The following is a 108,282-nucleotide window of genomic DNA, read 5'->3' on the forward strand; positions in this document are numbered from 1 at the left end:
CTGCACTGCGACCGATCCAATGTCAGCCACCTCGTCGACCGCGCCTCGAACCGCGGCCTGCTCCTACGCCGTCCCGGTGACGACGACGCCCGCGTCAGCATGATCGAACTCACCGACAGCGGCCGTGCACTCGCTTCGGACTTCATGCGACGACTCGACGACCTCACCCTCGAACTCCGGCAAGCGTGGACACCCCGGCACGCCACCACGGCCACCAACATCCTCACCGAGATCGCCGAGACCCTCGAAACACGCACCATCTGACAGGTGAACCGCACACGGCGGAATGAGCGGACGTTCCGGCGCGACTGGACTGCGATCGAAGTGTGTTCGGGCCCAAGGCTTCCCGTCAGGCGGCGAGGCGCGTCCGGGAGCACCGCGTCACGTACGGCAGGTCGATTCTCGAGCGAGTCCGCACAGCGGGATGGGTGTTCAGCAACTCGGCAACAGAATCCAGCACCTGCTGCTTCGCGCCCGGCTCGAGCGTGATGATGTAGCTGCGAGAGGCCACCAACTCGAGCAAGCGCGGCCGCGACAGCTGGTAGACCCACTCGACGTCGTACCGCTCAATCGGTTCGAAAAGCTCTCCGACATACGGGTTTTCACTCCCCATGTCCTGTTCGACACCCTGGTGCATGATTCGGCCCAACTCCGCCACCCAGGGTTCGCGCTCGTCACGAATGTTCCACACCAGCCCGAGTTCACCGGCTGTCCGCAATACCCGGCGCAATTCGGGTGCCGCCGCATCCACGTCGATCCAATGCCACGCCTGCGCAACAACGACCGCATCAACTGAATCGTCTTCGAGCGGGATCTGCTCGGCAGTCCCGGCCAGCACCGGGACATCCGGTGACGTGCGCGCGAACTCGCGTCGCATACCTTCCGACGGTTCCACCGCGATGACATCGAACCCGCACTCGGACAACCCACGAGTCAGATGACCTGTCCCGGCGCCCAAGTCGAGCACCTTGTCCGCATGCGCGGGAACGAGCCAGCGCACCGCGTCCAGTGGGTAGTGGGGTCGCGACTTCGCGTACTCGACGGCGCCGGCGCCGAACGAACCAGCTTGGAATTGATCGGATCGACTCACCACACCAATGAGGTTAGCGATTCGGACGAAGCCCCGATGTGGCGTTCTCGGGTTGGCGATCGTCGTCGAATGCCTGCGCGACGGCGAGGCTGTCCTCATAGACGTGGTGGCGAGTGATGAGTCCGTTCTCGACGGTCAGGTGTAGAGCGAATCGGGAACGGTAGGCGCGTCCGGTAGAGCGGGCTGTTTGGCGAATTTCCCCCAGTACCACCGCATCCGGGCCGTCGACCAGAATGCGTTCGACCACGGTTCCGACCTCTTCGGGCACGTGGTGGTGCGCGATCTCGGCAAAGTGCGCGGCGGCGTCGGCGCGGGTGGCGCGGGGGCGAATCCACGGGGTCGCCGCTCGGTTGTGCTCATGTTCGGGCCAGTTCAATTTCCAATCGCTGTCCGGGGCGTACAGCGCTGCTATCGCCTCCGGATCGCCCGCACCGATACGGTGCAACAACTGCTCGACGACCGTGCGAGTGGTGCTCGTTCCGACATTGTTCATGCCCACCATCCTGTGTGCGACGGCGCGCCGCGTCGATTACTTGCCAGGTAATGCAACGCAGGCCGCCCGTCGAGCCTGCACATCCGATCAGCGTCGCCCAGCGCGATGGCCGCAGACGCTTAGCCGGAGCGCCGAATCATTCAAAATCGTTCTGCCACTGGGCCGCCCACTGTGACAGCGGCGCGAGCCGCTTGACGAGTGTCCGCCCGGCGGGCGTGAGCCGGTACCCCTCCTGGTGTTCGACCAGGCGCGCCTCGGTGAGCTCGGACAGTCGGCGCGTCAACACGCTCGAGGACAGATCCCCGCACGCGGTACGAAGTTCGCGAAAGGTGAGCGGATTCGGAGCCTGATCGAGTTCCCAGATCACCCGCAGCACCCAGCGCCGCCCGAGCAGATCGAACAGGGCCATGATCGGGCGACCGGAGGTCGATCCACGAACCGCGCGACCGGGGCGCGGTGTTTCGGCCGTCACGGTCACGCCGCTTGCGGCGGAGGCGAATCTTCCAGTCGCCGTGCCATTTCCGCGATGGCCGCGCGCAGTGCCCGATACGGGCGCAGGAACAATGTCACATGGGTCAGGCTGCCGGTGTCGGAGAGCTCTTCGCGCAGCACTCCTTGCAGTTCGTGGTCGGCGAATCGTGCGGTGAAAGCGAACATTCCCTGCTGCCCGTCGGTCCACTGCCGAGTCTGCTGCACCGAGTCGAGCACCGTCGCGATCGTGCCCAGCAGATGCGCCGCACGGGCGCGGCCGTGATAGTCGGCGACCGGACTGGAGAAGATCGCCTCCTCGGCGAGCAGGGAGGGCAAGGGTGTGGCGTCTTTCGACTGCCACACCCGCAGAACAAGACTATCGGTCATGCCTCTATTTTAGAGGCAGGCCGAGGTTCGTGCCAGGCCTCAACGGGATGGCACCCTCGCAGCGGGTATGCCCCAGGCCGTAGGTTCGACAGGGTGGACATCGTCACCGAATCGGCCCCGTTCGCGGTGCCTTGCATCGACTGCGGTTCCCCGACCGCGTCCACCCTGACCGAGGCGCTGATCGGTGACGAACACCGGTGGGATATCGACGGGGAGTGCTCGGCATGTGGCGCGGTCTGGATGGATTGCGGTTATACCCAACCACGCTCGGGTTTTCGTGAGGCGATCCTGGCCGCGAACAGAACGACGGTCCTCGAGCTCGAGTCGGTCGAGGTGTCGGCGGCCATGTTGATGCGAGCCCTACGTCTGATTCGGTCGCTCTCGCTGACAGAGGCCCGAGTTCTGGCCGAGCGGCTACGCGAGACGGGTCTCGAAGGCACCCGCGTCGAGATGGTGGTCGTCGCACGCCAGCTCCAGGCGATGGGCGTGTACGCGAAACTTCAACCGGCGCACGGATAGTCGCCGGAGCGCTCCGGCGGCGGCACATGTGCGTGTCGCGCTAACTTCCGCTGCCGGTCGTAGCGGCGTTGTTGACCGGGCACTCGCCCTCGCTTCGCCCGCATGCGGCCAAGTCGCACAGACGGCACAGCCAAGGCTGTGGACGCGCGCCGCCGCTCGCGCGTTGTTCGGCTCTGGCGAGGGTCACCGTGGTGAGCATCGTGTCCAGAGCTGTCGCGAGATTGTCGATCTCCTTCGGGGACAACGCCGATAACGCGTTTGTCAGGGATTCCTCGCGCGTTTGCAGTATCCGCGCGGCCATGTCCCGGCCGGTCCGGGTGAGGGCAACGGACACGGCCCGCCCGTCCTGAGCTCCGCCACGCTCGGCGAGGCCTTCGGCGACGAGGCGGTCGACGAGCCGCACCGTGCCCGAATGGGTAAGGCCGAGTAGGGAACTCAGCTGCGTCACCGATGCGCCGTCGAGGAACTGATGCATCGCTGCCAAGGCGGCGGGCGCCGACGGGCCGAGCGCCGCGACCGCTTCGACCGCGGTGTTCATCCGGTCGGCGACAACGAGACTCAAGGCGCCCAGGACGTTTGCTGTGTGCTGAAGGCTTGACTGGGTTTCCGTCACGGCTCTAGTTTATATGCATGACTCACACATATTCCACTCAGTCCCGCACAGCGACGCTGTCGATGGTCAATATCGACAGCGCCGATCCGTCCCGCCTGGCGCGCTTCTACGCGGACGCCCTCGGCTGGGAAGTCACCTACAGCGACGACAACTACGGCATGGTCGAAGGCGGTGGCATCAAGATCGGCTTCGGCAAGATCGAGGGATTCCGCCCCGCCCAATGGCCAGATGAGAACGGCGCCAAACGCTTCCACCTCGACCTGCAGGTCGATGACCTCGACAAGGCGGCCGCGAGCCTGTGCGCGATCGGAGCCAGCCAACCCGACTTCCAACCCGGTGACGGTCGCTGGCTGGTGTTGCTCGATCCCGACGGCCAACCGTTCTGCCTGAGCCCCCGCCCCGAGGCCACGTCCTAGCGCCATGCCCGAACTCGCCGAGCTGCTTGTTCAGGACGCCGACGCCTGGCGTACCTGGTTGGACGGCCATCATGCCGATCACCCCGGAGTCTGGCTGGTACTGCACAAGAAGGGTGGACAGACCACGACCTTGAGCTACCAGCAAGCGCTCGACGAGGCGCTGTGCTTCGGCTGGATCGACGGTCAGATCGCACGACGCGACGACGACAGCTACCGCCAGCGCTTCACTCCGCGCCGGCCGAACAGTCCATGGTCGGCCAGAAACGTCGAGCACATCGCCCGCCTCGCCCGAGCCGGGCGAATGCAATCAGCCGGAGTGGCCGAGGTCGACCGCGCCAAAGCCGATGGCCGCTGGACAGCGGCCTACCAAGGCCAGCGAACCGCATCGATCCCCGAAGACCTGCAACATGAACTCGACCGCGACCCCGCCGTGGCCGCCGCCTTCGCCGACCTCGACGCCCGCAATCGTTTCTCCATCATCTGGCGCATCAACGACGCCAAACGTCCGGAGACCCGCCAACGCCGCATCACCACCTATGTGGATATGCTCCGCCGCGGCGAGCGCCCGCACGGCTGAACAAGCGTCGGCAGCCCGCGGCTCGTTCGCCATACCTCGCGTACGAACCCGCCCTCAGACTGTGGTCGGGAGAACCCCGCCGTCCGCCCGGATCGCCGCACCGTTGGTCGCCGACGAGCGTGGGCTCGCGAGGAACGTCACCAGGTTCGCGATCTCGGCGGGCTCGATGAAACGCTGGATGAGCGAAGTGTCGCGTACGAGAGAGGATTTCAGGTCCTGCGGCGACAGTCCCTGTGCGGTCGCGATCCGCTCAACCGTACTCGCCACGCCATCGGAGTAGGTTGGGCCGCCGAGCACGGTGTTGACGGTGACCCCGGTGCCTTTCGTGAGCTTTGCGAGCCCGTTGCTCAGCGCCAGTCCCGCGGCCTTGGTTGCTCCGTAGTGCACCATGTCGCCGGGGACGTCGACTGCTGATTCGGTTCCTATGAAGATGATCCGACCCCAGCCGCGCGCGAGCATGCCGTCCAGGACCCCTCGCGAGAGGCGCACTGCGCTCATCACGTTGATATCGAAGTACCGCAGCCACTCCTCATCGGGCACGTCGACGAATGGCTTGACGTCGAACAATCCGACGTTGTTGACAAGCACGTCCACGGGTCCGAGCTCCTCGGGGAGTGCCCGAACCTGCTGCGGCGCAGCGAAGTCCGCGGCGATCCCGGAGATCTGAGCGCCCGGTGTGGATGCTCGAAGGCGTTCGACCGCCTCGACAACACGTTGCTCGCGCCGCCCATTCAGCACTACCGCCGCACCCTCGGCCGCACACGCCGCGGCCACCGCGTAGCCGATTCCCTGCGTGGAACCGCTGATGAAGATCCTTTTGCCTGCGAGTTGCATATCCATGGTCGCATCCTCCCGGTCTTCTCGACCGCAATTTACTTGCTTGGGAAAGCAAACTCTACGCGTTATTACTTTCCTGGGAAAGTCACGAGGTAGGATGGTCAATGTGGTAGACAACGGAGACTCGGACACCTTCACCTCCGACGAGCTCGAGACGTGGTCTGCTGTGGCGACCTTGCTCGAGTGGCTTCCCGTGGCGCTCGACACTCAGCTACAGCGAGACTCGGGAATGAGCCACTTCGAGTTCGGGATCCTTTTCGCCCTTTCGCAAGCCGAGGGCCAGACATTGCGCATGAGCACGCTGGCCGGCTACGCCAACAGCACGCTGTCGCGCCTCTCGCGCGCGGTGGCCAGACTGGAGCGCCGGGACTGGGTGCGACGCGCACCCGATCCGCACGACGGTCGCATTACGGTCGCGATCCTCACCGCTTCGGGCCGGGATGCGGCGCACGCGGCGGCACCCGGGCACGTCGCGCTGGTACGGAAACTCGTATTCGACTCGCTGACGCGTGCGCAGGCCGAGCGGCTCGGCCAGTCCAGCCTGCGGATCGCCGAGGCCATCCGCGCGGATGGTCCGTGGCGGCCGGAGGGCGAGCGCTGAGGATCGGCCGCATGACAGCGGTGGTTACATTCGGTGCATGGCAATCGCAACGCACATCAATCCCTCATCGATGCCGAGCAACCCGGCGTTCACCCAGGCGGTGCGGGTCCCGGCGGGCGCGGACACGATTTATATCGGTGGCCAGAACGGTCTCGACGCGTCCGGGCAGCTCGCGGGTGCGGACGTCGCCGCGCAGGCTCGTCAAGCGCTGCAGAACCTTTCGACCTGTCTCGAGGCTGCAGGTGCGAGCATCGAGGACGTCGTGAAATGGACCATCCTGATCGTCGACGGTCACGATGTGCGCGCCGGATTCGCCGCCTTCCAAGAGGTGTGGGGGCAGCGTCCGAACCCGCCCGCCATCACCGTCGCCAAGGTCGCCGGGCTGGCGATCCCGGGCGCTGTGGTCGAAATCGAAGCTGTCGCAGCGGTTCTCGCCTAGGCCGCCTATCCACGTGGGCGGCTTTGCCCAGCATTCGAAGACTGTCAGGGCATGGGCGGCCAGGGCGTATCGGGAACCGCGGGGCGCGGCTGTGGAATGCCGCCCGGGTACATGCTCTGGCTATGGGCTCGGCCCAGGAGATTGGTGACGTCGTTCTGGGGGACGGTGGTTTGTGCCTGGCACCAGCTGCAGACCAGGCGGTGGCTGGTGCCGATCGGGAACAGCGGCACGAAGAACAGCGTGAATTTCTTGATCACCTCCACGAAGGCGTGCGCGCTGGGATTGCGGCAGTACGCGCACAGGAAAGTGATCATGGCCAGTGTGCGCGTTTGCGTGCGCCAACCCCAGATGAGCATCGGTAGCCCCCCCGATTCGGAAATATGAACGAGGGGAGCTTAGCCGTATTCGATATCGCGGCGACCAGCTCCGCGGCCGAGTCTCACTCGTCGAGGGATTGGACCATGGAGGTCTGCCCACTCGAATCGGTTTTGCACCAGCGTAATTCGTTCAGGCGATCCCAGCGCTCCTCGATCCAGTCCCAGATGAGGTCGGCGACGAGGGCGGGATCGTCGGGTTCGGGATCTGCGACGTAACGGCGGTCGCCGGAGTCGAAAACGACTTCGAGAGCGTAGGTGATCGGGTCGTCGGGTTTCTGCAACACCGAGCCGCGATAGGCTTGGATCAGCGAGGTGTCGTCGTAGGCGTGCGCGATAAGTTCGGGGTGACTCGCCCGGCTCACACCATTACGCCAGCCCTCGACCATGCCCCTCATGCACAGCACATGACTGTCCTCGGTCGGTGGGCGGGAATACTGCGAGCGGACGTAGACCACCACCTCGGCGTGCCGCCGAGCCACACCCTTGGGCAACACCACGAAATCCCGGACCACCAGCCGAGCGTAACTCGCTGGAATAGCCTGTGCCGCAACGCGATCGTTGCTGTCCTATGAGGAACAGGATCGGCGCCAGCGGGACGAGCAGCTCGACCATCTCCCACCACCGCGGCAACGTTTTCGCCGGACAGTTCGCCAGCGCGGGTGACCCCGGAACGTTGGTACTCGGATTCGTGGCCGAGGGGGATTAGCGTCGAGGTATGGATGCGAATGAATTGCGTGGGGTTCAGGCGCCGTTGAAGGAGCAGTATCGGCGGGATCCTGGGTCGGCGCGGACTGTGCTGGGTGCGGTGGGGCGGATCGGTTCGGAGGGGGTTACTTTCGATGTCGATCAGTTTGCGGGGGTGAGTCGGGCGGGGTTGCATCGGGCTACCGGGGGTGATGGGGGCGATGCCTGTTCAGGGGATATGTTGCTCGAGGCGTTGCTGGCGTGTGCGGGGGTGACGTTGCGGTCGGTGGCGATGGCGTCCGGGGTCGGGCTTCGGTCGGTGCAGGGGCGGGCGGAAGGGTATTTCGATGCTCGGGGGACGTTGGGTGTTGATCGGGAAGTGCCGGTCGGTGTGCAGGATGTGGTGGTGACGTTCGTGGTTGATACCGATGCCGATGATGCGGCGCTGGCGCGGCTTGCGAAGGTGACCGAGCGGTATTGCGTGGTGGGTAGGTCGCTGGCCGAGCCTGCGACGATCGTTGTGCGTCGGCCCTGACGCCGGTTAGTGCGGGGGTGTCGGCGGGAAACCGAAGGCGGCGACCAGGTTTGGGTCTTGGAAGGCGACGACTCGGGTGATGCCGGTGGGGGTGGGGGTGAGGACTGCGACGCCGTATGGGGTGAGGATGCCTTGGGGGTTGCGGTGGTAGGTGATGACGGCGGGTTGGTTGTTGGCAAGGGTGGGGAGCATGCGCCAGTCGCCGGGGGTGCCGAGGATGTAGGTGGAGAGTTGGCGGATGCAGGAGGTTCGGCCCTCGTACCAGTTCTTGAAGGGGGTGGCCTCGAGGGTGGCGTCGGCGCGCAGGACCTGTTCGAGCAAGTTGGTGTCGGAGTGTTCGAAGGCGGCGATGTAGCCCGCCAGCAAGGTGCGGGCTCGGGGGTCGGAGGGTTCGATCAGGTCGGTGGGGGTGGAGTGGAGTTCGGCGAGGCGGGTGCGGGCCCGTTGCAGACCGGATTTCACCGAAGCTCGTGTCGTGCCGAGGATTTGAGCGGTTTCGGCGGTGCTGAAGGCCAGCACTTCGCGGAGCATGAGGATTGCACGCTGTTGGGGTGGCAGGTGCTGGAGGCTCGCGACCAGGGCCAGGCGCAGGGATTCGCGATCGATGACGAGGGTTTCGGGATTGTTCGCCGGGGGAGTGAGCAACGCGTCGGGAAATGGCTGTAGCCAAGCGAATTCGCCGGTCGAATCAGGATCGGGCGGAGTGGTGGGGCCTCGGTAGGGGCCGCCGAGGCCGGAGGGCAGTACGCGATGGCGGTGGTCGGTCAGGGCGTCGAGGCAGACGTTGGTGGCGATCGCGTAGAGCCAGGTGCGGGTCGACGATCGGTGCTCGAATTTCCGATAGGCCCGCCAGGCGCGAATGTAGGTCTCCTGCACCAGATCCTCGGCCTCGTGTACCGAGCCGACCATGCGGTAGCAGTGCGCCAGTAGCTCGCGCCGGTGCGGCTCGGTGTCGGTGACGAAGCGGGTGTTCAGTGCGTCGGTGTCGGCACGCTGGTCTGCGCGGGTCATCGCTCCTCCTGCCCTGGCCGGGCCTCGCTGATCGAGGCCATTGTCAGTATCGACCCGGGCGGGCAGTGAAAGGTAACTATGCGCAGGTCAGGGGTGAATGAACTCCTTGGCGAACTCGCGGATGGCTCCGGGGTCGAGCGAGTCATGGAAGCTGATCAGCAGTTCGTCGACGCCCGCGGCCCGGTAGGCGTCGATCCGTTCGCGGACCGTGTCGAGGCTGCCGATGAGGCCGTAGTCGGCCAGCTCACCCGGGAAAACCATGGGTGCCCACGGCGGCACTTGGGCTCGGGCCTCGGCGTCGGTATCGGCGAAAATGCAGTAGCTGGTGGAGGTGCGGGTGATGCTCTCGTAGTCGCGACCCAGTGTGGCGCAGTGGTTTTCGAGGATGTCGTACTTGCGGATCAGTTCCTCCGGAGAGACCTGGACGTTGCAGGCATCGGCATATTTTGCGACCAGCTTCAACGTCATCTTCTCGCCGGAGCCGGCTATCAACAATGGAATATGCGGTTGCTGAACGCCTTTGGGCTCGTTGAGCGCCTTGTGCACCCGGTAGTGCGTGCCCTCGAAAGTTGTTTCGGCCTGCGTCCACATCGACCGGATGATGTGGGCGGCTTCATCGAGTTGCCGTAGCCGCGTCGGTGCATCCTCGAACGGATAGCCGTAGGCGAGGTATTCGTCCTCGTACCATCCCGCGCCGATACCGAAAGTCAGTCTCCCGCGTGAGATTACGTCGAGCGTGGAAGCCATCTTGGCTTGCAGCGCGGGGTTGCGATAGTTGTTCCCGGTCACCATCTGACCGATCCGAATCCGGCTGGTATCGCGGGCCAATGCGGTCAGCGTCGTCCAGCTTTCGAACACATAGCCCGGGGCGACCGGGAAGGGTACGAAATGGTCTGCCACCCATACCGTTTCGTACCCCGACTCGTCGGCCGCCCGCGCCAGCTCGGTGATCGTTTCGAACGCCGCCACCGGATCGGTGTAGCTCGCGAAATTGTGGCCGAGCCCTGTGGGTAGATAGAGGCTGAATTTCATGCTGCCGTGGCCTTCCGGTGGGGGAGTGGTCGGGTTCGACCCACCTATGCAGACGTCGAATCCCGCCGGTGAGAAACTCTCCGCAGGTCAGGGCCTTGTGGAATGGGGTCACGGCCGGGAGTCTCGTTCGTCCCTTGTGTCGTGGACCACACCGCGCTACTGTACCGAATCCGAGACTGTTTAGTTTCAGAACGAATGGTCCGGGAGATCGAACGGGGACATCAATGACGAAGTCCGTTGCCCGAGTGGGCGTACTCGCGTGCATCGTGGGGATTGTCGCGTCGTGGCTGGCCGTGGCACCCGCCTTCGCGGACGAAATACCCTCCGGCGCAACAGCGCAGAGCGTTTTCGACGGATCCGGCCCGCATCAGGTCGCCACGCCGACGGTGACCAATCCGTGCCAGGAGTCGGTGGTCGGGATGATCGCGCACATCGTGGTGCACACGTTCGGCAATCGCGATGATCTGCGCTGCACGCAGGCTTTTCCGTACGGGTTGCAGTCCCCGGTCGGGGTCAATACCTACTACCCGGCCGATATCGCTGAAATGGGCAGCGCCCCAATGATTCTGTTCGAGGGTGGCATCACCTCCAATCCCGGAAACTACGACACCCTGGTGCGGCAGTGGACGAGCCAGGGATTCGTCGTGGTGGTCGCGTACGACTTCTTCAACTCCCTGGCTTATGTGCCCGCTATCGGATTGGCCACGGCGGTGATGCAGAACCGAGATCCGGCTTCGCCGCTGTTCGGCCGAATCGATCTGAGCCGCACCGTATTGGCGGGGCATTCCGGCGGCGGACAGGCCACATTGCAAGCGGCCGCGATGTTCCCGCCCATCGCGGGCCTGGTCGATCCGGCGCTGAAAATCATCGGCCTGCTGGCCATCGAACCCGGACCGCTGGCGGTCGGTGCGATGGTCGGGATGCCGACGCTGTTCCTCACCGGCTACAACGATTTCGTCGTGCCGGACTTCGCGTGGGTGCGGTGGTGGGAATACAACCTCATGGGCGGTACCCCGGCCTGGATCGCGAACGCCCGTGGAGTGAGCCACTTTTCGCCTGTCGACGGACCGGGTGCGTACCGATCCGCCGGGACAGCTGTCGCCTGGCTGCGATACCTCGCGTTCGGCGATGAGACCGCGAAACAGTTCTTCATCGGCCCGCAATGGCGGCTCCGGGATGATCCGGCCTACTTCCGCGTCGAACGCAATGCCGCGGCCGACGCACTGCAATGATTCCCACGCTGACAAGGAGTTTCGAGATGACCAGCCGTCGCGCTGTCATGTTCACCGGTGTGGCCACGGCGATGCTGACCGCGTTCGCGCCGGTCGCGGTGCCCGCGACGGCCGCCACCGGCGATACCACCTGCGCCGAACCCCTTGCGGGGCAACCATTGCCGCGCGCTACACCCGCGCAGGTGAGCATGGATCCCGCGGCCGTCGACGCCGCCCTGGATTTCGGAGCCGGAGCGGGCGGGGTCGCGGTGCAGATCTACCGGCACGGCTGCCTGGTCGGTGACCGCACCCCCACCGGGAATGTGCCGCTGCCACTGGCCAGCGCCTCCAAGGGCGTCAGCGCCACGGTGATCGGGCGGGCGGTCACGCTGGGGTACTTCGGGGTGGACGATCCGCTCGGCAAGTTCTTCCCTGGCGCGGACCCCGCACACGCGAATATCACTGTGCGACAGGTACTCACCCAGAGCACCGGTCTGCATTTCAGCTGGCCCGCCGATATCGCCGGGCTGTACACCGACCCGGTGCTGCAAACCCTGGCCGAACCCGCCGATTTCGAACCCGGCACCACCTTCCAGTACGCGCAGAACGTGATCGCGGTGCTGTCCAAGATCGTGGAACTCACCACGGGCAGCGACTTCCAGGACTTCGCGCAGCGAGAGTTGTTCACGCCCTTGGGAATCGCCCGCGAGAACTGGGTGTGGCTGCGCGACCGCAGCGGCAATACCGCGCTCAATGGCGGACTGGCCATGCGGCCCGACGATCTGGCGCGGCTCGGGCGGCTCATGCTCCAGAACGGCACCTGGGGCGACCGGCAGTTGATCGACGCGGACTACATCGGTCAGGCCACCACCGGGACCGCGGCCAATCCCGGCTATGGATTCCTGACCTGGCTCAATGCCGGGGACACCTATCGGGGCACCGAGGTGCCGTCCGCGGTCGCCTACGACCGTCCGCAGTTCCCCGGCTCGCCGCGCGACCTGTTCTCCTTCGAGGGTGCCCTGGGTCAGTTCGTCACCATCGTGCCCAGCCGCGACATGGTGATCATTCGCATGGGCGTGCCGCTGCGGATCAACCTCGCCAATCCCGTGGGCATGCTGACCGGCAGCGGCAATCCCGACAACAAAGAGCTGTATCAGCGAATCACCGCCGCGGTCACCGACATTCCGGCCGAGCCGTACGTGAACCCGTACACCCTCAGCGATCCGCCGCTGCCGATCCACGGGCTCGATGATCTCGGCAAAGTGATCGATCCGGTCGCCGCGGTCAGCATCCTGCTGGGTGTGGGACCTTACGCCTCGACCGCGTGCAATATCCTGTGGTGCAACGGAAAACCGGTTCCGGTGGATGTGTTCCGACTGCTGCTCGACGTCGGCGGACAGGTCGTCGGTGCGCTCGGTGCCCTCGGCAACTATCAGCGATGAGCGCGCCGTCAGTCTCCGGGCTGGAGCGCCCCGGTGATCTCATCGGCCAGTAGCAGCATGGCCAGACCGTGCCCGTGCTTCTCACGCCCGTGCTTATCGCGCCGGATAAGCGAGATGATGTTGTTGCTGAAGGCATCTCGGACCTGACGGAATGCCAGGCGTCCGTCGCGCAGTTCCTCGGCGACATCGAATTCGCTGAGGAAGGCCACGGCCTCACCGGAGACCGCGAGGCGCTTCATGGTCTCGATCGAGTTGGTGTGAAAGGCCGGTTCGATCGCGAGGTCGGCGTTGGCGAAGGCTTCGGCGACGATGCCGTGCATGAGCATGGAGCGGTCGGCGAAGATGAGCGGGTACGGGGTGCAGCGCGCGAGCGGGATCGTATCGAGCTGCGCCAGCGGATGATGCGGGGAGACAACGACTCCCAGCCGGGTATTCATCTGCCAGCACACCTCGACCCGTGTCGATGACGGCACGTTGAAGCCCAAACCCAGGTCGGCCTCGCTGTTTTCGACCGCGTGCAGAATGTCCTGGGTGCCCATGGTGCGAATCGAGATGCGCACGCGGGGATGGCGGGCGCGGAAACTCGCTGCGGCAGTGGCGACTACACCGCTGGCCAGCCCGGTCATCGTGGCGATCACGACTTCACCGCTGCCCAGCGCGTGCAGATCGCGGATGTCGGCGACGGTTTCGCGGTACTGCTGCAACGTGCCTCGGATATGCGCGAGCAAAGCCTCACCCGCCGGGGTGGGCCGCATGCCGCGGGGCAGGCGCTCGAACAGCGGCTGATCCAATTCGGCCTCGAGCAACAGGATTTGCCGGTTGATCGCCGAAGGCGCGACATGCAACCGCGCGCCGGCCGCGCGGATGGATCCGAGGCGTGCCACCTCGTCGATGTATTCCAGCAATCGTGAATGGAGCATGGCGCACCTCCTGCGCGGAAGTGTACGAAAAAAGTGCACACATCGCGCGAAAACGGATGCTTGTGGGCAACGGTGTGGTCGAGTTCCATCAGTACCAAGGCACGGGACACCGCACAGCGGCCCCGTCACCTGCAAGTACGTGAACACGACGTGAGGACCGCCAATGCTCGATTCGACGACCGACAACCCGCTCGCAAACGCCGATGTGGCCGCCCAGGATGATCACGTGCGCACGATCTTCGGCATCCTGGAAGGCGAGCGGGAGGCGGACCTGCTGCTGCGCAATCTCTACATTCTCGATGTGCACACCGAAAGCGTGTATCCCGGAACGCTTTTGGTACACGGTGAACGGATCATCGCGCTGAATCCGGACGAGTCGATCGTGCGGTTCCGGGAAGAATTCGACGGCCAGGGCCTGTACGCGATTCCGGGTCTGATCGACGCGCACCTGCACTTCGAATCCCAGCTCGCGCATCCTGCGGCGTTCGGCGAGGCGATCGTGCCCAGCGGAACCACCACGGTATTCGGTGAGACGCTCGATTTCGCCAGCGCGGCGGGGGATGAGGCGGTCGAGGCCGCGCGGGCGCTGTTCTCCGACCATCACAAGCTGCCGTATCGGCTCTATGCCTTCGCGCCGGGCAAGAAGACCTCCACCGAGGTCACCGAGGCGATGCTGGAGATGGATCCGGTCATCGGGCTGGGGGAGTTGGCGCACCTGTCGTATATGACCGGCAATGCCGACGACTTCCGCAAATCCGCGCTCGGGCGCGCCAACGCGGGAGTGGTGAACTGCCACTGGGGCGTCACCGCGCTCTCGGACACGCTGCTGAACTACATGCCCGCGATCGGCGTCGACAACAACCACGATGTCTGGAACGAGGACGACATCGAGAAGAGCGTCCGCTACGGGCTCAACACCCAGATCAAATTCGGTGTCGGCAGCCCCGAGGTGATCCGAACCATGTTGCGCGCCATCGTGAAACGGCGCTGGCCCGCGGAGAACTTCCAGCTCTGCGCGGACAATATCTCGGTGGATCGGGTGCTGCGGCTGGGGCATATCGACTGGGTCATCTCACTGGCCATCGAGATGGGGATGCCGCCGATCCAGGCGATCAAGATGGGCACGCTGTACACCGCGCGCTCGTTCCATCGCGACCGCGATCTCGGCTCGCTCAGCCCGGGGCGATTCGCCGACATCGTGCTGACCGACAGCCTGTCGAAGATCAACCCGCGCTTCGTGTTCAAGGGCGGCAAGCTCGTCGCCCAGGATCGCAAACTGATCGCCCCCGCCGGTATCGACTATTCGGTGCTGACCAAGCAGGCCCGGCCCGGACTCGGTGATTTGCGCTCGGAGCAGCTCGATCTCGTGCCGCTCGAGATCTCCGAGGACGGCACTCAGGCCAAGGTGCTGCTGTTCGATGTCTACGGGCGCGGGCATCTCAAGTTCGCCCAAGAGGTCTGGGTTCCCTTCCGTGACGGCGTGGTGGTGCCCGAATACGAAGGCGCGCAACTGAATCGGATATCGGTCGTACAGCGCTACACCGACGGTGAGCGGCACGTGGTCAACGGATTGTTCAAGGGCGTCTCGATCGAGCGCGGTGCGGTCTCCACCTTCTGGCCCGCTCCCTCTGCCTATTTCGTGGTCGTCGGTTCGGACAGCGCGGAGATGCACGAGAACCTCTCGCAACTGGACGCCCTGGTCGGCGGCTGCATCGTCACCGAGGATGGCGAGTCGAAAGCCGTTCTGCCCCTGAACTTCTACGGCGTGATGGCCGATATGGACCTCGCCGAACTCGTCGAGGCCACCCGCTCCATCGACGATGCCCTCGCGAAGCTGGGCAACCACAACGAAGGTGAGCCGGTGGTGAACAAGCTGCTGACGCTGTTCATTTCGCTGGACCGCTTCGGTTTCATGAAATAGCAAGGGATGCAACGGTTATGCAGCACGACAACAACACCGGAGTCATCGACACCGGAAACAAGGTGCGCCGCTGGATCACCTACGTCGCCGGAATCTACATCCTGACCCTCGGCCTGAGCCTGGCCGTGCGCGCCGGCATCGGCATCTCCCCGCAGAGCAGCCTCACCCGCACCATGACGCTGGTGCTGCCGCCGCTGACCCAGGGCAACTTCAACCTCATCCTCGAAATCATCATGCTCATCGCGACATTCCTGGTGAGCCCGAAGACATTTCGCGCCGCCAACCTGCTCGCGATGATCCCCGCCCTGATCCTGGCTCTGCTCCTGGACTTCAACCTCTCGCTGACCACCTGGATCCACCTCGGGTCCTACCCACCCAAACTCGTTCTGCTGTTCTTCGCCGACGCCATGCTCGCGTTCGGGCTGTTCCTGATGATCCGCGCCAACCTGGTCCTGATGCCCATCGACATGTTCGTCAACACCCTCCAGCAGAAAACCGGCTGGAAATGGGGCAACATCAAGACCGCCTTCGACTGCACCCTGCTGGCACTGTCCGCAACCATCGGCCTGCTCTGCCTGGGCGCACCCCACTTCATCCGCGAAGGCACCATCATCAACGCCATCCTGGTAGGCCAATACATCAGGCTCTACTTCTACCTCCACAACAGGTACACAACCCGAAAGTCCACCGCCCCAGTCATATCCAATCCCATAGCGGACTGAGATCCCTCGATGCCGGACAGGCCCACTGTCCGGCATCGAGGTTTCGTGTGAAGTCGCCGAGTCCGGCGGAATGCTCAAGTTTGGGAATGCTTGTGGTGATGCGGTGTTGTACGGTCTCGACAGGTGCCCGTTAGAGGATCTCGACCGTTTACGGGACACGAATCGATACCGACGGCGGCGCGGAAGTACCAGCCCGAATGTTCGGAGAGAACGTGTTTATCGCCTTCGTTACGGTCAGCATCCTCGGAGTGCTCTTCAACGGTGCCGCCGCCGTGACGTATCTGATCGGCCACGAGTACCCCAAAACCCAGGCGGATATGAAGGGTATCCCGCGCAAGTACGTGCCTGTGCTCGGCACCTTGCTGGCCGCGGGCGCCATCGGACTGCTGGCCGGGCTGGCGGTGCCGATACTCGGAACGCTGGCCGCTATCGGCCTGGTGCTGTACTTCATCGGAGCGATCGCCGCGCACCTGCGGGTGGGCTCTCGCAATATCGTCGGCGGAATCGTCTTTCTGGCCACCGCGATTGCGATTCTCGTATTGGGCCTGAGCTACCACGGCGCGTGGTGAGACCACCGCACGGGTGAGCCGATCGACCGCGGCCGTAATATTGGTACCGGCGATCACAGCGTGAATGAACAGGCAAACGGTGGAGGCGAAGCATGACCGACGAGGAGATCGTCGTCTCGTTTGCCCTGACCAGACTGGACAACGCGAACCACGACCTCGATCTGGAAGAGGTTGCCGCGCTGGTGGTGCGCCGCCTGACTCCCGATCAGATGCTCGACCTCGCTACACGCAACCTCGCTGTACGAGATGAGCTACGCGGAGCGTTGTTCGAATCCGCGGTCGAGCAGGTGCTCAGGATCGTGCTGTCGGCCCGAGGGCCTGTCGACTAACGAACCGACGCAGGTCGGCTGCGACCCTATTCGCAGACGGACCCTCAGCTCGAAGCCGTTGTCGTCCAGCAATTTCCGGCGTTCGTTCGGGGAGCGATCCAACTACTCGGCAACGGCCGCGCTGATGTGGTCGGCGGAGTAGGGAAGGCCGGCGACAACCCGGCCCGGCTTCCAGACCGGCGGTTCGGTCGCGAAACCGCCGTCGGGCTGCAGCCTCGGCGGCTGCTGCTCGAACTCACCGGGCATGATGATCGTGGGACAGGCCGCGATCACCCGGGCCGTGTCGTGAGCTCGGACGTAGGTGGTTGCCGCGGTCGACGACATCGAAGGCACGCCCGTGGGTGCCCAACAGGTCACGATGGACTCGACGCGATAGGCGACGTCGGTGTCGTTACGGCAGGTGAACCCATCGCAGGACACCCCTTGCGCCAGTTCCCGCGCATTCGCCGTCGCCGCGCTCAACCCGAGGGCGGTGGTGAACAGCGCGGTGGCGGCGGCAACACCGAGGATGCGACGGCTTTTCATATAGCGAGCTCTTTCTCTACGTTGTTCCCGACCGCCCGGCATACCGTTCCCGGATGCCAATTCGTTTCACTAGCTATCGAACTTCTTCCGGGGTTCTCGAAACGGTGAACCACGTAGGACCCAACGCCGAGCTGGCGATGAAGCCCTTCCGTCGAGCCACAGGTGTTGCGATGGCCGCCTGAACCCGCGGGCATTGCCGCGCTGCTGAGGCCGAGCGGTGTTGAGCCCATTGATCTTTCAGGAACGCTGGCAGCGTCAGCCGTTGTAGACCTCATCGATCCGGACGACGTGGTCGGTATCGATGACGATCTGGGCGATGGGCGTGATCTGTCCCCATCGTGCGGCCGTGGCTTTCATCAAATCGAGAGTGCACGAGGCGGTGCCGGTTGGCCCGCTCTGGCAGATTGTGCCGTGCTCGGCAGTGATAGCGACATGTTCGGACACCCGGACGGTCATACGGTCGCCACATGGCTCCAATGCACCCTGTGTACCGGGCAGATTGACGTGGTGGGTCATGCTGTAAGTGAGCGTGCTGTCCGCTGACAGGTCGAGCAACGCGACGATATGGGTGCCGGGAGCGGTCGCTCCAGCGGAATTCGAACACGGGCCAACGAGTTTGACCGCGGCATCGCTGCTCGCGATGGCTGATCGGCTATTTCCCGTCGTCTCTGCCGGCGATCCTGGCGACGGGGTTCCGCATCCGCCCAACACAAGAGCCGCCGCCAACGTGATCAGCGAGATCGGTATGGGCCCAACAAGTTTCACCGCGTGCTCCTGCGCTCGATCGATGACGGAGCCGACAACCCTGGTCCGGATGGAGATCCGGCCAGTCGGATGCCAACTTCGTCCGCTGGGACGATAGTCGGTTGCCTTGAGGCCGCGCATCGGCATTGATAGCGCGTTCTGTGCGCATGGGCGCCAGTCGGGCCGATCAGCGATATAGCATCGTGGTGGCCCTGCGGTGAAAGCGCTTACGGTGCAGTGGATGTGGCAGCAGACCAGAGGGGGAGCGGCGTGCGTTGGCGTCGATGCGGGGCTGTACTGGCGCTGACGTTGGTGTGGGCAGGGTGCGGTAAGGACCCGAAGCCGACTGGACAATCACCGATCGCCGCGGTCGATCGCTGTCATTCGCAGGACTTGGCGGTGCAAAGCCATCTGGTGTCGATCACCAACGACGATCCCGTGATCCAACACGTCATCGCGGAGTTGAGGCTGACCAATGTCGCCGGTCGCAGCTGCTCGATCCAGGGTTACCCGGAACTACGACTGCGCGACAAATCCGTTGTGGCGCTTGCCGTCTCGGTGCACCATACGGGTGCACCGACGCGAACGGTCAGCCTGCCGTCCGGCGCACTCGCAGTCGCCGTCCTGGCATACGACAATCCCTCCGGCGTGCCCGCTTGTTCCGCTGCGGTAGGCGTGATGGTGACGCCTCCGCAGGAGACCGGCGAGTTGTCTGCCCCGATCGACTACTGGGGCCCGCTGGCATGCGGCACGAACCCCATCGAAGTCGCGCCGATCGCTCCTGCTGTCTACAGCACCGCTCCTGCGGTGCTGAGCCCGCTACCCTCATGTCGCACAGCTGATCTCACGATGACGGTAAGGCCGGACCCCGGCGGTACCGGGATGAGCCATGCGGGATTCGCGGTGGATTTCACCAACCACACCGAACATGATTGCCTCATCGCGGGTACCGGGCCGGACCTGCAGTTGGTGGACGCGGGCCACCAACTCCAATATCGGAGAACATCTACCATTGCCCCGCCGCAGAGCAACCCCGGACCCACCGTGATCCCGGCAGGCGCGACCGGCACGATGCACGGCCGATACGTCGACGGCCCCGTGTGCGCCATCGATGGCCGCGAGACCGAGCAGCCAACACCAACCGCATACCTTCGAATCACGCTGCCGGACGATCAGGCATCGCTCGATCTCCCGTTCGCCGCGATTGTCTACTGTCACGGCTCATTCAGTGCCAATGCGCTGACCGCCGACTAGGGCCGAGCACGCACTACCCCAACGTATCTCGGCTAGATGCGGGCGTATTCGAGGCGGCGGCCGCCCAGATAATCAAGCACGAGTTTGTCGGGGCTGATCATGTCGTTGGCCACGTGGCGATCCGGATGCCATAGGTTCGCATCATGAGGGTGCGCATCCAAGCTGGCGACAAGCCGATGACTGTGACATTCGAGATCCAGGGCGACGAGCGACGACTCGCGGCGGGTGACCACATGATCGTGGAGTACGACAGTGCCGATGGCCTCACGGACGATGTTCAGGTGGAACACAGTCAGGAAGGCATCACCGTCTACACACCATCGAGCCGATGGCGAGTGTGGTCTTCCACTGGTATCGAGATCACTCCCTGACCGCGACGCTGGCCTGCTCGACCTATCCACCAGATCCCGATCCTCGGGAGCGTGCGGCGGATTACCCTGCGGTCTCGCGCTCAGCGAGGAAGGCATCGAGCAACTCGAACATCATCGCCAGCAGGTGCGCCTCCTGCTCCGGGGTGCGGTCGACGCCGAATTCCTTGTCCGGCAACGCGATATCTTCGAGCAGGGCCCACCAGACGAGGTTGATTCCGCGGCCTTCATTCTTGACCAGCAGCCATTCCTGGAAGCCGTCCAAGCCCTGCCCGCCATGGTGACGGGCCGCGAAGTCGTACCCGTTCAGAAAGCTCACCACATCGCGCACAGTCCCGCCGCTGACATACATGCCGGGTCGCTGCGCGAACAACCCGAGGTACTCACGTTCGCTGAGCTCGCTCACATCGGTGATCTCGCGCCCGTTCACCATGAGAGTGCTAGTGGCCCCGTAGGACAGGGGTGGGCTGTCATGTTCGTGCATGCGAATACCCCATCACAACTGAGCGAGATGGGCACGTTCCCGCAGTGCCCGAGACGACCTCAGCGCGTAGATCTTTCGAACCGAACACTTGGCGATCTTGGGGCGCTGCTTTGACGCTAAGGTGTTTGGGTGATCAACAATCGAAAGGGCAATGCCGCGTAGGCGCCCCTCAGCGTTACGGGCCGAGTACTCACTCCGACCCTGCAATCGCTACCTCACCATCGACCGCGTCTCCGGATCATGTACTGCCGACATTCGCCGCCTCGAACGAATCCGGTTCGGCCCCAACACGACTGCGGTGGCTTACCGCTCATGGCGCGTGTTATCGGGCTGCCCAGCTCGCCAGATCGTCGGCAAGCTCGTGACCACGGCTGCGACCTTCGCGAATGCTACCCGGCAAGTCAGTGCGTTCGCTTTTCCGGACGCCCCAGTTGACGCGAGGCCCGCGCTCAGTGCGATGAGCCCGAGCTGTTGAAGGGCCAGGGCGGAATCGGTCCGTTGTCGACCACCACGTTCTCGTACCGCATTCCGAAGATCGGATTGTCCTTGCTGCACCGGCGCTCACGGTCATACACACAGCGCTCGTCGTGAGAACCACAGTTACCGCCTACGGCCGTGGTCAGATGCGGGGGAAGGTAGGCACGCGCTGTTTGCTGTTTTCCCAGACCGCAGTCGAAGATCACGTCCATACGGTAGGTGTCGTCAGTTTCGTTGCGGCACCAGCGGTCAGTGCACGAGACCCAGGGAGCCAGCACCACCGGCGTGCCTGCGGCGGCCTGCGGTGCGGCCACACTGACGGCAATAGCGAACAACGAGCTGGTGATGCTCAACAGGGCTGTCAATCGGTGCGGCATACGGCTAGAAGCTACAAGCCGTCCCGGACTGGGCGGTATAGGGCATATGCCCCAATTCGATTCGGGCAGTGGCCCGTTGTTCATCGCATGGAGTCATTCCTGGCCCTGTGTGATCACAGTGACGATGCTGTCGATAAATCCGACTGGCCGCAGGAGTGTGTCGGTCCCCGCCGTTATGGTCCGGGCATGGCTGAGCTACCAAACAAATCGGTCCTCGTCCGCACGTGGTTCGGTGACGACCGCGCGTGGGGTTCTCTGGTCCGAGAGGTCCTGACGCCCAGCAGAGAGGGATTCCTGGCCTACACGACTGTGGTGAACGACCCGGAGTTCGAGGGACTGAGCCCCAAAGCGCTGAAGGTGAAGCATCCGGGCGGGGCGATCGTGTCCTTCCTCGCCGACGAGACCACCCTCACTCACCCGGAGCATCCCCTCCTGGCGGTCTGGATCCTGCCACCTCAGGATTACGACCGAGGCGACTACCAGTCATTCCGGGTCGTGCCTGAAAAGCTGTCGAGCGTGGACACCAACATCAACGACGCGAACCTGGACTGGCGGGACTTCGCGGACCGCGTGGACTCGGACGGCATCTACCGCGGGCAAGCGGATGCGAAGGAATGCGATTTCGAGTTCAGCGTGCGCTGCATCATGGCTGATCGACTGGCACATTTCACACCGGGGCTCGCCGAATCGATTCGCATCGCCGAATCCCCGGACGAAGGCGCGAGTATGGCGGTCATTTCCTGCGCGGACGACCCCCGGTCTGTCCGTGAGCAGTTGACCTCGCTGCGGTCCTATCCCGAAGCGCTGTCTTGGGATTGGGTGGCCGCCTTCGACGCCGAGCATGCCGACAACGATCGAGCCGAATACATCACAGCGTTTCTGGAAGAGATCGGTGAGCATGCGTTCGCCCTCGGAGTTGTCCTGGCGTCGCTGAGTTCCGACGAAGACTTTTACCTGGTCTTCGTGACGCCGGCCCAGTTCGATGAGCTGTCGCGACTTTTCACCGCACACAGGATGCGCGCTGAGAAGATGCGGCGTGGCCGGAGGCAGCTCAACCAGGAGCAGTCGGCCGTGATCAGAGAATGGGCGTCACGCCGCGGCCACAAGGTCACAGCCCGCGGGATGATCAAGGCGACAATCGAAAGCCCTGACGCGCTCGAGGCGACCGAGCCGGGTCCACTCGCCTGATATTCGGCGCCCGGAAATCGGCTCATACGCCAAAGCCCAACGCACGCGAGGACATTCAACCGGCGGCAACTCGAACCCGCCTGGAATCGCCAATAGCGGACGTCTGCGCCCTCAGTTCGATACGGCCGCTCGACATGTCGTCGCAATGATCTTGCCGTGCCCCTAAGACTTGGGGCGATCTCGAGTCCATGCGCTCAGGTAACTTCCATGCGATCGCCGCACCTCGGTCGGCGCGCAGAGGAAGCACACCACATGTTCACCAAATCCTTTGCGGCCGCCGCCCTCTCGGTAAGCGCCGCAACCGTTCTCGCCGCACCCCCCGCCACCGCCGACCCGGTCAATTGGGGCGCGGTGTCCCTCAGCGCGTGGGGCAACGTCTACGCGTTCTCGGTCAACCACCCGACCGAAGCCGACGCCATACGAGCCGCCGACCGAACGTGCAAGGGACAAGGCATCATCGACTGCCGCATGATGGTGACATTCGCCAACGGCTGCGGTGCGGTCGTGACGAGTCCGCTCGCGATCGTCGCCGGGTTCCCGATCGTGGGCTTCGGTAAGGGCGCGACCCCGGGCGAGGCATACGCAGACGCGACCCGCAACCTGCCCACCGGCACCGGAAGCGCTGGCTCGTTCAATCGCGAACATGCCTGCACCCAGCTTTGATCTGGTTCCAGCACGGTCCTCGACATTGTGGTGCGTTGCCAGAGGTTTGGATGACCTCGGACGGTTGATCTTCGAACGTGTGGCGTGGCCGATCCAAACAGCGCGCCACGCTGCAGTACAGGACGTTTCGATAGCGGTTCGGCCGGCCCCCTGGGTCTGGTCGGTCGGAAGGTCGGCTAGGGGATGACTGGTAGATCGTGGAGGGCATTGCGAAGATCGTCCAGTTGCCGGTAGTGCACCGCGATCATGCCAAGGTCCCGTGCAGTCGCAACGTTGATCTCGGTGTCATCGATGAACAGGCAGCGGTGAAGAGGAACACCGATCTGCTCGCTCGTAATCTGATACACCCGAGGGTCTGGTTTGGCGTATCCGATTCGGGCGGTGTTGATCAGAATGTCTGCCAGTCCGCTCAAGCCCTGCCGAGTCAAGTCCTGCTCCAGTCGTGTGGTTCCGTTGGATACCAGTGCAACTGTCGCGGCTTCGCCAGCCCGGCGTAGGAGTGTGACCGCGTCGTCGTTGACACGCGGCTCCAATTTCGACCATTCGTTTACCGCAGCGTGCGCGCGCGACACGGATCCGCAAGCGTGGGCAATATCGGCTGCGACTGCTGCCCGCCATTGTTCGTCGGTGATTTGTCCGGTGATGGCCGGGAGCAGGCGATCGGGGGCGAATGCCGTTGCGGCGAGTGTGCCTACGGCAAGTTGGTGGCCACGTTCGATGTCGTCGGCGGGCGGCCAGAGTCGCAGCACGCCATCGATGTCGCAAAGCACGGCGTCATAGGCCGGTGCGGCCATAGTGATGATCTCCTCGACGTTTCCCGATGCTGCCTCGCATCGGTTTCACGATCATCACACGCGACCCATATCGCCGCGACTTGTCAGTTCTCGCGGTACAGCGGATGGTTCGGGCGAGTGAAGCGAGAACCGCTGTAGGGCAGTAGATCTTGATCGGTGACAGCGCCGTGCCCGCGGGCGAAGTAGTGCGGATACGTCCTTAACTCAGCAGTTCAGCGCGTTCGATAGACCTCAGATGATTTCTGCCCGTTAATCTTTCGCGGCCTCGCGCTGTCCGGTTCGGTCAGCGAGCCAACTTGAAACTGCTTGGGATGCAGCGTTGATGCTACGAAGCCTCGTGTAAACGGCTGTTCAGCACCTCGATCCATGCTGCCCCGGGCCCATCGAATTCGATTATGTCCTTCATGCAACACACCTGCTCCAGCGACCAGTATTCCGCGTCCATGATCTCGGTGTCGACGTCGAGTTGATGCACTTTGATGAACGCCTCGATGGACTCATCGTCCGTCGCCAGTTCCAACTGCTCGAACAGGGTGTTCAGCGTGTACGGTTCCGGAGTCACATCGGCCCTCGCTCGTTTTGTGTTGTACATGAAGGCGATCCGGGCCAGAGTACGACAGCCCGATCATCGGCAGAAGAGTGCACCAGGAAGCGTTGGCAGCCAAACAGTTTGGACGGCCGACCAACGCGCGGGTCGCGGCATGAGGGTGCGTTCGGATGGGTGCGGCGTGTCCGGTTCCGAACGGCCCTGTAGGTGGCAGAGCAGTTCGTTTTCAGAGGTCGCTATCGTTTGTAGTCGTTCTGGTCCGATCGGATTTGCAGTTACCTCGGTCTGGAGCTGACGTGGCGACGGACGGGACGGAATGGCTGAACTCTCACTCCGCATTCCAGCGATGCCGGACAGCACGGGGATGCTCGGGGTAATCGATCCCAGCGCTTACCATCCGACGGTCGATGATCATGACAACTGGCCAGCGGTGTTGTCGCACTTCGACCTCGAGATGAGTAGACGCACCCTGCTGCTTTGGGCCACGGGCGCCCAGGACAGTTGGTCTGTCGATGTCTCGGTGTCCCCGGTGGATCGGGGAGGATCGATCCAGATGCAGGCCCGAGGTCCTATCGCTGTGACAGCGGGCAGGCTGGTGTTGGTCAACAGCGAGATGCTTCAGACGATCGCCCAGTGCGAGAGCGAGGATCTCTGGGACGACCTGAACTGGTACGAGAACAGGTTCGAGCTGCCGAACAGCTCCTACGTGTGCACGGTGACAATGCTCGGCAACTCGGAAGATCTCACTGAGGCGGGCAGATTCCATCTGCAGTTCGAACCCGGTGAGGCCACGGTGTGGCAGGAACCCGCTTGGTTCGAACGTTGGCGCTGGTAACGCGGTCAGACGACCGCTCGCTATTCGGCATGTGCGGACACCCCGCCGGCCCGAGATACCCCGGGGCCATTGCCCTTCAGCTAGGCCGCGCTGGCCGCCGCGGTCAGCGCGGTATGCGGCAGTTGAGTACGTTTACCGTTCGATTTGCGGGCCGTCGTTGGTCGAGGGGTTCTTCAAACTCTCGGGAAGGAGGCTTAGCAGCGCAAGTTCGCTGTCCTTTGCAGGAACAGCAGCGACGCCAAACCAGTCGGCCGCGGTCTCAAGGTGCTTACGGCCCCAATGGACTGCTAGCTCCTCCTTGTAGACGGGGAGCGAAGCAAGTTTGCCCGTATCGAGTAGGTGTTGAAAGTCAGGATTGAGCGGAAGACCAGCCGTGTCGCATGCCTCTCTCCCCTTCTGAGTGGCCTGGCCAGTTCGATACAGATTGATCGAACCAGGTTTCCAGTGCGCCAGCTCATCCCGTGCATGAACAAGGAGGTGGACACCAAGGCCCGGGTGCTTTCGGGCATACAGGCTACCTACCAGGGCATAAGGCGTCTGAACCTCCGGAAATGGGCATACCTCCCACAGCCTGGCCGTCACAATGCCCACAGCGGTGCGATCGACCATGTCAATTGCCAGCCAACCCCAGTACCAACTTGTGTGGCGCGTGGAATACCTGTGCGCGGCACGAATCTCAAGCCGCTCGTAGTTGCAGGTCATCCTTGGAAGTTTGCCGTTATGCCCGAAAGCGGGCTGTGCGCCACGCGGTGGAAAGTGCTGTAGCCCTGAGGGATTCCACTGGCGAGATTGGCAGCATGAAGTATCCGCTAGACCCGATCGCTCGTCGGCAGTTCAGTACGTTCCGTCGGCCTCGGATAGCTACCGCCAGTTGATCTTCCGCCGCGCAGCGCTGGCCGTCCCGAACAGCGCGCCACGCGGCAGGAGCGGACGTTTCAGGGCTGTGTCTGGACTCGGTGTGGCGCTCAGTCCTTGGCCTTACCAAGCCAACGACGAGCCTGGGGATCGAGTGGCATCTGGATGATGGTGGAGACCGCTTCAAGGTGTGGTGGCTCGATCCATATCCCCACTGCCCGTGGCTCCGGATTACCGGCGAGAGCGAAGATTCGAGGGATCAGTTCCTCGGGGACCTGCCGTACTTGGCGGTCAATGGCCTCGCTGGTGCGGGCTCCGTCGACGGTGTAAGTACTGATCACTTCCCAAACGAATGGAGCGTCGGAGGGTTGAGTCCAGGTGTCGCACAAGCGGCACCCGAACTCACCTCGGAAGACCTCGTGCCGCAGGCATCTGTCGAGGAGATACGGTTTCGGCGCGATGGTCCAGTCCCCGAAGTCGGAGCTGATCGTCGGGGTTGGACGAAACCTGGTGAGCATTTGCGTGAACGCGCCGAGGTTGTAGTCGATCGATGGCGTGTAGTGCAGCTTCTCCCAACCGGTTCGGCGGTTCGCGCGGTCGAGCAAGACGAGGAAGAAATCTTGCTCAGCCTGGCAGTCCTGTGTCCACGGAAGCTCAGCCAGGTCGAACCCGCTGATACCGGCGCGGAACCGCTCCAGGTCGCAGAAGTGCAGCACCAAATGCTGCTGCCAGACCGTGCGCGCCATTGACGAGCCTGCCAATGCGATCACATCGCAGAACACGTCGGTGCCGCCGTTGGTCATGTAGATATCCAGGCCCAACGCATCCGCGCTGAAATGGTTGCCCACAGCCGAGAACCCTAGTGGTGCCAGCAGGCTCGGCAACCACGACACTTCGCGCTGCATTCGGCATTTCCGTGCCACTACTGAAGGCCGAGCAGCGTTCAGCCCATTGATCTTCCGGTGCCACGCGCTGGCCGGTTGGGTCAGCGCGGGAAGCGGCACGAGCGGCTGTTTTGCCGGGGTCACATGGCTGACATTTCAGGGTCGCCGATGATCTCGAGACCGACCTGCGCGGCCAGCCAGCGGGCTCGTTCGGGATAGCGCTGTGCCGCGTGGATATGCACGGTGTGGTCAGGGCTCGGCTCATCCGGCCAGATGGTGAGGGCGTTGATGCTGAGCGTGATGTACGCGCATCTCCCGGATGAGTCGAGTTTCAGCTCCGGAATCGGCGGCCAAGCCGTGAAGTCCCATCGGATAGCAGCCATTTCGCTGCCGATGGCTTCCAGCGCCGAGTGAAGATATTCCGGTGGCACACACCAGTGTGAGAAGTGGATCGGCAAGCTGGTGTAGGGGTCGTCGCCCCTGCGCGACGAGGGACTGTCTACTTCCGTTTCACGCTCGGGATCGATGCACCACCAATCAGCCTCGGGCAACACCGCCAACAGACGTGTCAGTGCCTCGGGGGTGGTGACCGCGATGTCGAAGTCCAGTTCCAACTGGCTGGTATCAGCCAATGCCAGCAGTTGGTCGACCACGCGCAGGGCCTCGGCGAGGTCGGGCGTCCGGTGTGCCGGAAACGCGTACGAGTTACTCATTGGCAGGAGTTTTGCAGCAGTACGGGACTGCATGCCATCGCATTTCATATCCGGAACTCGGCAGAACAGTGCGTTCTGCTGACCTCGGGATCAACTCAGTCCACTGATCTTTCGAGGAAACGTGCTGGCTGCTCCTGTGCCTTGGTCAGTGCCACCAGGCCACCGGCGACCGCTCGCATCCAGAGGGTGTGATGCCACTCTTTGGCATCGGGTTCCTGCTCGGTTGTGATCACAGGATTCGGGCCGGTTTCGATGAGAAGCAGCAGAGTCCACGCGAGGTCGATATCGATGTCGAACTCGCCCAGCTTGGGCCGACCGGTTACCGCCCGCTTCGTGTGTTCGACACCGTCTTCCGACCTCGACCCGGTGCTCACCCCGTCTCTCATCAACGGCCTGTGATTAGCCGAGCAGTGCGCGTTCGGGGCGATTTCATTCTCCGTAAAACCTGTTGGCGAGCCACGGCGACCACTGCTACTTTGCCGGAGGCCGTGCAAGAGACCGAGGAGGTGGTAGCCGTGAACGCAGTATCGACATGGGTGCTCCCCTCGTGGGTCATGGTCGGGCTATAGGTCGTCGTCCGGGAGCGCCGTTCACCAGCACTCCCGAAAGGCAACATCTGTGAACTCTCCTCAGTTCACCCCGTCGTCGAACGTAACGGTCGAGCGCGATGTCACCTCCGGTGACGTCCCCGGCCTCCGGTCGCGGGCCTCCGGCAGCGAACGCTCGCCACTGACATTCGATGTGATCATCGCCGGGTGCGGCCCGACCGGTTTGATGCTGGCCGCCGAACTGCGGCTGCACGATGTGCGAGTACTCGTTCTGGAGAAAGAACCTGAGCCCGTGTCGTTCGTGCTCATAGTCAGTCTGCATATGCGCAGTCTCGAGCTGATGGCGATGCGTGGACTGCTGGATCGCATGCTCGAACGTGGAAGACGGCGACCGGTTGGCGGTATCTTCGCCGCCATCGCCAAACCCGCGCCCGAGGGCCTGGATTCGGCGCACGCCTATCTGCTGGGCATTCCGCAGGCGGTCATCGTTCACCTGCTCGAACAACATGCGATCGCGTTGGGCGCGCAAGTCCAACGCGGCTGCGCGGTGGCCGGTTTCGAGCAGAACAACGAGGGCGTGACCGTCGAGCTGGCCGACGGGGAGAACCTGCGTGCGCGTTACTTCGTCGGCTGTGACGGCGCGCGCAGTACGGTGCGCAAACTGCTCGGCGTCGGCTTCCCCGGCGAACCCTCACGGAATGACACCCTCATGGGTGAGATGGAAGTGGGTGTGCCGCAGGAAGAGGTCGCTGCCAAGGCGGGCGAAATCTATGCGACCAATAAGCGTTTCAGGCTCCAGCCCTTCGGCGAAGGTGTCTACGGCGTCGTGGTCCCCGCCGCGGGAGTCAGCGATCGTGCGGAGCCGCCCACTCTTGACGATTTCAAACAACAGTTGCGCGCCATAGCCGGAACCGATTTCGGCGTGCACTCCCCGCGCTGGTTGTCTCGCTTCGGCGATGCCACTCGGTTGGCCGAGCGTTATCGGGTCGGGCGTGTGCTGCTGGCCGGCGATGCGGCGCACATCCACCCGCCCTTCGGCGGACAAGGCCTGAACCTGGGCGTTCAGGACGCGGTCAACCTCGGCTGGAAACTGGCCGCACAGATCCGCGGCTGGGCGCCGGAAACACTGCTGGACACCTACCAGATCGAACGTCATCCGGTCGCCGCGGACGTACTCGACAACACCCGTGCCCAAACGGAACTGCACTCCACCGAGCCAGGTCCTCAGGCGGTGCGCAGGCTGCTTACCGAACTGATGGACTTCGACGAGGTGAATCGCTATCTGATCGAGAAGATCACCGCCGTCGACATCCGTTACGACTTCGGCGAGGGCCCCGACCTGCTTGGCCGCCGCCTGCCCGACATAGATCTGAAACAGGGCCGCCTTTACGGTCTGCTGAATCGCGGCCGAGGTCTGCTGCTGGACCGCACCGAACGCCTGACAGTCGGCGGTTGGTCAGACCGGGTCGACTACCTCGCGGATTCCTCTGCGGCACTGGATGTTCCGTGCGTCCTGCTGCGCCCCGACGGCCATGTCGCCTGGCTCGGCGACGATCAGCAGGACCTGGACAGCCACCTCACCCGCTGGTTCGGTCAGCCCGGCACTGATTCCGCGACGGAGCAACCGAGAGCCTGTGAGGAGGATCGAACGGCCGATAGGGACTGACCATCGGAATGCATGTGAGGCGGCCAGGCCGCCTCGATTCGTCCGAAATTTGGCGTTATCGCGCATAGTCGAAGGCTGAGCGCCGTTCAGCCCGTAGATTTTTCGGGTGCCGGGCTGGTCGGTTCAGGCAGCCCGGTGTGGGAGCCTTGAGCGTGTAGGTCGCTACTTGTCGAGCTGCCGCGGTCAAGCCGCTGTGCGGTCGGGCATCTTTAGAGGACTTCTTCCGTCGCCGCTCCCGGGGGTCGTGGGTGTGGCTCCGATCACCCGGTACGAGATGTCGAAGAACTCGTCAGAGCGTGCCACGCACGAGCGGCAGCGACGCGGTGGTGGGGTCGACGCCGAAGCTTGCGGCCCAAGTGATTTCGTCGTCGAAGGCTGCGTCGCCCGCCAGCTCCGCGGCAGCCAGTGCGGCGGGCACCGCGTCCCGGGCGCGCAGCGACTGCCACTGCCCGATGGTGGCAACCAACACCCGTAAGGTCGGCAGCGTGGCGATCGCCTCGAGGTCGCTGACCTCGATCGCCGAGATGTCCAGGCGTTGCAGCGACGGCAGTGTCGCCAACGGGCCGATGCGCACCGGCTCGGTCGCTCCCGAGAGGGTGAGGTCCCACAGGGTCGGGTGGCCCGCGAGCGGCTCCACGTCGATGCGCGACGCGTGGACATGCAGCTGTTCCAGCGGGACGGTGTGCGGCACGGACAGCCGCACCGATTCGACACCGCGCACTTGCAGCTCTCGCAGCAGGGGCAGCGACGCCAGTTCAGCGCTGTCGAACGAATCACCGCCGTCGACCGTCAGCTGCTGCACGGCGATCGCACCCGGAAGCTCCGAGACCGATTCACCCGCACCGCGCAGGGACGCCGCACGATTCGGATGGTCCTCGATTTGGGCGTTGTAGTACTCCAACACCGACTCGCCCGCGCGCAGCGCCTCGACTGTCCGCCGCAGCACCTCGAGAACCGAATCGTCCTGCCGGAAGGCGGCGTACCACCCATCGGGTTCGAACTTGATCACCTGCCCGGACACGCCGATCGGGCCGGGGTCGAGGTCGACGGCGGTCACATCGCGGTCGCTGGTGCCGATAATCAGCCACTTGGGGCTGCGCGAGATTCGGCGCACCACGCCGTGGGGCCAGGATTCGAACACGATGCGATCGATGCCGGCGAACAGCGAGTCCTTCCAGGCCCCGATGGTGCCGTGGCCGTATTCCAGCTGCGCCGTGTCGGTGTCGTCGTTGAGGTGGGCCGCGGCGACGGCAGCCAAAGGCATCAGGCGGGTGAACGCCAGCAGACCCCGGTCGTCGTAGTCATGGCCCACCACCCGATACAGCGCACGCAGCTCCTCCGGCAGTCGGAAACCGATTCTGGCCTCGGCTGCTGCGATTTCCGCTTCGGTGTTTGCGGCGCCCAATTGCGGTGCGTCGCCTTCTTGCCGCGTGTGCAGCTCTACGTACTCGCGGACCAAGTCGGTCACAGTGTCGACCAACTCCGGATCGGTGGGCCGGTCATCGTAGTCGGCGTCGGTGGACGGAACCGGAATAGCATGGCCTGGATAGCGGTAAGTGGGGTCGAGGACCACCTGTCGGGCCGACTCCCACTCGAACCATTCGTAGTTGTGGTGATGCGTTGGCGCGCAACGGTACTGGAACTCATAGCCATCGCCCAGTAACCGCAACCGTAGCTGCGCCAAATCGTCCGCACCCGCGCCCAGTTCAGCACGCACCGCCGCCGCTATGACCGCGGTGTCCGGCCACCCCGGCTTCGGCATGCCGAACAGTTGCACGTTGCGAAACATCGTGCCGTAGCCGCCCATTCCGTTGTGCAGCTCCAATGTTCCCGCTGTCGCGCCGCTCGCTGCGAGCTCTCGTACCAGCTTCTCGATCTGCTCGATCAATTCAGTCATGTTGGTCACCCATCGCCGATCGTGTCGCGGTCACCCTAGCCACCCACACCGACAAGACCGGACTCCCAGCCGCGAGAAACCCGATGCGATGAATTCGGCTCGGCGCGCATAACATCGTCGGCGGCTGTGAAATACAGCTCGTTCATCCGACGGAGCGATAGCGATTCAGAATGAGGGCTTCCGTTGTCTGGCTGGCAAACTCGACATCATGGGAATGTTCATACCGGCCGACGTGCCATGGGACCGACCCACTGTCGCAACGATCCCGATTCCGCCGTTCGCCACATGGGACGAGCACCATGGTTTCCTTCGTATGCTTCAGCTCTACGTCGCGTTGATCGACAACGACGCTCCGTCCTTTTCGACCCAGGTCCTCAATGACGTGCTCACCCGTAGCCTGCCGATGCACACCGAACCCAGACCTTTGGACCCACTGGTGCTCCAGATTTGCATGGCCACCTACTTCCCAGCGCCTTGGACACCCGCGACTCTCGCCGACGCGCTCACGACCGCTCAACCGCGGCTTGCGCCACCTCAGCTGTCGGCACCGGAAATGTATGCCTCAGGTGCGTGGCGTTGGGGCGGGGATCCAGTGTTTTCGGCCGAGCCGCGTTCGGCCGGAGGCTGGGAAGTCGAGAGATTCGAACGCGGCAATATAGAGACCCAGGTTCTCACGGGTTACGACAATCTCGTTCTGTGGTGGATGCGGGATTACAGCAACCGGTACCCGTATCCGATCGGCTGGGGTGTCGACGATCATGACGCCCGCATCTTGGCACCGGCAGTTGCCGCCATGCGGCGAACCAACAATACGGAGCGGTGGGCGACCTGGCGGGAATCGCTCACCCGCGATCCAAGGTGCTAGCGACGTCGTGTCATCGGCGTGCCCGGATGTTCACAGATCTCGACGAAGGTCTGTCCAGCATGGAGAAAGCCGCGGATTATCGACAACACGAAACCGATGAAGCCGTATCGTAACTCCGCCCATCCGGCCCTGTTGTCACGGTCGGTTGCGCGGCATTCGACTGGTATACCTCCGGCGGACAGTAGGCTCCCGAACAGTCCGAGAAGTCGAACAAGGCGGGATTCTCCACCCACTTACCGAACACCCACAACCCGCAGGACAAAACCAACAGCACCCCGAACACGATCACGTACTTTTTGAACCACACTCGTGCGATGCTAGCCCGATGCCGCCTCCGTATGCGTCGTACATTGACGCACTGCGATGAAGGCAGGGCAACCGTTCGGGATGGTCTCGGGCTACCGACGTCCTGGTCCAAGCGCGCCGAACCTCCTGCGGCCGAGTATGTTCAATGTTCCGTGGACCCAAGCAACTCTCCGTCGGTATACGGATCTGTCGTTGAATTCGTGGAGAACTATCTCAGTCTGGTGTACCGGCGAGAAGTCGGTAAGGGCCGTCGAGTGTGGTGTCCGCGGTGGTGGATGCACGCTGAGGCCGTCGCGCGACTGGATGCCATGTGGCGGGCGTGGGAGCACTGTCGGCTCGATAGCAGAACGGGTTTGAGCGTGTGGTTTCTCGACCACGCCGATCCGCATATGAGCATCTTGTTCGACCCGGACGGCCCCTTCCAGTTTTGCTCCACCGCATCCGGACACTCCGACGAAATGCCGCCGCTGCATCTGATCGCGACGCCGCCGGGCCTCTTCAAGTCAGCCTGAACCGCATGGTGGTGTGCTCGGCCGGATGTGCCTCGCGTGCAAGTGATTCAGCGGTGGCCCGCGAAGTCGGCGATCGTGTCCATCATGGCCTGGACCATCTTCGGACCGCCATGTCCCTCATCGTCGATCAGCACGAATCGGCTTCCCGGCCATGACTTATGCAGATTCCAGGCCATAGCCGAGGGCCCGCTGACGTCGAGCTTTCCCTGAATCAGCACCGCCGGGATCCCCTGCAACAGCCGCACGCCATCCAGCAGTGCCGACGGCGGCAGAAAAGCGGCATGCTTCCAGTAATGCACCACCAGGGTGGCGAACACCTGACACCACATCGGATCACGCTCAGCTGGAACCGATTTCGCGCCGAGGGACACGTGTGCGTCCTCCCAGGCCATCCACGCCCGCACCGCCCGAGCCCGCACCTGTTCGTCGGGTGCGGTGAGCAACTCGTAGTAGGCGTCGACCAACCGTTGACCCGGCTGGGCACCGGAGGCCGCACGGAATGCCTCCCATTCGACAGGAAACAGCTGCCCGACCGTCTCGGTGATCCACTCGACAGCAGCGGGATTGGTCAGAGTCGTGGCCATGAGAACCAGTTCGCTGACCGCACGCGGATGAGACTGCGCGTAGGCCAAAGCCAGTGTCGTACCCCAGGAAACACCGTTGACCAACCACTGCCCGATACCGAGATGAGCTCGCAATGCCTCGATATCGGCGATCAAATGCGCAGTCGTATTGACCGACAGCGCATCCGAGTGAGCCTGAGCCAGCGGCACACTACGGCCACACCCGCGTTGCTCGAACCCGACGATCAGATACATCCGTGGATCGAACCGGCGACGATAACCCGGTCCCATGCCGGCGCCGGGGCCACCATGCAGAAACAACGCCGGTTTACCGTCCGGATTCCCCGATGTCTCCCAATAGATCTCGTGCCCGTCCCCGACCGGGAGCCTCCCGGACGCGAACGGCTCGATCGGCATGAACATCGCACCAGTCACCACGCCGCGACCCTACCGGTATCGCAGCAGCGACAGCCTCGGCCCGGCGGGATCGAGCAGCACGCAGTGATCACTGACCGTCATCGTGCCGCTGTGCGGCGATCAGCAACCGCTCGAGAGCGGTCACCGTATCCCACTTGCCCAAATGCCGGAAAGCGACTCGGAGCCAACGCACTTCGGTTTGAGTGATCTTCGGTGACTGCCACTGCACCAGATCGACCATGTGCGGTGGTAGATCCAGATCGGGCACGGTCAACAACGGGGCCGACGGGGCGTACTCGACATGGAAGATGTACCGCTCGTAGGTGAGTTCGCGAACCTTGATTCGCAGTCGGACCTCGACTCGGCGCCCCTGGGCCGATCCGCCCAATTGCAATACCGCAGGCGTGTCCTTGACGGTCTCCAGCCCGGGAAACCGGGCGACCAAGACGTCTCGGCGCGCCGCCACCGCCCGCGGTCGCCGAATCTGCGACGGCCCGTCCGCCAGTACACGTTCGGCGCACGGGGTGCACAGCCGTCCCCATGGGCGCTCGAATACCGTTGGGGATCGGCATACGCTGCAGCGAATGTACTCGACCATACGTCGGACCCTACGTCGACGAGACTTCCTGCGGATAGCGGATATTGACCGAGTGACGGCCGTCGTCAGTTCGACAGTGCCGTGCGTTCCGTGGCCTCGGATCGCCACGGCTGGTTGATCTTCCAGCACCTCGCGCTGGCCGCTTCAGTCAGCGCGCATGCAGTAGCAGATGCCTATGGCCCATGGCCTGCCGAGCCCGATCCAGCGCTCCTCCAGCAGATCCATGACAGGGTTCAAGGGCTCGATGAACGCGAATGGCGATAACGAATCGACCGGTTAGGGTCCGAGGTCGGGCAGCGTGTCAGCAGGGGTGATAGCGCGGCGATGCTCGAGCCAGAACCCGTACTCCCGTAGGTCGTTTTCGAGCCCGTGCTCGAGATAGTGGTGGTAGGCGCGCACAGCGGAGGCGTGCGCGCGCTCGTACTCGTGATCGCTGATCGACCACATGCGGTCGACGCGATCGATCCACTCGACCAGGCGAGTTCGATCGGCCCACCACTGCCGGATCTGTCCCAGTGTCCAGTGATCGTCGCCGTCGCAGGCGTAGCCGGCGAAAGGATCCGACCATGCCGCGGTCAGGACCAGCTGTGTCTCGTGCACGGTTCGGGGTTGCCGGAACACCACTTCGCTGCCGTACTCGTCCTCGAGCAGGACGTGATCGGGAGCGGCGAGCGGGCCCGTCCCACACGAATCGGTTTGCGCGCCATAGAAAGGGCCGGGAACGTTGCGCCAATCCCGCTCACTCCACACACCGCGTAGATAGTCGCTCGGCGGTCCCAGCGAATTCCCCGGTCCCGCGCCTGCGATCGGAAGTGTTTGCGAGACAGCGACAGTCGGTAGTGGATCCCAATACACGTGCTCACCGTATCGATTGAGTTCGGCCACCGCAGCACACTCGACTCGGCGGTAGCGAACATTCGCTGTGGTGAGATCAATACTGCCGGTAGATCTTCGGCCGTGGGAGAAGTCGGATGCCGTGCAGCACGGTCTGTCTGAGAAGCCGGTTTGCCGAGTGCTGGTACTTTCGGTATCGATCGCGCCGACGGGGAGGGCAACATGGCCGGTGAGCGTGTGACGACGCTGTACGACTTCCAGTTATCGATGCTGTCGCGATGTGCAAGAGCGCTCCGGCCCGAGCAGAGGAACTGCTTGTTCGGATCGGTGCCACGCGCGAGCAGGCCGAGGCCGCTGAAAAGCGATGGTGGTTCGCCGAAGCGACGAACAAGTTCAGCACCATCGATGAGTACATATCGGCATGGGGCGCACCGGCTTCGGACCGGGTCGAACGTCGTCACGGTCGTGAGGTTCGCTATGCGGCATGGGATCTGCCGTTCTGGCCCGGACTGCGTTTGGAATGGATGCAGCTGCCGAATCAGCCGCACATGCTCAGAACTCTTTATCGGGCACCTGGCTTTTCACCACCGCCTCTGGCATCGGTCGCGGATCTGACACCGTGGTCGTGTACATGGGATGAGTTCCACGATGGACGCTTAGGCCCGACGGACGTTTTCGACGGATTCGGCGGCCCTGGAACCGTGGCCTGTTTCCGAGGTGTCGATTCCGGCTCAGGACACGAACGCACATGGTTCGCGATCTTCGACTGGGGTCTGCTGCAACGCGTCGAACCGGCGCCCGACACATATGTGTGGATGCTTTGACGCCCAGGCATTTTGGTCCGATTTCGGAACAGAACCGATCTCGAGGGGAGCTGCGCCCCAGGTATCGGCAGGCACCGCCTCGGGAACTCGGTTCACCGCGTTAATGCCGCCGGGTTCGATTCCTTCCGATCGGCCGTATTTCGTCGCGAGTCGGACTCGACATCATAGGTCGAAGAAGCTGTGCTGTCGCACGTCCAGGACTCCCTCGTGCCAGCCCATCGCCTTGCAGACGATGTAGCCGGTGGTGCCGGCCCCTTCCAGGACGATGATCCGATCGTCGGGAAACAGGCTCACATTTGGAAGGTCTGCCAGTACCTGAGCAGCTTCGTCGTCGGTAGCGCATCGGATCACCAGTCCTTCATAGCGGTCCTGAAGCTTCATCGCGATGGTTGGTTTGAACAACACGTCGATGGTGGTGCCATAGTCGCGACGCAGCCAGTCTTGTCCTTGCCTGCTGCGGAATAGCAACTGCCCGTGGCTGATCGTGTACGCCCACATAGTGAAGCAACGTTCGCTGCGATAGAGCTCAGCGCCAGGCATGAACTGGTCGGCGGTGTTCAGCCAGGCTGCTGTGGTCATGGTGGTGATCCTCGCGGCTGCGGCGCACAGTGGTCAATGCCGCGCGAATGCTCGGTTGCCCGGGGAACCTCGAACCAGCACGGCTCAATCCAATTGCGAAGGCCCTCAACGCCTGTCAGTATCGGTTCCCATGATCGAAAGAATCGAGCTCACCCCTGCGCGATGAGCGCATCCACGGGCTCCACCCAGCCCAACTCTCCGACCACCTTCTACCAACACGCGCTCGCCCTCGTTCACAGATATCCGGACGTTCCGCTGCCTCGCGACGGTGAACCGTACCCGGATGCAGACCGCCGACGAAACCGCGTGTGGAGTGCGGACAGGTCCGACGACCAGGGTGCCCGCACGAGTCGGCTCATCGACGAATTCTTCAGCGCGCCAACTGAACACCGCGATATCGCCCGTCTGTATCGCGAGGTTGTCGACTACGACATCGGGATCGCTCTGTGGCCATCGATCGCGGCGGCGATCCGCCGCGCGGACCCCGGCCAGGCTCGCGAGCTCGGCCGCCACCTCGCTCGTACCAGTACCGACCAGAACCCGACCGTGCTCGGCATGGCGTTGCTCGCGGTCGTGGGCACCGAGGACGATATCTCGTTGATTCAGACAATCGGTTTGCTGTCGGACACGTTCGGGCTACTCGCCTCCCAGGCCCTTACCCGACTGCCGGACGCCACGGCCAACCTCATCTGGCTCGCCGACCGCACCGCGGGCTGGGGTCGGGTGTACGCGGTGTGCGCCATCTGTGAGCTGGCTGATCCCGCGGCAGATTGGTGGCTATTGCGCAGGGCCTGCGACGGACACCATCTGAACGGCGAATTCGCCTACAATGTCGCGTGTGCCGCGCCGGTCCACGACGCGATAGCCGCACCCGACGCCGACGAAGCTCTCATCGACCACACCGGCAACCTCCTCTCCACCCTGGCCTGGTGCGACGGCATGGGCGGAACCCTGTGGGAGTACGTGCACTCCGAACAGGCTCTCGCGCACTACCTCTCACGCATCAGTGCGCTCCCACCAAATTTGGTTCGCTATCAGTCGGTGTGGGCCCTCGCATGCTTTCTGGACGGCCGCCCCAACGTGCCTCCACCGAACTGGGCAACCCTGGAACCGCTGCACACCGGCTACTGGTCACTACTGGCCACACCCACATGGCATTCGGTGCTCACCGCGGCATCGGACAACGAACGATCTCGCGAGTGGGCGACCCGTACCCTCGGCGAGCTACGCCGACGCCAAGCGGGTGGGCAATGACGCCCGGCATGTCGAGCAGTCGAGACTTCGGGCCAGGCAAAGCTGCTTTGGCGGCGAAGATGATTCGTGAGAAGCCAGTCGCGAAAGCCGTCCAGTCCAGGCCCTCCCGAGCGACGCGCGGCATAGTCGTAGCCGTCGAGGAAGCATGTCACGCCACGAACACTGGCGAAGCCGATGAACATGCCTGGGCGCGCAGCGAATTGCCGCAGGTATTCACGCTCGTTGAGGCTGTTCGGGTCGATCGGCTCGAGCCCGGATTCCCGTATCCGGCAGGCGAAGTGGGTATCCAGGTCCATTGCTTTCTCCATCCCGTGAGTTCACCACGCCGACGAAGCCGGTTCCCAGGAAGGCATTTGGAACTACAGGCGTCGGGACGGCACGGTGGCGAGACAGTCGCGCTTTGAGCGCGATCGAGGGATCAAGGAACGCACGGTCCCACCGTGGTTCGTCGATGGGCATGAACGGTGCGGAGGTCTTCGAGTTCCTAAGGTGCGCTCCGCATCTCGGCGGTGTGTCGACGGGGGCACGGCGGACGCGAGTGTTCACCGAAGCATCACCTCTTGGCCGCTCGGTGGCGGCCGAAACGAACCTGTTACCGCGCATTGTGTATGGTCCGGCTGCTCGAGGCTGAGGACGTGGGGGATCGAAGTGACATCTGTACAGCCGAAACGTTTTTCACAGATCAAGCTGGCTTTCACCGCTGCGTGCGTCGCGCTGTTCGTCGCCGGAACGGTCAGGTTGTTGACCACCGGCGATGTGACCGACATGTTCGCGAAGGTTGCCTGCGCGGTGGCGATGTTCGGCGCTGTGACAATGCTTTTCGTCTCGCTTGTGCAGGACGCCGGCACCTCGGCCGCTGCGCGGAAGCCTGTGACGATGCGCAGGAAAGTCGGCGCGATCGTGGCAGGGGGCGTGCTCCTTGTCGGCTTGTATATTGTCGGGTGGACCACGATTCTGGCGGACGTGCCCCGTCAGGCTCTTCTTGAAACGCTGTTGTTTGTCTCAACGCTCTCCAGCGGATGGAGCCAGACACAGCGGTGAGCCTTAGCCGCCGCCAACGAGTTCGGCAGTCTCGTACGGGCGCGTCCATGCCGTCGCCGACCGCGCCAGCAGCCGTTGCGAGTCGTCGTCACGTCCGATGGACGGCAATCGCGGACACGGCGATATGGCTTGCGGCACAATGACGTTCGTGGTGGATCGAATGCGGCCGTGGTCATTTCCTGGGAGCTATGCCGATGAGCGAGGCTGTGAGCCGATTGTGTGGCAGGTAGAGCCCTTCGATACGCCGGATATGGGAGGGAACTACGAACTCCGTACGGTGGTGCGCGGGATTCCGATTGGCGGCGGGCAGTTCGATGCCCTGGGGCCGGACCCCGGCAATTCCAGGGCCTGCGACTCGTTGCCGCTGGACCGATTCAACGACCTGACCAGTTGCACGCTGGGCGGCGAGTTGCCGTGCGCCATCGAGGTGCGCGGGATACGCCGCACCGAGATTATCCGCTTTACGTTCGAACTGAATCCGGATCCGGAGCCGGACAAGATGCATCTCGCGGTGACGATAGACGGGACGACGTACGAAACGGACTGCGACGCACTCGAAACCGGGCTGGCACAACTGGCCACCGCGTGCGCGGCGGACACGTCTCTGGTGTGCTGCTTTACGTGTCTGTATTCGGACTACTCGCCTGCGAGCAGTCTGGTGATGGGTATGCGATGCCATCGTGACGCCAAGGAGCAATATTTGGCAGTCAGGTCCAAGGCGGACATCTGGAGTGTCCCGGTCACCGAACACGTGCCCGAGACGTACCTGTGCCCGCAGTACCGGCTGAGAATCGCCGGTACGGGCTACCGCGGGTAGATCCGCCGAGTGGCAGAGCGGGCGTAGCTCCCGCCAACCTGGATAGTCGGCGCCCACTGATCTTCCGAGATGCGAGGTCGGTCAGGTGAGGCTGCGGAGTGCTCGGTCGTCTGTGCTGCCGGGTTGGGGGAAGTAGATGTAGAGCGTGTGGCCCTCGGGGCCGGCGGCGGCGAGGGTTTCGAAGCTCAGGTGCAGAATGCCGATGCCGTCCACGTGGAGTCGTTTGTCGCCGGTTACGCGGTCGTAGACGTCGTGTGAGTCCCACAGGGCGCGAAAGGTTTCGCTGCGGCGGCGCATGTCGGCGATGAAGGGGGCGAGTTCGGTGTTGCGGGTGCCGGCGGTGGCGCGCAGGCCGGCGACGGCTTGCTGGCTGATGTCGTTCCAGTCGGGGTAGACCTGGGGTGCGCGCGGGTCGAGGAAGGTGAATTCGATCAGATTGTGTCCGGCGCTCCAGGCCGGGTTGACCCGGGTGGCGAGGGTGGTGGCGGCGAGCACGTCGCGGGCGGGGTTGACGACGAACGCGGGCAGGTCGGTCCAGCGTTCGAGCAGCCGCAGCAGTCCGGGGCGCACGGTGGGGGCGGGGTGGATGTCGGTGGGGTTGAGGGGCGGTGTGGCGAGGGACCACAGGTAGGTGCGCTCGGTGTCGTCCAGTCGTAGCGCGCGGGCTAGGGCCTCGAGGATCTCGCGGGAGGGATGCCGGTCGCGGCCCTGTTCGATGCGGGTGTAGTAGGACGGGCTGACCCCGGCCAGCAGTGCCAGCTCCTCGCGGCGCAGTCCGGTGACCCGACGGCGCGTGGTGTCGATGACACCCGCGGAGGTGGCATCGATTTTCTCCCGGCGGCTGCGCAGGAAGGAGCCGAGTTGGTTGTCGTCGAGAGCCATCGCCAGCGACTCTACCGGCGGGTGGAATTCGCGTAGGTGACCCTCCGAGAGCCACCCTCATAGGGGTGTGGCACGGTCGCGGGCCCGCTGGTGCCATGGGAGGCATGACGAACGAAACACCTGCGAGCGGAGATCGACGCCGACGAGGCGTTGACGATGAGTACGGATCTGGTGAAAGTATCAGCGGCACGGGCGCTTTCGTCGTGATAGGCGCCGGGCCCGGTCTTGGTGCCGCGGCGGCGCGCCGGTTCGGCCGCGCGGGACATCCTGTCGGCCTGATCGCCCGGGACGCCGAACGCCTGGCGGCGATGGCCGACGAGCTGAACTCCGAAGGCATCACTACCTCGACCGAGTCCGCCGATATCACCAACCCCCACGAACTCGAGGCGGCGCTGGGCGCACTCCGCGAACGACTCGGTCCGGTTCAGGTGGCGCTGTTCAGCCCGCGTCCGAGCCTGTCGTGGATCAAGCCGGTGCTCGACACCGAGCCCTCCGATATCGCGAACGCGGTGGCGTTGAATGTCGTCGCCGCGGCGGCGGCGGTGCGTACGGTTCTGCCCGACATGGTCAACCAGCGAAACAGCACCCTGCTGTTCACCACCGGCGGCGCGGCCGTCGAACCCCACCGCGATCGCGCGGTGTCGGCGATCGCCTACGCGGCCGAATCCGCGTACGTGCGAATGCTTCACGACGCACTCGCCAACCAGGCAGTGCACGCCGCACAGGTCACTATCGTCGGGCCGCTGGGACCCGGTGCCCGGCACGAACCGGACGCGGTGGCCCAGCAGTTGTGGCGCATGCACACCGAACGCGACCAGCCGCTGATCGTCCTGCGCTGACATCCCACGCTATGGCTCGCAGAATGCCTTGCGAATTTCCTCGAGATCGTCGTCGAGCTAGGACGCGATCTGTCCTAATTCGCGGACATACTCTATTCATGAGCGAAACCGAATCGACTGTGGGACAGCCGGATCAAGCCGACATCACCGACTACAACGATCCGAACGCACCATGGAATCAAGCGTGGGACCAGGACGGCGGCATCGCCAACTGGAACGATGATGTGATCAAGGAATTCCGGGAGAACTCGGGCAGGGTGGGCGGCGCGTACGCGGGCGGGGACCTCATCCTGCTCACTACCACCGGAGCCAAGAGCGGTAAGCGGCACACGACTCCGCTGGGCCCCTTGTACCGGGACAACATCATGTACGTGAGCTCATTCATCGAGGACAAGTACCCGGCCTGGTGGTACAACATCAAGGCGAATCCGCAGGTCACCATCGAGCTCGGGGACAAGACCCACCGGGCGATCGGCAAGGTGCTCGAAGCTGCGGAATACGACGAGTTCGCAGCCTGGGTGCTGGCCGAAAACCCGTTGCTGGCGGACTTCCAGTCCAAGGTCGACCGGCCGATTCCACTGGTCGTGCTGACCCTGCTCGGCGAGAGCTGAGCGCTCCCGGAACGGGCCCGTTGATCCGTCGGCGTGCTGTGCTGGCCGGTTCGGTCAGCACAGCATCGACTCATCCAAACCCCTCGAGCCCGCGCTGTGAGCGCTCGTATGTCCGCAGGCCACGCTGACTTGACCGAACGCGCGAAGCTGATCAGCAGCCTGCGCGCTGCGGGTCAGTCCGGGATAGGTGCGGTCAGGGCGATATTGATCCAGCTCGGCGCGTCGGGATCCAGGCGCAGGTGTTCAGGTTTCAGGCCGGAGTCAGCCACGAACATCAGGGGCGGCAGACCCTTGGGGAAATTGCTGGCGTAGACATCGACACGCAAGCGATGGCCGGGCTGCAGCACCGCGTCGATCGGGGTGGCGGCGATATCGAGGGTGACGGGCGTACCGGGGATGGTGGGCTGGCGCCGATCGAGGTCGAGGAGGTAGCTCGGGTCGGTGTAGTCGCCGTTGGCGGAGGTCTTGCTCGCCGCGTCGTCGATTTGGCGCAGTGAGGCGACGAGCTGTCCGGTCGCGATCTCATTGGAGCTGCCGTCCGGAGCCACATCATTGACGGTCGCCACCCAGTAGCCGTCGGCGGCGTCGTGAACCACGTTGAGGTGCACGTTGATCGGCCCCGATACGGTCGTTGCCTCGGTGACAGGGCTGCTGGTGAAGCTCAGGCCGTTGTGCTCCCAGATGCGGGAGTCCTTGCCGCAGGCGTCCAGGATTGCCGTCGCACCGGCGGCGATCCTGGCGACGTCACGGCCGCAGATGCTCAGCAGGCCCGGTGCGACGGTCAGGTCGCGCGGCTGCGACTGCCGCGGGTTCTGCGAGAGCCCACCGTCATAGAGCGAACCGGCGGCGGTGCCGGAAGGTGTGTCGTTGAGGTACACACGCCGGTAGGTCGCCTCGGTGCGCGGGAATTCCGAGGCGTCGGTCCAGCCGCCACCTTGCTGTTTGACCACGATCGGCGCGTAATCCTCTATGCCGTTGTCGATTCCGCGCAGCCAGTGGTCGAACCAGGCTCGCTGCAACACATCCAGTCGCGGCGGCATCCCCGGATGACCGAAACCGGCTACGCCGGAACCGAGATGGTAGCCGTCGCCCATGATGAGTTTCTTCTGTTCGGCCGGCAGCGGGATGGAGTTGAAGGTATCCGTCGGGCTGGTGCCGAAGATGTCGAACCACGCGCCCACCATGAAGGTCGGCACCCGAATGTTGCCGACCTTGGCTTTAAGTCCTTGCCGGAAGGGCGAATTCGGATCCATCAGGCCGCGGGTCCGCGGGGTCAGCTGGTCCGGTGTCAGCGCGGTGTAGGCATTGGCGACGATATCGACCAGCGTCAGTGGGTCGGCGATGCGGTCCTTGAGCCACTGCAATTGCTGTGCGGGATCGAACTTTCCGACTGCCAGGGCAGTGATATCGGGAATCATCTTGAGCGCGTTGACGCCGAGCAGCCACGGCACCAGGAAGCCGACGCCGACCGCACCACCGGGTCCGGCAATATCGTTGAAGATGTCCGCGCTGCCTTCGTAGGCGAAAACGGCCTTGAGCCCCGGCGGCATCCGGTCGGTCGCCTCGAGCGCGCTGATCGCGGTGAAGGAGACCCCCATGGTCCCGACATTGCCGTCGCTCCACCCTTGCCGGGTGATCCAATCGATCACCTCAGCGATGTCCTGCTTCTCGCGGTCTCCGAATACCTGCCAGTCGCCCTCGGAAGTGCCGGTACCGCGCAGATCGACCTGCACCAGGGTGTATCCGGCCTCGGCGAGCGCCCAGTCCTGGGCCGCGGCCTCGATCGCGCCGGAGTCGGCCTGGCGGGTGAGGTCGAATAGCCCATCGATGCCGACCCCGGGCAGGTTGATCGAGGAAATCCAGTCTTCGAGAGGCTTTTTGATGCCGAGACCGTCAGCAGAACTCAACAGCGCCTGCCCGATGAGGATCGGAAGCTTGCCGTAGCCCTGCATCTGCAGGATCACCGGGCGACGGCCATCGGCACGCTGCCCGTCACGGGCCGGATGGATGATGTCCGCCTTGAGTACGGTGCCATCGCTCATCGTGATCGGTACCGCAAGATCGGGCGCGACACCGTTGTAGGGCTGCGGTTCGTTCAAGGCCGAATTCCATTGTGCCGCATGATCGCCACCGTCGATTGCGGTGAACCCCCCATTCGGTGCACCGAACGCCACCGGCGCCAGGAACGGTGCGCTTGCCAACACCACCGATGCCACCACCATGCCGCGTGCCGCGAACCGCTTCGTCCGCTTCCGAGCCCTCATGCGTGTGTTCCACCTCTCATTCGGTTCCTGAGCCAGATTGTTGCTACCGATGAGTAATACGGACTCGTTCCTGGGCGACATACTTTTACCCCAGCGCGACAACGGGTGTGCCCCTTGTTGATCGCCTCATACATCCGGGCCGCTCGAAACCGCAGATCGTGGCTGAGACAATCGCTGCGCGATCTTGTCTCGGGGCACGACGCTGGATACGCTGCGGAACCAACTCGGGAATGGTTGGTGGGTTGCTGATGGCAGTCATGGGGCATGCGGCGATGTTGCGCGGGTATCGAGAGCTGGTCGAGGAACTCGGAGGCGACGGTGTCGCGCTGCTGCGGCGGTTCGGCATCGCACCCGAGGCTTTGGATTCCGATGATGCGGTCGTCACCGCGGAGTCCGTGGGCTGGGCATTGGAGGTCGCCGCGATCGAATTGGGCTGTCCCGACCTAGGTTTGCGCTTGGCCGAACGCCAAGACTTCAGCATATTGGGTCCGCTCGCCGTCGCCATGCTCAATGCGCCTACCGTCGGAGAGGCACTGGTGTGCGCGCAGCGCTACCTGTTCACCCACCACGCCGGAATTTCCATCGAGTTGTGCCCTGATCCGGAGCATCAGCCTGGCGTGATCGCGATGAACTACCGCGACATCGCGGAGGTAAGTACTTTCAGCCAGTGCATCGACCACGCCGCAGGCATTCTGCATCGGCTCTTGCGCCACGGCCTCGGCGACGCCTACGGCCTACGGACGGTGTACCTGCCGCATCCGCCACGGGCGCCCGCGTCGCGATATGCCGAATTCTTCGGTGCCGAAGTGCGATTCGACATGACCACGACCCTGCTGCGCCTCCCGTCCGAGGTACTTGCCCGCCCCATTCTCGGCAGCGACCCGATGCTGCACAGACTGGCGATGGACTATCTGGCCCGCAACTACTCCGACCTCGATCGCACCATGACTGCCCGGGTCCGCCTCGCCATCGACCGTGCTTTGCTCGAATCCACCGCGGACATCGCAACCGTCGCCCAGATGCTGCATACCGGCCCTCGCACCCTGCAGCGCGCATTGGCAAGCGAGGGAACAACTTTTACTGCCGTCCTCGATACCGCACGCCGAGACGCCACCTACCGACTACTCTGCGAAACCGATCTCCCCATGGGGCGAGTAACCGCCCTCGTCGGCCTCCGCGAACAATCCGCCCTCACCCGCGTGGTCCGCCGCTGGTACGGCCGTACTCCCCAGGAGATCCGCGCCGAAGGCCGCGCACGCCAGAGCCACCACCAGCAATCATGATGATTGTCAGACCGGTGAATCGCTGCATGGCCCACGCGAACTGATCAACAACCGTGCGGCTGCGAGGAGGTTTGGCGGAGCACTGCACACGCTCTTCGGAATGAGCGGATGGCCAGGCGCTCAGATCGCTACTGCTGCTCGCTCTTCCGTCGCGCGGCGGTCACTGGTTCACTCGGCGCGGTATGCGCCATTACCCCGCGCACTGATCTCGATAATTGCAATTGCCACCGCTTGACTGTTTGCCCCGGCCCGCAGACGTGCATTCAACTGGAGTATTTCTCCGCACGTTCGCGTGCCAGGCTCATGAAGCTGCTGCCACCGATGTACACCATGAATACCCCAACGCCGATCTTGATCCAGTCGAAGATGTCATTGCCCAACTTCGTCTTTGCGAGACCGCCACCGTTCTTGGTGCCAGGATTGCAGATCGCGTCCGTCTGATCCGGAGACATGTCGTACTCGGAGAAGTCGAGTACGAAGATGTTCCAGTTGTGGCAGGTCACCGTCTCATTGAGCAGCCCGGAGACTCCCCAGAAGAGCAACCCGCCAGTGAGGATCACGTACACGGCGTAGAAGAACCAATACTTCCGCAATGTCCCGACGATACTCATGCCCACATGCATTGCCCCCCAATCCCTGTCCGCCACAACCTATCACCGGGAGTCCGAACGCTGGCAGATCCATACTCGGACCGAACCCGAACCAGCCAATAGCCAACACCTCGACTCGGGAGTGTCGAGTGCACAGTCGAAGGTCGAGTGACGTTCAGCCCGTTGATCTTGCGTGGTGCCGCGCACACGAACCGGGACTTCACGATGTTCCGGTGGGCCCCACTACACTGAATTCGCCATCGAGCGCTTCAGGCGCGCAGGCAGCGTAAAAGTGGCCGCGCGCGGCCCTCGCGGCGAGTCGCCTCCGTCCGGGGGCCGTGTGGCGGCAGGCCACCGACTGGGCCGACTACGCCTAGCAGATGGTGCGGGAGATCGATGCCGAGCCGGGCCTTCGAGGGTGGCGTGGTCGATCGCTGGGCCGAGCGGCCGGTGACGAGGTTCGAGCGCAAGGGGACTGCCGCCGGCTGCGGCATCGCCGACCGGGCGCAGCGCGGATCGAGTAGGTCAGCGGCCCCCGGCGATGTTGACCAGCCACGAGGTCCCGAACCGGTCGACGCACATCCCGAACTCGTCGCCCCACGGCTGGGTGGCCAGCTCGACCGTCACGGTCCCTCCCTCCGACAGTGCCTGCCAGTAGCCGCGCAGCTCCTCGGTGTCGTCCCCGCCGAGGCTGACCGCGAGGTTGTTCCCGGGCCGCAACGTCTCGCCCGGCAGCATGTCGGCGGCCATCAGCGTGAGGCCAGACCCTGTTTCCAGCTTGCCGTGCATGACGTGGTCGCCGATGCCGTGGTCGTCGGTGCCGAAGTCGCCGAAGTGGTTGATCGTGAGATCGCCGCCGAACACGTCCTGGTAGAACGCCAGGGCGGCCGCGGCATCACCCGCGAAGCTGAGGTAGGGGTTCAGTCGAGTGGTCATGGACCGACGATAGGGGCTCATCCCACTCGAGGGTGTAGTTGCGGCCTGAACCCGCCGGACTCGAGGAGTGATCTGGCGATGTAGTTCGTCAGGTTGCGGAAACCGAGGGCGGAGCCACGGAGGTGCTCGAGGGTGGTTACGTTCACCGTCAACGCTGTTGGCTGTCTCATCCTGGGTGCGCTCACCGGCGCGGTCACCGCCGGTGCCGCCGATGCTCATCTCCAGTTGCCGGTCGGTACCGGGTTCTGCGGCACGCTGACCACTTACTCGACCTTCTCCTATGAGAGCCTGCGGCTGGCGCAAACCCGTGCCCGCTTCTATGCCGCAGCGAACGTGGTCGCCAGCATTGTCACCGGACTCGGTGCGATCTTCCTCGGTTCCACAGTGGCCCAAGCCATCTGGGGCTGACCGGGAAAAGTGGGATGAGCGGGTGCCGCTGCTACGGCTACCCCGATTCCGAACGCGCGGGTCGCGGCAATGTAGTGCGTTTCAGTGGGCCTCGGTCAAACCTGGATCCGGTGGTCGGTCGCTCTCATTCGTCAGGGTCGGTAGCGCATCGATCCAGCTCGCGCAGAACGTATGACGCCCATTCGCGTGTCCGTTCGTGTCCGCTGTTTGTCGCCGCGGTCAGTACGGAGCGCCACGACGGTGCTGTGAGAAGCGACCGGTACCGGGTTCGCAGCGCCGCCAAGGTCGCCCAGTCCGGTGGAGGGAAGTCGGCGTGACCGTCCAGAAAACGGGCAAGAGTCCACAACGAGCTGTAGCGAGACAAGTTCGGTGCGAGCCGGGTGACGTGCGAGAGGTAGTCGGCCAGGACCTGTTCGGCGTGGTCGTAGTCCCAGATGGTGCCGCTCATGCCCTGACTCCACACCAGAGTGGACAGAACACGCCCAGTGTGGTCGACGAGCTCCTCGTCGGCGTCCGGTAGTGCTATCGCTTCATGGACCGGTGCGGCTTCGGTGACTTTGTGGGCGAAGTAGCCGTTGAGAAAGTCACCGTCGCAGGGTTTTCGGAGTAGCCACGGCTCGGCGGCGGGATCTCCGAGCCTGCAGATGGCTTCGACGAGGTATACGCGCCCCCAACCGGCAGCACGGTCGGCGAGCCAGATGAGGTTGGTCGTGGCATCGGGAAGCCGGGCAAGGGCCTTGGCGGACAGTGGACCGAAGGTGTTGGACAGCAGACCGATCGTCTGGATCAACGGAACATCTTCTGCGGTACCGACTTCGGCGAGTATCGCCATGCCGAACACTGTTGGCTCCGGGTCGGTGCTGGTGCGGGCTAGATGCCGACCGAGCTGTCGAACCTGGTCCGGGTCCGCGCGTCCGATCGCCTCGACAATCGCTGGGCTGGGGTGGATCGGAACGTCGTACTCGATGACCGCCCGATACAGCTGTGCAGTGTCGCGATGCTGGGTCGGGGTGGAGAAGAAGTCGTCGATGAGCTGACTCGTGCGGGTGCCGTCGCTGTCGGATCGTTCGTCGCTGAGCTGGGAAACGTCCCGTTCGTCGGCGTTCGGGTACGGCTCGCCGTCTCCAGGTAGCGGTACGTCCGGATACTGGCGAGCCAGGGCGACGGCATGGTCGTACAACGTGGTTTTGGGGCTGGGCCGAGCCGAGCCGGAGAACGCGCTCACCGCGCGGTGGAAAACTCGATTCTTTCGATCATGAGAGTCGATGGTGACAGGCGTTGACCGCCTTCGCAACCGACTCGACCGGCATCGGACTGTCGAAGCCGACGAGATGCCCGACGACTGGCCCTCACACCGCCTTGGCGACAGCGTAAGGTGCTGTGTCCGTTTATTTTCCGTCCCTTGCGTTGACCTCCTCGGTCAGCGCGGTATGCGGTGCGGGCTCAAGCGGTCATCGCGCCGGTGTTTCGTCAGGGCCTGTCAGAGAGTGACGGAGGACGAGATACCCTCGTATGACCACGAATTCGGGCTGCGCTTCGATGCGCTGGCTGGCAGCATGTCGGGATGCCGGACTTGCAATGGGATGACCTCGAGGAGTTGCTCGACCCCAACACGATAGGTTCCCTGCCGGATGTGTACGTGCGGGAGGCATCGGTCGAGGACTGGCAGGCGGTGTTCGATCTGATTCGGACGCAGGGGTGGGCGTGGGAGTACTACGAGGGTGATCGCAAGCGAGAGCTGCCCGCGGCCGTGGACGTGCTGTCTCGCCCGGCCGATGCCGACTGCGTCACGCTGGGGGTGTGGCCGGTCTCGAACGTGCGGATGATCTTTCGTCCGTGGCTCGGCGAGATCGATTTCGATGTCGACCTTCGCCAGTTGCAGGGCCAGGCCGGGGTGGACATTCTGTGTGATGTTCTGTGCGCGATCGGGCGGCGGTTGGGTAAACCTGTGCTGATGTGCTCAGAGTTCGACTCCTTCGAGTCTCGATCCCCGGTACTGGGGTTCGACCCCGCCGCCGACCGTGTGGTGGTGATGGCCGACCGAAGCTAGGTCTCCAGCAGGCGTGCGATCCGGGATCTCGTGCACCACGAGGTGAACCTCTACCCATGCGTCAGGACTCTGTGACGCTCTTGAAGTCCTCACAACCGATCGATCAGCGAGATGGTTGGACGCTTCCGGATGTCGGATCAGTGGAGATTCTCGGCTGTGCCCTCGATCGCACGCCCGCACCCGTGGGGAAGATGAGCGGCGATCAACGCCACCGCGTCTGCGACGCTCACACCTACTCCGATCATTCTCGGCCCGGCCGCCATTTGGGGTGTGCGTATGACGTCGAAGCCCCCGGCGTTATCGGAGACGACGCAAGGGATATCGAACGAAAATGGGTAGCGAGTACATCTGCTCAGGTGCAGGGTCGTGACACTGGTGAACGGAAAAAGCACTCGTAGCCGTGGGTGGGCGTAGACGGCCTCGATCAGATCGTGGTCCAGGAAGCGACGGTAGTAGGTCTTTTCGGTTCGGAGTAGATTCCATTGAGCCGCAACCGAATCGCCGCCGCCAGAGAGCTCGATAGGTGAGTGTGTATTGTCCGAATCCACGACGGCGATTGTGCCTGTTCCGTCGTGCGGGCGCCGGGCAGCGGTGCCGGCCAACCAGATTGGATGGCTGACCACCCTGAGTCTGGCCGCACGAGCGGGATGTTCAGCTGGCGGTTTCGTGTTCCGCGAGGTAGCGATCGAGCAGGTCGAACAGCACACCGATGAGGTGAATTTCCTGCTCGGGAGTGAGATCAGTGACGAAGTCCCACTCGGGCAGCGCGATCTGCTTGATCAAGCCGGGCCAGGCGAAGTTACTCTGGCAGTGACGATGATTGGCCAGGAGCCAGTCACGGAACCCTTCCAGTCCCGGACCGCTTCGTGCGTATGAGTTGGAGCATCTGAGCTTGTCGATCACCGGCGCGGTCGACGCGGTAGAGATCAGCCTGGTTGCGCTGCGGCCCGATGGTGGGGTCAGTCTGTCCATTCGTGATGTCCACTACTTTTCGATCGAACGGTTTCCGGGGCGGGAGATTCCGTTCGTCGATTTGACGGCCACCACGCTGTTCCCGTCCGCGCCTTGGCCGCCCGAACTCCCGGATGAGTTCTCGGAGCCGAGACCATCGCACCCACTGTTGTGGTTGCGTGCCCACGGGGCAACTACTCTCCGCCTGGTCGCCGCCGTCGTTATCGTGCTGCGGCAAGTCCATTGAACGACTGGACCGAGTCCGTCCATGATCAGCTGTCGCGCATCGGGTTTCGCCTGGCGTCCGAGCGGGAGGTGGCGGGTCAGTGTGTGTTCTGGCCGATTGCCCGGAGGACCTCCGAGACCACACCAGGTGATATCCAATGGCCTGCTCCGGATCAGCGAGTAGATCGGTCAAGTGTTGCCACGACCACGAGAGCTGCCCCCCAGTGTCAGGTTGGTCGGCACGCTGGTGGGGTCGTACAACTCTTGTCTCGGAATCGACCAGAAGTGGTCCTCGTTCAAGCGAACGATGTCACCGCCCGCGGCGGCTTCGGCGTGCTTGAGCAACACCTCGAACGACCGGCGCAGCTCAGCCAGGGATATGTGCAGTTGCCATTCGCTCATGCCCATGATCATGAACGGATCGCACGAAGGTCATGGAACCGGTATTACCGCGCACCCGGAAGCGCTGGCGGCCAACCCGTTTGGACGGCTGACCAACGCCCGGGACGTAGCAATAGAGGGCTTTCGGATCTGCGCGGGCCGTTGGGTCACTGTCCGACGATTGTCCATGGACCGAGGACCTCCGCCCGAACGTCGAAGAGGAACGGCAGACCGCGGCGGCTGGTGACCCACCATGGGCTGACCGTGGCTATGTCACCGTCGATCTCTTCGATCGAGCATGGAATGGAGGCCGGTCGCGGGTACGTCGATGTCGACAGCAGGTCGGCATCAAAATAGACGCTCTTGCCGACCAGCCAATGCGGTCGGCCGTGGGCGTCAACGAATTCGACCAGGACCAACCCCGGCTGTGGTTCATCGCAAAGCCAGTGATCCACGATGGCCGGTAGCTCGCACTTGTCGCCCTTGGCCCAGCTCGTCGTCATGTCTGGACGATATCGGCACGACCCAAGAGATGCGATCCCGTCGGACAAGCCGTTCAGAGCAAGGGTCGTTCGTCCGAAACTCGGCACGAGCGGATGGAGGAGCGGCCCCGAGTTGCCTCGGGGCCGTTGATCTTCCGTGGTGACGTAGGCGTCAGGCCGGGGCGCCGAGCGGTGGGTGCTCGAGGACCGTAGGCCGGTACTCGACCAACTGGATGCGGCCGTCGAAGGTGCGGTGTTCGATCATCTCGAGGGCGATATCGGGATAGCCGTCGTAGATGCGTTCGGAGCCCGTGGCGCCGGTGATCACCGGGAACATGATGACCCGGAATCGGTCGACGAGTCCGGCGCGGAGTAGGGAGCGGCACAGGCTCAGGCTGCCGATCGTGGTCAGGAGTCCTGAGCCATTCGATTTCAGGGCGCGGACCGCTTCGACGGCGTCTCCGCGCACCAGCGTGGAGTTGGCCCATGTCAGCGGGTCTTCGAGGGAGGAGGAGAACACCACCTTGGATGCTTTCGTGAGTTCGTCGACGGAGGCTTCTTCTTCGGGCCTGAAGTCGTCCTGGCCTTCGGGGACCTGGCCGGCGGCGAAGCCCGACATCAGTCGATAGGTGTTCGCGCCCATCAGGTGGGTGGCTTCGGGTTGCTCGCCGAGCCATGCGAGGTACTCCGGACCCTCGAGGCCCCAGAACCCGGGCCAGCCTTCGCCCGAGGCATAGCCGTCGAGAGAGGTGATGAAGTCGACGAGAAGTTCCGACATGGTGGTGTCCCTAAGGTTGAAGTCTCTGGGGTTGGTGCCCCGGATGCCCGGGGTGGTGGGGTGTAGCTGATGGTCGTGTGCCTGCTGTTGAGGCTCGAAAGGACTGGCTGCCCTGCCGCGCCGGACGCTCCGTTCGCTGATTGAGAGCTGTTGCGGGTCGTCGCTGTTTAGGGATCTGTCGGCGGGGTTGTCCACGGGCCTGACGTGCGGTGACAGGAGTGGATGGGTGACGGTTCGCCCTCAGATCTGGGTGGGTATCGACGTCGGAAAGTCCGCGCATCATGCGTGCGCGATCGACACCGATGGCAAGGTGGTGTTCAGCCAGAGAATCGGCAATGACCAGCACGCGGTCGAGGAGTTGATCGCCCGCGCGGCCAAGTCGGCGCAGCAGGTGCGGTGGGCGGTCGATCTGACCAGCCCGATGGCGTTGCTGCTGATCACCGTGCTGCTGACCGCTGGCCAGGACGTCACCTATGTGCCCGGCCAGGTCACCAACAGCATGGCCCGCGGGTTCCGGGGTGAAGGCAAGACCGACGCCAAGGACGCTCGGGTGATCGCCCAAACCGCGCGCCTGCGAAACGATCTGAGCCAGATCGCCATGCCCGACGAGCTGGTCGTCGCGGTGACCCAGCTGACCAGTTACCGCACCGACTTGATGTCGGAATGGGTTGCCGGGGTCAACCGGCTGCGGTCGCTGCTCGGATCGATCTTTCCCGCGCTCGAGGCCGCGTTCGACTACACGGTGCGGACTCCGCTGATCCTGGTCGCCGGGATGTGCACCCCGGCCGAGATCCGTGCGGCCGGAATCGACGGCCTCACAACCTATCTCGCTCAGAACAAGGCATGGCCCGCCGGAATAGGCAAGACCGCGGCCGCGGCCCACGCGGCGGCCCTGGCCCAGGACCTGGCACTTCCCGGCGAGGCCGATACCGCGATGCTGATCAAGCGCCAGGCCGCCAAACTGCTCGAACTCGACCACGAGATCAAAGAGCTCGACAAGCTCATCGCGACCCGATTCCGGCAACATCCCTGGGCGAAGATCATCGAATCCCTGCCTGGGATGGGTCCGGGACTCGGTGCGGAATTCCTTGTTGTCACCGGCGGCGACCTCGCAGCTTTCGCGACCGCCGGCCGGTTGGCGTCCTACGCCGGGTTGGTGCCTGTCCCACGCGATTCCGGCCGCGTCAGCGGCAACCTGCGACGCCCGAAACGCTACAACAGGCGACTTCGCAGGGTGTTCTACATGGCAGCCCTGTCCAGCATCGGGCCCGCATACCGCGACGGCCCATCGAGGAAGTTCTACGACCGAAAGCGCAGCGAACGACTCATCCATACCCAAGCCCTCCTAGCCTTGGCCCGGCGACTCGTCGACGTGCTGTGGGCACTGCTGCGCGACGGCCGCGAATTCACCCTCGACACACCGAATCCCATCGCTACCGCGGCTTGACTTGGTCATTGAGAGTCCTTTCCTCGGGTGTCACAAGCTTTGACCGATCGGGAGCCGCAAACTCATCGGCCACGCCGGTGAAACGACCTGATCGGTAGCGGATCAAGGCGCCGACACCTGCGGATCGCCGAGGATCTTTCGGGGTGCTGGCGGGCCGGTTCGGTCAGCGCGGTGTGCGGCAGAAGTCGGCGGTAGGGTTCGGCGGATGACGGCGGAGCAGTTCCCGCGCCTGGCGGAGGTATTCCCGGATCTTGTGATCGAGATCGTTGATCTGCTGGAACCCGCGGACGGCAATCTCGTCCGGACGGTCCGTAACCTGAGGTTCTATGGTCGGTGCACCTGCACGCCCACCTGTCCGATGCTGTTGACCGCGCCGCTCGGCTCGCCGAATGGCGGGGTGTTGGTATTGGAATCCGACGGCGAATCCGTCATGTTTCTGCATATTCATCCTGCGGGACCATCCGATCCATCTCATCAGGTAATCGGGATCGAGGTCCTCGACGGACGCGATCTCGTCCTGCCACCCGCCTGACCATGCGAAATGGAGTCAGTGGGTCAGAGCGTGGTCGTCAGAGTGGGCGGAAGGCTCGTGTGGCGGCGGGATCGGTTGCGGTGGAGATGATTTCGCCCAGGACCGCGCGTACGCTGGCGATCTGGTCAGCGCCGGCGCGGGCGATCAGGCGGCGTTCGTAGTCGGCGTGGAATGCGCGGACGGTGTCGAGCATGTCGCGGCCGCGGTCGGACAGGTGCAGGAGTTTGGCGCGTTTGTCGGTGGGGTCGGGGTGGCGTTCGACGTAACCGTGCCGGACCATCTCGTCGACGACCTTGGCCGCGCCCTGGGCGGTGATTCCGAGGTGTTCGCCGAGTTGGCTTGCGGTCAGGGCGCTTTCGGCGAGGGTGCGGAGCACGTAGCCGTAGGAGGCGCCGAGTACCTCGTGGCCGTGCGCGGCCAGGTGGGCATGTAGCTCCTGGACGAATCCTTGGTATGCCTGTCCGAGCAGGACGCCGAAATCCATCCTTGACTCCCTTCATGTCGATATGTTCAACTCAAGTTGTACACCACAGTTGAACACCTTGGTTGAACATCTAGGAGTAGAGCATGCCACTCATCAAATCCGCCGACGCACCCACCTTCCAGGCCCCGCTCATGACCGCCGTCGGATTGGCCGCTCCCAGCCGGGGATCCACCGAGAACAGCGTGTGGCGCTTCACCTTGGAAGCGGGCAGCCCCGGGCACGCACACGCGGTGTCACGGGAGGAGATCTTCATCGCGCTGTCCGGGCAGGCACGGGTCGCCATCGACGGCGACACCCACGACTTCACCGCCGGGGATGCCCTGATCATCCCCGCGCACACCGTCTTTCACCTCAGCGTCCCCGGCGATGAGCCGTTCGAAGCGGTGGCGGTGCTCCCGGTGGGCGCCTACGCCCAAGCCCCCGGCGGCGACCGCGTGAGCCCGCCCTGGGCCCAATAGTCCACGCACACAACAGTTTTCTCAGGAGAGTCATGCCCCTCATCACCGCCGCCCAGGCCCCGCGCTTCGACAACGACCACGCGACTTTCATCGGCTTGGCCGCCCCCAGTCGCGGATCAACCGAGAACTCCGCCTGGCGCCTCACCCTCAAACCCGGCGTCGACGCCCCACCCCACGCCCTGGACCGCGAGGAAATCTTCATCGCCCTCTCCGGCTCGATGCAGGTCATCATGAACGACGAAACCCTCACCGTCACAGCCGGAGACGCCCTCATAGTCCCCGCCCACCAGCAATTCGCGATGGCCAACCCCCACCCCAAACCCTTCGAGGCAATCGTGGTCCTCCCCGTCGGCGGCCAGGGCCTGATCCCCGGCCAGCCCCCGGTCATCGCCCCCTGGGCGCGCTGACGCCAGCGAATGCACGGGCGGTCGGGCTGGAGATGCAGGGCGCACATGGCGGACATGGTCGGTGCCACGGTTTATCGTGGGTGCATGGCCGCACCCGCATCAAATCACCAACCAGCCTCGGGGGTTCCTCCCGCTGACCCCGGGGCTATCAGGGCGGCGCTAACTCCCACACTCGTTGCCGAGTTCGACCGGGAGTGGAATCTGGTGCTCGAGCAGGCCAAGCAGACCCACGCTCTCACCGAGGTATTCGACCTTCTGAACAAATGGCAGCACATCGTCGTCATGGAGTGGCGTTCACCCGGATCGTACTTCGGCGTGCTGGCGAAGGCCGAACAGATACAGCGTGCTGGTGGTCGCGCTGAAACGGTCACCATCGAAGAGCACCGAGCCGCGATTCAACGTCGACTGCAGGCCGACTGACCTGTGTACCAGATCATTCCCGACCCCTCGATCGCCGAGCAGGTCGAGGCACTCCCGCGCGCGGCTTTGGTGGCTTACCTCGAACTCTTGGCGACGCTCGAAGTTGCACCGTGGAACGGGCCGCCACAGTCCGCAGCCAACCCCGAGGGGGCGGTTCGCCGCTGGGCCTTCGGCCCAGGGCTCGCGGGCCAAGTCATCTATCTGGTGATGGATGCCGACCGTGAGGTTCATTTGCTTCTTGTGCAGTGGTTCGGGGAGTAGCCCATTCCGGTCAATTGCTTTGGCGGCGGAGGGTTGCGGCGCCGCCGAGGAGGGTGGCTATGGCGAAGAGGGCGAGGATGAGGAGGTCTAGCCAGAGGGTGGTGGTGGGGAGGGGGAAGGTGCCTACTTCGCTCATGGCTTCGGCGGCGTAGCGCAGGGGCATGATGTCGCTGGCGAGTTGGAGGGGGGTGGACATGTCCGAGCGGGGCCAGATTAGGCCGCAGAGCAGGATTTGGGGGAAGACTATCGCCGGCATGAATTGCAGGGCTTGGAATTCGGTGCGGGCGAAGGCGCTGGTGAGCAGGCCGGTGCAGCAGCCGAGGATGGCGGTGCTGACTGCTATCAGTAGGACAGTGGCGATGTTGCCTTGGGTGCGCAGGTCGAGGAGGCCGTAGGCGATGGCGCAGGCGATGCTGGCTTGGATCGCGGCCAGGGCGGCGAAGGCGATGGCGTAGCCGAAGAGCAGGTCGAGTTTGTGCAGGGGAGTGCTGAGTAGGCGTTCTAGGGTGCCGCTGACGCGTTCGCGGAGCATGGCGACGCTGGTGATCAGGAACATCGAGGTGAAGGGGAAGATGCCGAGCAGCATCAGGCCGATCTGGTCGAAGATGTCCAGGCGGTCCACGAAGATATAGCGCAGCAGCGCCAGCAGCAGACTGGGCACGGTGATGACCAGGGCGATGGTGCGGCGGTCGTGCCGGACCTGGGTCAGGACCCGGGCGGTGGTGGCCAGGGTGAGCGAAATGGACATCAGGCGAGCACCTTTCGGTCGGTCGCGGTGTCGGACTGCTGCAGGATCAGGCGCAGGAACGCCTCTTCGAGATCCTGTGCGCCGGTGGCGGTGCGCAGATCCGCGGGAGTCTCGTCGGCCAGCAGGCGGCCGTCGCGCAGTAGAAGCAGGCGCTCGCAGCGGTCGGCCTCGTCCATGACATGGCTCGACACCAGTAGCGTGGTGCCCGCCTCGGCGAGATCGTGGAATTGCGCCCAGATGTCTCGGCGCAGAACGGGATCCAGGCCCACGGTGGGTTCGTCCAGGATCAGCACGTCGGGGTGCGCGAGCAGCGCGCACGCCAGCGACACCCGGGCACGCTGGCCACCGGAGAGGTCATCGACCATGCGGTCGGCGATATCGGCCAGCCCCACATCGCGAATGGCGGCATCGGCCGAAGCCGCCCCGGTGCCTTGGATTTTGGCGAAATAGCGGGCGTTCTGGCGGATCGTCAGATCGCCGTAGACCGAGGGCTGCTGCGTCACATAGCCCACGCGCCTGCGCAATTCGGCGGTCCCGGCGGGATGACCCAGTACGGTGACGCTGCCGGACCGGATGCGCTGCACCCCGACGATGGCGCGCAACAGCGTGGTCTTGCCTGATCCGCTGGGCCCGAGCAGTCCGGTCACACTGCCCGGCGGCAGCGCGAAGCTGATCTCCCGCAGCACCTGCTGCTTGCCGCGGGTCACACTCAACTCCCGCACATCGATTGCGGTGTCGCTCATTTGGGGATCCTTCACGATCGACCGCCCTTGCGGGGCGACTGTGCCGGGGACACGGTGACATTGAGATGCGCGTCCGGATGCTCGGGAAAACCGAGGCTGGTGCGCAGCGGTATATGGGCTCCCCGCACGCGAACCCACACCGTGAGGGTCGCGTCCTTGGTGGTGCCGGGCAGTATCGCCGCGAGCGAGGCGGCGGGAACCATCGCCTCGATCTTGAACGCGTCGATTCCGGTGAACTGTTCGCGCGCAGTGGTTTTCGGATCGCGCAGTGACCGCAGCAATTGCGCCAGTCCGCCGTCGCGCCCGACCAGGCCGCTGGGACTGGGGAATCCGGACGGCAGCGGAGTCAGGGTTCCATTGTCGGACTTGCTGAATAGTTTGCCGTTATCGGAGACGAAGCGGGTCACCGATCCGGTGGGCAGTGTCGCGGTACCCGACGCACTGCCGCCGTCGCGGGCCGAGACCTCGGCTTCCAATGTGCGCAAGGGGAATCCGGGCACGCTGCCTTCGGATTGCAGCACCAGATGCGCGGAGCTCATCGCACCGGCGGAGATCGCGGCATCGCGCATCATCAGCCCGGCATCGGGCATTCCGCCCGATCCGTCCGCGCACCCGGTCACCACACCGGCCAGGGCGAGCGCGAGGACCGCACTCGAAATTCGGTAGCGCACCGGCAACCTCCTATGGGTAGGGACGCTATCCATAGGCTAGGACACTTTCCCCCCGAAGGGTAGGCTTACTACCCATGAGTGCAGAAGTGCTGAAAGGACACCTGGACGGCATGATCCTGGCCGTGCTCGCCGACGGTCCGCGGCACGGCTACGGCGTCATCGACGCGCTTCGCACCCGCACCGGCGGCAAATTCGACCTCCCCAAGGGCACCATCTACCCCGCGCTGCACCGGCTCGAACAGGCCGGGGTGATCGACGGGGCCTGGTCCACCGAGGGGGGCCGTCAGCGACGCACCTACACCCTGAGCCCCGCCGGACATCGGCGGCTGGCGCAGGAGCGGGCGTCCTGGCGCGACTTCGTCTCCGCGGTCGGCGCACTGATGGAGGGGAACACCGACATGGGGGGAACACCTTGTCCCGCACTGTAATCGACGCATATCTGGACGACCTCGGCACCGGCTTGACCGGCACCTGGTGGGAACGCCAGGCGATCCTCGCCGAAATCGGCGACGGCCTGCAGGAATCGGTGGAACACCATCGGGCGCAAGGGCTTTCGCTCGAGCACGCCAGTCAAGCCGCCATCGAGGAATTCGGCGGCCCCGCGACCCTGGCCCAGGAATTCGTCCCCGTGCTGGCGTCCAAACGTATTCACCGCTACGGCCTGACCTTCCCCATCATGGGCGCGTTCATCGGAACCCTGTGGGGCACAGCGGCATTGCTCGGCTCATTCAGCGCGGTCCCGCGATCGCTCACGATCGTGGGCCTGGTGGTGATGGCCATCGCGGTGACTGCGAGCGTGCCGTTCACCCTGCTCGCCATCGCCTCCACCGGCCGGGCGAGCGGAATGGTCCGCATCCCAACTCGCCTGGCCGCCAAGGGGTTACTCGTCACCGCGGTGGTAACCATGCTGATCGACGGCACCCTGCTGATCACGCTGCTGACCCTGCTCGCCGAGAATCCCCGGGACCTGGTCGTCCTACCGGTGACCCTCGGCGCGCTGGTCAGTCTGGCCCGCATCAGCATCGCGGTGACGAGCGTGCCGCGCCTGGGACCCGCGCGCGGCGGGAACCTGGGCGGCGCTGCCCCCGTACGGATCTGATCCGCCTCAGTTCATGGTGCCCTGCATGGGAATGTAGATCTCGGCGGCCTCCACGAACGCCGATCCGGTCAGCTCGGCCAGCGCCAGCGCCTCGTCGATCTTGATCATCGCCTTGGCGACATACGGGCGGTCATCCCATCGATCGCCGACCGACATGAGCGCTTCGGCATTGCGGGACAGCCACTTCCGCATCGGTGCGATCTGATCGGGGGCCGCGTAACCGCCGATCTCATAGTTGCTCCGGATGGTCCAGTTCACCTCCCAATCCAGCGTGGGGAATTCGGTGGTCAGCGCTCCCAGCAGTGGTGCGTTATCGGACATCGGCAGTGGCCCTTCGGTGCTCGCCTGCTCGGCCAGCTCGCTCGGCCACACCTTGCCGCGCTCGATCCAGCCCGGCAGCAGCGCGGCCAGGAACTCGACCAGGCAGAACTGCGCGTTGCCGGTGAGCGCGCCCGCCGCGGAGATGTCATCGCCGTCGGCATTGCGAATGGTCGAGCGGCCCGCGCGAATCGTGGTCGACGCCTCACGCAGGAGATCGAGCTTCCAGCGGAAGCCGGCGGCGAGGTTCTCATCACTGGGCAGCGTGCCGCTGACCTCGGGCTCGACATGCTTCACCAGAGCGGGGTCGATCAGGGCGATCTGACTCCGCGCCAGATCGTCGACAGCGTCGAGGCTGGAATCGCAATAGCGCACAACGGTTTCCGCGACAGTCGCCGGATCGTCGGCGGTGACGAAGAACGGCCGCCCCCAGATGTACAGAAAAGTATCGAAATCGGCTCCGGTGTATGCCTTTCGGACCCCGAGCCCCCAGGCGTTGGCGCGGAACCGCACCTTGGCCTGGCGCACCGCGTCCGCGATCAGATCATCGAGATCATCATCCCCGCCGTGCCCGGCCAGGAACGGTGCGATCCGCTCCTGCGCCACGCGCAGATCGATCGGATGAAAACTGATGTCGTAACCCATATTCCCTCTCCCCGTTCGGTTCTGCCGCCGACAGTAGTGAGCCGGGGTGACAGATTCGCGCGGGGGGGAGGGGCCGGTGAAGGATTCAGACCATGCCGCTGGGCTGTCGGCGCGTGCCCGGCCGCTGCACGGGCATCTCATTGGGCGGTACCGGGTACGGGATGCCGATCGTGGCGGTCCCAAGACCGATATTGGGTCCGCATTGCGCCAGCGCGGCATCGGCGCGACTCGCGGGGTCGGTGAGCGCCGGTCGCACACTGTCGGGTGCGGAGCCGAAGTCGAAGGTGGAGGTCATATCGCCGGTGACCGATCGCCGCCACGACGTCAGGTTGGGCACCTCGACACCGAATCGTCGTTCCAGCAAACGCAATTGGGAGGTGTGGTCGAAGGTCTCCGATGCGACGAGCCCGCCGCGGGAATAGGGTGAGACCACCAGGCAGGGCACGCGATAGCCCAGGCCGATCGGACCGGCGATGCCCTGCGCATCCCAGACGCGATTCAACTCCACCGACAGGTACTCCCCGGGAGTGCCCGGCGGTGGCGTCGGCGGAGTGACATGGTCGAAGAAGCCGCCGTTCTCGTCATAGGAGACGATCAGCGCCGTCTTCTCCCACACCGCCGGATTCGAGGTGAGGATATCGAGCACCTGCATGATGCCCACCGCGCCGAAAGCCGGTGGCAGCGCGGGATGTTCGCAGTTGAGCAGCGGCGGGATCACCCACGACACCGACGGCAGGGTGCCCGCGGCGACATCGGCGGCGAAATCGTTCGGGTAGACCGGAGCCTTACCCCGCCGTGCCAGTTCGGACAGCGGATCGGCGGCCTGGACGAACGAGCCCAGCATGCCGTCGAGGAACACCTGCGAGATCGGCCCGGCATCGCGGTTGTTGTAGATCTTCCAACTCACCCCGGCCTCGGACAGATTGTCCGGCATGGTGCGCCAGCTGAACGTGTTCTGCCGGATCAGGGGATTGGTCATGACCTGTGGCCCGCCGTGGCGGCCGTCGGGATCGATGGTCGCCGAAATCCAGTACAGGCGATTGGGATCGGTCGGTCCGAGCACCGAACAGTGGTAGCCGTCGCAGAGTGTGAACGCATCGGCCAGGTCGTGATGGACCGGGATGTCCTCGTGTGTGTAGTAGCCCATGGCGGCGGGGCCGTTGCCGACCCCGACCTTGGCGATGGACATCGGCATCCATTGATCGTTGCGGCCACCGTTCCAGGCCCGGTGCATACCGCCCCAGCTGTGATCGGGATCGTTGATGCACTCACCGTCGAGACTGGGCCCGCGCGTGGTGTCCAGACGGAAGGGCAGCAGATAGCCCTCGGCGGTCGGGCCGATTCCGGGGCTGTAGCCGAATTGCCGCCATGCCGGTGACGGATCATCGAAACCTCGCGCCCCGGCGAATGTCCCGTAGTAGTGGTCGAAGGACCGGTTCTCCTGCATCAGGAGTACGAAATGATCGATATCGCCGAGCCCGCCCATGCCCGCCGGATCGGCGGCGTGCGCGCGCTCGATAATCGGCCCGGCCCACGATGCGACCGCTGCCGCCCCGCCCGCCGCCATCGCCTTGGCGAGAAAGTCGCGGCGGTTCATCCCATCGAAAACACCCACGTCGTACGTGTCCTTCCTGTGGTTTCCGGATCTACCTGGTCCGGTACCGGTAGTGGTCGAGGTCGAAATGTCGTGCCCGCCACCAGGCTTCGAACATGGTCGAGGGCCGCAGCAGGGGTGCGTCACCGTGGCGATCGAAGTAGTAGCTGTTCGAGCCCGCGCAGTCACCGGCGAAGAACACGGTGTTGCGCATGCGGCGCAGCGTGCGGCGGAAGTATTCGTCGTGATGCTCGCGCCGGATCTCCGCGCTGACCGCACCGCGCTGCCGGGTCTCGGTGATAACCCGAATCGCATGGGTCACTTGGTATTCGATCATGAACAACCACGACGTGCCGATCACCGAATACGGCGCGAACGTGTGGAAAAGGTTCGGAAATCCCGGGACCGTGGTGCCCTCATACGCCTGCAGCCGCCGCTCCTCCCAGAACTTGCCGAGGTCCTGCCCGGCACGGCCGATGGTCGGCACCTTGGGCATGTTCTCGGCTTCGGTCACCAGGAATCCGGTCGCGCACACGATCGCGTCGACCTCGCGATGCATCCCGTCGGCCGTATGGATGGCATCGGCCGTGACGTGCGTGATCGGCGCGGTGACCAGATCGGCAGCACCGCGACCGAAGGCTCGAAAGTACTTGTTGGACATCGTCGGTCGCTTGCAGCCGAAACCGTAGTGCGGGGTCAGGCGTCGGCGCAGCCCCGGATCGGGAACCTGCGTCCGCAGGTAGAGCCGTCCCAGCGCCTCGACGGTCCGGGTCAACGGCTTCAACTGTCGGTTGTAGACCGCGCCCAGGGTCATCAGCGCCTCGGTCGCCGCCGACACCAGCAGGTACAGCCCCGAATGCAGGCCCGGGACGCGGTCGAGGGCAGTGCGCGCGGGCTGCGGGATCGGCAGGTCCGCCTTCGGCATCACCCAGATCGGTGTGCGCTGATAGACATACGTGGCCGCGGCATGCTCGGCCAGCCACGGCACGATCTGCACGGCGCTGGCCCCGGTGCCGATCAGCGCGATCCGCTTGCCCGGGACATCGAGATCGCGTGGCCAGCGGGCGGAATGGACCACCGGCCCCCCGAAGGAATCCAGGCCGGGGAGGTCGGGCAGCTTCGGCTCGGTGAGCCCGCCGAGCGCGGAGATCACATACCTCGCGGTGATCACCCCGCGCGACGTCCGTATCCGCCACCACTGGTTGTCCTCGTCGTAGTCGAGTCGTTCGACCATCGAGTCGAACAGGCAGCGTTCGGTCAGCGCGTACTTCTCGGCGAAATGTGCTGTGTAGGTGAGGATTTCCTCGCCCGGCGGGAACACCCGCGTCCACTGCGAATACTTGTCGAAGGAGAACTGATACGCCAGGGCGGGCACATCGACCGCGACCTCGGGGTAGACGTTGTCACGCCAGGTGCCGCCGAAGGCATGGGTCCCTTCGATGATCACGAAATCGTCGATTCCGGCGCGGGTGAGCATCGCTCCGGCGCCGAGTCCGCCGAGCCCCCCGCCGAGAACGGCCACCTCGTAATCGGCTGATGGATGCGGTGGGCCCGTCTCGGCGGGCGAAGCTGCTGCGATCACGACTGCTCCTACTTACGGCTGTGTCAAATTGCACAGTAGAGGCAGCCGTCAGGTAGGTCAACAGGGGGAATTCGTTCGGGAGGGCGATGCCCTCAGCGCGGCCAGGCCCGGGCGATGTGCGCGGCCAGCGCGGAGATCACCGCCGCCACCCGCTCGGGTGGGAATCGCTCGGGGTCCTCGACGATCAGCCGGGCGGCGGACTCCGCGCCCGCGATGATCGACAGCGCGGCCATCTCGGAGTCGAGATCGGCTCCGCCGTACGGTTCGGGCAGTGAGCGCACCGCGAATCGCACCTGCTCGAGCACCAGGCGGCGGAGCGCGTCGATATCGTCGCGGACCTGCGGTGGCGCGCCCAGCGGTGAGGTCAGCATGAAATGCCAGGTGCGCGGCGTCGCGGCCACACCATCGAGATACTCGCGCAGGAACGCCGCGAACAACCCCGCCGGATCCTCGTGGTCGGCCGCGGCGGCGGTGACGGTGGTGCAGCGCACCACCAGTTCGACCATCTTCTGATGTTCGCGGGCACAGAGGTCGGCGAGCAGCTGTTCATGATCGCGGTAGTACTCGTACAGCGCGGGACGCGTCACGCCGAGGGTGCGTGCGATCGACTGCATCGTGCAGCCCGGAAAGCCTTGTTCGACAACGAGATCGAGCGCGGCGTCGAGGATCTGCTCGCGTCGCTGACGTGCGGTGGCACGGGTGCGTTCGGTGCGGCCGACCGGTGGCATCGCCGGCGTACCCCCTCAGTCCGGATCGGTGGCGAGTAGCTTGCCCGCCGCGGTGATGGTCGTGGTGTAGAAGTCCACGACGCGGTGTGGGGGATAGCGGTCGGGATCCTCGAGCACCAGTCGGCTCGCCATCTCCGCGAAGCCGATCACCAGATGCGAGGCGATCTCGATATCGAGGTCGGCGGACACCCGGCCGGTCGCGGCGAGCTGGGTCTGCACCGCCGCGAGCCGGGTGCGCAGGGTTTCCCGATGCGTGGAGATCCACTGCCGCACGCTGTCCGGCAGGCCCGCGGCGCCGGAGAAGACCAACCGCCAGGTATCGGGATGGCGCACGACCATCGCCAGGAAGTCGCCGATAATGCTGTCGAGGTCGAAATCGTCCACGTGGTCGGCGATTTCGGCGGGGAAGACCGAGTCGATCTGCTCGGTGACGCGCAGGCTCTCACGCTGCAGTAGCGCCCGCAAGAGGTCGTCGACGCCTTCGAAGGCGTCGTAGAACACCGGGCGGGTCACCTCGGCGCGGCGGGTCACAGCCATGACATTCACCGACTGGAAGCCGGATTCGGCGATCTGGGCCATGGCGGCGTCCATGAGTTGCTCGCGGCGCTCGGGGACGCTCAAGCGCGGTGCGTATCGCCGTTTGGCGCGAGTGTTTCGCCCCGCCGTCACGGCCACCTCTTCCGCTCGAATTTCGAGTTCGTCTCTTTGACAATGCCCTGTTGACAGGCGATGCGACCTTATCACCCGGCTATCGGCGGTTCTTCGCCATTCGACCGGCGCGCTCTTGTCTAACTTACGGCACTGTCATATTGTCGCCGTTCATGAGTGTGAACGTGGATGGTTCCTCGGCGGACGGCCTGGTGGTCGAGGAGTTCGGCCCCGCGAGTCGGCGCACCCGGGCGGTGAGCACGGCCCTACGGCCGATCGTGCGCACGGTCATCGAGGTTTCCTCGATGCTCGCACGACCGTGGAATGTGCGGCTGGCCGCGGCCACCGACTATGTGGGACTCCTGCATCGCATGCCCGCGGGGGTCTCGCGGCGGCCGGTGTACCTGCCGGATCTCGACCTCGAATGGGTGTGGTGCTCGACCGCGGCATCACCGGAATCGGCTCGCGGTGCGGTGCTGTATTTCCACGGCGGTGCGTTCGCCGCGGGCGGTGTGCGGACCTTCCGCGGTATGGCGGCGCGACTGTCGAGCGCGACCGGTCTGCCGGTGTGCCTGGTGGGGTATCGACAGTTGCCCGCGGAGTTCTCGGCGATTGTCGCGGACGGGGTGCGGGCTCATCGATACCTGGTGGCGCGGGGTTTCCGGCCCGACCGCATTGTCTGCGCCGGGGACTCCAGCGGAGGATGTCTGGCGTTCGCGGTGCCGCTGGCGCTGCGGGCCGCGGGTCTGCCGTTGCCGGGCAGCATTGTCGCGGCGTCGCCGTGGACGGATTTCGACGGCGCGGGCAAAGCGGCATCGCCCCATGGCCGGACCGAGGTCTTCTTCTCCGCGTCCGCGGTGCAACGCCTGGTCGATCGCTTCCTGGTCAATGACGAACGCGGACAACCGGTGTCGCCGGTCGATGCGGATCTGCGCGGGCTGCCGCCGGTGCTGATTCAGGTCGGTACCACCGAACTGCTGCGCTGCGACGCCGAACTCATGGCTCGGCGACTGACCGTCGCGGGCGTGCGCTGCCGTCTGCAGCTGTGGGACCGCCAGCCACACGGTTTTCCCGTCTTCGGCGTTCTGCCCGAGTCGGGTCCTGCCATCGCCGAGATGGCGCGTTTCATTCAGGAGAATCATGAGATCTGATGTCCGCACCTGGTTGCTACCCGGTGCCGCTATCGCGGCCGCGGCCGCGCTGTACATTCCGAAAGGGCGTGCGGCGCAGGCGGCGTCACGGTTCGCTCTGGAGCCGATCGCCGCTGAACGCACCGATCACTACCTCGCTACCGCACCGGTCACGGCGTCGGTCTACGCCGAATTGCCGATACCGCCGACGGCGGTGTTCGACGCACTGCTCGACGAATCCTGCTTCTCCTGGCTTCCAGGGGTATCGGGTTTCCGGTACGACTCACCCGATCGCGGCCTGGGTGCGACGCGGGTGCTGCTCAATCCGCTGATGGCTGTGCGCGAACAGTTCACCGCCTACCGCGCGGGGGAACGCCTCGATTACACCTTCGTCGGCATGTCGATTCCGGCGCTGGTCTCCGCCGTCGAATCCTATGAATTACAGCCGATCGCACAGGGTTCCACGTTGCTGACCGTGCGGGTCGCGATGACGCCGCGCATTCGGGTGCCTCGGATGTTGGCCCGGCCGCCGTATCGGGCGTTCACCGTGCAGGCCGTGCGCGGGCTGGGTGGGGCCGAGCGGACGGGCGGCGAGGGGTGACCGTGCTAGCGCGTCGATCGCTGACTGCTCGAATCGCATTCCGGTACAGGGAGTTTCGTTGAGTGTTGTGATCGAGCGAATGCCGGAACTGTCGCTCACGCGGGTTTCGCGATGGTTCTTCAATTGCTACCTGCTCAGGGGTGAGGATGACGCGCTGGTGGTGGTCGATCCCGGAATGCCGCGGATCGCACAGGATTTGGCCCCGCTAACAACCGAGCTGCGCGGGTCGGTCCGGGTCGTCACCGCTACCCACGGGCACGGCGATCACGTCGGCGGTGCGGTGGATCTTGCGCGCCGCAGCGATGCGGCGATCCATCTGCCCGCGCTCACCCTGAGCTATCTCGACGGAGCGCATCCCCGGACACCGTCCCTGGCGCAGATGGCACGCGCGTGGCCGCTGCTGTTCGGGCAACCGTTCGACCGAGGCGGCGCGGTCGGCTCGCTACTTGCCACCGGCACAGCCGGATTCGGTGGCCCACGCGGCATGGTGTGGACCGGACCTCCTCCCACCGGCGGTCTGTCCGAAGGGATGTCGCTGCCGCATGCGCCGGAGTGGACCGTCCTCGACAGTCCCGGGCACACCGACGACAGCATCGTGTTCTGGAACGAGCGCACCCGCACGCTGCTCTCCGGGGACGCCGTCGTCTCGATCCAAGGCAGGCCGTGTTTCGCCCCGGACGTCGTCGATGCCGAGGCCGCGATGCGCACCGAGCATCGGCTGCGGGATTTGCCTGTGGCACATCTGCTTCCGGGGCACGGTCGGCCGATTCACGCGGAATCGGTCTGGGCACTGTGAGACAGGAAGAACGAATGCTGAAGCGAATCGCGGTCAACGCGATCACCATGACACTCGCCCTCGCGTGGAACGCCCCGGCTCAGGCGTTACCGCTGCCGTTGCTGCCGCACATCCCTTTCTATGAAACCGACACCATGTCGCCGTCCACTCACCCCGAACCCCTACTGGGAGAACCGGAGCGGGGCACGCACCCGGATGCCACCTACGTCTTCAACGGGCAGAGTCACACCGTCGGGGAGTTCCTGGACCGATCGTCGACGCGGGGCTTTCTGGTGCTGCGGGACAACCGGATTCTCGACGAGCGCTACTTCGGCGGGTACTCCGCCGACAGCCGATTCAATTCCTGGTCGGTCGGCAAGTCGATCACCGCCGCCGCGGTCGGTATCGCGATCTCCGAGGGCAAGATCGCCTCGGTCGAGGATCCGGTCACCGAGTACGTGCCCGAACTCGCGGCCAGCGGCTACGACGGTGTGCGCATTCGCGATGTCCTGCATATGGCCTCGGGTATCGCCTATGACGAATCCACCAACACCGATCCGACCAAGGGCTCGACCAATACGATGATCCGAATGGTCGCGGGGATCTCGCTGCCCGATCAGAGTCGCGCGATGGCGCGTGAGCGCCCGGCGGGGACGCAATGGAATTACGCCTCGATGGACAGTTTCGTGCTGGGCTGGATCGTGTCGAAGGTGACGGGCGTGCCGCTGTCGAGCTATGTGCGGGACCGGATCTGGGGACCGGCGGGGATGGCGAGCCAAGCGCTGGTCGGGCACGACTACGCCGATAATACCGTCGGGTTCTGCTGCTATCACGCGACCGTTCGTGACTTCGCGCGGTTCGGGTTGCTGTATCTGCACGGTGGTGAGGTCGGCGGTCGGCAGGTCGTACCTCGGGAGTGGATCGACGAGTCCACGCACAGCGCCGAACCGTATCTACAGCCGCATCAGCTGATTCCGGCTCGGCCGAACGCGTCGGAGAACGCCTTCGGCTACGGCTACCAGTGGTGGCTCGGAGATGGCGACCGCGGTGATTACGCCGCGGTCGGGTTCCTCGGTCAATTCATCTACGTCTCACCGAAAGACGGCATCGTGATCGTCAAAACCAGTGAAGACCTCAACTCCACCGACCATATGGCCGAAGCCTTGCAGGCTTTTCGCGCGCTGGCCGATGCCGCCCGATGACGGCCGTGCCGCGACTACTCGAGCAGCAGGGCCAAGCGGTCGGCGTCGGGGCTGCCCGCCTCGGCGGTGTCGATCATGATGCGCAGGTCGCTGCCCGCGACCGTCAACACCGCGCAGTCCAGGGTGATGTCACCGACCTTCGGATGGGCGATGGTCTTGACCGTGGTGTCGAAGGCCGCGACGACGCCCGAGTCCCAGAGGGCGACGAATTCGCTGCTGTGGCTGCGCAATTCGTCGACGAGCCGGGCCAGTCGCTGATCTGCCGGGTAACGCAACCGGGTGGCGCGCAGGTCCGAGACGAGCGCGAGTTCCAGGGCGGCCAGATCTGGCGGGGCGTAGCGGCCGACCCCGCCCGGGGCGACGAAATGCCGCCAGATCCGATTGCGTTCATTGCCCTGCCAGCTCTCGGGGTCCCCGAGCAATGCGACACAGGCCGGATTGGCTTGCAGCAGTGTCCAGGACGCGTCGAAGACGGCGACCGGAATGCCGACCAGGCGATCCAGCATGCGCTGCACGGCTGGGGGAATGGTGGTCGGAACCGCGCCCGGCTCGGGCAGCGCCAGACCCGCGAGCTGGTGCAGGTGTGCGCGTTCGTCCGGCGAGAGCCGCAATGCCCGCGCGAGCGCCTCTACCACTTGCGGTGACGGGTTGGAGGCGCGGCCCTGCTCCAGCCGGGTTACATAATCGACCGAGATACCGGCGAGCAGGGCCAATTCCTCGCGGCGCAGCCCGGGTGCGCGGCGCACCCCACCCGCGACCGGGCGCGCCGGATCGGGTGGGATCTGATCACGCCAGCGCCGCACCGCCAGTCCGAATTCCGCTGTCGCCATGGCTCAATTGTCGTCACCGAGTCATCGGGGACCGCAACCGGGACCGACCGCAGCGGGAGGAACCTACGGGGACGCGCTCGCCCCGGACTCCGCAGACACAGCCGATCTCGCCGGTGCCGCGGCCCGTGGCCGGGCGAAGCGCCGCATGATCGGCAGATCGACCCAGTGATACAGCGCCGCCGCGATCACGGTGGACACCGCCAGGCTCAGCAGGGAGAACAATGCCCAGCCGAGGATGCCGAACTCCTTGCCGCCGATCAGATGCCGGGTGATCAGCGCCATCACCGGGAATTGGATCAGGTAGAAGGCGAAGGAGATATTGCCCAGCCACACCATGCGCGGATGTGCGGTGAGCCCGCTGACGCCCTGCAGGTCCCGTGCCGCGAGGGTCGCCACCACCGCGGTCATGGGCGCGAGCAGCAGCACCGACATCTTGTAGTTCACCGGTACGACCCAGGTCGCCGCGTACGCGATGGCCAGCGCCAGCAGCGGCAGCGTGAGCCGAGTGTTGCGCCAGCGTCCTTCGATCACCATGCGCGCGGCCAGCACACCGAGGAAGAATTCCGGCAGCCGTGACAGCGGGAAGGTGTAACTGAGCCAATACGACGGCGACACCGGGATATTGGGCTGCGCGAACCACGCCGGGGAGGCGTGCAGCTCGTAGTAGGGCGAGGTGTTGCCCGGAACCAGCCGGGGCGCAAAGGCATTCGCGATGCCCTTGGGTCCGTCCGCCCACAGGAAGTATCCGGTGTGCAAGGCCGCGATACCGAGCATGAGCAGCACCATCGCCAGCAGCAGTCGCCGCGTGGGAATCCGCCGGATCAACGGCAGCACCAGGGGAAAGCTGAGGTAGAACAGCATTTCCGCGGCCAGTGACCAGGACGGCACATTCAGCCCGCCGACAGTGGTCCATTTCGGCACCCAGGTGTGCACCAGCAGCAGATTCGGCACCCACACCACCGCGCGGCTCAGCGGCACACTCGCGACCACCACGAATGCTGCCGCCGCCAGCAGATGCGTCGGATAGATCTTGAGCACCCGCCGCCGATAGAACCCGCGCACCGACATTCCGGGCCGGAACGACCAGTAGATGATGAAGCCCGACAGCACGAAGAAGAACGTGACGCCCGCGGCCCCCAACTGCATCGGAATCCACTGGTGGATATGGCGGAACAGTTCGGACTTCTGGAACGGATAGACCGGCAGGAACACCAGCGCGTGCAGTACGAAGACCGCGAACGCGGCCCACCAGCGCGCACCGGTCAGCGAGGGCAGTGCGGGCCGATGCTCCGCCGAGTGGGCGGGAGCCTGCGTGTCGGCCGAAATCGGTTGTGCCGCAGTGCCACGCGCGGGCAGTGTTTCGGTCACCGCGCGTACCTGTCGAAGATCGCCTTCCCGACCACGTCATCACCAACGGGTGAGGGATGGAAGGGCAGTCCTTCGATATTGACGGTCGGATCCAGCACACCGTTCACCCACGGTTGCGGGGAGCAGAGGCCGTGCCCGGAGGTGATCGCGCGCGCGTCCAGGAACTCGATCTTCAATTCCTGTGCGGCTTCGCGCTGTGCCTGGTCGATGCGGTTGAAGTACTCCACGACCGTGCGTCCGCGCGGTTGCGTGAACGGCACGACGCCGAAGAAGTCCAGGCATACGGTGTCCTGTTCGGAATGGAACAGTTCGGGATATCCGACCAGCACGATGCGCGCGTTGGGCGCGTAATACCGGATATAGGTCACCGCGTTGCGGATGCGCGCGGCATAGGACGCACCGGTGATATCGCGGGAGTCGGGCAGACGCCCGGCCGCGACGGCATCGGCTCCGCACCCTTCGGCGAGGTCGAACACGCAGTGTTGCATTGCGGCCCACAGGGATTGGTCCGCGCTGCCCCAGCGGTCGTTGAGCCCGAACTGCAATGTCACCACTTTGGTGCGCGGCCCGAACGCGCCCGCCTTATCGGCATCGCGCGTTTCCACGCCGAGGGTGTATCCGGAGGTGTCGATGGACGCACCCAGACACGATCGATTCTCCACCCGGTCGGTGCCCGCGACACCCATCAGGGTGCTGAGCCGTTCGGGCCACGCGGTGGCCCCGCGCTCACACGACCCGACCTCCGACAGCGGATTCCACACATTCGCCGAAAACGAATCACCCAGCACGACAAGGTCTTTGCCCTCGCGCGCGGTATCCGCCACGGCACTTCCGGTCCCGGTCACGGTAGCCGCGACCGCCATCGCGGCAGCACACAGCCACCGACCGCTGTTACCCAGCACGTCGTATCCCCGGTCCCGCTAGTAGCCGGCGCGCGGTTCGAACCCGGGCACGTCCAGGCTCGGCGGTGCGGGTTTGGGAGCCTGGGTCTGCGGCGCGGGCTGCGGCGCCGGTTTCGGCGCGACCGGCTGGGGCGCGGGCGGTTCGACCACCTCGGGCGCGGGCGCCGGAGCGGGCGCTTCGGTACTGCTCACCGGCGCCGGGGTGCTCACCGGAGCCGCGGTACTGCTGACGGGCGCGATCACCGCGCTGGTCGTGGTACTCGTGCCGGTCGACCCGCCGGCGGTGTCGTCATTTCCGCACGCCGCCACCCCGGCGATCAGCAAAACCCCTCCGATCAGTACCGCCGCGGTACGCGCGATCGAAACACCAGGGGCATGGAGCGTCATAGAATCCTCGAATCGAAAACTGAAGTGTGAAAGTTTCACTTCGCGGGGAGTGTACAAGACGCCGAGCCCGGATCACCCCGATTCGCGCAAGCCGAGAATCCTTGGGGCACTGTACCCCCGTCGGAACCGGGCCGCTCGGTATCGCGGCCAGCCGCGATCGCCTCCGACCACGTGTCCCAACTGCGGTCGTGGGGGCCAGTTGTCGGCGGCTCGTCGTAGGTTGGGTGGGGAGTTGGGGTCCCCGCGAACGCGTGTGGTCCACCATGGCGCGGTGGGGAGTTGATGGTCGAGTGAGCGATGAGCAGGTGGCGCTCGTGGCGTTGCTGCGCGCCCAGCCGCAGAACACCACATGGCGTGAGCTGACCGAGCAGGTCCGCGAGTCGGGCAGCGCGCTGCAGGTGTGGGACCACTACTTTCGCGCCCGGTGGACTCCTGACGAGGCCCACGAACGCATGCTGAGCGACGCTGCCGCCGATCTTCGGTCCTGGGCGGCAAGCGGGTTGCGGTTCGTCTCGGTGCTGGACCCTCTGTACCCACGTCGCCTGCTCGATGTCGTTGAGACGCCGCCGTTCCTGATCACCCAAGGACGAGTGGACCCCGTCGACGAAGGAGTCTCGGTGATCGGTTCCCGCGCCGCCTCCGAACAAGGCCGGGCGATAGCCGCAACGATCGCCACTCACCTTGTCGAGACCGGGCTGACCGTCATCTCCGGCCTGGCCGCCGGTATCGATACCGCAGCGCACACTGCCGCGCTGGCGGCGGGAGGCCGGACAGTGGCCTTCATCGGCACCGGGTCGCTGAACTACTTCCCGCCGGAAAATCGAGATCTGCAACGACGGATCGCGTCCGAGGGTGCGGTCCTGTCGCAATTCTGGCCCCGGGCATCGCCTTCGAAGGCATCGTTCCCGATGCGGAACGCAGTGATGTCGGGATATGGCTTGGCCACGATCGTGGTCGAAGCCGGCGAACATTGCGGGGCACGCATTCACGCCCGCAAGGCTGTCGAACACGGCAGGCCCGTCGTGCTCATCGATCGTGTCGTAGCCGTCACCAGCTGGGCTCGAACTTTGGCGCGATGCCCCGGCGTGTGGGTGGCTTCCGGGTTGCAGGATGTCGCCGACATCATCGCCGACATTCGTCAGCAGCCCAAAGCCATCGAACAGGCGCTCTACGCCCTCGCGCAGGACCGCTAGTCGAGCGCGGTCATTCCCAATCGGTGTGTGCGTTGGTGAAAGCGGCGGGAGCGCGACAGGGAGCATCAGCCTGGTATCGGTAGTCCCAGGACGCTCGGACGACTGGTTGATCTTCCCGCGCCGCGCGAATCTGAAGCCATGACAACCACACTCATTACCGGTGCGAACAAGGGACTGGGATTCGAAACCGCTCGCCGCCTGATCGAGGCCGGGCACATCGTGTATATCGGCAGCCGTGACGCCGAACGGGGGCAGCGGGCCGCGGCGGAGTTGGGTGCGCGGTCAGTGCTGCTGGATGTCACCGATGAGGGTTCGGTGCAGGCGGCCGCCAAGCGTATTGACGCCGAGGGTGGTGTTGATGTGCTGATCAATAATGCGGGGATCGATATGGAGGGGAACGGTGCGCTGGAGGTTGGTGAGGTTACTGCCGAGATGATGCGAGAAGTGTTTGATACCAACGTGTTCGGGGTGGTGCGGATGTTGCACGCGTTCCTGCCGCTGTTGCATCGGTCGGCGGCTCCGGTGGTGGTCAATGTCAGCAGTTCGCTGGCTTCGATGACGCGCAGCACCACGCCGGGGACCAATGCGTTCGCTTATCCCGGACTGTCGTATCCGGCGTCGAAGGCCGCGGTCAACCGGCTCACGGTGCAGTATGCGAAAGCGTTGCCGCAGATGCGGATCAACGCGGTCGAACCCGGGTACACCGCCACCGACCTCAACGCGCACGCGGGCACCCAGACGGTGGCCCAGGGCGCGGAGATCATCGTGCGCATGGCGCAGGTGGGCCCGGACGGTCCGACCGGTGGCTACTACGACAGCACCGGATCCCTGCCGTGGTGACCCGGGCGGGATCCGGTGCGTGATCGAACACCTCGCGCGCGACAGCGCTACCGCCCGAATCGCAGCAATGTGAGTGAGGGGCGCAGTGCGTGGCCGAATGGGGTGTTCGCGGCCCGGCGCATCAGCGGAGAACCCCAGCGCCCGCGACCCGGAGGCGGGATAAGGTCTTGGGAGGCAACAACTCCCGGGATCATGCGGGGGAGTCGGCGAGCCTGGCGGGGGCTCTGGCTCGTCGGCATCGGCGGGGCGGTGTAGCGGGGGCTCAAACGCACTCTGCCGCGCATGGTCATGGCACTGAATACGCGCGGGATGGAGTCGTAGATCAGGACACCGCCCGGGAAATGCTCGGCCAGATCGGCGATAAGCCGATGGACCTCGGGGGTCGGCAGGTACATGAACAGGCCCTCCGCGGTGATCACCGCGGGTCCACGCGGCACCTCCGCGAACCAGGATCGATCCAGCGCCGAGCGTGCCAGTCGCGTGATGCCCGGTGCGGGTGGCAGTAGGCGTTCCTGCGCGGCGATCATCTCCGGCAGATCGATGGAGTACCAGGCGACCTCGGGTGCGCCCACGCGCCAATACGTCGTCTGCAATCCCTCGCCGAGTGCCACCACCGGCCCGGCCGGATGGATGGCGAGGAAGTCGGTGATCTGCTCGTCGATCACCATCGCGCGCAGGGAATGCACCTGGCTGGGCGGGCCGAATCGGTCGAAATCCTCAGCGGCCAGAGCACGGTAGAGGCGAATCGACTCATCGTCGGTGTAGACCGAATCCGGGCGCAATGCTTCCTCGGCGCGGTTGCGCAGGGTCCACAGCGCCGTCTCGGGCACCCCGGACAATTGGGTTTGCGTCATCGGTCCGTCCCGGCCGTGTCGTGGTCACCGGTGAAAGCCAGCAGCGCGGCGGCCGTGCGCGCCGGATCCTCGAGATTGGGGGAGTGGCCCACGCCCGGCAGCAGCGCCACCGTCGTATCGGGCACGACCTGGTACTCGACTGTGAAGGCGGGATCGAATCTGCTGTCGTCCTCGCCGAAGATGACCAGCAGCGGTTTGCCCAGGGGCGCAAGGCGTTCGGGGAGCGAACGCTCATCGATATAGGCCAGATTGGCCTGCGACGCGGCGGCGAACACGACCGGATCGATGACACGGAACTGATCCACGTACTCCTGCGGGATCTCATAGTCCGGGCTGAAGCCCGAGCGCATCAGCTCACGGAACTGATCATCGGAGAGCTCCGACCACGGCCCCGACACCGCGGGCAGCAATGGGTCCAGATAGGCGCGCATATGCGGCCCGAAATCCATGACCACCACCGCGCTCACCAGATCCGGTCGGAGCTCGGCCAGCGCCGTGGCCACCACACTGCCACTGGAATGACCCACGGCGACGACCTGCTCGACCCCGAGCCGATCCAGCACCGCCGCGACCCGATGTGCCTGATCCGGAACGCTATAGCCCACAGCGCCCAGCCCAGCCGATTCACCGCAACCGAGCAGGTCCACTCGAATGACCCGATGTGACCCGGTGAGCAGCGGAACCATCGGATCCCATGACCGCCCCGACGCGGCCGTGCCGTGGATCAGCAGCAGCGCCGGGGCATCGCGCGGTCCGTCCTGAGTCACACGGAGTTCACTACCGTCCGAGGGCCGATCCGACTCCGTGGCCCCTCGTAAGTTATTGCCGGAAACAGTCATACCTGAACTGTCGCTCGCGAAGTACGCCTGTGGATTGGACAAATGTTCCCCACCGCCCGAGTAAGCGCCAGCGTGAGCCTGACACTGCCCGAGATCCGGCGCGACGATCGCGGAACGGTCGACACCGGCGGCCACGAAGCTCGGTCGGTCGGTGGTGGTGGCGACCACGGGGTTCGGTTGCATAGCATGGCGACATGGGGTTCGGCGCACCCGTGCAGGACGATGCGATGCTGTGGGACATCGCCTGCCCACCCCGGCCCAGCCGCCTGCCCGGAGTCGCCATGGCCGGCTTCATCGACCGCGGCCTCACCCCACCCGACCTTCGCCTGATTCCGCATCCGGCGGTCACTCTGCTGCTGGTCCTGGGGGGCACGATCGCCGTGGAAGACACTGCCGGACAACGGCATCGGGGCAGCTTCGTCATCGGACCCGGCTTCGGGGACGTGCTGCGTGCACTGGAGGTGCAGGTCGCCGACTGCCTCCAGATACGCCTGCCGCCGATGATCGCGAGCGCGATACTGGGTCCGGCAGCAGCCGACCTCGATGACTCCGTCGTCCCACTCGACGCCCTCCTCGGTCCCGAGGCAGACCGAATCTGCCAGCAGCTCAACAGCTTCCGGTCCTGGGATGAGCGCTTCGCCTGGGCCGACGCCTGGCTCACCCGCCGCTACTTGGCAGCCACATCCCGGATACAGCCCGAGGTGATGTGGGCCTGGCAGCGCATCGCCTCCGGACGCGGCATCATCCGAATCGAGCCCCTGGCAACCGAACTCGGCTGGACCCGCAAACGCCTCTGGTCGCGATTCCACGCCCAACTCGGCCTCACCCCCAAACGCGCCGCCACCCTCATCCGCTTCGACCACGCCGTCCACAGCCTGGTCGCGGGCCGCCCGCCCGCCGAGGTCGCCGCCGACACCGGCTACACCGACCAATCCCACCTGCACCGCGAGATCCGCGCCTTCACCGGCCTGACCCCCGCGACCGTGGTCGACGAACCATTCCTCGCCGTCGACAGCACCGCCTGGGGCTGGCCCGAACGCGTCCCATCGTCGACAGCGTCGCGTGGGTCGGCCGGACAGCGCCTCTAACCGCCGATCCTGTCCCGCATCGCATCCAGCACCGTCGTGCCCAGGGGAGTGAGCGAGCCCGCCGATTCCAGCAACGCGACACCCTCGATAGTGAGAGCCCGAACCTCGGCATGCCGCTGCTCGGCCGCCGCCGCGCCGGATTCGGGCGCGATGGCGCGACGCACCTCCCAGAAATCGGTCAGGGCCAGATGGGCGTACGTGCTGTGCAGCAGTCCCTCGATCGGGCGCGGATGCGAGAAGCACGGCGGGTGATACCGCGGTTCGATATCGTCGCGGTCGTACAACTCGAAGGCATCCATCATCGCCCCGAGCTTCACATGCTGGAACTCGTGCACCAGCAGCTCCGCCAGCGACTGCGCGTTCAGATCCCGCGCCGCGATCCCCACCGCGCCGAAAGCCGATCTGGCCGAAGCGCTTCGGTCCACTGGACCGTCGGGGCGCAGGGGCAGGATGGTGCGCAGACCCTCGCGCAGGCCGGGCAGATACGCGGGCAGATGAGTCTCGATGAAATCGATCGCGCCCGTGAAGGCATGCTGCCAGCGCGCGGCCTCAGCCTCGCTCAATCGGCCGGTCGGCTCGATCTCGCTGCCGGCGTAGGGGAGTGCGCGATAGGGATCGATATCCTCCAGCGTCACACTCACCTCCCCGTGGGTCAGCGTGCGCACCGGCTCATCCAGCTCGACTCTGCCGGTCTCGATCCACACCCGATCATCGGTGCCATGCAGCGCGCCGAACATCGGCAGCGGTGCCGAGCCATCGCGAACCGGCACCGGTAATCGCATATCCACACCGGCGAGCATCGCCGCACTCGCCGTGACCGCCTCCAAGTGATGGACATCCGCCGCGACGAACTCCCCGCGACTGATGTTCTCCAACAACGCCGATGCCCACACCCGGGTGTATGGATGCGCGAGCACCCGTGCGACCGCGTCGGGAGCCGCAGCGTCCAAACCCACCAGCACATTCCACGCGGCGGCGAAACGCGCGTCATCGTGCGGGCCGAAACCGCCTACCGCGGACAACAATTCACGCTGCACCGACGCCTGTGCCCGCACCAGCCAGCGCACCGACTCCGCATCACCGAAACCCGCTGCCAACTGGACGAATTGGGCTTCGGGCAGACTATGCGTTGACGTCATCACGCACCTGCACCCGCTCCTCGAACGCCGCCCGATGCGCCCGCGCCGCGGCAACGGCCGCGCGCTCGGCCTCGGCGTCGACGGGCTCGTCCAGCCAGGGGCGCACGGTCGCGCTCATCCCCTCGGCGAACCGCTCGCCCAGCGGGGTCAGCGATCCCGAACCCTGGAGCTGGCGAATCGCCTCCGCAGTCATCATGCGCCAGCGCACGAACTCACGCTCGGACGCCTGCCGCTGCGCTCCCTCGGCCACCGTCCGATGCACCCGCCAGAAGTCGGTCACCCCGATATGGGCGTAGGTGCCCTGCAACAGGCCCTCGATCGGGCGGGGATCCGGCCGCCACGGCGCGTAATAGCGCGGCGCGGTATCGGCGCGATCGAACAGCGCGAACATATCGAGGATCGCGCCCATCTTCACGTGCTGGAATTCGTGGATCAACGGCAGCGCCGCAGAGACCAGCGACTGCCGCAGCGCGATCCCGACCGCGCCGAACGCCGCACGCATGGACGCGCTTCGGTCGTAGCTCTCCTCCGGCTCCATCGGCATGACCGCGCGCAGACCCGTGCGCAAGCCCGGTGCGTAGCGGGGGAGATGCGCGTCGAGGAAATCGATACCCGCGGCGAACGCGGCCTGCCACCGCCGCGCCTCGGCATCGTCGAGCCGATCCGCGGCGAAGGTATGACCGATACGGTACGGGTCGGTGTCCTCGAGCGGGACGCTCAGACCCGTGGCGGTCAGGCGGCGCAGCGGCTGAATCAACTCCAAGCCCTCGATCGAACCCGTCTCGATCCACACCTGGTCTTCCGCACCCGCTTTCACCGCACCGAAGGTCGGCAGCGGCGCGACACCATCGCGCACCGGAATCGGCAACCGCAGATCCCGGCCCGCGTGCAGGGCCGCACTCGCGGCGACCGCCTGCAGATGACGCACATCCACCGCCGCCGGCTCACCCGCGCTCACCCCCTCCAGCAGGGCGGTGGCCCACACCCGGGTGTACGGATGCGCGAGCACCGTGGCCACCGCATCGGGGGCCGAGGCATCCAGCGAAACCAGCACATCCCAAGCGGCAGTGAACTTCTCGTCCTTCTGCGGCCCGAACCTGCCTACCCCGGCCAGCAATTCGCGCTGTAGCGACGATTGCGCTTGCGCGAGCCAATCGATCGTGGCGGCATCGCCGAAACCTGCTGCCAGCTGGTCGAATTGATCATCGGACAGGCTGTGCGCATGTGCGGGAGCCTCATGCGCGGAGGTCTGCGCGCCACCTCTGCCCGCGGCAACTTCTGACTCAGCCACGTGATCGATCATCTCCTTCAAATCCGAGCAGTAAACGGAGGGATTGTCGAAACCGGCGCCCGGCCGGTACCGATCCGGATAGAAACCGCCGCCGCACACCTGCACCACCGAACAGGACTGGCAGACCGCGCTCACGCCATCGATGCCGTCGCGGCGCACCGTGACCCCCGGCAGCACAGCGGCCTCGTCGAGACTGTTGTCGAAGACATTGAGCCCGGTCGCGGCCGCGCCCTCGAACGCGGTCTTGAGCGAATCCACCTGCTCCAGTGAGCCATCGGTCTCGATGACCAGCAGATCCACCTGATCCAGGCCGATCGCCTCGGCGGAACTGGGGCGGCCGTACATGGCCGCGATCACCGATTCGAAGGTGCGCAGCGGAATCGGGCGGCCGTCGGCGTTCCAGGCATCGAAGACCGCGATGAGCCATTGGGCGTACTCGCCGCCACCCTGCGTCGGGTTGTCGGGATCGCGTCGTGATCGCAGGCCGGGTGGCTGATGCTCCCAATTCGAGTGCGGCATAATCAGATCCATGCGCGGCGGGTCCTGCTCCAGCAGTCCGCGGTACACGGCGATCGGGTCATTGGCGATATCCACCGTGCACAACAGGCCGGAGAACAACGCCCGATACTGCGGCCTGCGTAGCAACTCCAGGCTCTTGCTCACCTGGTCATAGCTGCTGCGGCCATTGCGATACAGCCGGTGCCGGTCATTGGCGGTGCGATCACCGTCCAGTGAAACACCAACTCGCACATTGTATTCGGTGAAAAGATCAAGAAATGCCGGGCTGAGCAGAATCCCATTGGTGTGGATGTGCAGATTCAGCCGGGCCACCGGAGCGATGGCCGCGTGCAACGCGGCGAGGAACTCCCGGGTGCGATCGACGCCGAGCAGCAGCGGCTCGCCGCCGTGCAGCACAATCGCGACTTCGGAAAGCTGATGTGCCGCAGCGTGTTCGGCGATGCGAAACGCAATCCGGGTGGCCGTCTCCGGGGCCAGCCCCATCGGACGGCCACGCCAGGATTGGTCGGCGTGCTCGTACATGTAGCAGTAGTCGCACGCCAAATCACACCGGCTATGCACCTTGATCACAAACTGACGAAAAGGAAGCGGTTTACGGTTCACGGGATAGCCGGTGCGCTGGGTCAAATCACATCATCGCGGAACTGAACGAGATGCCGGTAGTGGAGGAGTGGGCCAGATTCGACAGCAGTTCGGGCAGGCTCTGCCCCGACAGCTGCCCCAACGGCGCATCCCGCAGATCGGTTACGGCGGACACCACGGCACGGTCATTCGTGTTCATAAGGGATCTTCCAATCAATCGAAAACTATTGTCGTGCAAGCCAAATGCTACGCAGTCGTCGTCGTGCGGCCTTCCCGTCGATGGGAGTCTCGCCATGTATTAGATCGAAAAATGGAAATATGCGCATTGAACGATGTGTCCCGGCCGCGTCGGCGCCCGGCTCAGGCCGAACCGAAGGTTCGACTAAAGGCAGCCCATTGAAAAGAGGCGATCGCGCGCCACTTGGCCGCGGAGGCAGGCCAATGGGGGAGCGATGGAGCGGATCAGCTCTTCGATCTGATCGTCGGTGAAAATGCCTGGGAGAGTGAGGTTGTCCAGGATCAGCCCGTTGACTACGAGGTAGGTGATGACGGCGTTCGCGTCGTCGGACGCAGTCGTGTCGAGCTCGGCGCGGACGCGTTCGGTGATCAAGGCTTGCAGGCCGGGCCGGCGCGTGGCTTCCAGTCGGAGCTCGAGGAATGCGAGATAGCCACTGCGAGAGTCGAGTACGTGGCCGCACGCGATCTGTGCGAGCAGGTCATCGCGGTTGGCGAAGTAGTTCGAGGCGGTACCACGGGGGACCCGCGCCTGTTCGTCGACCGCGCGAAAGGTCAACCCGCGAGCGCCTCTTGCGGCCAGGACCTCGATCGACGCATCCAGTAGGGCTTGTCGGCGTATCCGGTTGTGACGAACCACTTGACACCACTCCAGTCGTAGTACTATCTTCAAATCACTTCATGCAGAGTACTACAGAAGAGGCGGTTTGCAATGCGAAATCTTGTCTACTACGTGGCGGTCTCCCTCGACGGCTACATCGCAGGCCCGCAGGGCGAATTCGACTTCTACCCGGTCAGCGCGGACCAGTCCGAATGGGTCAACGCGCGGTACCCGGAGTCGGTCCCGGCCCACATCCGCGGACACTTCGGCATGCCACTCGATACCCCGAACAAGGAGTGGGACACCGTCTTGATGGGACGCGGCACCTACGAACCCGGCCTCGTTGCCGGCGCGGAGGGCCCCTATCCGCACTTGAAGCAATACGTCTTCACTCGCACTCTCACGGCGGCGGACCATCCGCATGTGGAGATCGTCGACGGCGACCCTGCCAACGTCGTCGCAGAGCTGAAACAGCAAGAGGGCCTGGGTATCTGGCTCTGCGGCGGCGGCAACCTGGCGGGCCAGCTCCTCGAGGAGATCGACCAATTGATCATCAAGACCTACCCGGTCATCGCGGGCAACGGCATCCGCGCCTTCGACGGCGCCTTCCAGCCCACCCGTTTCCAGGTCACCGAACGCCGTGAATTCGACAACGGCTGCCAGATCACCTGGCTCGACCGAGCCTGATCACTTCTTCCTACCCCACATCCGAACATCTCGAAAGGCTCAGCCCCACATGCGAAACCAGCGTCGTACCTTCCCCATTCAGAACAAGCAGCAGCAGCCCTTCGCCCGCCCGCTGCCGCCGCGCACCATCCCCAACGCGAAGATCGGTTTTCCGCGCCACGGCCGTTCCGGCGCACGGTAGCCGTGCAGTTCGGTCGAAGTTGCCCGGTCGCCCGGGGCAACTCACGGCGTGTGTGGCGTAGTGGGGGATAGGCGGATGATTCCGCTCGAGCCCAGCGGGAGGGTTACCCGCAGGCCACGAATATCGTCGACGAGGTCGGTGTAACCCTCTTGAATTTGCGCGAAGCGCAGCGCGGCGCCATGGTGGTGGATCGTATTGGCGCTGTGGCGCAGGGTCCATTGGAGTTGGGCATAGGCGTCGGCGATATGGCTGATGACTTCGCCGAGGGAATGCGTGTGGCGACGAGTGCCTTGGGGGCGTGGCAGGTGGCGGACGGACCAGTCGTCGATGAGGGCGGTGAGGGTTGTGAGGCGGTCTCGTGTTGCTGCGGCGTCGAAGTCCGCGGGGCGCCTGGTCGCCGATAGCGACGCGGTGATCAGGGTCGCGTGCAGGTCGGCCAGTTCGCGAGCCCAGCCGATCAATGGTGAACCGGCCCGTAGGGTTCCGGCGATCGCCAGCAATAGTTGACGGCCGTCCAACACACCGCATATGGATTCACCGTCACCGGCTGAGTTTTGCACAACCCTCATGGTTCGCAGTCTCGCGTTCATTGCGCCCTCATGTCACAACATTCGAATTCAGTGAGCATCCGATGGACCGCTCACACAAACTACGCTCTCAATAAATTGATTCGCGAATTACTCGGATGCCCAGCGTAATTGAGTGCCACAGCCTCACCATGGCTGGGAAGCTGCGAATGCAGGCGCGGGACTCATCACGCCCAACCGGTCGGGACAATTCGTTGCAGATTCATCGCGTAGTCTGTTGGTTCTCGATGACCGAATAACCTTGTGCCACACCATAATACGTCACAGTGACGAAATGGCGGGGTATGGCTGGGTGGTAGCTTTCCAAATCAGATCTGCAATTCGTTGCCGCTCAACTCATCGCAATGACCTTGTGTGGCAACGGCTTCGATTGCGCGCGCCGCGTGGGTCAGTGCAAGGGCTGGCCCGTGTGAGCATTCATGCCGGCCGATGATGCGGCGGTGAAAGTTCTACGGCCCCATTCCATTCGCCCACCGATAATATACCTTATGTCAAGTTACGGATTATGGGGTGGCTCCCCTCCGAAGCGCGGCCGAGGCGGCGGTGAAACAGGCGGGGCCGGACAACTATTGGCGTCGGTGCCACAATCGAGGCTTCCCAGCGACCGCGGGACAGCGAGACTTGTCATCTCGGCGTCTGGGGAGCGTTGACCCCACTCCCCCCTGGCGCCGGGTGCCGCGCACATAACCCGCGTGAGCTTCTCGGTGGTAGATCGAAGTTGCCAGCGGCTGTCCGTGGGGGTGGGTCTTTGGCGCGTGCGTGTACTGCCGCTACTTGCGTGCGTGTTTCGCCGGAGTCTTGGCAGCAGCGGAACAAATAAAATTGGCAGTTCAGAGTGTCTTTCTTGCCCACTCGGCACTGTTTCGGTCCGCATTTTGCGACTGGTTGCTCGGCGAAGTCGCGATGAGGCAAGACGTATCGGTGCCCTCGAATAGACACGAAACACGCTCAACAGCAACACATACCAGCTTCGACAGGCGGCACGCAGCGGCGCGATTCAGATCGCTTGCCGCCCATGCGATGCTGACACGATGCTGCAAGTCATCACCGGCATGTACTTCCGTGAGGTCGAACTCCACCAGACCGAACATCGCCGCACCCTCTACACCAATGTGACCGCCTCCTGGCAGTGCGCACGGATCGACCTCGCGATCGGGCACCTGATACCTGCGACCGACTGGGGCGCGCCGGTGGCCACGATGCTCGCGTGCCTCACCGAACGGCTCGAGGCTGTGCGCGAGGACGGCACCGACGAGTTCATGATCTCCACCGGCGGCACAGCGATTTTCGAGGACCTGGCCACCGTCCTGTCGTTCGCTCTCGACGCTACCGTCACCACCAACGCCGACACCGCCCGACGGCTCATCAGCCGCCCCTCGGGCAGCCACCACGATCCCATCCCCGCCGACATCCTGCCGCGAGTGTTCGCCCCACACCGCTACCTGCACGAGCACGAGATCGATGACCTGCAGCAGTTCGTGACCACACTGCTCGCGCTGCACCGCCCACGATTCCAGGCCGCGATGGCGGCGATGCGCCGCATCGTCACCGCGAGCCGACGAGTCAGCGAAGACCCGACTCTGTCCTACACCGACTACGTCGCGGCACTGGAATCGCTCTCCGCCGACACCACAGTCCCCCTGCTCGAGTGGGACCGACTCGACCCCCGCAAACGCAAGATCCTGAACCCGGTGTTGTCCACCCTCGACCCCGACACCGCCGCCACCGTCCGGGCCGCGATCCTGGACGCCGAACGCGCCGGAATCAAAAACCGCTACATCGAATTCGTGCTCTCGCACGTACGCCCATGCTTCTATCGCGAGGAAGCCGCCGCGATCGGCTCACCCGTGCGCGCTACAGCGCTGCGTCGGCTCGTGGGCACCGCGTACGACGCCCGATCCAAAAACATGCACGAGCTGCGCGAATTGGCGTCGGTCTCATCGCTGATGACCCTGGACACCGAAGTGGTCGACCCTGTCGGGGCGGAGATGATGCTCTCGCACCGCGGCCTCAACCGCCTTGCCCGCCACGTCGTACGCACCTACATCTCCCGCGCGGGCACCGAGATCGACACCGACTTCCGGTGGCGTGAGCACCTGCCCAACATCATCCAAATGCGTCTGGCACCGCAGTACTACCTCGGCGGAGCCGAGGCCATGACCAAGGACACCGCCGCCACCCGCGCCGGTGAATACATCGCCCACCTGATCGAAGCGCTCTCCGGACGCGCGCAGGAATACATCGACATGCGTCCGGCCCTGGCGCGGATCGAGCAGATCCTGCCCGGTAACCGCACCCCGCACGTACGGCTACCGCTGCTGGCCATCTACTACCTCTGGCACGCCCTGACTCCGCCCGAATTGCATTGCAGCGCACCACGAAAACTCCTCGACACCGCCCATACCGAACTGACGCCCCCGAACATCTGGTCCTTCGCGATCGCCGCATTGCTTGATCAACACCCGGACTGGACCGCAACCCAACTACAGCAACTAGCGGACGAACGCGCCACCGAACTACAGCGCAAACGTCCCCTCGAACTCCACCCCCGCATCGACGCCGCGCTGTGGGTTCGCACCGCACAGCAACATCAACACACCCGCGAGTACCTCTCGGCGGTGGCCGCGATGAACAACGCAGTGGGATGCTGCCCGGGCGACCCCGACCTGATCGAGCTCGAACATGACGCGATCACCGCTCGTCCAATGACTTTCCATGTCCGCACCTACGTTCTGGGCCCACCACCGACCCCGGCTCCCTCTCCCGCAGGCACTGCTCAAGCTGCATCGGTGTCCGAAACCGCTGACATAGGCGACATCTCATCCACCACACATCCCACCGACCCGGCGTCACAGGCACCCCACGACCCCACCTAGACGCCTCGCGTGCGTAAATCGGCGCAGCCAACAGCAGAGCCATGCGCGTTGGAACCCAGCGTCGTTTTTCCGCTCACCCTGTCCGAAAACGGCCTGGCGAGGCAGTAGACGATGCGTCCGGGTTGCCGGATCTCTTCAGCACGACCTACTCGCCACGATCCTGTGCGCCCAGCATTCGCGCCGCGCCCTCATCACCACCCGCAGCGGCTCGCTGCCACCACTGTTCGGCTTCAGCCCCCGCACCGCCCCCCTGCAGTAACAGCCCCAGATTGAACATCGCGTCCGTCTCACCTAACGCCGCCGCGCACCGCCATCACCATTCGGCGCCACCGGTGTCCTGCTCAGCGAGTAGCAACGCCCCCAAGCTCACCATCGCGGCCGCCGATCCGGCGTCAGCGCGTCGCTGCAACCACTGGTGAGCCTCGACGAGATTGCCTTGCTGGACAAGGAGATTGCCCAAGTTCACCGTCGCCGCGATCACGCCACCGTCGCAGGCACGACGCAACCATCCCTGCGCTTCGTCGATGTTCCCCTGCTGCCACAGCGCGCAGCCGAGATTCGACATGGCGGCCCCGTCGTCGGCCTCCGCGGCGCGGCGCCACCACACGATCGCGTCCTCGGTGTCGCCTCGCTCGTAGGCCAGCAGCCCCGCACCTGACATCCCACCTGCTCACCGCCGGCCGCACGACAATCGTTGTGGCGCATCGCCTGGCGACAGCCGCCGACGCCGACCTGATTGTCGTTGTCGGCCAAGTGCGCCTGTTTCAAACCGGAAGGCACGCTGATCTGATCACCGCCGACGGCCCTACCGACGGCTTTGGGCAGCGTATGTCGGCGACGAAGCCGCAGCCAGTCTCGAATGACACACGGAGGTCAGCCGAGACGAGCATTGCCTGGGGCGACCATGAATGGTCAGTAGGCGCCAGCGCGGCCTGCTGCGCCATCAGCATTGAGCAGTCGGGCGGCATGGCCGTAGCTGCTATCGGTTGAGTGCTGCGGACGGCGTCGAATGCTGGTTCGTGTCCCGGGCGGTTGGTACAGGTAGCCGATTCCTCGCGCTGAAACGATTGCGTCACTGCCGAGTTCGGTGTCGTCGAGCTTGCGACGTAGCCTGGTGACCGCGAATTTTACCCTGTCGGCATCTTGGCCTGTGGGGTCGTCCCAGGCCTTGGCGAGGATCTTTCGCACTGGCTGGACGACGCCGGCGTTGCGGACAAGGATCTCGAGCAGCCGAAACTGTAGCAGTGTCAACGGTAGCGGTGAACCGTTGACCGAGACCTGTTGAGTCATCGAGTCCAGGCGCAGCAGCCCGTCGTCATAGACCTCCTGCGCCCACGACTGAGAGCTGTGCCGCTGCAGGGTTCGTGCGATACGAGCGATCAACTCCTTAACCTTGAACGGTTTTACAAGGTAGTCGTCAGCGCCGAGCGTCAGGCCGAAAACCTTGTCGTCGAGGTCACTCTTCGCGGTCAAAACGATCACTGGAACGTCACTGACACGGCGTAGCTTCTGCAACAGATCGAAGCCATTCAGGCTGGGGAGCATCAGATCCAGTACAACGAGGTCCGGACGTTGCGCGTAGGCGTCGCGCAGGCCTTGCATGCCGTCGCCAGCCGACGTGGGCGAATATCCTTCACCGCGAAGGACAATCGACAACATCTCGACCAACGCCTGATCGTCATCGATCACCAGAATCCGCCCTCCTCGCGACGGGATATGGATCGGTGGTGATGTTTGCGAGCCTTCAGCCTGAATGGAGACCACTCGCGTGACCTGGACGTTCTCGGCGGGGATTGCATGGTCGATCAAGTAGGTCACAGTCAGTTCACGGCACCGGGCACAGACCCGGAATTCGGTGCCCTCCAGAACGATTGCGTATTCGACGTCGCGGCCGCACGTCCGGTCAGCCAAGCGCGTGCAGCAGTGGCAGCTACGGTCGGCCTCGATCAGGAACTCCGCGCGGCGGCGCGCGCGCCTGGCGGTCGAACGACATTTGGTCGAGCAGAACTTTCGCCGTCGGCCTGTCCCCGCTGCCGGAGGCAGTTGTTGATTGCAGGAAGAACAGGTGTCGGCGAGCGCATCAGAATGCCGCAGCTCGACGTGTCCGGATTGATCCAGCACGAAACCGGTTTCGTGCTGGGCGCCTGGGAGCGAAAGCGAGCCAGGGGTTGGGCGTTCGGTGGGCATCGTTGTTTCCTGGAGGTGGTGGCGGTCCGGCCGCGGTGCTACGGCCGGACCTTGGGTCAGGATCGGTTCTGCTGGCGGGCGTCCACGATCGCGTCACCGATGGTTATGAGCGCCCTCACCGCAACGGTGAGGGCCTCGTCTTGTCCGAGAACCACGGTGAGCACATCCAGGATGCACAACACCATCCGCACTTCCCGCCAAAACAAGGCACCCTCATTCGGTCGCCACCCCGCGAGTGGGCCCCGAGATTCGTCTGCGGCAGCGTGCTGCACAGCGTCATCGTCGGCCCCGCCCGGCTCCACAGGACACATCGGCTCTCTCCTCTCGACAGCGTCGACCTTCGCGAGCTGTCGCGACGAGCCCGCAGTGGGCGTCCAAGCAGCCGTTCAAGATTCGAGAGAATTCTGTCCTTGCTGAAACGTGGGGTAGCGACACCACGATCACACCGACCACACCGGCACGACAAGACTCGGCAATCAACGTAGCGGACACCAGCCAGCTTCGGCGCGCGGAACCCGCAAGGACGGATGGCCGAGATGTTCTGTGGCAGAAGCTATGTAGATGGCCAGGATGCCGTTTCGACGGTGGTCGAAGTTGTCTTGTCCTTGTTTGCGGTCGGAACCGCCATTCGGATTTGGGTCAAGTATGGGCGCTCGTCGGTATCATTTCGTGGTCATCCGATCCGTCGCCACGGCAATGTACAGTTTGACGCGGAATCACATCGCCAATCCGGAACGTTCTCCCGTACTCGCCACCAAAATGATTAACCTGGCACGCCCGCACCATATTTACGGATAGAGCTAACCCGGACTGAGCGTCGCAGAAATCTGTTATCGGCCGCTTCAATTCGGTTACCCTGCCTGAAACCTGTTGCACTCCCGTCAGATCCGTGTGCGAGCCTCGGCCTCGCAATCCTGACTGCGCAGCGATCACACTGGTCGGTCGGGTATAAGTCCTCCATGATCGCGGGAGGGGCTGTATCGTCAAATCGGGATTCGAGTTCGAGATTCCCCCCGGTTCGCCCATGGTTGCGAAGTTATGCGAAATCCCGTGTGGGCATATATCTTCCGGCGCATGATTGTCGAGTGGCTCTGCATCGTAACGAATCCGATCCGGCCAATATCGAGCGAGTACCGACCGTTGGGGATCTTTCTTCGGCCGAAGACCTGAAAGACCCTGAACGAGTCAAGTTTCTACATCAAGAGCTGGCGCAGGCGAACGCGAAGATCACCGCGAGTTTCGCTGCCGCTCTGGCCTCTGCCACGATCGGATCAGCGCTGATCGCTGCAGCCCTGTTCAACCTTCCGCGGCCGTGTTCCTCAGGGGATACAAGTGGCAAATGCGTTCCAGTCGATTGGAATCCGGTCTATGCGATCATGCCGTTGCTATCGGTGCTGGTGGCGGTCATCATCATGGAAACCACGTCGCGATTGATCGCGCTGGGCATCTACGCGACCGATATCGAGCGTCAGGTCAATCGATTTCAGCCGGTCCATATCGCCGCGTTCGATGCGAATAAGCACGCCTGGGTCACTCGGCTCATCCCTTCGTCAGAGCAGATGATTTCTGGCTTCGTATCCGAGAACGGGCGCCGGTTCAGCATCAGACCGGTCAACGTCATCCTCTGGACATCCTGCCTGACCATCCTGGTAGCAGCCATCGTCATACCGATACTGTTGATCGAATCGACACCGCTGCAGGTGGTCAGCGCAGTCTTCTACGCACAGTTGATCTATCTCATCGCACGTTTCACCGTCTCCTACACCAGTCAGCCCCGCATGTTCGCGCACGAGCTGTGGTCGAACGCCCTCGACGCCGCCGGCACCTCCGCCGCGCGTCACACGCTGAACACCGACGCGCGGCACTTCATCAGATTTCTGATCTACCCACGACCCATCGGAGATCATTTCGTCAAGTTGGCCATCTCGTTCTCCGCGATACTGGCGGCTGTTCTCTCGAGCGCGGACGGTCATTCCGCAATCGCGCGTGGTGTGCTCGCCTGGTTATTCGTAGAATTCGTGTTGTACCCGATTCGGTATCAGATCAACGATATTCGCGACTACCAGACGGACCGTAGGCACCCGGCCTGGGCGGCCCGCAATCGAACCCCGTTCACTCTGACGCGCAACCGCGAACGTGTCGTTGCCATCCTCATGCTCGATCGAGTCGTGATCGGGGTTGCCGTGGGCGTCCTGTACGGGCTTACAAGGGTCGAATGGCTGTGGGTGGCTGGGTTCAGTGCGGCGTTGGCGCTATCAACATGGCTGTACGAGCAGCTCAAGAAGCATTTCAAGAGCAAGCCGATGCCATCGCTCGGGGAACGGATCCCGGTGGCCGCTCGAGCATTGGTAGTGCTCTGCGCTTCGGGGTACAGCCTGCGGGTCGGCTTCGTCTTCGTGGCGACCGTGCCGTCCTTCACCGCGCCTCGATGGACGTTGTGCGTACTCCTGACGGCCGCTATCGGGGTTTCCGAGTACTTCCTCCTGAAGAACCAATGGGCTACCGAGGGAACAAGTTTCGTGGAAGCGACGGTGCCGGCCAGAAAAGCTGACAAGAGGCTGCTGGTCAAGCCGCATTTCGTGTTTGTGCTGCGTGATTCGAAGATCTTGCCGCGCGGCGGTATCACTGCGCTCGACACCGCAGAACTGCGTGAGTGTCAACTTCCCAGATACCAGGGTCGCGTCGCTCCGGACCTCGGCATCGCGGTCGAGGGGTCCGACACGATGCGAGAGATCACCGCCGAGCGATTCGTCCCGCGGTTGGTGCACCTCGCGCGAAGCCGACAACCGATCACCCTGTCACATCTAATGCTGGTGATGTCCGTGGCCGCACTCGCCGCCGGTTTCTGGGTGATCGGTCCGCCGTTCGAAGGTCGCCGCCGACTGCTCATCGCCGGGGCGTTCATAGCCTCGTTCGTCGCCATCGACCAGATCCACCAGTTCCTGCAACGCCATGTCATGCCTGCCGCGGCGAAACAGCGTCAGTGGCAACCGCTTTTCGGGCCGCAGGGTCCGATCTTGTTGTCCCTCGCTCTGTGCAATGCTCTCGCGTTCGTCGCGTTGGGTGTGAGCGAGACTCTGTTCACCGAACTCAACCGGCGGCAAGGCCTCTATGTGCTCATCCCAGCTCTCCTATGTCTGATGGTGCTGATGGGCGAGAGCGGGAACTACCGAGTGCAGCGTGACGCAGCGAAAAATCTCGCGAAATTCGTACTCCGGCTACGCAAATCCCCCGAGCGGCTCCGCGCGAAAATCTTCGCGACTCCTGACGAGGTGGCAACTGTCCCCGCCAACCCATAAGGGTGACGTAGATCCAGTGAAGCCCGGCGGTGCCGACCATACAAATGAGCGACGGCCGCAGTTTACAGAATCGCCCGGGTCTGTCGCCATGGCTGGCGTCGCCGACGAATCCGACGACCTGCGGCGCCAGCAATTGCATCGACATCGCCCACACCGCCCAGCCCGCCGGATAAATAGAACATGATGAGATCCGAAGCTGCCGGATCCGCTGACGCACTACCGCGTGGTTTGTGGGGAACCGAAGCTGTTCGCAGTCGCAGATTTCTCCTTCTTAAGCGAATCGCAGGCCCGGTGGTGTCTCCTAGCAATGAACGTGGTGTGAGGGCTGCGATCGAAGGAGGGCGGACGTTGTGAATCATCACCCTGGCTCGGTGGTTGCAGGCTACCGGGTGCTGAGGCTGCTGGGTCGGGGCGCGATGGGATCGGTCTACCTGGCCCAGCATCCTCGGTTGAGTCGTGTTGTCGCGCTGAAGATTCTGCACCCGGAGCTGTGCGCGGACGACGCAGCTCGGAGCGCCTTCGACCGTGAGGCCGCCCTGGCGTCTCAGCTGGTGCATCCGAACATCGTCACGGTATTTGATCGCAGCGGACAAGCGGACGCCGCACTGTGGTTGTCCATGCGCCACATAGACGGCGGCGACGTGAAAACGATCCTCGCCGCCGCGTCGGCGGGACTGCCGCTGGACCAGGTCGCCGATCTAGCCACTGATATCGGGCACGCATTGGACTTCGCCCATCATCAAGGTGTCCTGCACCGCGATGTCAAACCGGCAAACATACTCATCGAGCACGATCCGCGACATGGCAAGCGTGCGTTACTCGCCGACTTCGGCATTGCCCGAACACTCGATGCGCCGCTGACACTCACAAGCATCAAAGCAACTTTCGCGTATGCAGCGCCCGAGCGATTCACGCAACAGCCTGTCGACCAACGCGCAGATATCTATTCTCTCGGCTGCACCGTTTTCCAGCTCCTCACCGGGCGGCTACCGTTCCCCTATCCATCACCGCAACAAGTGATTTCGGCGCACCTCACTGAGCGGCCACCCCGGCCGAGCCAGGTACGCGAACAGCTTCCCACGGCACTTGATGATGTGCTCGCGAACGCACTGGCGAAGGACCCCGACGAGCGTTACCAGTCCTGCGCCGACCTCGTTGACGACCTGCGCAAATCACTCCAGCACGATCCCCCGCACCCTGCGGTCGTCACTGTGCCGTCATCCGAGATCTTCGTTCTCGACGATGCGGACAACGACCTGAAACCGACGAAACCTTGGGACATCTACGAGCGCGCAGGGGCTTTGGAAACGTTGGGCTACCTCGATCGCGCCGAAGCACTGTATCGGAGAGCCTATGACAAGGACCACGGCCTCAGTGGATCCAGACTCGTCGGCCTACTCCGGACACAGAAGCGGTTGGACGAGGCAGAAGCGCTGTGCCATCAAATGATCGGTGCCGGCAAATCCGATGCGCGGACACTTCTGGCCGATGTACTCGCCGACCGCGGCCAGAAAGCCGAAGCCGAGCGCATTTACCGTGAGAGGGCGAAGAAGGGCGATACAGCGGCGATGATCCGGCTAGCGCATCTGGCCGAAAGGCGTGGTGACAGAGCAGAATCGAGGCTCTGGCGGCAGAAGCTCGACGAAGCACGAGCGGCTCGAGGTCGGAAGACCCGCTACGACCGGCACAAGCAGAGTCTATGGAGCAAGTTCCGGGACAATCTATAGCTCATGTGCATGCGCCCGCCGAAGGGACGTCACGCGGATTGCTCCCACGTGTTCGGATCATCGAAGTGGAGACCAGGGTCAATGAGCGCCTGACGATCAGTTCTGTCCGTATCTTCTCGGACGCATTGGGGCGCTTGAGGTTCCAGTTCGCCAACCGGGTGGGCGCGTCGCAGAATGCACTGTTGGCCTGTACCTCATTGGCGACCTCATGGACTTCGGTAGGAGCGAGTTCGCTTGCGTTACGAAATGTTCGAGGGTTTCAACCCGCCCTGAGCTGGTTATTTGCGATGCATGGTCGTCGTTGATACTGTCGACTGCACGGGATAGTTGTATCTCCGGTTCGACCCAGTCAGGTGACTGGGTCTTTTTTGTTTCACCGCATCCACCAACTCAGCCCTCGGCGCAACGCCGGGGGCTTTTTCGTATCTGGAGGCTTCGTGTCCACGACTGTGCTCTCTGTCCTCAGAGAGTCCGCTACCGCCAGCGTCTTGCCCATGGTGCTCTTCATAGGAACGGTGGTCTCCGTGACGGCAATCGCCTTATTGAGAGCCAACAGGGCTGATGTCCCAAGGGTTTTCGAATCATTCGCCGATGGGTTCGGCTTCCGCTCACCGCGCCAGCGCGGTCGCATGGACAACGATCTCGCCAACGGCCATGATCGGCTGACCAGTGGACCCTCGGCGAAGACCAGCGATGCGGTTACATCCAGCGAGGACGAGCACGCGCGGTCGGAGGGCGAGGCATGAGTCGGCGCCGGAACCTCCGAAACCCTGTGGAGCAGAAAGCAACCGCGGCTCTCGATGCGATCCAGTTCAGCCACGAAGTGACCAAACTTTTCCAGTCTATGCCGCCGGAAAGAATCGAGCTGATCAAGTGTGTGCTCAACGGTGGAAACTGGCGCGACGCCGCACGTGTAGTCGGGGATATTCTGTGGTCCAACAGGCTTGAGGAGACCTACCTCGAACCTTGCTCAATCGGGATGGCACGCTCCAGGTACCGGGTCGCGCTAGGGATGTCGCGGCAAGCCTTCGCCGAGGGGCTTCGCCTGTACGGTCACGAGCTCGACGACGCGTTCCGAACGATGGTGAAGCTGCTGCCCGACTCTCCGCTTCGCAGCCCCGCCTCGGAGCCCTTGACGTACTGCCTGCACCACGGATGGAGTTCGCCCCAAGGTCGACCAATATGCCGTGAATGCCCATGTGAAATTCAGCCAGCGGACCGGGGCCGACCACCGCTCTACTGCGGCAGCCCGTGCCGACAACGGGCTTACCGCCAGAGGGTTCAAGACAAGACCCAACAGCGCGGGAATACCGATACCTCCACGAGAGCTGAGGACCGCATGCTGTGCGAGCCCGGGGAACCGAACGGATATGACCCGGAGGTCTCCTGACGGGCGCGCACGGCGCGCCGTCCACGTCGCGCGCTGTCGGGCGATGTACCGACTGGGAGATAAGGGAGTGCCATTGCCGGCAGCGATCGCTGCCGACCTCGACCGGACCCAGACAACTGTCATCTGCAGACCCGCCAGCATCGTCAGTGCTCCGACGCTAAATCGGCTGAGAAGGCTGACCTCGATACACAGCCAGACCAGCAACATCGGACTCGGCGATGTGTGGAGTGCACGTATGGCTGAGTCCGCGCGCAACGCCGCTGCGGTCGAGTGGGCCGAGCGCACCGCCCACGCCCTCGCTCGGCGGCTACACGACCGCCATCCCGAACACCACTGATCCCAGCTCACCAGTTCTTCGTTCGCCCACCACGAGATCGCCCGAAATTCGGCAGAGTAGTGCGTTCAGCAGACTCGCCTGAGCGTCAACGCACGCCGCCACCCTGCGACGGCAGTCTGCGCCGATACCAGGTGATCTCGACGGCGCTGCACGGCATCACAGTTGACCGATGATCGACATCGGCATTGACCGGCACAGCCAACCGGTCGGCAACCGAGATGGCCGGGCTCGCATGCCGCACCGGATCGGTCGATCTTGGCCTGCGACTACGTATCGGGGCCCTCACGTTGATCGAGCGCCACTAAGCTTCAGACAAGAGTCGACCTGACGCCGTCAGTGCGTGGACTTGAGTGCGAGGTGGTGCCCGTCATCGCTCGGGCCTTGCCGCAGGGCAGTGGACACCATCGCGCCAGCGCCGGGTACCGGCCCGGGGATCGTGGTGGAGGCGCCTGTGGGCAGCCACATCATCACATCGGCGTAGATGTGGTCGTCGTCGGCCGGAAACGCACCGGAGATCCTGATGTCGACGGTGTGCTCGGCACCGTCACAGGTGACCGCCGTGTCATTGTTGTCGCCGCGCGGTCCGTTGGCTTTGCCGGCGTAGCTCAGCGAGGAGTAGATCTTTCCGCCGGGCAGTTCCGTGGACGGACACCGGTAGGTCGCGTGGATGGTTGCCGTGGTCGATCCGTCGGTCGTCCCGTCGAGGATGATCGCGTGCCGGTCCTCGGTGCCGCTGCCCGCTTGCGGGGAGTACCACGGCCGCGGGGTGTCGTCGGTCCCGCATCCGGCCGCTGCCAGACACCCGAGCGCTACTACCACCAGACCGGCTTTGCCTGTCGAGACCATATGCTGAATCTAGATCAACTGTCGGAGCTCGCGCATCTCGACCGCGAACGCCGAAATCCCCTCCACGACATGATGTTCGTGGACAACGACCCACGGCCCAGGGTGAACTGCCCTGAACGCGGCCACAACTCGACGGCTCTCGCGTGCTCGGATGTATTCGGCCAGACCTACGCGTGCCACCGCGGCCTGGCGGGCCGGTCGAGCCGGGTTTCGCTGGCGGACTTCGTGATTCGAGCCGAAACGCAACCCCCTCCCCCACGAACCTCGCGCCCACCGTAGCGTCACGGCGTCGTCAGTGCTGATCGGTTGGGTAGATCGCGGGGATGCGGTGGGGTCGGGACTGGTTGTTCTCGCGCCGCGCTTTGACTGCGTGTCAGGCGCGGCCCGCGGTCATTCCGCCGTCGACGACGTACTCCGCGCCGTTGCAGTAGCTCGATTCGGTGCTGGCGAGGAAGACCACGAGCGGAGTGACCTCCTCGGGCAGCCCGAGTCGGGCCAGCGGGTTCGCGCCCCGATCGAGGGTGGCGTCGCTGCTCGCGCCGAGCATCGGGGTCAGGATGCCTCCGGGGTGCACCGAGTTGACCCGCACCCCATGCGGGGCCAGTTCCAGCGCGGCGGATTTGGTGAGTCCGCGGACGCCGAATTTGGAGGCGGTGTAGGCGTGCACGCCCGGCACGCCCTGGATTCCGGCGGCCGAGGAAATGTTCACCACGGCGGCGGGAGCAGCCGCCACCAGGGCGTCACGCGCGGCGGTCAAGCCGAGGAACGGTCCGGTCAAGTTGATGGAAAGCACGTTCTGCCATTGCTTTTCGGTGTATTCGCCGATGGGTCCGCCATCGAGGATGCCGGCGTTGTTGACCAGCACATCGAGTTTGCCGAAGCACCTGATCGTTTCGGCGACCGCGGCGTCCCAGTCGCGAGAGCTGGTGACGTCGAGGTGGATGTAGGCGGCGCGGTCGCCGAGTTCGGCGGCCAGTTGCTGTCCGGCGGTGTCGGCGATATCGCCGATCATGACGCAGGCGCCCTCGGCGATGAAGGCGCGGGCGTGGGAGGCGCCCATTCCCGATGCCGCGCCGCTGATCAGCGCGACACGTCCGGTGAGTCGTTCAGTCACTGCGTGTCTCCTGTGGTGCCGGCGATGGTCTGCCGAGCGGTGTGTCAGCCGAGTGTGAGTTGGATGGGCTCGCGCGAGAGGGTGGGCCGGTACATGCAGCGGGTTCCCGAGTAGATGGTGGGCATGCATTCGTTGCAGTGCACACACGCCGAGCGGGTGGCGGAGTCGGCTTGGATGCGATGCAGCAGGTCGGGTTCACGCAGCAGGGCGCGGCCCATGGCCACGAATTCGAATCCCTCCTCGCGGGCTCGGCGCATGGTGTCGAGTGTGGTGATGCCGCCCAACAGGATCAGTGGCATCGAGAGTGCGCGGCGGAAGTGACGGGCGCGCTCGAGCAGATACGCCTCCTGGTAGGGGTAGTCCTTGAGGAAGGACCCTCCGATCAGTCGAAAGCCCAGGCGGGCCGGTCCGGGCAGGGCCTTGGCGAAGGAACGGCGCGGGGGTGTGCCGTGGAACAGCAGCATCGGGTTCAGTAGGGAACTGCCCGCGGTCAGTTCGAGGGCGTCGAGCGCGCCGTCGGCCTCGAGCCATGCGGCGACCTGCAGTGATTGGGGAATGGTGAGGCCGCCGTGCTGGCCGTCCTCCATATTGAGTTTGGCGGTGACCGCGAGCCTGCCGCCCACCGCGTCCTTGACCGCGCAGGCGATTTCGCGTGCCATGCGTGCTCGATTGAGCAGTGGTCCGCCGTAGGCGTCCTTGCGCCGGTTCAGCGCCGGGCTCAGGAACGAGCTGGCCAGATAGTTGTGGCCGAAATGAATTTCCACCGCGTCGAATCCGGCCTGCTCGGCCAGGCGCGCGGCATCGGCGTGCGCGGCGATGGTGTCGGCGATATCGGCGATCGTGGGAGTCTTGGTGAACTTCATGCCCAGCGGGTTGAACATGCGGCTGGGCGCGAGCGCGGGGACCCCGTTGGAGGCGGCATTGGCGACCGGTCCGGCGTGCCCGATCTGCGCGCACGCCGCGGCGCCTTCGGCGTGCACCGCATCGGTGAGTTTGCGCAGTCCGGCAACGGCTTCGGGGCGCATCCAGATCTGATGCCGGTCGGTGCGGCCGCCGGGCGCGACCGCGCAGTACGCGACGGTGGTCATGCCGACCCCTCCGGCGGCCACCTCGCGATGGAACTCGATCAGCTCATCGGTCACCAGGGCGTCGGGTGTGCGGCCTTCGAAGGTCGCGGCCTTGATCACCCTGTTGCGCAACGTGATCGGACCCAGCTGGGCGGGTGTGAATATGTCGTTCATTGCCGTTCTCTTCCTATCGGCGCGAGCAGACCGGCCACCACGAAGTCCCGCAGTGTCCCGAGTTCGGGTTCGGCCATACCGTGTTCTTCGATTTCCGGGCTGCCGAACCGCATGATGATCAGATCGAAGGCGAGCATCCATCGGCGGCGGGCTTCTTTTTCGCTCAGTTCGGGCAGCAGCGCGGCCCAGGTGTCCATCCGAAACCACGGGCCGCGCCAGGTGGTGAGGTGGCGGCCGATCACGAAGCGCGCCAGCAGTCGAAGATGCAAGCGGCCCAACGGATCTCGGGCGAGGTCGACGAACGGTGTCAGGATCGCCTCGATCACCGCGGGCAGCGAATTGCGTCCTGGGGTCGCCTGCGCCAGGCCCTCGGCCCACAGCGGTCCCAGGCGATCCTCGATCAAGGCGGCGACCAGGGCCTCCTTCGACCCGAAGTGGTAGTGCACCGCAGCCGCGTTCGCTCCCGCCGCGGCGCAGATTCCCCGCACCGATACCTCGTCGTACGGCTCGCTCAGCAGCAACGATTCGGCGGTGGTCAGCAGTAGCTGCCGCGTTCCGGCCCCGGCTCCATCACCCATGCACAGCAGTGAAACACGTTTCAATCGATAATTCAATCAGTGATTGAAACGTTGATTCACCGGTGCGCGCTCCCCCAGGCGTGTCGGGGACCCGGTGGTAGTCGCGCGAAAACAACGACAATGGCGTGACCGGCGCAGATGGTGGGTGTCCCAGGTGCCTGTGGTCGACGCGAGCGTGCGGCCCGTCGTGCGACAGCGCGAGCGCTAGAGGCCGCACCCGCCGTAATACCTGCCCGAGCCGCCGTAGATCGCCCCGATGTCTTCTCTGACCGAGAACGAACCGTGCTCGTCGTAATACACCGGTCTGCCGCCGACGAAGCGCACCCGCATGCCCTCCAGGAGTCGGTACGCTCCGGGAACGCGAACCCTCCTGGCCTGCGTCCGGTCCTCCGAGATGTGGGTGTAGACCTGCTGAAACGTGCCCATCACGCCGTAGCGTTGCACCGCCGTGCCGGGAACACGGTTGAGCAGGTAGCCGATGAGTTCGCACAGCGGCTCCCACTCGTTCGGCAGGCTGTTGCCGAGCAGCCAGTTGCGCACAGTGGTTACCTTCGCCGCGTCGTCGAGGGCGGCGCGGGCCAATGCCTTGTAGGTCGGTGACGGGGCCACCAGCTCCCGCAGCACGCGCAGGCACGCACTGAAGTCCTCGCGGGTGCGGGCAGCGGCGAGCTGTGCGTCCAACTCGGCGATCTCTGGGTTCATTCCACCAGAGTGCCCGGTCGTGGCGATAGTTGAACTCCTCGACCACCGCGCTGTTTTCACAGATCTCCGATAGTTGAACTGCCGGTCGGCACCGTGGACTTCATTCGATCCCTGCCCAGGAGGCTCCCGATGACGACCCCACAGTCCCGCGCTGACGACCAGCGCACGACCGCAACCCGTCTCGCCGCGGTTGTCCGACCGAGATGGTCCGGTGCGTCGGACCTGTTCGTGCTGGCGCTGGCGCTGGCGGCGGGGATCACGATGGCGATGGCCGGGGTCAACACCCCGATGTTGGGCGCGGTGGCGGCGTTCGTCGGTGCGATCGTCACCCTGTGGCGACGTCGGCACCGATGACCGTGTCTCTGAACGGTCATTTCCGGGATCTCTTGCGCGAGAGTGGACTCGGCGGGCAGGACCGGGCGCTGGTGTGGGTGAGTGGGAACCGTGCACCGCGAGGTCTGGAGCCGGGCGGCCCGGATGCTGGGGGTGGGTGCGTTCGGGCCTGTCTGCTCGCGGCCGTGATCATTCCCAGTCGCTCATGTCGAGTCGCCGAGCGGCGCGTGCCAGCCGGTGGTGGGAGCTCGGTGCACCACCCGAGGACCCGCGAGTGCGGGAGCTCCGCGCGGCGACCAACACCCGGAGAGGGCACGAGCCTGGGGCTGACACCGGCGAGCGCGTCGCCGGTGCTTCCAGTGTGAAATATCGTGCGCCGCTACGCATGCCGGGCGGGGGACTCCCGGTATCGGAACCGATGGCGCGAGTGGTAAACCCTTTATCGAATGGTGGGAATCGGACCGGCGCGAAAGGGGCTCGCTGATGAACGATCCGGACCAGCTCCTGCAGGTGGAGCTCGATGAGAACGCCGCGATCCCGGTGGTGACCGCGAGCGGGGAAATCGATGTGACGTCGGCTCCGGTGCTGGAGCGGGTACTGCGTCGAGCATTGCGGGCGGGCACGCGCACCGTGGTGGTGGATATGACGGGGGTCAGTTTCCTGGGCTCGGCCGGGATCACCGTCCTGGCCGCAGTGGCGGAAGAGTGTCTCGAACCGCGAGGTCGGCCGGGCTCGCGTCGTCATCGGGGTCGTGGTAGCGGCGGTGGAGCGTTTTGCGTGCTGCGAGAGGCAATTCGGCTGTTTGCCCTTGAGTCGGCACTTGGCCATGCCTTCACGGGTGCGCAGGTGATTCAGGTTGGCCTCGAGTGATAGATCATGGCTAGGTGAGTTCTGCAGCGAACCGACCCGCGTGGCGTCGCGTAACACCAATTCGCACAACACAATTGAGACGGCCGGTGCGCAGACGACATCGGCCACCCATCACTACGCCGCGATCACCACGACCCAAACGCAGACGCCCCACCCGCGTGCCCGCAATCACGCCAGCCACGACATCCCGCGGCGCTCGACTGAAATCCCGAACATTGAGCGTGATCACCTGGGACGGGTGGCTCAAACTCGGTGCGATGGCAACGGCGATCGGCGTGCTCGGCGGCCTCTGGCTCACCTCACACTCGTTGGCCGTCGCGTCTCGCCAGTCCGATGTCGCCGTCCGTACTGAGATCACCACGCGATACTCCAAAGCCATCGAACAGATCGGGAACACGAACAGCCTCGATGTGCGATTGGGCGGGATCTACTCTTTGGCGCGAGTAGCGCACGATTCCCCCGATGACCAGCCGACTGTCGTATCGGTCTTGAGCGCGTTCGTGCGAACACACGCGCCCAACAACCCGGAGACCTGCACAGAAGACCTCTCGCGGACCGTGCCCACCGACATTCAGGCGGCGCTTACCGTCCTCGGAACACGCCGACATGATGATCTACGGGTTGACCTGCGGCACGCCTGCCTCCGCAACGCAGATCTTCACGGCGCCTTCCTGCGGACGGCGGACATCAGCCACTCCGACCTGAGTTACGCGGTCCTGGCTGGCGCGGATATGCGGCAAACGACCGCGCAAGGAACGAACTTCACAGGTGCCTACTTCCTGCAGGCCGACCTTGAAAATGCGTACTTCGCCGACTGCCACCTCGAACATGCACGCTTTGACATTGCGGGAAGTAGCATTGGAGGAGGATCTGCACGGAACCTGGACAAAGCTGCAATCCAGTGTGGCCCTTACGATTCCGTCACGTGGCCGCCAGGGTTCGTACCTCCTTCTCGGTAACCCGGATCCGATCGACAGTCGTTGAGTCGTCCCTTGCAGGACCCGTTGCACAGCAGCCAGATTCCTTGGACGGCTCGGTCCCGGAACTGGGTCTGGGCATCAAACGTCCCGAGTGGAATCTTTCACACGCTGGTGAAGGTCATAACCGCACCATTTCATCGCCGCGTGTGGTCGAAGGCGCTGCGATCTCCGGTCCGGATAACTCGAATCATGGTACCCAGCAGGGGTTTTACGTGTCCGACGGGCTAGTGCGGCTTCGTGCGGGAGCGTTGGCGGCTTCACTGGAAGCCGCTCGGCACCGCACAAGGTCCGACCTCCAGAACTGATACACCGACCACGACATATCGCTGTCCTGGACGCATAGGGTATCGCCAGCAAAGTCCAAGGGAATGTTAATGATTCGACGCAACACTGATCTTGTCAGAACGATTACCAGGGGGAACATGATGAAAGCAGTAGTCGCCAGCGCCGCAGTACGACTGCCGGGACTTCGGTGAGAACGGTGGATGGACTGTGGTCTGGGTCGTGGACTGATCCGAGATGCTAGGCGACATGTCCATTCTCACCATTGCCCTGGTCGCCGGTCTGCTCGCCCTGCTCGCGCTCGCGATCGCCGCTTCCATTAAGACGGCCTTGCTCCGGCGCGAGGGTGAAGTCTGGACCACCGCCCTTCGGCACGGCTGGACGGGGTTCTCAGCAGGGCTAGGGGTGATGCTCGTCCTCTACACCGCGTTCGTGCTGTTTCTTCGTTGACTTGTTCTTATCTGGCGCGGCGGCCGCCGGGTGCCATGGTCGGTGCAGATCGTGGTCCGGTCGAGCGACTCCCGCTCCACTGAACAAGACTTCGACAATCACTGAAGACGACTTCGACATCTGACAGAGATCACGCGCTGTCGAACGGACGTATCCGAGGGATTCCACTGTCTCGGTAGCGGTCGTTTCGGGAACCGTTGCACAGCAGTGGACTTCGCTGACTGGATCAGTCCCACAACCCGGTCTTGAGAGCAGTGTCTGGCGCGTTCGCTGCAGGAACAAGCTGGCCGGAATGGTGAGGGAAGGATGCATCCGGGCCCTGAAGGATCCCGTGTAGAGCTGGTGCCCACTGCGATCGATCGCACTGTCGATCTCCGGTCCGGAGAATCCGAATCATCGCCTCCAGCAGCGATTTTGCATGCTCGGCGACCCGGCTCCGGTGTCGTGCCGAGCACCAGGCGGCTTCACTGGGAACGGTCACCGATGCCGACCTGCACACCGGGCCGGTACGCAGAATCCACGGGATCGCCAACGATCTCCCGACATACCGATCTTGTCGGAAATTTCGCAAAGGAAAGCACGATGAAAACAGCAATCGCCAGCATCATGATCGCCGGACTCACACTCGCAGGAGCAGCCGGCACCGCGGGAGTGGCCGCGGCACAGACCAAGGTCCCCGCCCATTCCGGCTTCGCCGACTACTGGACATGTGTCAGGTGGACGCTGTACCAAGCCAGCAAGGATGGCAAGCAGTACGAGTGCCAGGACTTCGGCCCGAACGGCGGATGGGTCCCGCTGTGGGTCGTGGACTGATCACCGATTCGACGCTCGTCACACAGGGGGAAGCACCATGAAAACAGCAATCGCGGCGGCCATGATCGCCGGACTCGCACTCACAGGGGCCAGCGCGGCCGGGGTCGCCTCGGCTCGAACCGAGTTCCCCGTCCATTCCGGCTTTTCTTCGGAATGGGCATGCGTCAACTGGATGCTCGACTATGCGGGAAGGGGCAACAAGCAGTACGAGTGCCGGGACTTCGGCGCGAACGGCGGATGGACCTTGCTCTGGATCGTGGACTGATTCTGAGTTCGACGGTCAGCCCCGGCCTCCGAGGAGGTCGGGGCTGACCGTCTCAAGCGCGGCTCGCAGGACGTTTTCGAGTGCCTGGCGTTCGGAAAACGATGGTTGACATACGCGGTGGGCATCGATTTGATAATCCTGCGTCTCCGCAGGTGAGGTGTTCGGAAGCCCGTTCATCAACCGGGACAGATGGCCGGCGAATCGCGAACGGTGCGGACAGGGTTGCGAGCACAGGCGGCGGTAGGCGATCACCAACGCGACCACACCACCGACACCGGCTCCGACGGTCAACGCGATCCGGGTGAGGTCGATCTGGGCTGCGGGCTCGGTCGTATCGACCGGGTGATCCAACGCAGGAATTCGTAGGCGGCGACCGCGATGCCCAGGTTGCCGCACAACGCTAGGAAGATCGCGAAGAACAGGCCGATCCGCGTGACGAAGCCACCAATTGCCCTGTTGCACTTTCCCACCCACACGAGCATCGCTCGATTGCGCGATATCGAGCAAGGCAGGTTTGTCGAACTCTTCGGCGCCGTCGCTGCCCAGCTCGGCGCCACCGACGTCGCGGTCCGCATCGCTGGGGTCTACGCCATGCGCCGCCACCGGGCGCGCCTGGCTCGACCCGGGCAAGTTCATCGGAGCCGTCGCGGCCGCGGTGGTCGGCGGGTTGATCTTCTGGGATGGGGAACGGCATGCACCCACCTCGAGGAGGTCGTCGAGCACGCCCTCCATCGCCATCATGCTGCGGTTCACCAGGTCGACGCTCCCTCGACCCAGGCACCCGAGCTCACCATCGTCTCGGCCACTTCGGTTCCGACCTGCCACCTGTGAGTGCGCCGTGGACGCCGATGAGGAAAGCCCAACCGAGCGCTTCTCACGCGTCGACGCGGAGCGCAGGAGCCAGGTCGGCCGTCGCCGCCCGGGTGTGGGTGTGCCAAACCTGCTCGATGGCGGACCAGTCGCTCCCTGCTGGGAGGAGCTGCATTACCGCTGGTGAAACTGCTACGCAGAGCTACATACCGTCGGGGGCGACCGTCCGTGCCAACTTCGCCCGTGTAACTCGTGAGGTGTTCGTGAGCACGAGAGACTGGCAAATGCCTGGCTTCGACCGGGCGGTAATTCCTGAATTAAGTAGCGGAGACGGTTATGAAGAGAATTTTGGGTACGGCTGCGATGGGAGGCGCCCTCGCGTGCCTCGTGCTCGCGGGGAGCGGCACAGCCGCGGCGGCACAGGGTGGTATCGCCGGTCCTGGTTACCCCACGCACGCATGGCTCAAGGTCGGTCGCGGCGAGCTCGAGCAGAAGGGCGGCACCGCCGCGTGTGCCAGCACTGGGCTCAGTACCTTCAACTGCGGGCCTCTGGCGAGGGCGGTGGATTCCGAGCACAGTCGCAATCCACGGGCCAACGGCTACTGGGCCGAGTTCTGGCTCATCGGTACGGTCAACTCCGGAACCTGGTAATGGGCGAGGCCGGCAGATAGTCCCTGGAGGCGGTTCGGATCGCCGAGCGGGTTCGCTGTCCTTGATCGGGATCTGGCACGGAGACAGCTGTCTCTGAACAGTTCCCGGCCTCCCCGCAACGGGCCGAGTCCGACGGCGCAGTCCTGTCCCAGGGACGCGCCCCGGCGCGGGGATGCTTCGGATCCGCAGTGAGATGCGCAGCAGTGCGCCGCCCTCACCGGCAAGGGTCGGTGAGGGCGACTGACCCGACGCCGTTGTACGGGGTACAGCGACGGTATCGCCGAAATCGTTTGTGCCACAACGATTCTTTGGGACACACGATCGGCGCGCCAGGCTTCTCCGGCCGCCACCGTCGCGCCGTTCGTGATTCTGAACGCGGTCCAGGCCGCGGCCGAGGAGATTCTCGCCACCGCACACGATGTCGGCTCACCGGTGTCGTGCACCAGGCACGCGCCGAGGGCACATCGTGGGAGGTCGGGCGGGCATGTTCCGCCAATTCGCGTACGAGCGGTGGGGCAAAATCCGCTGAGCCGCTACCGATTACCGTTTCCACCGCAAACGCCCGTCCCACCACACCACACCCGAATCGCTCGGGAACGGCGGGTCAGGCTCCCGAATGGTCACCGGCTCCACGGGCTGATCGAATTCGACACGCTCACCCATATACCCCGGCGGAACGACCACCCGACCAGGTCGCTATCGAGGTAGAGCGCACGAACACCAATACGCGGCAACGCCATGACATCGCGCCTTGCCGATCTGACAGAGCCCCGGCATCGCTCCGATGCCACGCAATTGCGGCGTCGCGAAGGGGATGAGAACGCTGTTGCCATCGCCGTGCGCGCCCGGATCTGGTACACCTGAGGTGTGGACGATGATGCAGACCTGAGCCCCGACGCGATCCGCGCGTCCCTGGCGCAGCTGAACGTCGACCCCGAGGCCGACCTCGCCGCCGCCCTCGCGGCCCAGCAGTACCTCGCGGCAGCCGACGCCGACGCCCGGCGCCGCTCACGCGACGCCGCATGATCCGAGGCGAAATCTGGCTCCACGCACCAACTCTCGGCACCACCGTCTCCCCTCGCCGTGACCTGGTAGCCATCATCTCCGATCAGATGATCATCGAAAGCCCCTACCGGTGGCTGCACGTGGTCCCGATCAGCGACGCCGACCCCGGACACGTCCTGGCCACCCTGACCAGCCACGGCTGGGCCGATGTCCTCGAACTCACCCGCGTCTACCGGCCCTGGGTCACCGAAAAGGTCGGCGAACTCACCGGTGAAGAACTCGACGCCCTCGACGCGCGCCTGCGCACCGCGCAAGGACTCAACCGCCCCGACTAACCGGCGATCACAGCACGCAGCACGGCACTCATCGTCGTCCCGCCCGGTCGCCAACTCGACGACACCGCCATCGCCGCCGACGATTCAGGAACGGATACAGTAGGTCAACGAATCGCGCGACGCGCATCGGTGACCGCGGGGAGCTCCATCGTTGTCGCAGAAGACATCTCGACGTACGCGACGCTGTGCTGTCCTGGCGCGCGGGGTGTGGAGCGATCGCGGCCCAGCATGAAGCCGAGTGCGAATGCCGCGACTACGGCGAGACTGAGGATGATCACGACCATAACGACTCACAAGGCAGATGCGGCATATCGTCGCGGACTTCATCGTCTATGAGCACGGGAACCCCGAGCCACTCACCTACGTCGTGCGCGTACAGAATCGCTGCTTGCCGCACCGCGCAGTAGTCGAAGACGAGAGACCCGAACACGATGCGCACGTGGCACTGATTGTCTTGCACGCCAGAACCTTTCGGTGAACGATTGGTTCCGAGTCGGGTGAAGGAGTCCAGCTCACCTCACCCGACCCGTTGCAGTCGAACCTAAGAACCTCAGTGCGAAAATCTGAACAGGTTTGCTACTGTTTTCTCGTCGGGACGATTTCCGTTGACTGGTTTCTCCCGGTGTCTGACGATCGATAACATGGAAGAAAACATGCGAAACCTCCCGTCAGACAACCACTCTCTGCGCATAACGTTCCTGGGCAAACACACTCAGGGCGGCGACTCCCCCACGCTGTACGCCACCGACCGAGAGACCTATGTGGTCCAGGGTTGGAAGGTGCCAGGGCGCGACGACCAGGTGGAGATTTCACACCCGCTTCTCGCATTCCTGAAGACGGGGACGTGCCTGGGCGTACTGCTTCAGGACACGGGGCACGGAACCTTCATCCTTGGCGGTGAGCCGGTGACCGACCCGGAAGCGCTGGCAGAGATGAACATCCCGGACCACGAGACCTGCATCGAGGTACCGCAGGGGAAGGAGATCAGGAAGTATGCAGCTCCTGCGGCATGAGGCGTTCTACGACCTCTTCCGTTCGTGCAAGCACAGCGCGTATCACCTCGAAGTAGTCGACACCTACTCCACACCCGAAGAGTCTGAGCCGTTTCGCAGGTTCCTCGCCGGAGAGCCCGACGACTTCGAATGGTTCAACGACTGGACGAACCTCGTCCGCGAGGTGACCGCATCCGGCACGAAGATGCACCGGGCTCGTGTGGTCACCGAGCCGAACGTGGACTACACCCGTTGGGGTCTCGTTGTCGCCCACCGCAA

General features: G+C 64.4%; 129 protein-coding genes (2 of these 129 only partly in view). 62 read left to right on the top strand and 67 right to left on the bottom strand.

Translation table 11 applies throughout. The annotated features are described in order from the left end of the window. Positions 1-264: the 3' portion of a MarR family winged helix-turn-helix transcriptional regulator gene (locus ACFC4D_RS14340; protein WP_376063262.1), read on the top strand. The gene continues 177 nt to the left of window position 1, outside the view; 264 of the gene's 441 nt are visible here — the last part of the coding sequence; the start codon falls outside the window, past its left edge; its stop codon occupies positions 262-264. An 85-nt stretch (positions 265-349) separates the two neighbouring features. On the opposite strand, the gene ACFC4D_RS14345 is transcribed toward ACFC4D_RS14340, so the two are convergent. The 4 genes from ACFC4D_RS14345 to ACFC4D_RS14360 form a co-directional block, all read right to left on the bottom strand. Further along, on the bottom strand, positions 350-1,090 hold the full coding sequence (locus ACFC4D_RS14345) for a class I SAM-dependent methyltransferase (RefSeq protein WP_376063680.1): 741 nt from the start codon (positions 1,088-1,090) through the stop codon (positions 350-352). 13 nt (positions 1,091-1,103) lie between these two features. Continuing rightward, entirely contained in the window at positions 1,104-1,583 is a 480-nt protein-coding gene (locus ACFC4D_RS14350; protein WP_376063264.1) for a nuclear transport factor 2 family protein, read from the bottom strand. Positions 1,584-1,719: 136 nt separating this feature from the next. Continuing rightward, the gene (locus ACFC4D_RS14355; RefSeq protein ID WP_376063266.1) at positions 1,720-2,055 is read right to left on the bottom strand and encodes a winged helix-turn-helix transcriptional regulator; all 336 of its coding nucleotides are present in this window, start codon (positions 2,053-2,055) and stop codon (positions 1,720-1,722) included. Positions 2,056-2,057: 2 nt separating this feature from the next. Continuing rightward, positions 2,058-2,441 carry a hypothetical protein gene (locus ACFC4D_RS14360; RefSeq protein ID WP_376063268.1) on the bottom strand — a complete coding sequence of 128 codons (384 nt, stop codon included), beginning with the start codon at positions 2,439-2,441 and terminating at the stop codon, positions 2,058-2,060. A 93-nt stretch (positions 2,442-2,534) separates the two neighbouring features. Here ACFC4D_RS14360 and ACFC4D_RS14365 point away from each other — a divergent pair, with 93 nt between their 5' ends. Further along, complete coding sequence (locus tag ACFC4D_RS14365) at positions 2,535-2,960, top strand: hypothetical protein (RefSeq protein ID WP_376063270.1); 426 nt, start codon at positions 2,535-2,537, stop codon at positions 2,958-2,960. A 40-nt stretch (positions 2,961-3,000) separates the two neighbouring features. Here the strand turns inward: ACFC4D_RS14365 and ACFC4D_RS14370 are convergent, their stop codons facing one another. Beyond that, positions 3,001-3,573: a MarR family winged helix-turn-helix transcriptional regulator gene (locus tag ACFC4D_RS14370; RefSeq protein ID WP_376063272.1), complete on the bottom strand. Its 573-nt coding sequence runs from the start codon at positions 3,571-3,573 to the stop codon at positions 3,001-3,003. Between the two features lie 17 nt (positions 3,574-3,590). Between ACFC4D_RS14370 and ACFC4D_RS14375 the strand changes: the two genes are divergently transcribed. Together ACFC4D_RS14375 and ACFC4D_RS14380 are read left to right on the top strand one after the other, a co-directional pair. Next, positions 3,591-3,989, top strand: a complete 399-nt coding sequence (locus tag ACFC4D_RS14375; protein WP_376063273.1) for a VOC family protein — start codon at positions 3,591-3,593, stop codon at positions 3,987-3,989. A gap of 4 nt (positions 3,990-3,993) precedes the next feature. Continuing rightward, positions 3,994-4,566, top strand: coding sequence for a YdeI family protein (locus ACFC4D_RS14380; RefSeq protein ID WP_376063275.1), 573 nt, complete (start codon positions 3,994-3,996; stop codon positions 4,564-4,566). Between the two features lie 54 nt (positions 4,567-4,620). Here the strand turns inward: ACFC4D_RS14380 and ACFC4D_RS14385 are convergent, their stop codons facing one another. Next, positions 4,621-5,406: an SDR family NAD(P)-dependent oxidoreductase gene (locus ACFC4D_RS14385; protein WP_376063277.1), complete on the bottom strand. Its 786-nt coding sequence runs from the start codon at positions 5,404-5,406 to the stop codon at positions 4,621-4,623. 94 nt (positions 5,407-5,500) lie between these two features. Here ACFC4D_RS14385 and ACFC4D_RS14390 point away from each other — a divergent pair, with 94 nt between their 5' ends. Both ACFC4D_RS14390 and ACFC4D_RS14395 read left to right on the top strand, forming a co-directional pair. Further along, positions 5,501-6,004 carry a MarR family winged helix-turn-helix transcriptional regulator gene (locus tag ACFC4D_RS14390; RefSeq protein WP_376063279.1) on the top strand — a complete coding sequence of 168 codons (504 nt, stop codon included), beginning with the start codon at positions 5,501-5,503 and terminating at the stop codon, positions 6,002-6,004. Between the two features lie 37 nt (positions 6,005-6,041). Continuing rightward, positions 6,042-6,443 carry a RidA family protein gene (locus ACFC4D_RS14395; protein ID WP_376063281.1) on the top strand — a complete coding sequence of 134 codons (402 nt, stop codon included), beginning with the start codon at positions 6,042-6,044 and terminating at the stop codon, positions 6,441-6,443. A gap of 44 nt (positions 6,444-6,487) precedes the next feature. Here the strand turns inward: ACFC4D_RS14395 and ACFC4D_RS14400 are convergent, their stop codons facing one another. Further along, a complete protein-coding gene (locus ACFC4D_RS14400) occupies positions 6,488-6,799 on the bottom strand; it encodes a hypothetical protein (protein ID WP_376063282.1) in 312 nt (103 codons plus the stop codon). A gap of 83 nt (positions 6,800-6,882) precedes the next feature. Then, positions 6,883-7,332: a hypothetical protein gene (locus ACFC4D_RS14405; RefSeq protein WP_376063285.1), complete on the bottom strand. Its 450-nt coding sequence runs from the start codon at positions 7,330-7,332 to the stop codon at positions 6,883-6,885. 203 nt (positions 7,333-7,535) lie between these two features. On the opposite strand from ACFC4D_RS14405, the gene ACFC4D_RS14410 reads away from it, so the two are divergent. After that, on the top strand, positions 7,536-8,039 hold the full coding sequence (locus tag ACFC4D_RS14410) for an OsmC family protein (protein ID WP_376063286.1): 504 nt from the start codon (positions 7,536-7,538) through the stop codon (positions 8,037-8,039). A 6-nt stretch (positions 8,040-8,045) separates the two neighbouring features. Here the strand turns inward: ACFC4D_RS14410 and ACFC4D_RS14415 are convergent, their stop codons facing one another. Beyond that, positions 8,046-9,050, bottom strand: coding sequence for a sigma-70 family RNA polymerase sigma factor (locus tag ACFC4D_RS14415; protein ID WP_376063287.1), 1,005 nt, complete (start codon positions 9,048-9,050; stop codon positions 8,046-8,048). An 87-nt stretch (positions 9,051-9,137) separates the two neighbouring features. Continuing rightward, positions 9,138-10,082 (bottom strand): LLM class F420-dependent oxidoreductase, encoded by a 945-nt coding sequence (locus ACFC4D_RS14420; RefSeq protein WP_376063289.1) that lies wholly within the window; start codon positions 10,080-10,082, stop codon positions 9,138-9,140. 224 nt (positions 10,083-10,306) lie between these two features. On the opposite strand from ACFC4D_RS14420, the gene ACFC4D_RS14425 reads away from it, so the two are divergent. After that, entirely contained in the window at positions 10,307-11,314 is a 1,008-nt protein-coding gene (locus tag ACFC4D_RS14425; RefSeq protein ID WP_376063290.1) for an alpha/beta hydrolase, read from the top strand. Between the two features lie 26 nt (positions 11,315-11,340). Further along, positions 11,341-12,735 carry a serine hydrolase domain-containing protein gene (locus ACFC4D_RS14430; protein ID WP_376063292.1) on the top strand — a complete coding sequence of 465 codons (1,395 nt, stop codon included), beginning with the start codon at positions 11,341-11,343 and terminating at the stop codon, positions 12,733-12,735. 8 nt (positions 12,736-12,743) lie between these two features. On the opposite strand, the gene ACFC4D_RS14435 is transcribed toward ACFC4D_RS14430, so the two are convergent. Beyond that, positions 12,744-13,655: a LysR family transcriptional regulator gene (locus ACFC4D_RS14435; protein WP_376063294.1), complete on the bottom strand. Its 912-nt coding sequence runs from the start codon at positions 13,653-13,655 to the stop codon at positions 12,744-12,746. A gap of 163 nt (positions 13,656-13,818) precedes the next feature. On the opposite strand from ACFC4D_RS14435, the gene ACFC4D_RS14440 reads away from it, so the two are divergent. The 4 genes from ACFC4D_RS14440 to ACFC4D_RS14455 all read left to right on the top strand — a co-directional run bounded on the left by ACFC4D_RS14440 (position 13,819) and on the right by ACFC4D_RS14455 (position 17,196). Next, entirely contained in the window at positions 13,819-15,576 is a 1,758-nt protein-coding gene (locus ACFC4D_RS14440) for an adenine deaminase C-terminal domain-containing protein (RefSeq protein ID WP_376063295.1), read from the top strand. Positions 15,577-15,593: 17 nt separating this feature from the next. After that, positions 15,594-16,298, top strand: a complete 705-nt coding sequence (locus ACFC4D_RS14445) for a YitT family protein (RefSeq protein WP_376063296.1) — start codon at positions 15,594-15,596, stop codon at positions 16,296-16,298. A gap of 212 nt (positions 16,299-16,510) precedes the next feature. Beyond that, positions 16,511-16,867 (top strand): DoxX family protein, encoded by a 357-nt coding sequence (locus ACFC4D_RS14450; RefSeq protein WP_376063297.1) that lies wholly within the window; start codon positions 16,511-16,513, stop codon positions 16,865-16,867. Between the two features lie 92 nt (positions 16,868-16,959). After that, a complete protein-coding gene (locus tag ACFC4D_RS14455; RefSeq protein ID WP_376063298.1) occupies positions 16,960-17,196 on the top strand; it encodes a hypothetical protein in 237 nt (78 codons plus the stop codon). 102 nt (positions 17,197-17,298) lie between these two features. On the opposite strand, the gene ACFC4D_RS14460 is transcribed toward ACFC4D_RS14455, so the two are convergent. Beyond that, positions 17,299-17,721: a hypothetical protein gene (locus ACFC4D_RS14460; protein WP_376063299.1), complete on the bottom strand. Its 423-nt coding sequence runs from the start codon at positions 17,719-17,721 to the stop codon at positions 17,299-17,301. A gap of 255 nt (positions 17,722-17,976) precedes the next feature. Further along, positions 17,977-18,486, bottom strand: coding sequence for a hypothetical protein (locus ACFC4D_RS14465; protein WP_376063301.1), 510 nt, complete (start codon positions 18,484-18,486; stop codon positions 17,977-17,979). Between the two features lie 291 nt (positions 18,487-18,777). On the opposite strand from ACFC4D_RS14465, the gene ACFC4D_RS14470 reads away from it, so the two are divergent. Both ACFC4D_RS14470 and ACFC4D_RS14475 read left to right on the top strand, forming a co-directional pair. After that, on the top strand, positions 18,778-19,719 hold the full coding sequence (locus ACFC4D_RS14470) for a DUF4232 domain-containing protein (RefSeq protein WP_376063683.1): 942 nt from the start codon (positions 18,778-18,780) through the stop codon (positions 19,717-19,719). Between the two features lie 143 nt (positions 19,720-19,862). Then, on the top strand, positions 19,863-20,090 hold the full coding sequence (locus ACFC4D_RS14475) for a hypothetical protein (protein ID WP_376063303.1): 228 nt from the start codon (positions 19,863-19,865) through the stop codon (positions 20,088-20,090). Between the two features lie 61 nt (positions 20,091-20,151). On the opposite strand, the gene ACFC4D_RS14480 is transcribed toward ACFC4D_RS14475, so the two are convergent. Both ACFC4D_RS14480 and ACFC4D_RS14485 read right to left on the bottom strand, forming a co-directional pair. Next, positions 20,152-20,571 carry a hypothetical protein gene (locus tag ACFC4D_RS14480; protein ID WP_376063304.1) on the bottom strand — a complete coding sequence of 140 codons (420 nt, stop codon included), beginning with the start codon at positions 20,569-20,571 and terminating at the stop codon, positions 20,152-20,154. A 449-nt stretch (positions 20,572-21,020) separates the two neighbouring features. Next, positions 21,021-21,401, bottom strand: coding sequence for a hypothetical protein (locus tag ACFC4D_RS14485; protein WP_376063305.1), 381 nt, complete (start codon positions 21,399-21,401; stop codon positions 21,021-21,023). Between the two features lie 210 nt (positions 21,402-21,611). On the opposite strand from ACFC4D_RS14485, the gene ACFC4D_RS14490 reads away from it, so the two are divergent. Together ACFC4D_RS14490 and ACFC4D_RS14495 are read left to right on the top strand one after the other, a co-directional pair. Next, positions 21,612-22,613, top strand: a complete 1,002-nt coding sequence (locus ACFC4D_RS14490) for a DUF6924 domain-containing protein (RefSeq protein ID WP_376063307.1) — start codon at positions 21,612-21,614, stop codon at positions 22,611-22,613. A 252-nt stretch (positions 22,614-22,865) separates the two neighbouring features. Further along, complete coding sequence (locus ACFC4D_RS14495; protein ID WP_376063308.1) at positions 22,866-23,276, top strand: DUF4189 domain-containing protein; 411 nt, start codon at positions 22,866-22,868, stop codon at positions 23,274-23,276. A 176-nt stretch (positions 23,277-23,452) separates the two neighbouring features. Here ACFC4D_RS14495 and ACFC4D_RS14500 read toward each other — a convergent pair whose 3' ends face one another. Both ACFC4D_RS14500 and ACFC4D_RS14505 read right to left on the bottom strand, forming a co-directional pair. After that, entirely contained in the window at positions 23,453-24,070 is a 618-nt protein-coding gene (locus ACFC4D_RS14500) for an HAD-IA family hydrolase (RefSeq protein WP_376063309.1), read from the bottom strand. Between the two features lie 325 nt (positions 24,071-24,395). Beyond that, positions 24,396-24,632, bottom strand: coding sequence for a DUF2789 family protein (locus ACFC4D_RS14505; protein WP_376063311.1), 237 nt, complete (start codon positions 24,630-24,632; stop codon positions 24,396-24,398). 301 nt (positions 24,633-24,933) lie between these two features. On the opposite strand from ACFC4D_RS14505, the gene ACFC4D_RS14510 reads away from it, so the two are divergent. After that, positions 24,934-25,452, top strand: coding sequence for a hypothetical protein (locus ACFC4D_RS14510; protein WP_376063313.1), 519 nt, complete (start codon positions 24,934-24,936; stop codon positions 25,450-25,452). A gap of 132 nt (positions 25,453-25,584) precedes the next feature. On the opposite strand, the gene ACFC4D_RS14515 is transcribed toward ACFC4D_RS14510, so the two are convergent. From ACFC4D_RS14515 to ACFC4D_RS14530, 4 genes are all read right to left on the bottom strand, one after another. Further along, on the bottom strand, positions 25,585-26,154 hold the full coding sequence (locus ACFC4D_RS14515; protein WP_376063314.1) for a hypothetical protein: 570 nt from the start codon (positions 26,152-26,154) through the stop codon (positions 25,585-25,587). Positions 26,155-26,417: 263 nt separating this feature from the next. Continuing rightward, entirely contained in the window at positions 26,418-27,212 is a 795-nt protein-coding gene (locus ACFC4D_RS14520) for a hypothetical protein (RefSeq protein ID WP_376063315.1), read from the bottom strand. A 119-nt stretch (positions 27,213-27,331) separates the two neighbouring features. Then, on the bottom strand, positions 27,332-27,937 hold the full coding sequence (locus ACFC4D_RS14525; protein WP_376063316.1) for a hypothetical protein: 606 nt from the start codon (positions 27,935-27,937) through the stop codon (positions 27,332-27,334). A gap of 62 nt (positions 27,938-27,999) precedes the next feature. After that, positions 28,000-28,278, bottom strand: coding sequence for a hypothetical protein (locus ACFC4D_RS14530; RefSeq protein ID WP_376063703.1), 279 nt, complete (start codon positions 28,276-28,278; stop codon positions 28,000-28,002). Between the two features lie 355 nt (positions 28,279-28,633). On the opposite strand from ACFC4D_RS14530, the gene rox reads away from it, so the two are divergent. Continuing rightward, complete coding sequence (rox, locus tag ACFC4D_RS14535) at positions 28,634-30,118, top strand: rifampin monooxygenase (RefSeq protein ID WP_376063684.1); 1,485 nt, start codon at positions 28,634-28,636, stop codon at positions 30,116-30,118. A gap of 289 nt (positions 30,119-30,407) precedes the next feature. On the opposite strand, the gene ACFC4D_RS14540 is transcribed toward rox, so the two are convergent. Next, complete coding sequence (locus ACFC4D_RS14540) at positions 30,408-32,015, bottom strand: SMI1/KNR4 family protein (protein ID WP_376063317.1); 1,608 nt, start codon at positions 32,013-32,015, stop codon at positions 30,408-30,410. A gap of 208 nt (positions 32,016-32,223) precedes the next feature. On the opposite strand from ACFC4D_RS14540, the gene ACFC4D_RS14545 reads away from it, so the two are divergent. Continuing rightward, on the top strand, positions 32,224-32,880 hold the full coding sequence (locus tag ACFC4D_RS14545) for a hypothetical protein (protein WP_376063318.1): 657 nt from the start codon (positions 32,224-32,226) through the stop codon (positions 32,878-32,880). Between the two features lie 458 nt (positions 32,881-33,338). Then, positions 33,339-33,698 carry a DUF4913 domain-containing protein gene (locus ACFC4D_RS14550; RefSeq protein WP_376063319.1) on the top strand — a complete coding sequence of 120 codons (360 nt, stop codon included), beginning with the start codon at positions 33,339-33,341 and terminating at the stop codon, positions 33,696-33,698. A gap of 47 nt (positions 33,699-33,745) precedes the next feature. On the opposite strand, the gene pip is transcribed toward ACFC4D_RS14550, so the two are convergent. The 3 genes from pip to ACFC4D_RS14565 all read right to left on the bottom strand — a co-directional run bounded on the left by pip (position 33,746) and on the right by ACFC4D_RS14565 (position 36,161). Continuing rightward, the gene (pip, locus tag ACFC4D_RS14555; RefSeq protein ID WP_376063685.1) at positions 33,746-34,684 is read right to left on the bottom strand and encodes a prolyl aminopeptidase; all 939 of its coding nucleotides are present in this window, start codon (positions 34,682-34,684) and stop codon (positions 33,746-33,748) included. An 82-nt stretch (positions 34,685-34,766) separates the two neighbouring features. Continuing rightward, complete coding sequence (locus tag ACFC4D_RS14560) at positions 34,767-35,276, bottom strand: hypothetical protein (RefSeq protein WP_376063320.1); 510 nt, start codon at positions 35,274-35,276, stop codon at positions 34,767-34,769. A gap of 276 nt (positions 35,277-35,552) precedes the next feature. Continuing rightward, positions 35,553-36,161 carry a ferredoxin gene (locus ACFC4D_RS14565; protein ID WP_376063322.1) on the bottom strand — a complete coding sequence of 203 codons (609 nt, stop codon included), beginning with the start codon at positions 36,159-36,161 and terminating at the stop codon, positions 35,553-35,555. Between the two features lie 227 nt (positions 36,162-36,388). On the opposite strand from ACFC4D_RS14565, the gene ACFC4D_RS14570 reads away from it, so the two are divergent. Continuing rightward, positions 36,389-36,934, top strand: a complete 546-nt coding sequence (locus tag ACFC4D_RS14570) for a hypothetical protein (RefSeq protein WP_376063324.1) — start codon at positions 36,389-36,391, stop codon at positions 36,932-36,934. Between the two features lie 162 nt (positions 36,935-37,096). On the opposite strand, the gene ACFC4D_RS14575 is transcribed toward ACFC4D_RS14570, so the two are convergent. Further along, a complete protein-coding gene (locus tag ACFC4D_RS14575; protein ID WP_376063326.1) occupies positions 37,097-37,513 on the bottom strand; it encodes a hypothetical protein in 417 nt (138 codons plus the stop codon). Between the two features lie 162 nt (positions 37,514-37,675). On the opposite strand from ACFC4D_RS14575, the gene ACFC4D_RS14580 reads away from it, so the two are divergent. The 3 genes from ACFC4D_RS14580 (at position 37,676) to ACFC4D_RS14590 (ending at position 40,625) form a co-directional block, all read left to right on the top strand. Beyond that, positions 37,676-38,767, top strand: a complete 1,092-nt coding sequence (locus tag ACFC4D_RS14580) for a hypothetical protein (protein WP_376063328.1) — start codon at positions 37,676-37,678, stop codon at positions 38,765-38,767. A 648-nt stretch (positions 38,768-39,415) separates the two neighbouring features. Then, the gene (locus ACFC4D_RS14585) at positions 39,416-39,808 is read left to right on the top strand and encodes a hypothetical protein (RefSeq protein ID WP_376063329.1); all 393 of its coding nucleotides are present in this window, start codon (positions 39,416-39,418) and stop codon (positions 39,806-39,808) included. A 97-nt stretch (positions 39,809-39,905) separates the two neighbouring features. Continuing rightward, the gene (locus tag ACFC4D_RS14590) at positions 39,906-40,625 is read left to right on the top strand and encodes a DUF6304 family protein (RefSeq protein WP_376063330.1); all 720 of its coding nucleotides are present in this window, start codon (positions 39,906-39,908) and stop codon (positions 40,623-40,625) included. A gap of 81 nt (positions 40,626-40,706) precedes the next feature. On the opposite strand, the gene ACFC4D_RS14595 is transcribed toward ACFC4D_RS14590, so the two are convergent. Further along, positions 40,707-41,507, bottom strand: coding sequence for a helix-turn-helix transcriptional regulator (locus ACFC4D_RS14595; protein WP_376063332.1), 801 nt, complete (start codon positions 41,505-41,507; stop codon positions 40,707-40,709). A gap of 203 nt (positions 41,508-41,710) precedes the next feature. Here ACFC4D_RS14595 and ACFC4D_RS14600 point away from each other — a divergent pair, with 203 nt between their 5' ends. Continuing rightward, the gene (locus tag ACFC4D_RS14600; RefSeq protein WP_376063334.1) at positions 41,711-42,346 is read left to right on the top strand and encodes an SDR family NAD(P)-dependent oxidoreductase; all 636 of its coding nucleotides are present in this window, start codon (positions 41,711-41,713) and stop codon (positions 42,344-42,346) included. A 98-nt stretch (positions 42,347-42,444) separates the two neighbouring features. Continuing rightward, positions 42,445-42,957, top strand: a complete 513-nt coding sequence (locus ACFC4D_RS14605; protein ID WP_376063335.1) for a nitroreductase/quinone reductase family protein — start codon at positions 42,445-42,447, stop codon at positions 42,955-42,957. Positions 42,958-43,130: 173 nt separating this feature from the next. Here the strand turns inward: ACFC4D_RS14605 and ACFC4D_RS14610 are convergent, their stop codons facing one another. Further along, the gene (locus tag ACFC4D_RS14610; protein ID WP_376063336.1) at positions 43,131-45,221 is read right to left on the bottom strand and encodes a CocE/NonD family hydrolase; all 2,091 of its coding nucleotides are present in this window, start codon (positions 45,219-45,221) and stop codon (positions 43,131-43,133) included. 248 nt (positions 45,222-45,469) lie between these two features. On the opposite strand from ACFC4D_RS14610, the gene ACFC4D_RS14615 reads away from it, so the two are divergent. Continuing rightward, the gene (locus tag ACFC4D_RS14615; RefSeq protein ID WP_376063337.1) at positions 45,470-46,504 is read left to right on the top strand and encodes an AraC family transcriptional regulator; all 1,035 of its coding nucleotides are present in this window, start codon (positions 45,470-45,472) and stop codon (positions 46,502-46,504) included. Between the two features lie 263 nt (positions 46,505-46,767). On the opposite strand, the gene ACFC4D_RS14620 is transcribed toward ACFC4D_RS14615, so the two are convergent. Both ACFC4D_RS14620 and ACFC4D_RS14625 read right to left on the bottom strand, forming a co-directional pair. Further along, on the bottom strand, positions 46,768-47,097 hold the full coding sequence (locus ACFC4D_RS14620; RefSeq protein WP_376063338.1) for a hypothetical protein: 330 nt from the start codon (positions 47,095-47,097) through the stop codon (positions 46,768-46,770). 522 nt (positions 47,098-47,619) lie between these two features. Next, positions 47,620-48,030 (bottom strand): VOC family protein, encoded by a 411-nt coding sequence (locus tag ACFC4D_RS14625; RefSeq protein WP_376063339.1) that lies wholly within the window; start codon positions 48,028-48,030, stop codon positions 47,620-47,622. A 132-nt stretch (positions 48,031-48,162) separates the two neighbouring features. Here ACFC4D_RS14625 and ACFC4D_RS14630 point away from each other — a divergent pair, with 132 nt between their 5' ends. Then, the gene (locus ACFC4D_RS14630) at positions 48,163-48,438 is read left to right on the top strand and encodes a fluoride efflux transporter FluC (RefSeq protein WP_376063341.1); all 276 of its coding nucleotides are present in this window, start codon (positions 48,163-48,165) and stop codon (positions 48,436-48,438) included. Positions 48,439-48,562: 124 nt separating this feature from the next. Here the strand turns inward: ACFC4D_RS14630 and ACFC4D_RS14635 are convergent, their stop codons facing one another. Beyond that, entirely contained in the window at positions 48,563-49,663 is a 1,101-nt protein-coding gene (locus ACFC4D_RS14635) for a hypothetical protein (protein WP_376063342.1), read from the bottom strand. Positions 49,664-50,002: 339 nt separating this feature from the next. Between ACFC4D_RS14635 and ACFC4D_RS14640 the strand changes: the two genes are divergently transcribed. Beyond that, positions 50,003-50,488 (top strand): hypothetical protein, encoded by a 486-nt coding sequence (locus tag ACFC4D_RS14640; protein ID WP_376063343.1) that lies wholly within the window; start codon positions 50,003-50,005, stop codon positions 50,486-50,488. A gap of 137 nt (positions 50,489-50,625) precedes the next feature. Here ACFC4D_RS14640 and ACFC4D_RS14645 read toward each other — a convergent pair whose 3' ends face one another. Continuing rightward, positions 50,626-51,036, bottom strand: coding sequence for a DUF6193 family natural product biosynthesis protein (locus ACFC4D_RS14645; protein WP_376063344.1), 411 nt, complete (start codon positions 51,034-51,036; stop codon positions 50,626-50,628). Between the two features lie 103 nt (positions 51,037-51,139). Next, complete coding sequence (locus ACFC4D_RS14650) at positions 51,140-51,391, bottom strand: hypothetical protein (protein WP_376063345.1); 252 nt, start codon at positions 51,389-51,391, stop codon at positions 51,140-51,142. On the opposite strand from ACFC4D_RS14650, the gene ACFC4D_RS14655 reads away from it, so the two are divergent. Further along, complete coding sequence (locus tag ACFC4D_RS14655) at positions 51,381-51,686, top strand: hypothetical protein (protein WP_376063347.1); 306 nt, start codon at positions 51,381-51,383, stop codon at positions 51,684-51,686. The two genes, ACFC4D_RS14650 and ACFC4D_RS14655, sit on opposite strands and share 11 nt — an antisense overlap. Positions 51,687-51,853: 167 nt before the next feature. On the opposite strand, the gene ACFC4D_RS14660 is transcribed toward ACFC4D_RS14655, so the two are convergent. From ACFC4D_RS14660 to ACFC4D_RS14670, 3 genes are all read right to left on the bottom strand, one after another. Further along, positions 51,854-52,078, bottom strand: coding sequence for a hypothetical protein (locus ACFC4D_RS14660; RefSeq protein WP_376063348.1), 225 nt, complete (start codon positions 52,076-52,078; stop codon positions 51,854-51,856). A gap of 134 nt (positions 52,079-52,212) precedes the next feature. Next, positions 52,213-52,548, bottom strand: coding sequence for a hypothetical protein (locus ACFC4D_RS14665; RefSeq protein WP_376063350.1), 336 nt, complete (start codon positions 52,546-52,548; stop codon positions 52,213-52,215). Positions 52,549-52,699: 151 nt separating this feature from the next. Further along, positions 52,700-53,305, bottom strand: coding sequence for a dihydrofolate reductase family protein (locus ACFC4D_RS14670; protein ID WP_376063687.1), 606 nt, complete (start codon positions 53,303-53,305; stop codon positions 52,700-52,702). A gap of 226 nt (positions 53,306-53,531) precedes the next feature. Between ACFC4D_RS14670 and ACFC4D_RS14675 the strand changes: the two genes are divergently transcribed. Both ACFC4D_RS14675 and ACFC4D_RS14680 read left to right on the top strand, forming a co-directional pair. Further along, positions 53,532-54,752, top strand: a complete 1,221-nt coding sequence (locus ACFC4D_RS14675; protein ID WP_376063351.1) for an IS110 family transposase — start codon at positions 53,532-53,534, stop codon at positions 54,750-54,752. Between the two features lie 205 nt (positions 54,753-54,957). Further along, positions 54,958-55,284: a hypothetical protein gene (locus tag ACFC4D_RS14680; RefSeq protein WP_376063353.1), complete on the top strand. Its 327-nt coding sequence runs from the start codon at positions 54,958-54,960 to the stop codon at positions 55,282-55,284. A 37-nt stretch (positions 55,285-55,321) separates the two neighbouring features. On the opposite strand, the gene ACFC4D_RS14685 is transcribed toward ACFC4D_RS14680, so the two are convergent. Further along, entirely contained in the window at positions 55,322-55,768 is a 447-nt protein-coding gene (locus tag ACFC4D_RS14685) for a MarR family winged helix-turn-helix transcriptional regulator (RefSeq protein ID WP_376063355.1), read from the bottom strand. An 83-nt stretch (positions 55,769-55,851) separates the two neighbouring features. Between ACFC4D_RS14685 and ACFC4D_RS14690 the strand changes: the two genes are divergently transcribed. The 4 genes from ACFC4D_RS14690 (at position 55,852) to ACFC4D_RS14705 (ending at position 57,314) form a co-directional block, all read left to right on the top strand. Beyond that, the gene (locus ACFC4D_RS14690) at positions 55,852-56,226 is read left to right on the top strand and encodes a cupin domain-containing protein (protein ID WP_376063356.1); all 375 of its coding nucleotides are present in this window, start codon (positions 55,852-55,854) and stop codon (positions 56,224-56,226) included. A gap of 32 nt (positions 56,227-56,258) precedes the next feature. Continuing rightward, positions 56,259-56,633 (top strand): cupin domain-containing protein, encoded by a 375-nt coding sequence (locus tag ACFC4D_RS14695; protein ID WP_376063358.1) that lies wholly within the window; start codon positions 56,259-56,261, stop codon positions 56,631-56,633. 84 nt (positions 56,634-56,717) lie between these two features. Further along, complete coding sequence (locus ACFC4D_RS14700; RefSeq protein WP_376063360.1) at positions 56,718-57,053, top strand: DUF6247 family protein; 336 nt, start codon at positions 56,718-56,720, stop codon at positions 57,051-57,053. Between the two features lie 3 nt (positions 57,054-57,056). Beyond that, on the top strand, positions 57,057-57,314 hold the full coding sequence (locus ACFC4D_RS14705; RefSeq protein ID WP_376063361.1) for a hypothetical protein: 258 nt from the start codon (positions 57,057-57,059) through the stop codon (positions 57,312-57,314). A gap of 10 nt (positions 57,315-57,324) precedes the next feature. Here ACFC4D_RS14705 and ACFC4D_RS14710 read toward each other — a convergent pair whose 3' ends face one another. Genes ACFC4D_RS14710 through ACFC4D_RS14720 form a run of 3 tightly spaced genes read right to left on the bottom strand, consistent with a single transcriptional unit; the run spans position 57,325 to position 59,476 of the window. Further along, positions 57,325-58,062, bottom strand: coding sequence for an ABC transporter permease (locus ACFC4D_RS14710; RefSeq protein ID WP_364644823.1), 738 nt, complete (start codon positions 58,060-58,062; stop codon positions 57,325-57,327). After that, positions 58,062-58,805 (bottom strand): ABC transporter ATP-binding protein, encoded by a 744-nt coding sequence (locus ACFC4D_RS14715; protein ID WP_375958158.1) that lies wholly within the window; start codon positions 58,803-58,805, stop codon positions 58,062-58,064. Before ACFC4D_RS14715 ends, ACFC4D_RS14710 begins: the two co-directional genes overlap by 1 nt. A gap of 11 nt (positions 58,806-58,816) precedes the next feature. Beyond that, on the bottom strand, positions 58,817-59,476 hold the full coding sequence (locus ACFC4D_RS14720) for an LppX_LprAFG lipoprotein (protein WP_376063362.1): 660 nt from the start codon (positions 59,474-59,476) through the stop codon (positions 58,817-58,819). A gap of 74 nt (positions 59,477-59,550) precedes the next feature. Here ACFC4D_RS14720 and ACFC4D_RS14725 point away from each other — a divergent pair, with 74 nt between their 5' ends. Next, positions 59,551-59,904, top strand: a complete 354-nt coding sequence (locus ACFC4D_RS14725; RefSeq protein WP_364644831.1) for a helix-turn-helix transcriptional regulator — start codon at positions 59,551-59,553, stop codon at positions 59,902-59,904. Next, entirely contained in the window at positions 59,889-60,575 is a 687-nt protein-coding gene (locus ACFC4D_RS14730) for a permease prefix domain 1-containing protein (protein ID WP_376063363.1), read from the top strand. Before ACFC4D_RS14725 ends, ACFC4D_RS14730 begins: the two co-directional genes overlap by 16 nt. A 6-nt stretch (positions 60,576-60,581) precedes the next feature. Here the strand turns inward: ACFC4D_RS14730 and ACFC4D_RS14735 are convergent, their stop codons facing one another. The 5 genes from ACFC4D_RS14735 to ACFC4D_RS14755 all read right to left on the bottom strand — a co-directional run bounded on the left by ACFC4D_RS14735 (position 60,582) and on the right by ACFC4D_RS14755 (position 66,063). After that, the gene (locus ACFC4D_RS14735) at positions 60,582-61,538 is read right to left on the bottom strand and encodes a hypothetical protein (protein WP_376063365.1); all 957 of its coding nucleotides are present in this window, start codon (positions 61,536-61,538) and stop codon (positions 60,582-60,584) included. Positions 61,539-61,623: 85 nt separating this feature from the next. Next, positions 61,624-63,135: a phospholipase C gene (locus tag ACFC4D_RS14740; RefSeq protein ID WP_376063689.1), complete on the bottom strand. Its 1,512-nt coding sequence runs from the start codon at positions 63,133-63,135 to the stop codon at positions 61,624-61,626. Between the two features lie 49 nt (positions 63,136-63,184). Beyond that, the gene (locus tag ACFC4D_RS14745; protein ID WP_376063366.1) at positions 63,185-64,714 is read right to left on the bottom strand and encodes a flavin-containing monooxygenase; all 1,530 of its coding nucleotides are present in this window, start codon (positions 64,712-64,714) and stop codon (positions 63,185-63,187) included. 92 nt (positions 64,715-64,806) lie between these two features. Continuing rightward, positions 64,807-65,442, bottom strand: a complete 636-nt coding sequence (locus tag ACFC4D_RS14750) for a TetR/AcrR family transcriptional regulator (RefSeq protein ID WP_376063367.1) — start codon at positions 65,440-65,442, stop codon at positions 64,807-64,809. 15 nt (positions 65,443-65,457) lie between these two features. Then, the gene (locus ACFC4D_RS14755; protein WP_375958170.1) at positions 65,458-66,063 is read right to left on the bottom strand and encodes a TetR/AcrR family transcriptional regulator; all 606 of its coding nucleotides are present in this window, start codon (positions 66,061-66,063) and stop codon (positions 65,458-65,460) included. A 200-nt stretch (positions 66,064-66,263) separates the two neighbouring features. Here ACFC4D_RS14755 and ACFC4D_RS14760 point away from each other — a divergent pair, with 200 nt between their 5' ends. From ACFC4D_RS14760 to ACFC4D_RS14775, 4 genes are all read left to right on the top strand, one after another. After that, complete coding sequence (locus ACFC4D_RS14760; protein ID WP_376063368.1) at positions 66,264-67,241, top strand: alpha/beta hydrolase; 978 nt, start codon at positions 66,264-66,266, stop codon at positions 67,239-67,241. Next, a complete protein-coding gene (locus tag ACFC4D_RS14765) occupies positions 67,231-67,821 on the top strand; it encodes an SRPBCC family protein (protein WP_376063369.1) in 591 nt (196 codons plus the stop codon). The genes ACFC4D_RS14760 and ACFC4D_RS14765 overlap by 11 nt, the downstream gene beginning before the upstream one ends. Positions 67,822-67,888: 67 nt before the next feature. After that, a complete protein-coding gene (locus tag ACFC4D_RS14770; protein ID WP_376063691.1) occupies positions 67,889-68,617 on the top strand; it encodes an MBL fold metallo-hydrolase in 729 nt (242 codons plus the stop codon). 14 nt (positions 68,618-68,631) lie between these two features. Further along, positions 68,632-69,798 (top strand): serine hydrolase domain-containing protein, encoded by a 1,167-nt coding sequence (locus tag ACFC4D_RS14775; protein ID WP_376063370.1) that lies wholly within the window; start codon positions 68,632-68,634, stop codon positions 69,796-69,798. 14 nt (positions 69,799-69,812) lie between these two features. Here ACFC4D_RS14775 and ACFC4D_RS14780 read toward each other — a convergent pair whose 3' ends face one another. The 4 genes from ACFC4D_RS14780 to ACFC4D_RS14795 form a co-directional block, all read right to left on the bottom strand. After that, complete coding sequence (locus tag ACFC4D_RS14780; RefSeq protein ID WP_376063371.1) at positions 69,813-70,628, bottom strand: helix-turn-helix transcriptional regulator; 816 nt, start codon at positions 70,626-70,628, stop codon at positions 69,813-69,815. A gap of 63 nt (positions 70,629-70,691) precedes the next feature. Then, positions 70,692-71,996, bottom strand: a complete 1,305-nt coding sequence (locus ACFC4D_RS14785; protein WP_376063373.1) for an acyltransferase family protein — start codon at positions 71,994-71,996, stop codon at positions 70,692-70,694. Beyond that, positions 71,993-72,859 carry an SGNH/GDSL hydrolase family protein gene (locus tag ACFC4D_RS14790; RefSeq protein ID WP_376063374.1) on the bottom strand — a complete coding sequence of 289 codons (867 nt, stop codon included), beginning with the start codon at positions 72,857-72,859 and terminating at the stop codon, positions 71,993-71,995. The genes ACFC4D_RS14785 and ACFC4D_RS14790 overlap by 4 nt, the downstream gene beginning before the upstream one ends. A 57-nt stretch (positions 72,860-72,916) precedes the next feature. After that, entirely contained in the window at positions 72,917-73,285 is a 369-nt protein-coding gene (locus ACFC4D_RS14795; RefSeq protein ID WP_376063376.1) for a hypothetical protein, read from the bottom strand. 314 nt (positions 73,286-73,599) lie between these two features. On the opposite strand from ACFC4D_RS14795, the gene ACFC4D_RS14800 reads away from it, so the two are divergent. Continuing rightward, on the top strand, positions 73,600-74,478 hold the full coding sequence (locus ACFC4D_RS14800; RefSeq protein ID WP_376063377.1) for a DNA-processing protein DprA: 879 nt from the start codon (positions 73,600-73,602) through the stop codon (positions 74,476-74,478). Positions 74,479-74,616: 138 nt separating this feature from the next. Further along, positions 74,617-75,318 (top strand): SDR family NAD(P)-dependent oxidoreductase, encoded by a 702-nt coding sequence (locus tag ACFC4D_RS14805; protein WP_376063379.1) that lies wholly within the window; start codon positions 74,617-74,619, stop codon positions 75,316-75,318. A 47-nt stretch (positions 75,319-75,365) separates the two neighbouring features. Here ACFC4D_RS14805 and ACFC4D_RS14810 read toward each other — a convergent pair whose 3' ends face one another. Together ACFC4D_RS14810 and ACFC4D_RS14815 are read right to left on the bottom strand one after the other, a co-directional pair. Beyond that, complete coding sequence (locus tag ACFC4D_RS14810; RefSeq protein WP_376063380.1) at positions 75,366-76,172, bottom strand: class I SAM-dependent methyltransferase; 807 nt, start codon at positions 76,170-76,172, stop codon at positions 75,366-75,368. Then, positions 76,169-76,939, bottom strand: a complete 771-nt coding sequence (locus tag ACFC4D_RS14815) for an alpha/beta fold hydrolase (RefSeq protein WP_376063381.1) — start codon at positions 76,937-76,939, stop codon at positions 76,169-76,171. Before ACFC4D_RS14815 ends, ACFC4D_RS14810 begins: the two co-directional genes overlap by 4 nt. Positions 76,940-77,205: 266 nt before the next feature. Here ACFC4D_RS14815 and ACFC4D_RS14820 point away from each other — a divergent pair, with 266 nt between their 5' ends. Then, entirely contained in the window at positions 77,206-78,099 is an 894-nt protein-coding gene (locus ACFC4D_RS14820; RefSeq protein ID WP_376063382.1) for a helix-turn-helix domain-containing protein, read from the top strand. Here ACFC4D_RS14820 and ACFC4D_RS14825 read toward each other — a convergent pair. The 4 genes from ACFC4D_RS14825 to ACFC4D_RS14840 form a co-directional block, all read right to left on the bottom strand. Further along, positions 78,096-79,238, bottom strand: a complete 1,143-nt coding sequence (locus tag ACFC4D_RS14825) for an HEXXH motif domain-containing protein (protein WP_376063383.1) — start codon at positions 79,236-79,238, stop codon at positions 78,096-78,098. The genes ACFC4D_RS14820 and ACFC4D_RS14825 overlap by 4 nt on opposite strands. After that, the gene (locus ACFC4D_RS14830) at positions 79,222-81,618 is read right to left on the bottom strand and encodes an FxsB family cyclophane-forming radical SAM/SPASM peptide maturase (protein ID WP_376063384.1); all 2,397 of its coding nucleotides are present in this window, start codon (positions 81,616-81,618) and stop codon (positions 79,222-79,224) included. Before ACFC4D_RS14830 ends, ACFC4D_RS14825 begins: the two co-directional genes overlap by 17 nt. Before the next feature lie 58 nt (positions 81,619-81,676). Continuing rightward, positions 81,677-81,829, bottom strand: coding sequence for a hypothetical protein (locus ACFC4D_RS14835; RefSeq protein ID WP_330179446.1), 153 nt, complete (start codon positions 81,827-81,829; stop codon positions 81,677-81,679). A gap of 183 nt (positions 81,830-82,012) precedes the next feature. Then, a complete protein-coding gene (locus tag ACFC4D_RS14840) occupies positions 82,013-82,504 on the bottom strand; it encodes a TetR/AcrR family transcriptional regulator (RefSeq protein ID WP_376063385.1) in 492 nt (163 codons plus the stop codon). Between the two features lie 72 nt (positions 82,505-82,576). Between ACFC4D_RS14840 and ACFC4D_RS14845 the strand changes: the two genes are divergently transcribed. Together ACFC4D_RS14845 and ACFC4D_RS14850 are read left to right on the top strand one after the other, a co-directional pair. Continuing rightward, entirely contained in the window at positions 82,577-83,152 is a 576-nt protein-coding gene (locus tag ACFC4D_RS14845; RefSeq protein WP_376063386.1) for a dihydrofolate reductase family protein, read from the top strand. Between the two features lie 49 nt (positions 83,153-83,201). After that, complete coding sequence (locus ACFC4D_RS14850; RefSeq protein ID WP_376063387.1) at positions 83,202-83,333, top strand: hypothetical protein; 132 nt, start codon at positions 83,202-83,204, stop codon at positions 83,331-83,333. A 41-nt stretch (positions 83,334-83,374) separates the two neighbouring features. Here ACFC4D_RS14850 and ACFC4D_RS14855 read toward each other — a convergent pair whose 3' ends face one another. Then, a complete protein-coding gene (locus tag ACFC4D_RS14855) occupies positions 83,375-83,923 on the bottom strand; it encodes a hypothetical protein (protein WP_376063389.1) in 549 nt (182 codons plus the stop codon). Positions 83,924-84,951: 1,028 nt separating this feature from the next. Here ACFC4D_RS14855 and ACFC4D_RS14860 point away from each other — a divergent pair. Then, entirely contained in the window at positions 84,952-86,796 is a 1,845-nt protein-coding gene (locus ACFC4D_RS14860; RefSeq protein WP_376063390.1) for a hypothetical protein, read from the top strand. 313 nt (positions 86,797-87,109) lie between these two features. Here the strand turns inward: ACFC4D_RS14860 and ACFC4D_RS14865 are convergent, their stop codons facing one another. From ACFC4D_RS14865 to ACFC4D_RS14875, 3 genes are all read right to left on the bottom strand, one after another. Further along, positions 87,110-87,457, bottom strand: a complete 348-nt coding sequence (locus ACFC4D_RS14865; protein WP_376063391.1) for a tetratricopeptide repeat protein — start codon at positions 87,455-87,457, stop codon at positions 87,110-87,112. Positions 87,458-87,708: 251 nt separating this feature from the next. After that, positions 87,709-88,983 carry a response regulator gene (locus tag ACFC4D_RS14870; RefSeq protein ID WP_376063392.1) on the bottom strand — a complete coding sequence of 425 codons (1,275 nt, stop codon included), beginning with the start codon at positions 88,981-88,983 and terminating at the stop codon, positions 87,709-87,711. Between the two features lie 56 nt (positions 88,984-89,039). Further along, a complete protein-coding gene (locus tag ACFC4D_RS14875) occupies positions 89,040-89,168 on the bottom strand; it encodes a hypothetical protein (protein ID WP_376063393.1) in 129 nt (42 codons plus the stop codon). A 900-nt stretch (positions 89,169-90,068) separates the two neighbouring features. Here ACFC4D_RS14875 and ACFC4D_RS14880 point away from each other — a divergent pair. Next, a complete protein-coding gene (locus ACFC4D_RS14880) occupies positions 90,069-92,282 on the top strand; it encodes a hypothetical protein (protein WP_376063394.1) in 2,214 nt (737 codons plus the stop codon). Between the two features lie 371 nt (positions 92,283-92,653). Then, positions 92,654-94,009: a protein kinase gene (locus ACFC4D_RS14885; protein WP_376063395.1), complete on the top strand. Its 1,356-nt coding sequence runs from the start codon at positions 92,654-92,656 to the stop codon at positions 94,007-94,009. Positions 94,010-96,069: 2,060 nt separating this feature from the next. Here the strand turns inward: ACFC4D_RS14885 and ACFC4D_RS14890 are convergent. From ACFC4D_RS14890 to ACFC4D_RS14910, 5 genes are all read right to left on the bottom strand, one after another. After that, positions 96,070-96,582 carry a hypothetical protein gene (locus ACFC4D_RS14890; protein ID WP_376063397.1) on the bottom strand — a complete coding sequence of 171 codons (513 nt, stop codon included), beginning with the start codon at positions 96,580-96,582 and terminating at the stop codon, positions 96,070-96,072. 373 nt (positions 96,583-96,955) lie between these two features. Further along, positions 96,956-97,696, bottom strand: coding sequence for an SDR family oxidoreductase (locus tag ACFC4D_RS14895; RefSeq protein ID WP_376063398.1), 741 nt, complete (start codon positions 97,694-97,696; stop codon positions 96,956-96,958). Between the two features lie 44 nt (positions 97,697-97,740). After that, a complete protein-coding gene (locus ACFC4D_RS14900) occupies positions 97,741-98,937 on the bottom strand; it encodes an NADH:flavin oxidoreductase (protein ID WP_376063400.1) in 1,197 nt (398 codons plus the stop codon). Beyond that, the gene (locus ACFC4D_RS14905) at positions 98,934-99,515 is read right to left on the bottom strand and encodes a TetR/AcrR family transcriptional regulator (RefSeq protein ID WP_376063402.1); all 582 of its coding nucleotides are present in this window, start codon (positions 99,513-99,515) and stop codon (positions 98,934-98,936) included. The genes ACFC4D_RS14900 and ACFC4D_RS14905 overlap by 4 nt, the downstream gene beginning before the upstream one ends. Positions 99,516-99,719: 204 nt before the next feature. Then, positions 99,720-100,217, bottom strand: a complete 498-nt coding sequence (locus ACFC4D_RS14910; protein WP_376063404.1) for a hypothetical protein — start codon at positions 100,215-100,217, stop codon at positions 99,720-99,722. 129 nt (positions 100,218-100,346) lie between these two features. Here ACFC4D_RS14910 and ACFC4D_RS14915 point away from each other — a divergent pair, with 129 nt between their 5' ends. From ACFC4D_RS14915 to ACFC4D_RS14940, 6 genes are all read left to right on the top strand, one after another. Next, the gene (locus ACFC4D_RS14915) at positions 100,347-100,571 is read left to right on the top strand and encodes a hypothetical protein (protein WP_376063406.1); all 225 of its coding nucleotides are present in this window, start codon (positions 100,347-100,349) and stop codon (positions 100,569-100,571) included. A gap of 462 nt (positions 100,572-101,033) precedes the next feature. Then, complete coding sequence (locus tag ACFC4D_RS14920) at positions 101,034-101,420, top strand: STAS domain-containing protein (protein WP_376063407.1); 387 nt, start codon at positions 101,034-101,036, stop codon at positions 101,418-101,420. A 221-nt stretch (positions 101,421-101,641) separates the two neighbouring features. Further along, positions 101,642-102,379 carry a pentapeptide repeat-containing protein gene (locus ACFC4D_RS14925; RefSeq protein WP_376063692.1) on the top strand — a complete coding sequence of 246 codons (738 nt, stop codon included), beginning with the start codon at positions 101,642-101,644 and terminating at the stop codon, positions 102,377-102,379. A 552-nt stretch (positions 102,380-102,931) separates the two neighbouring features. After that, complete coding sequence (locus tag ACFC4D_RS14930) at positions 102,932-103,132, top strand: hypothetical protein (protein ID WP_376063409.1); 201 nt, start codon at positions 102,932-102,934, stop codon at positions 103,130-103,132. Positions 103,133-103,714: 582 nt separating this feature from the next. Next, positions 103,715-103,945: a hypothetical protein gene (locus tag ACFC4D_RS14935; RefSeq protein WP_376063412.1), complete on the top strand. Its 231-nt coding sequence runs from the start codon at positions 103,715-103,717 to the stop codon at positions 103,943-103,945. 37 nt (positions 103,946-103,982) lie between these two features. Beyond that, complete coding sequence (locus tag ACFC4D_RS14940) at positions 103,983-104,210, top strand: hypothetical protein (protein WP_376063415.1); 228 nt, start codon at positions 103,983-103,985, stop codon at positions 104,208-104,210. Between the two features lie 15 nt (positions 104,211-104,225). On the opposite strand, the gene ACFC4D_RS14945 is transcribed toward ACFC4D_RS14940, so the two are convergent. After that, on the bottom strand, positions 104,226-104,963 hold the full coding sequence (locus ACFC4D_RS14945) for a hypothetical protein (protein WP_376063417.1): 738 nt from the start codon (positions 104,961-104,963) through the stop codon (positions 104,226-104,228). Between the two features lie 1,446 nt (positions 104,964-106,409). On the opposite strand from ACFC4D_RS14945, the gene ACFC4D_RS14950 reads away from it, so the two are divergent. The 3 genes from ACFC4D_RS14950 to ACFC4D_RS14960 are packed head-to-tail and all read left to right on the top strand — an operon-like array spanning position 106,410 to position 107,011. Further along, positions 106,410-106,535, top strand: coding sequence for a hypothetical protein (locus ACFC4D_RS14950; protein ID WP_376063418.1), 126 nt, complete (start codon positions 106,410-106,412; stop codon positions 106,533-106,535). A 3-nt stretch (positions 106,536-106,538) separates the two neighbouring features. Beyond that, a complete protein-coding gene (locus tag ACFC4D_RS14955; protein WP_376063420.1) occupies positions 106,539-106,697 on the top strand; it encodes a hypothetical protein in 159 nt (52 codons plus the stop codon). Next, positions 106,694-107,011: a hypothetical protein gene (locus tag ACFC4D_RS14960; protein WP_376063423.1), complete on the top strand. Its 318-nt coding sequence runs from the start codon at positions 106,694-106,696 to the stop codon at positions 107,009-107,011. The genes ACFC4D_RS14955 and ACFC4D_RS14960 overlap by 4 nt, the downstream gene beginning before the upstream one ends. 104 nt (positions 107,012-107,115) lie before the next feature. On the opposite strand, the gene ACFC4D_RS14965 is transcribed toward ACFC4D_RS14960, so the two are convergent. Both ACFC4D_RS14965 and ACFC4D_RS14970 read right to left on the bottom strand, forming a co-directional pair. After that, positions 107,116-107,295 (bottom strand): hypothetical protein, encoded by a 180-nt coding sequence (locus tag ACFC4D_RS14965; RefSeq protein ID WP_376063426.1) that lies wholly within the window; start codon positions 107,293-107,295, stop codon positions 107,116-107,118. After that, the gene (locus tag ACFC4D_RS14970) at positions 107,286-107,471 is read right to left on the bottom strand and encodes a hypothetical protein (RefSeq protein ID WP_376063428.1); all 186 of its coding nucleotides are present in this window, start codon (positions 107,469-107,471) and stop codon (positions 107,286-107,288) included. Before ACFC4D_RS14970 ends, ACFC4D_RS14965 begins: the two co-directional genes overlap by 10 nt. Before the next feature lie 181 nt (positions 107,472-107,652). Here ACFC4D_RS14970 and ACFC4D_RS14975 point away from each other — a divergent pair, with 181 nt between their 5' ends. Further along, positions 107,653-108,024 carry a hypothetical protein gene (locus ACFC4D_RS14975; protein ID WP_376063430.1) on the top strand — a complete coding sequence of 124 codons (372 nt, stop codon included), beginning with the start codon at positions 107,653-107,655 and terminating at the stop codon, positions 108,022-108,024. Continuing rightward, positions 108,005-108,282, top strand: partial view of a DUF6879 family protein gene (locus tag ACFC4D_RS14980; protein WP_376063432.1) — the 5' portion only. Its footprint extends 241 nt past the window's final position; the window shows 278 of its 519 coding nt (coding positions 1-278); the start codon lies at positions 108,005-108,007; the stop codon falls past the right edge of the window. Before ACFC4D_RS14975 ends, ACFC4D_RS14980 begins: the two co-directional genes overlap by 20 nt.

Source organism: Nocardia sp. NPDC056000, assembly GCF_042269265.1.
Taxonomy (GTDB): Bacteria; Actinomycetota; Actinomycetes; order Mycobacteriales; family Mycobacteriaceae; genus Nocardia.

Coding starts and splice junctions, on each gene's coding strand:
- ACFC4D_RS14350 (WP_376063264.1), bottom strand. CDS start 1,583: ATGAACAATGTCGGAACGAGCACCACTCGCACGGTCGTCGAGCAGTTG.
- ACFC4D_RS14360 (WP_376063268.1), bottom strand. CDS start 2,441: ATGACCGATAGTCTTGTTCTGCGGGTGTGGCAGTCGAAAGACGCCACA.
- ACFC4D_RS14375 (WP_376063273.1), top strand. CDS start 3,591: ATGACTCACACATATTCCACTCAGTCCCGCACAGCGACGCTGTCGATG.
- ACFC4D_RS14380 (WP_376063275.1), top strand. CDS start 3,994: ATGCCCGAACTCGCCGAGCTGCTTGTTCAGGACGCCGACGCCTGGCGT.
- ACFC4D_RS14385 (WP_376063277.1), bottom strand. CDS start 5,406: ATGGATATGCAACTCGCAGGCAAAAGGATCTTCATCAGCGGTTCCACG.
- ACFC4D_RS14390 (WP_376063279.1), top strand. CDS start 5,501: ATGGTCAATGTGGTAGACAACGGAGACTCGGACACCTTCACCTCCGAC.
- ACFC4D_RS14395 (WP_376063281.1), top strand. CDS start 6,042: ATGGCAATCGCAACGCACATCAATCCCTCATCGATGCCGAGCAACCCG.
- ACFC4D_RS14400 (WP_376063282.1), bottom strand. CDS start 6,799: ATGCTCATCTGGGGTTGGCGCACGCAAACGCGCACACTGGCCATGATC.
- ACFC4D_RS14410 (WP_376063286.1), top strand. CDS start 7,536: ATGGATGCGAATGAATTGCGTGGGGTTCAGGCGCCGTTGAAGGAGCAG.
- ACFC4D_RS14415 (WP_376063287.1), bottom strand. CDS start 9,050: ATGACCCGCGCAGACCAGCGTGCCGACACCGACGCACTGAACACCCGC.
- ACFC4D_RS14420 (WP_376063289.1), bottom strand. CDS start 10,082: ATGAAATTCAGCCTCTATCTACCCACAGGGCTCGGCCACAATTTCGCG.
- ACFC4D_RS14425 (WP_376063290.1), top strand. CDS start 10,307: ATGACGAAGTCCGTTGCCCGAGTGGGCGTACTCGCGTGCATCGTGGGG.
- ACFC4D_RS14430 (WP_376063292.1), top strand. CDS start 11,341: ATGACCAGCCGTCGCGCTGTCATGTTCACCGGTGTGGCCACGGCGATG.
- ACFC4D_RS14435 (WP_376063294.1), bottom strand. CDS start 13,655: ATGCTCCATTCACGATTGCTGGAATACATCGACGAGGTGGCACGCCTC.
- ACFC4D_RS14440 (WP_376063295.1), top strand. CDS start 13,819: ATGCTCGATTCGACGACCGACAACCCGCTCGCAAACGCCGATGTGGCC.
- ACFC4D_RS14445 (WP_376063296.1), top strand. CDS start 15,594: ATGCAGCACGACAACAACACCGGAGTCATCGACACCGGAAACAAGGTG.
- ACFC4D_RS14455 (WP_376063298.1), top strand. CDS start 16,960: ATGACCGACGAGGAGATCGTCGTCTCGTTTGCCCTGACCAGACTGGAC.
- ACFC4D_RS14460 (WP_376063299.1), bottom strand. CDS start 17,721: ATGAAAAGCCGTCGCATCCTCGGTGTTGCCGCCGCCACCGCGCTGTTC.
- ACFC4D_RS14475 (WP_376063303.1), top strand. CDS start 19,863: ATGAGGGTGCGCATCCAAGCTGGCGACAAGCCGATGACTGTGACATTC.
- ACFC4D_RS14480 (WP_376063304.1), bottom strand. CDS start 20,571: ATGCACGAACATGACAGCCCACCCCTGTCCTACGGGGCCACTAGCACT.
- ACFC4D_RS14490 (WP_376063307.1), top strand. CDS start 21,612: ATGGCTGAGCTACCAAACAAATCGGTCCTCGTCCGCACGTGGTTCGGT.
- ACFC4D_RS14495 (WP_376063308.1), top strand. CDS start 22,866: ATGTTCACCAAATCCTTTGCGGCCGCCGCCCTCTCGGTAAGCGCCGCA.
- ACFC4D_RS14500 (WP_376063309.1), bottom strand. CDS start 24,070: ATGGCCGCACCGGCCTATGACGCCGTGCTTTGCGACATCGATGGCGTG.
- ACFC4D_RS14510 (WP_376063313.1), top strand. CDS start 24,934: ATGGCTGAACTCTCACTCCGCATTCCAGCGATGCCGGACAGCACGGGG.
- ACFC4D_RS14515 (WP_376063314.1), bottom strand. CDS start 26,154: ATGACCTGCAACTACGAGCGGCTTGAGATTCGTGCCGCGCACAGGTAT.
- ACFC4D_RS14520 (WP_376063315.1), bottom strand. CDS start 27,212: ATGCAGCGCGAAGTGTCGTGGTTGCCGAGCCTGCTGGCACCACTAGGG.
- ACFC4D_RS14525 (WP_376063316.1), bottom strand. CDS start 27,937: ATGCAGTCCCGTACTGCTGCAAAACTCCTGCCAATGAGTAACTCGTAC.
- ACFC4D_RS14540 (WP_376063317.1), bottom strand. CDS start 32,015: ATGACTGAATTGATCGAGCAGATCGAGAAGCTGGTACGAGAGCTCGCA.
- ACFC4D_RS14545 (WP_376063318.1), top strand. CDS start 32,224: ATGGGAATGTTCATACCGGCCGACGTGCCATGGGACCGACCCACTGTC.
- pip (WP_376063685.1), bottom strand. CDS start 34,684: ATGTTCATGCCGATCGAGCCGTTCGCGTCCGGGAGGCTCCCGGTCGGG.
- ACFC4D_RS14560 (WP_376063320.1), bottom strand. CDS start 35,276: ATGGTCGAGTACATTCGCTGCAGCGTATGCCGATCCCCAACGGTATTC.
- ACFC4D_RS14570 (WP_376063324.1), top strand. CDS start 36,389: ATGTGCAAGAGCGCTCCGGCCCGAGCAGAGGAACTGCTTGTTCGGATC.
- ACFC4D_RS14575 (WP_376063326.1), bottom strand. CDS start 37,513: ATGACCACAGCAGCCTGGCTGAACACCGCCGACCAGTTCATGCCTGGC.
- ACFC4D_RS14580 (WP_376063328.1), top strand. CDS start 37,676: ATGAGCGCATCCACGGGCTCCACCCAGCCCAACTCTCCGACCACCTTC.
- ACFC4D_RS14590 (WP_376063330.1), top strand. CDS start 39,906: ATGGACGGCAATCGCGGACACGGCGATATGGCTTGCGGCACAATGACG.
- ACFC4D_RS14595 (WP_376063332.1), bottom strand. CDS start 41,507: ATGGCTCTCGACGACAACCAACTCGGCTCCTTCCTGCGCAGCCGCCGG.
- ACFC4D_RS14605 (WP_376063335.1), top strand. CDS start 42,445: ATGAGCGAAACCGAATCGACTGTGGGACAGCCGGATCAAGCCGACATC.
- ACFC4D_RS14610 (WP_376063336.1), bottom strand. CDS start 45,221: ATGAGGGCTCGGAAGCGGACGAAGCGGTTCGCGGCACGCGGCATGGTG.
- ACFC4D_RS14615 (WP_376063337.1), top strand. CDS start 45,470: ATGGCAGTCATGGGGCATGCGGCGATGTTGCGCGGGTATCGAGAGCTG.
- ACFC4D_RS14625 (WP_376063339.1), bottom strand. CDS start 48,030: ATGACCACTCGACTGAACCCCTACCTCAGCTTCGCGGGTGATGCCGCG.
- ACFC4D_RS14640 (WP_376063343.1), top strand. CDS start 50,003: ATGCCGGACTTGCAATGGGATGACCTCGAGGAGTTGCTCGACCCCAAC.
- ACFC4D_RS14660 (WP_376063348.1), bottom strand. CDS start 52,078: ATGATCATGGGCATGAGCGAATGGCAACTGCACATATCCCTGGCTGAG.
- ACFC4D_RS14665 (WP_376063350.1), bottom strand. CDS start 52,548: ATGACGACGAGCTGGGCCAAGGGCGACAAGTGCGAGCTACCGGCCATC.
- ACFC4D_RS14670 (WP_376063687.1), bottom strand. CDS start 53,305: ATGTCGGAACTTCTCGTCGACTTCATCACCTCTCTCGACGGCTATGCC.
- ACFC4D_RS14680 (WP_376063353.1), top strand. CDS start 54,958: ATGACGGCGGAGCAGTTCCCGCGCCTGGCGGAGGTATTCCCGGATCTT.
- ACFC4D_RS14685 (WP_376063355.1), bottom strand. CDS start 55,768: ATGGATTTCGGCGTCCTGCTCGGACAGGCATACCAAGGATTCGTCCAG.
- ACFC4D_RS14690 (WP_376063356.1), top strand. CDS start 55,852: ATGCCACTCATCAAATCCGCCGACGCACCCACCTTCCAGGCCCCGCTC.
- ACFC4D_RS14695 (WP_376063358.1), top strand. CDS start 56,259: ATGCCCCTCATCACCGCCGCCCAGGCCCCGCGCTTCGACAACGACCAC.
- ACFC4D_RS14700 (WP_376063360.1), top strand. CDS start 56,718: ATGGCCGCACCCGCATCAAATCACCAACCAGCCTCGGGGGTTCCTCCC.
- ACFC4D_RS14710 (WP_364644823.1), bottom strand. CDS start 58,062: ATGTCCATTTCGCTCACCCTGGCCACCACCGCCCGGGTCCTGACCCAG.
- ACFC4D_RS14715 (WP_375958158.1), bottom strand. CDS start 58,805: ATGAGCGACACCGCAATCGATGTGCGGGAGTTGAGTGTGACCCGCGGC.
- ACFC4D_RS14725 (WP_364644831.1), top strand. CDS start 59,551: ATGAGTGCAGAAGTGCTGAAAGGACACCTGGACGGCATGATCCTGGCC.
- ACFC4D_RS14735 (WP_376063365.1), bottom strand. CDS start 61,538: ATGGGTTACGACATCAGTTTTCATCCGATCGATCTGCGCGTGGCGCAG.
- ACFC4D_RS14740 (WP_376063689.1), bottom strand. CDS start 63,135: ATGAACCGCCGCGACTTTCTCGCCAAGGCGATGGCGGCGGGCGGGGCG.
- ACFC4D_RS14750 (WP_376063367.1), bottom strand. CDS start 65,442: ATGCCACCGGTCGGCCGCACCGAACGCACCCGTGCCACCGCACGTCAG.
- ACFC4D_RS14760 (WP_376063368.1), top strand. CDS start 66,264: ATGAGTGTGAACGTGGATGGTTCCTCGGCGGACGGCCTGGTGGTCGAG.
- ACFC4D_RS14765 (WP_376063369.1), top strand. CDS start 67,231: ATGAGATCTGATGTCCGCACCTGGTTGCTACCCGGTGCCGCTATCGCG.
- ACFC4D_RS14775 (WP_376063370.1), top strand. CDS start 68,632: ATGCTGAAGCGAATCGCGGTCAACGCGATCACCATGACACTCGCCCTC.
- ACFC4D_RS14780 (WP_376063371.1), bottom strand. CDS start 70,628: ATGGCGACAGCGGAATTCGGACTGGCGGTGCGGCGCTGGCGTGATCAG.
- ACFC4D_RS14790 (WP_376063374.1), bottom strand. CDS start 72,859: ATGGCGGTCGCGGCTACCGTGACCGGGACCGGAAGTGCCGTGGCGGAT.
- ACFC4D_RS14795 (WP_376063376.1), bottom strand. CDS start 73,285: ATGACGCTCCATGCCCCTGGTGTTTCGATCGCGCGTACCGCGGCGGTA.
- ACFC4D_RS14805 (WP_376063379.1), top strand. CDS start 74,617: ATGACAACCACACTCATTACCGGTGCGAACAAGGGACTGGGATTCGAA.
- ACFC4D_RS14810 (WP_376063380.1), bottom strand. CDS start 76,172: ATGACGCAAACCCAATTGTCCGGGGTGCCCGAGACGGCGCTGTGGACC.
- ACFC4D_RS14820 (WP_376063382.1), top strand. CDS start 77,206: ATGGGGTTCGGCGCACCCGTGCAGGACGATGCGATGCTGTGGGACATC.
- ACFC4D_RS14825 (WP_376063383.1), bottom strand. CDS start 79,238: ATGACGTCAACGCATAGTCTGCCCGAAGCCCAATTCGTCCAGTTGGCA.
- ACFC4D_RS14835 (WP_330179446.1), bottom strand. CDS start 81,829: ATGAACACGAATGACCGTGCCGTGGTGTCCGCCGTAACCGATCTGCGG.
- ACFC4D_RS14845 (WP_376063386.1), top strand. CDS start 82,577: ATGCGAAATCTTGTCTACTACGTGGCGGTCTCCCTCGACGGCTACATC.
- ACFC4D_RS14850 (WP_376063387.1), top strand. CDS start 83,202: ATGCGAAACCAGCGTCGTACCTTCCCCATTCAGAACAAGCAGCAGCAG.
- ACFC4D_RS14855 (WP_376063389.1), bottom strand. CDS start 83,923: ATGAACGCGAGACTGCGAACCATGAGGGTTGTGCAAAACTCAGCCGGT.
- ACFC4D_RS14860 (WP_376063390.1), top strand. CDS start 84,952: ATGCTGCAAGTCATCACCGGCATGTACTTCCGTGAGGTCGAACTCCAC.
- ACFC4D_RS14865 (WP_376063391.1), bottom strand. CDS start 87,457: ATGTCAGGTGCGGGGCTGCTGGCCTACGAGCGAGGCGACACCGAGGAC.
- ACFC4D_RS14870 (WP_376063392.1), bottom strand. CDS start 88,983: ATGCCCACCGAACGCCCAACCCCTGGCTCGCTTTCGCTCCCAGGCGCC.
- ACFC4D_RS14875 (WP_376063393.1), bottom strand. CDS start 89,168: ATGGTGTTGTGCATCCTGGATGTGCTCACCGTGGTTCTCGGACAAGAC.
- ACFC4D_RS14890 (WP_376063397.1), bottom strand. CDS start 96,582: ATGGTCTCGACAGGCAAAGCCGGTCTGGTGGTAGTAGCGCTCGGGTGT.
- ACFC4D_RS14900 (WP_376063400.1), bottom strand. CDS start 98,937: ATGAACGACATATTCACACCCGCCCAGCTGGGTCCGATCACGTTGCGC.
- ACFC4D_RS14905 (WP_376063402.1), bottom strand. CDS start 99,515: ATGGGTGATGGAGCCGGGGCCGGAACGCGGCAGCTACTGCTGACCACC.
- ACFC4D_RS14910 (WP_376063404.1), bottom strand. CDS start 100,217: ATGAACCCAGAGATCGCCGAGTTGGACGCACAGCTCGCCGCTGCCCGC.
- ACFC4D_RS14915 (WP_376063406.1), top strand. CDS start 100,347: ATGACGACCCCACAGTCCCGCGCTGACGACCAGCGCACGACCGCAACC.
- ACFC4D_RS14920 (WP_376063407.1), top strand. CDS start 101,034: ATGAACGATCCGGACCAGCTCCTGCAGGTGGAGCTCGATGAGAACGCC.
- ACFC4D_RS14930 (WP_376063409.1), top strand. CDS start 102,932: ATGTCCATTCTCACCATTGCCCTGGTCGCCGGTCTGCTCGCCCTGCTC.
- ACFC4D_RS14935 (WP_376063412.1), top strand. CDS start 103,715: ATGAAAACAGCAATCGCCAGCATCATGATCGCCGGACTCACACTCGCA.
- ACFC4D_RS14940 (WP_376063415.1), top strand. CDS start 103,983: ATGAAAACAGCAATCGCGGCGGCCATGATCGCCGGACTCGCACTCACA.
- ACFC4D_RS14950 (WP_376063418.1), top strand. CDS start 106,410: ATGACATCGCGCCTTGCCGATCTGACAGAGCCCCGGCATCGCTCCGAT.
- ACFC4D_RS14960 (WP_376063423.1), top strand. CDS start 106,694: ATGATCCGAGGCGAAATCTGGCTCCACGCACCAACTCTCGGCACCACC.
- ACFC4D_RS14965 (WP_376063426.1), bottom strand. CDS start 107,295: ATGGTCGTGATCATCCTCAGTCTCGCCGTAGTCGCGGCATTCGCACTC.
- ACFC4D_RS14975 (WP_376063430.1), top strand. CDS start 107,653: ATGGAAGAAAACATGCGAAACCTCCCGTCAGACAACCACTCTCTGCGC.